Annotated in this window: 101 protein-coding genes, 2 tRNA genes and 1 pseudogene (2 of these 104 cut by a window edge); 52 read left to right on the top strand and 52 right to left on the bottom strand. The window is 73.2% G+C overall.

All coding sequences use genetic code 11. The features are described 5' to 3' along the window. The 3 genes from ABZW10_RS05230 to ABZW10_RS05240 form a co-directional block, all read left to right on the top strand. On the top strand, positions 1–326 hold the 3' portion of the coding sequence (locus ABZW10_RS05230; protein ID WP_355360196.1) for an ATP-binding protein. The gene continues 1,423 nt to the left of window position 1, outside the view; the window shows 326 of its 1,749 coding nt (coding positions 1,424–1,749); its start codon lies beyond the left edge, outside the window; it ends in the stop codon at positions 324–326. A gap of 86 nt (positions 327–412) precedes the next feature. Continuing rightward, positions 413–613 (top strand): helix-turn-helix domain-containing protein, encoded by a 201-nt coding sequence (locus ABZW10_RS05235; protein ID WP_355360199.1) that lies wholly within the window; start codon positions 413–415, stop codon positions 611–613. A gap of 101 nt (positions 614–714) precedes the next feature. Then, positions 715–2,073 (top strand): tyrosine-type recombinase/integrase, encoded by a 1,359-nt coding sequence (locus ABZW10_RS05240; RefSeq protein WP_355360906.1) that lies wholly within the window; start codon positions 715–717, stop codon positions 2,071–2,073. A 47-nt stretch (positions 2,074–2,120) separates the two neighbouring features. Here ABZW10_RS05240 and ABZW10_RS05245 read toward each other — a convergent pair. From ABZW10_RS05245 to bldG, 12 genes are all read right to left on the bottom strand, one after another. Next, positions 2,121–2,194: transfer RNA gene (locus tag ABZW10_RS05245), tRNA-Thr, on the bottom strand. Positions 2,195–2,273: 79 nt separating this feature from the next. Beyond that, positions 2,274–2,951, bottom strand: a complete 678-nt coding sequence (gene leuE, locus ABZW10_RS05250; RefSeq protein WP_355360202.1) for a leucine efflux protein LeuE — start codon at positions 2,949–2,951, stop codon at positions 2,274–2,276. Positions 2,952–3,018: 67 nt separating this feature from the next. Continuing rightward, positions 3,019–4,719, bottom strand: a complete 1,701-nt coding sequence (locus ABZW10_RS05255; protein WP_355360205.1) for an alpha/beta hydrolase — start codon at positions 4,717–4,719, stop codon at positions 3,019–3,021. Positions 4,720–4,801: 82 nt separating this feature from the next. Continuing rightward, the gene (locus tag ABZW10_RS05260; RefSeq protein ID WP_355360208.1) at positions 4,802–5,971 is read right to left on the bottom strand and encodes a hypothetical protein; all 1,170 of its coding nucleotides are present in this window, start codon (positions 5,969–5,971) and stop codon (positions 4,802–4,804) included. A 222-nt stretch (positions 5,972–6,193) separates the two neighbouring features. Further along, a complete protein-coding gene (locus tag ABZW10_RS05265) occupies positions 6,194–7,405 on the bottom strand; it encodes a DNA polymerase III subunit delta' (protein ID WP_355360211.1) in 1,212 nt (403 codons plus the stop codon). 103 nt (positions 7,406–7,508) lie between these two features. Next, positions 7,509–10,901 (bottom strand): dTMP kinase, encoded by a 3,393-nt coding sequence (gene tmk, locus ABZW10_RS05270; RefSeq protein ID WP_355360214.1) that lies wholly within the window; start codon positions 10,899–10,901, stop codon positions 7,509–7,511. A 191-nt stretch (positions 10,902–11,092) separates the two neighbouring features. Then, positions 11,093–13,963, bottom strand: a complete 2,871-nt coding sequence (gene topA / locus ABZW10_RS05275; protein ID WP_355360217.1) for a type I DNA topoisomerase — start codon at positions 13,961–13,963, stop codon at positions 11,093–11,095. Between the two features lie 339 nt (positions 13,964–14,302). Next, positions 14,303–14,785, bottom strand: a complete 483-nt coding sequence (locus tag ABZW10_RS05280) for a DUF3592 domain-containing protein (RefSeq protein WP_355360220.1) — start codon at positions 14,783–14,785, stop codon at positions 14,303–14,305. 213 nt (positions 14,786–14,998) lie between these two features. Then, positions 14,999–16,531, bottom strand: coding sequence for a methyltransferase (locus tag ABZW10_RS05285; RefSeq protein ID WP_355360223.1), 1,533 nt, complete (start codon positions 16,529–16,531; stop codon positions 14,999–15,001). A gap of 181 nt (positions 16,532–16,712) precedes the next feature. Beyond that, entirely contained in the window at positions 16,713–17,417 is a 705-nt protein-coding gene (locus tag ABZW10_RS05290) for a small secreted protein (protein WP_355360226.1), read from the bottom strand. 147 nt (positions 17,418–17,564) lie between these two features. Beyond that, positions 17,565–17,984 (bottom strand): ATP-binding protein, encoded by a 420-nt coding sequence (locus tag ABZW10_RS05295; protein WP_355360229.1) that lies wholly within the window; start codon positions 17,982–17,984, stop codon positions 17,565–17,567. A gap of 176 nt (positions 17,985–18,160) precedes the next feature. Next, positions 18,161–18,502, bottom strand: a complete 342-nt coding sequence (bldG, locus tag ABZW10_RS05300; RefSeq protein WP_355360232.1) for an anti-sigma factor antagonist BldG — start codon at positions 18,500–18,502, stop codon at positions 18,161–18,163. A 222-nt stretch (positions 18,503–18,724) separates the two neighbouring features. On the opposite strand from bldG, the gene ABZW10_RS05305 reads away from it, so the two are divergent. Next, positions 18,725–21,283 (top strand): DEAD/DEAH box helicase, encoded by a 2,559-nt coding sequence (locus ABZW10_RS05305; RefSeq protein WP_355360235.1) that lies wholly within the window; start codon positions 18,725–18,727, stop codon positions 21,281–21,283. Here the strand turns inward: ABZW10_RS05305 and ABZW10_RS05310 are convergent. The 6 genes from ABZW10_RS05310 to ABZW10_RS05335 all read right to left on the bottom strand — a co-directional run bounded on the left by ABZW10_RS05310 (position 21,278) and on the right by ABZW10_RS05335 (position 24,845). After that, positions 21,278–21,745 carry an Rv3654c family TadE-like protein gene (locus ABZW10_RS05310; RefSeq protein WP_355360238.1) on the bottom strand — a complete coding sequence of 156 codons (468 nt, stop codon included), beginning with the start codon at positions 21,743–21,745 and terminating at the stop codon, positions 21,278–21,280. The genes ABZW10_RS05305 and ABZW10_RS05310 overlap by 6 nt on opposite strands. Next, positions 21,733–22,170, bottom strand: a complete 438-nt coding sequence (locus ABZW10_RS05315; RefSeq protein ID WP_355360241.1) for a TadE family type IV pilus minor pilin — start codon at positions 22,168–22,170, stop codon at positions 21,733–21,735. Before ABZW10_RS05315 ends, ABZW10_RS05310 begins: the two co-directional genes overlap by 13 nt. After that, positions 22,160–22,348, bottom strand: coding sequence for a DUF4244 domain-containing protein (locus tag ABZW10_RS05320; RefSeq protein ID WP_355360909.1), 189 nt, complete (start codon positions 22,346–22,348; stop codon positions 22,160–22,162). Before ABZW10_RS05320 ends, ABZW10_RS05315 begins: the two co-directional genes overlap by 11 nt. A 112-nt stretch (positions 22,349–22,460) precedes the next feature. After that, complete coding sequence (locus tag ABZW10_RS05325; protein ID WP_355360244.1) at positions 22,461–23,261, bottom strand: type II secretion system F family protein; 801 nt, start codon at positions 23,259–23,261, stop codon at positions 22,461–22,463. After that, the gene (locus tag ABZW10_RS05330) at positions 23,258–24,310 is read right to left on the bottom strand and encodes a hypothetical protein (RefSeq protein WP_355360247.1); all 1,053 of its coding nucleotides are present in this window, start codon (positions 24,308–24,310) and stop codon (positions 23,258–23,260) included. Before ABZW10_RS05330 ends, ABZW10_RS05325 begins: the two co-directional genes overlap by 4 nt. A 241-nt stretch (positions 24,311–24,551) precedes the next feature. Further along, positions 24,552–24,845, bottom strand: a complete 294-nt coding sequence (locus ABZW10_RS05335; RefSeq protein ID WP_355360250.1) for a hypothetical protein — start codon at positions 24,843–24,845, stop codon at positions 24,552–24,554. Between the two features lie 462 nt (positions 24,846–25,307). Between ABZW10_RS05335 and ABZW10_RS05340 the strand changes: the two genes are divergently transcribed. Further along, the gene (locus ABZW10_RS05340; RefSeq protein WP_355360253.1) at positions 25,308–25,712 is read left to right on the top strand and encodes a hypothetical protein; all 405 of its coding nucleotides are present in this window, start codon (positions 25,308–25,310) and stop codon (positions 25,710–25,712) included. A gap of 68 nt (positions 25,713–25,780) precedes the next feature. Here the strand turns inward: ABZW10_RS05340 and ABZW10_RS05345 are convergent, their stop codons facing one another. The 4 genes from ABZW10_RS05345 to ABZW10_RS05360 are packed head-to-tail and all read right to left on the bottom strand — an operon-like array spanning position 25,781 to position 31,507. Beyond that, positions 25,781–26,902 carry a TniB family NTP-binding protein gene (locus ABZW10_RS05345; RefSeq protein ID WP_355360256.1) on the bottom strand — a complete coding sequence of 374 codons (1,122 nt, stop codon included), beginning with the start codon at positions 26,900–26,902 and terminating at the stop codon, positions 25,781–25,783. Continuing rightward, positions 26,902–29,013, bottom strand: a complete 2,112-nt coding sequence (locus tag ABZW10_RS05350) for a transposase (RefSeq protein WP_355360259.1) — start codon at positions 29,011–29,013, stop codon at positions 26,902–26,904. The genes ABZW10_RS05345 and ABZW10_RS05350 overlap by 1 nt, the downstream gene beginning before the upstream one ends. Then, positions 29,010–29,774 carry a TnsA-like heteromeric transposase endonuclease subunit gene (locus ABZW10_RS05355; protein WP_355360262.1) on the bottom strand — a complete coding sequence of 255 codons (765 nt, stop codon included), beginning with the start codon at positions 29,772–29,774 and terminating at the stop codon, positions 29,010–29,012. The genes ABZW10_RS05350 and ABZW10_RS05355 overlap by 4 nt, the downstream gene beginning before the upstream one ends. Continuing rightward, positions 29,771–31,507, bottom strand: coding sequence for a TniQ family protein (locus ABZW10_RS05360; protein WP_355360265.1), 1,737 nt, complete (start codon positions 31,505–31,507; stop codon positions 29,771–29,773). Before ABZW10_RS05360 ends, ABZW10_RS05355 begins: the two co-directional genes overlap by 4 nt. Before the next feature lie 158 nt (positions 31,508–31,665). On the opposite strand from ABZW10_RS05360, the gene ABZW10_RS05365 reads away from it, so the two are divergent. The 5 genes from ABZW10_RS05365 to ABZW10_RS05385 all read left to right on the top strand — a co-directional run bounded on the left by ABZW10_RS05365 (position 31,666) and on the right by ABZW10_RS05385 (position 35,148). Further along, on the top strand, positions 31,666–31,911 hold the full coding sequence (locus tag ABZW10_RS05365; protein WP_355360268.1) for a helix-turn-helix transcriptional regulator: 246 nt from the start codon (positions 31,666–31,668) through the stop codon (positions 31,909–31,911). Between the two features lie 71 nt (positions 31,912–31,982). Then, positions 31,983–32,564, top strand: coding sequence for a hypothetical protein (locus ABZW10_RS05370; protein ID WP_355360271.1), 582 nt, complete (start codon positions 31,983–31,985; stop codon positions 32,562–32,564). Between the two features lie 729 nt (positions 32,565–33,293). Beyond that, complete coding sequence (locus tag ABZW10_RS05375; RefSeq protein WP_355360274.1) at positions 33,294–33,518, top strand: hypothetical protein; 225 nt, start codon at positions 33,294–33,296, stop codon at positions 33,516–33,518. 278 nt (positions 33,519–33,796) lie between these two features. Continuing rightward, positions 33,797–34,129, top strand: a complete 333-nt coding sequence (locus ABZW10_RS05380; protein ID WP_355360277.1) for a hypothetical protein — start codon at positions 33,797–33,799, stop codon at positions 34,127–34,129. Between the two features lie 194 nt (positions 34,130–34,323). Further along, a complete protein-coding gene (locus ABZW10_RS05385; RefSeq protein WP_355360280.1) occupies positions 34,324–35,148 on the top strand; it encodes an SAM-dependent methyltransferase in 825 nt (274 codons plus the stop codon). A gap of 72 nt (positions 35,149–35,220) precedes the next feature. Here the strand turns inward: ABZW10_RS05385 and ABZW10_RS05390 are convergent, their stop codons facing one another. From ABZW10_RS05390 to ABZW10_RS05405, 4 genes are all read right to left on the bottom strand, one after another. Further along, on the bottom strand, positions 35,221–36,093 hold the full coding sequence (locus tag ABZW10_RS05390; RefSeq protein WP_355360283.1) for a Scr1 family TA system antitoxin-like transcriptional regulator: 873 nt from the start codon (positions 36,091–36,093) through the stop codon (positions 35,221–35,223). A gap of 206 nt (positions 36,094–36,299) precedes the next feature. After that, the gene (locus tag ABZW10_RS05395; protein ID WP_355360912.1) at positions 36,300–36,542 is read right to left on the bottom strand and encodes a DUF397 domain-containing protein; all 243 of its coding nucleotides are present in this window, start codon (positions 36,540–36,542) and stop codon (positions 36,300–36,302) included. 620 nt (positions 36,543–37,162) lie between these two features. Continuing rightward, positions 37,163–37,855, bottom strand: a complete 693-nt coding sequence (locus ABZW10_RS05400; RefSeq protein ID WP_355360286.1) for an HNH endonuclease family protein — start codon at positions 37,853–37,855, stop codon at positions 37,163–37,165. Positions 37,856–38,116: 261 nt separating this feature from the next. After that, complete coding sequence (locus ABZW10_RS05405) at positions 38,117–39,163, bottom strand: tetratricopeptide repeat protein (RefSeq protein WP_355360289.1); 1,047 nt, start codon at positions 39,161–39,163, stop codon at positions 38,117–38,119. A gap of 483 nt (positions 39,164–39,646) precedes the next feature. Between ABZW10_RS05405 and ABZW10_RS05410 the strand changes: the two genes are divergently transcribed. The 4 genes from ABZW10_RS05410 (at position 39,647) to ABZW10_RS05425 (ending at position 44,073) form a co-directional block, all read left to right on the top strand. Continuing rightward, a complete protein-coding gene (locus tag ABZW10_RS05410) occupies positions 39,647–40,300 on the top strand; it encodes a hypothetical protein (RefSeq protein WP_355360292.1) in 654 nt (217 codons plus the stop codon). Further along, positions 40,297–41,781, top strand: a complete 1,485-nt coding sequence (locus tag ABZW10_RS05415; RefSeq protein ID WP_355360295.1) for a hypothetical protein — start codon at positions 40,297–40,299, stop codon at positions 41,779–41,781. The genes ABZW10_RS05410 and ABZW10_RS05415 overlap by 4 nt, the downstream gene beginning before the upstream one ends. Further along, positions 41,778–43,430 (top strand): hypothetical protein, encoded by a 1,653-nt coding sequence (locus ABZW10_RS05420; RefSeq protein ID WP_355360298.1) that lies wholly within the window; start codon positions 41,778–41,780, stop codon positions 43,428–43,430. Before ABZW10_RS05415 ends, ABZW10_RS05420 begins: the two co-directional genes overlap by 4 nt. 97 nt (positions 43,431–43,527) lie before the next feature. After that, a complete protein-coding gene (locus tag ABZW10_RS05425; RefSeq protein ID WP_355360301.1) occupies positions 43,528–44,073 on the top strand; it encodes an NUDIX hydrolase in 546 nt (181 codons plus the stop codon). Between the two features lie 347 nt (positions 44,074–44,420). Here ABZW10_RS05425 and ABZW10_RS05430 read toward each other — a convergent pair whose 3' ends face one another. The 4 genes and pseudogenes from ABZW10_RS05430 to ssd form a co-directional block, all read right to left on the bottom strand. Then, positions 44,421–45,728: a TniQ family protein gene (locus ABZW10_RS05430; protein WP_355360304.1), complete on the bottom strand. Its 1,308-nt coding sequence runs from the start codon at positions 45,726–45,728 to the stop codon at positions 44,421–44,423. Between the two features lie 104 nt (positions 45,729–45,832). Further along, on the bottom strand, positions 45,833–47,653 hold the full coding sequence (locus ABZW10_RS05435) for a hypothetical protein (RefSeq protein ID WP_355360307.1): 1,821 nt from the start codon (positions 47,651–47,653) through the stop codon (positions 45,833–45,835). Between the two features lie 1,131 nt (positions 47,654–48,784). After that, positions 48,785–49,798 (bottom strand): annotated as a pseudogene (locus tag ABZW10_RS05440) (TadA family conjugal transfer-associated ATPase); the annotation flags it as partial. Next, positions 49,798–50,922 carry a septum site-determining protein Ssd gene (gene ssd, locus ABZW10_RS05445; RefSeq protein WP_355360310.1) on the bottom strand — a complete coding sequence of 375 codons (1,125 nt, stop codon included), beginning with the start codon at positions 50,920–50,922 and terminating at the stop codon, positions 49,798–49,800. The gene ssd and the pseudogene ABZW10_RS05440, both read right to left, overlap by 1 nt. A gap of 831 nt (positions 50,923–51,753) precedes the next feature. Here ssd and ABZW10_RS05450 point away from each other — a divergent pair. Next, positions 51,754–52,572 carry an HAD-IB family hydrolase gene (locus tag ABZW10_RS05450; RefSeq protein ID WP_355360915.1) on the top strand — a complete coding sequence of 273 codons (819 nt, stop codon included), beginning with the start codon at positions 51,754–51,756 and terminating at the stop codon, positions 52,570–52,572. A 359-nt stretch (positions 52,573–52,931) separates the two neighbouring features. Here ABZW10_RS05450 and ABZW10_RS05455 read toward each other — a convergent pair whose 3' ends face one another. After that, on the bottom strand, positions 52,932–53,852 hold the full coding sequence (locus ABZW10_RS05455) for an oxidoreductase (RefSeq protein ID WP_355360313.1): 921 nt from the start codon (positions 53,850–53,852) through the stop codon (positions 52,932–52,934). A gap of 234 nt (positions 53,853–54,086) precedes the next feature. On the opposite strand from ABZW10_RS05455, the gene ABZW10_RS05460 reads away from it, so the two are divergent. The 7 genes from ABZW10_RS05460 (at position 54,087) to ABZW10_RS05490 (ending at position 64,160) form a co-directional block, all read left to right on the top strand. After that, entirely contained in the window at positions 54,087–55,094 is a 1,008-nt protein-coding gene (locus ABZW10_RS05460; RefSeq protein WP_355360316.1) for an ATP-binding protein, read from the top strand. 440 nt (positions 55,095–55,534) lie between these two features. Then, positions 55,535–57,946, top strand: coding sequence for a SulP family inorganic anion transporter (locus ABZW10_RS05465; protein WP_355360319.1), 2,412 nt, complete (start codon positions 55,535–55,537; stop codon positions 57,944–57,946). Between the two features lie 210 nt (positions 57,947–58,156). Next, positions 58,157–60,133, top strand: coding sequence for an acetate--CoA ligase (acs, locus tag ABZW10_RS05470; protein WP_355360322.1), 1,977 nt, complete (start codon positions 58,157–58,159; stop codon positions 60,131–60,133). A gap of 322 nt (positions 60,134–60,455) precedes the next feature. Continuing rightward, positions 60,456–61,907: a Na+/H+ antiporter NhaA gene (gene nhaA, locus ABZW10_RS05475; RefSeq protein WP_355360325.1), complete on the top strand. Its 1,452-nt coding sequence runs from the start codon at positions 60,456–60,458 to the stop codon at positions 61,905–61,907. Between the two features lie 112 nt (positions 61,908–62,019). Then, on the top strand, positions 62,020–62,496 hold the full coding sequence (locus ABZW10_RS05480) for a phage holin family protein (protein ID WP_350558600.1): 477 nt from the start codon (positions 62,020–62,022) through the stop codon (positions 62,494–62,496). 234 nt (positions 62,497–62,730) lie between these two features. Further along, positions 62,731–63,720, top strand: a complete 990-nt coding sequence (locus tag ABZW10_RS05485; protein WP_355360329.1) for an alpha/beta hydrolase — start codon at positions 62,731–62,733, stop codon at positions 63,718–63,720. A 203-nt stretch (positions 63,721–63,923) separates the two neighbouring features. Next, complete coding sequence (locus ABZW10_RS05490; protein WP_355360332.1) at positions 63,924–64,160, top strand: hypothetical protein; 237 nt, start codon at positions 63,924–63,926, stop codon at positions 64,158–64,160. A 114-nt stretch (positions 64,161–64,274) separates the two neighbouring features. Here ABZW10_RS05490 and ABZW10_RS05495 read toward each other — a convergent pair whose 3' ends face one another. From ABZW10_RS05495 to ABZW10_RS05510, 4 genes are all read right to left on the bottom strand, one after another. Next, positions 64,275–65,459 (bottom strand): MarP family serine protease, encoded by a 1,185-nt coding sequence (locus ABZW10_RS05495; RefSeq protein ID WP_355360335.1) that lies wholly within the window; start codon positions 65,457–65,459, stop codon positions 64,275–64,277. Between the two features lie 97 nt (positions 65,460–65,556). Next, entirely contained in the window at positions 65,557–66,300 is a 744-nt protein-coding gene (locus ABZW10_RS05500) for a CoA pyrophosphatase (protein ID WP_355360338.1), read from the bottom strand. Then, on the bottom strand, positions 66,297–67,172 hold the full coding sequence (nth, locus tag ABZW10_RS05505; protein WP_355360341.1) for an endonuclease III: 876 nt from the start codon (positions 67,170–67,172) through the stop codon (positions 66,297–66,299). The genes ABZW10_RS05500 and nth overlap by 4 nt, the downstream gene beginning before the upstream one ends. A gap of 126 nt (positions 67,173–67,298) precedes the next feature. Next, positions 67,299–68,249: a beta-ketoacyl-ACP synthase III gene (locus ABZW10_RS05510; RefSeq protein ID WP_355360344.1), complete on the bottom strand. Its 951-nt coding sequence runs from the start codon at positions 68,247–68,249 to the stop codon at positions 67,299–67,301. 103 nt (positions 68,250–68,352) lie between these two features. Between ABZW10_RS05510 and ABZW10_RS05515 the strand changes: the two genes are divergently transcribed. Both ABZW10_RS05515 and ABZW10_RS05520 read left to right on the top strand, forming a co-directional pair. Next, a complete protein-coding gene (locus ABZW10_RS05515; protein ID WP_355360347.1) occupies positions 68,353–69,021 on the top strand; it encodes a TetR/AcrR family transcriptional regulator in 669 nt (222 codons plus the stop codon). A gap of 352 nt (positions 69,022–69,373) precedes the next feature. Then, positions 69,374–70,048, top strand: a complete 675-nt coding sequence (locus tag ABZW10_RS05520) for a Crp/Fnr family transcriptional regulator (RefSeq protein WP_030288117.1) — start codon at positions 69,374–69,376, stop codon at positions 70,046–70,048. A gap of 124 nt (positions 70,049–70,172) precedes the next feature. On the opposite strand, the gene ABZW10_RS05525 is transcribed toward ABZW10_RS05520, so the two are convergent. From ABZW10_RS05525 to ABZW10_RS05545, 5 genes are all read right to left on the bottom strand, one after another. Next, on the bottom strand, positions 70,173–71,000 hold the full coding sequence (locus ABZW10_RS05525; RefSeq protein WP_355360350.1) for an MBL fold metallo-hydrolase: 828 nt from the start codon (positions 70,998–71,000) through the stop codon (positions 70,173–70,175). Continuing rightward, positions 70,997–71,173, bottom strand: a complete 177-nt coding sequence (locus ABZW10_RS05530) for a hypothetical protein (RefSeq protein WP_355360353.1) — start codon at positions 71,171–71,173, stop codon at positions 70,997–70,999. Before ABZW10_RS05530 ends, ABZW10_RS05525 begins: the two co-directional genes overlap by 4 nt. Positions 71,174–71,289: 116 nt before the next feature. Further along, positions 71,290–72,168, bottom strand: coding sequence for an NUDIX hydrolase (locus ABZW10_RS05535; protein ID WP_355360356.1), 879 nt, complete (start codon positions 72,166–72,168; stop codon positions 71,290–71,292). Positions 72,169–72,279: 111 nt separating this feature from the next. Beyond that, complete coding sequence (locus ABZW10_RS05540) at positions 72,280–72,750, bottom strand: RidA family protein (protein WP_355360359.1); 471 nt, start codon at positions 72,748–72,750, stop codon at positions 72,280–72,282. Next, positions 72,747–72,905 carry a DUF4177 domain-containing protein gene (locus ABZW10_RS05545; protein ID WP_158845411.1) on the bottom strand — a complete coding sequence of 53 codons (159 nt, stop codon included), beginning with the start codon at positions 72,903–72,905 and terminating at the stop codon, positions 72,747–72,749. Before ABZW10_RS05545 ends, ABZW10_RS05540 begins: the two co-directional genes overlap by 4 nt. Positions 72,906–73,105: 200 nt before the next feature. Between ABZW10_RS05545 and ABZW10_RS05550 the strand changes: the two genes are divergently transcribed. Both ABZW10_RS05550 and ABZW10_RS05555 read left to right on the top strand, forming a co-directional pair. Continuing rightward, entirely contained in the window at positions 73,106–74,188 is a 1,083-nt protein-coding gene (locus ABZW10_RS05550) for an ArsA-related P-loop ATPase (RefSeq protein ID WP_355360363.1), read from the top strand. Positions 74,189–74,202: 14 nt separating this feature from the next. Continuing rightward, on the top strand, positions 74,203–75,390 hold the full coding sequence (locus tag ABZW10_RS05555; protein ID WP_355360918.1) for an ArsA family ATPase: 1,188 nt from the start codon (positions 74,203–74,205) through the stop codon (positions 75,388–75,390). Between the two features lie 67 nt (positions 75,391–75,457). On the opposite strand, the gene ABZW10_RS05560 is transcribed toward ABZW10_RS05555, so the two are convergent. Then, the gene (locus ABZW10_RS05560) at positions 75,458–75,781 is read right to left on the bottom strand and encodes a WhiB family transcriptional regulator (RefSeq protein WP_344338874.1); all 324 of its coding nucleotides are present in this window, start codon (positions 75,779–75,781) and stop codon (positions 75,458–75,460) included. Positions 75,782–76,204: 423 nt separating this feature from the next. Here ABZW10_RS05560 and ABZW10_RS05565 point away from each other — a divergent pair, with 423 nt between their 5' ends. After that, the gene (locus ABZW10_RS05565; RefSeq protein ID WP_355360367.1) at positions 76,205–78,547 is read left to right on the top strand and encodes a transglycosylase domain-containing protein; all 2,343 of its coding nucleotides are present in this window, start codon (positions 76,205–76,207) and stop codon (positions 78,545–78,547) included. A gap of 100 nt (positions 78,548–78,647) precedes the next feature. Here the strand turns inward: ABZW10_RS05565 and ABZW10_RS05570 are convergent, their stop codons facing one another. Beyond that, the gene (locus ABZW10_RS05570; protein WP_355360370.1) at positions 78,648–79,103 is read right to left on the bottom strand and encodes a GatB/YqeY domain-containing protein; all 456 of its coding nucleotides are present in this window, start codon (positions 79,101–79,103) and stop codon (positions 78,648–78,650) included. A gap of 97 nt (positions 79,104–79,200) precedes the next feature. On the opposite strand from ABZW10_RS05570, the gene ABZW10_RS05575 reads away from it, so the two are divergent. From ABZW10_RS05575 to ABZW10_RS05585, 3 genes are all read left to right on the top strand, one after another. Beyond that, positions 79,201–79,815 (top strand): CGNR zinc finger domain-containing protein, encoded by a 615-nt coding sequence (locus tag ABZW10_RS05575; RefSeq protein WP_355360373.1) that lies wholly within the window; start codon positions 79,201–79,203, stop codon positions 79,813–79,815. Positions 79,816–79,897: 82 nt separating this feature from the next. Then, positions 79,898–80,842, top strand: coding sequence for a metallophosphoesterase (locus ABZW10_RS05580; RefSeq protein WP_355360376.1), 945 nt, complete (start codon positions 79,898–79,900; stop codon positions 80,840–80,842). 111 nt (positions 80,843–80,953) lie between these two features. Then, a tRNA-Pro gene (locus ABZW10_RS05585) sits at positions 80,954–81,027 on the top strand. 113 nt (positions 81,028–81,140) lie between these two features. Here the strand turns inward: ABZW10_RS05585 and ABZW10_RS05590 are convergent. Continuing rightward, the gene (locus ABZW10_RS05590; protein ID WP_355360379.1) at positions 81,141–82,589 is read right to left on the bottom strand and encodes an amidase family protein; all 1,449 of its coding nucleotides are present in this window, start codon (positions 82,587–82,589) and stop codon (positions 81,141–81,143) included. A 97-nt stretch (positions 82,590–82,686) separates the two neighbouring features. On the opposite strand from ABZW10_RS05590, the gene ABZW10_RS05595 reads away from it, so the two are divergent. Further along, positions 82,687–83,268: a TetR/AcrR family transcriptional regulator gene (locus tag ABZW10_RS05595; RefSeq protein ID WP_355360382.1), complete on the top strand. Its 582-nt coding sequence runs from the start codon at positions 82,687–82,689 to the stop codon at positions 83,266–83,268. A gap of 7 nt (positions 83,269–83,275) precedes the next feature. On the opposite strand, the gene ABZW10_RS05600 is transcribed toward ABZW10_RS05595, so the two are convergent. Continuing rightward, complete coding sequence (locus ABZW10_RS05600) at positions 83,276–84,184, bottom strand: LysR family transcriptional regulator (RefSeq protein WP_355360385.1); 909 nt, start codon at positions 84,182–84,184, stop codon at positions 83,276–83,278. Between the two features lie 182 nt (positions 84,185–84,366). Beyond that, positions 84,367–85,455, bottom strand: a complete 1,089-nt coding sequence (locus ABZW10_RS05605; RefSeq protein ID WP_355360388.1) for a ScbA/BarX family gamma-butyrolactone biosynthesis protein — start codon at positions 85,453–85,455, stop codon at positions 84,367–84,369. 125 nt (positions 85,456–85,580) lie between these two features. On the opposite strand from ABZW10_RS05605, the gene ABZW10_RS05610 reads away from it, so the two are divergent. The 10 genes from ABZW10_RS05610 to ABZW10_RS05655 all read left to right on the top strand — a co-directional run bounded on the left by ABZW10_RS05610 (position 85,581) and on the right by ABZW10_RS05655 (position 96,450). Further along, positions 85,581–86,210 (top strand): ScbR family autoregulator-binding transcription factor, encoded by a 630-nt coding sequence (locus ABZW10_RS05610; protein ID WP_355360391.1) that lies wholly within the window; start codon positions 85,581–85,583, stop codon positions 86,208–86,210. Beyond that, positions 86,207–87,373 (top strand): NAD-dependent epimerase/dehydratase family protein, encoded by a 1,167-nt coding sequence (locus ABZW10_RS05615; RefSeq protein WP_355360394.1) that lies wholly within the window; start codon positions 86,207–86,209, stop codon positions 87,371–87,373. Before ABZW10_RS05610 ends, ABZW10_RS05615 begins: the two co-directional genes overlap by 4 nt. A gap of 206 nt (positions 87,374–87,579) precedes the next feature. Beyond that, positions 87,580–88,302, top strand: a complete 723-nt coding sequence (locus tag ABZW10_RS05620; RefSeq protein WP_355360397.1) for a TetR family transcriptional regulator — start codon at positions 87,580–87,582, stop codon at positions 88,300–88,302. 219 nt (positions 88,303–88,521) lie between these two features. Next, the gene (locus ABZW10_RS05625) at positions 88,522–89,694 is read left to right on the top strand and encodes a transposase (RefSeq protein WP_355360400.1); all 1,173 of its coding nucleotides are present in this window, start codon (positions 88,522–88,524) and stop codon (positions 89,692–89,694) included. Positions 89,695–89,917: 223 nt separating this feature from the next. After that, positions 89,918–91,036: a transposase gene (locus ABZW10_RS05630; protein WP_355360403.1), complete on the top strand. Its 1,119-nt coding sequence runs from the start codon at positions 89,918–89,920 to the stop codon at positions 91,034–91,036. Positions 91,037–91,102: 66 nt separating this feature from the next. Further along, positions 91,103–92,299 carry a sedoheptulose 7-phosphate cyclase gene (locus tag ABZW10_RS05635; protein ID WP_355360406.1) on the top strand — a complete coding sequence of 399 codons (1,197 nt, stop codon included), beginning with the start codon at positions 91,103–91,105 and terminating at the stop codon, positions 92,297–92,299. Further along, a complete protein-coding gene (locus ABZW10_RS05640; protein ID WP_355360408.1) occupies positions 92,292–93,122 on the top strand; it encodes a cupin domain-containing protein in 831 nt (276 codons plus the stop codon). Before ABZW10_RS05635 ends, ABZW10_RS05640 begins: the two co-directional genes overlap by 8 nt. Continuing rightward, positions 93,119–93,505 (top strand): hypothetical protein, encoded by a 387-nt coding sequence (locus tag ABZW10_RS05645; RefSeq protein WP_355360411.1) that lies wholly within the window; start codon positions 93,119–93,121, stop codon positions 93,503–93,505. The genes ABZW10_RS05640 and ABZW10_RS05645 overlap by 4 nt, the downstream gene beginning before the upstream one ends. Before the next feature lie 45 nt (positions 93,506–93,550). After that, positions 93,551–95,200 carry an FAD-binding oxidoreductase gene (locus tag ABZW10_RS05650; RefSeq protein WP_355360414.1) on the top strand — a complete coding sequence of 550 codons (1,650 nt, stop codon included), beginning with the start codon at positions 93,551–93,553 and terminating at the stop codon, positions 95,198–95,200. Then, positions 95,197–96,450, top strand: coding sequence for an acyltransferase (locus ABZW10_RS05655; RefSeq protein WP_355360417.1), 1,254 nt, complete (start codon positions 95,197–95,199; stop codon positions 96,448–96,450). The genes ABZW10_RS05650 and ABZW10_RS05655 overlap by 4 nt, the downstream gene beginning before the upstream one ends. Before the next feature lie 10 nt (positions 96,451–96,460). Here ABZW10_RS05655 and ABZW10_RS05660 read toward each other — a convergent pair whose 3' ends face one another. Further along, positions 96,461–96,841, bottom strand: a complete 381-nt coding sequence (locus tag ABZW10_RS05660; protein ID WP_355360420.1) for a MerR family transcriptional regulator — start codon at positions 96,839–96,841, stop codon at positions 96,461–96,463. Positions 96,842–96,900: 59 nt separating this feature from the next. On the opposite strand from ABZW10_RS05660, the gene ABZW10_RS05665 reads away from it, so the two are divergent. Next, entirely contained in the window at positions 96,901–97,842 is a 942-nt protein-coding gene (locus tag ABZW10_RS05665) for an aldo/keto reductase (RefSeq protein ID WP_355360423.1), read from the top strand. A gap of 181 nt (positions 97,843–98,023) precedes the next feature. Here ABZW10_RS05665 and ABZW10_RS05670 read toward each other — a convergent pair whose 3' ends face one another. Next, positions 98,024–99,235 carry a serine hydrolase domain-containing protein gene (locus ABZW10_RS05670; RefSeq protein WP_355360426.1) on the bottom strand — a complete coding sequence of 404 codons (1,212 nt, stop codon included), beginning with the start codon at positions 99,233–99,235 and terminating at the stop codon, positions 98,024–98,026. 216 nt (positions 99,236–99,451) lie between these two features. On the opposite strand from ABZW10_RS05670, the gene ABZW10_RS05675 reads away from it, so the two are divergent. From ABZW10_RS05675 to ABZW10_RS05700, 6 genes are all read left to right on the top strand, one after another. Continuing rightward, positions 99,452–99,991 carry a VOC family protein gene (locus ABZW10_RS05675; RefSeq protein WP_355360428.1) on the top strand — a complete coding sequence of 180 codons (540 nt, stop codon included), beginning with the start codon at positions 99,452–99,454 and terminating at the stop codon, positions 99,989–99,991. Positions 99,992–99,996: 5 nt separating this feature from the next. Next, positions 99,997–101,271 carry an MFS transporter gene (locus tag ABZW10_RS05680; protein ID WP_355360430.1) on the top strand — a complete coding sequence of 425 codons (1,275 nt, stop codon included), beginning with the start codon at positions 99,997–99,999 and terminating at the stop codon, positions 101,269–101,271. Then, on the top strand, positions 101,268–102,254 hold the full coding sequence (locus tag ABZW10_RS05685; protein WP_355360433.1) for a transaldolase family protein: 987 nt from the start codon (positions 101,268–101,270) through the stop codon (positions 102,252–102,254). Before ABZW10_RS05680 ends, ABZW10_RS05685 begins: the two co-directional genes overlap by 4 nt. A gap of 83 nt (positions 102,255–102,337) precedes the next feature. Further along, positions 102,338–103,651: an MFS transporter gene (locus tag ABZW10_RS05690; protein ID WP_355360436.1), complete on the top strand. Its 1,314-nt coding sequence runs from the start codon at positions 102,338–102,340 to the stop codon at positions 103,649–103,651. A gap of 164 nt (positions 103,652–103,815) precedes the next feature. Then, a complete protein-coding gene (locus ABZW10_RS05695) occupies positions 103,816–104,469 on the top strand; it encodes a DUF4937 domain-containing protein (protein WP_355360439.1) in 654 nt (217 codons plus the stop codon). Between the two features lie 63 nt (positions 104,470–104,532). Then, entirely contained in the window at positions 104,533–104,946 is a 414-nt protein-coding gene (locus ABZW10_RS05700; protein WP_355360442.1) for a hypothetical protein, read from the top strand. A 54-nt stretch (positions 104,947–105,000) separates the two neighbouring features. Here the strand turns inward: ABZW10_RS05700 and ABZW10_RS05705 are convergent, their stop codons facing one another. Together ABZW10_RS05705 and ABZW10_RS05710 are read right to left on the bottom strand one after the other, a co-directional pair. Beyond that, positions 105,001–105,210 carry a DUF397 domain-containing protein gene (locus tag ABZW10_RS05705; protein WP_355360445.1) on the bottom strand — a complete coding sequence of 70 codons (210 nt, stop codon included), beginning with the start codon at positions 105,208–105,210 and terminating at the stop codon, positions 105,001–105,003. Positions 105,211–105,287: 77 nt separating this feature from the next. Further along, positions 105,288–107,993 carry an AAA family ATPase gene (locus tag ABZW10_RS05710; protein ID WP_355360448.1) on the bottom strand — a complete coding sequence of 902 codons (2,706 nt, stop codon included), beginning with the start codon at positions 107,991–107,993 and terminating at the stop codon, positions 105,288–105,290. Positions 107,994–108,146: 153 nt separating this feature from the next. On the opposite strand from ABZW10_RS05710, the gene ABZW10_RS05715 reads away from it, so the two are divergent. The 4 genes from ABZW10_RS05715 (at position 108,147) to ABZW10_RS05730 (ending at position 112,549) form a co-directional block, all read left to right on the top strand. Next, positions 108,147–108,524: a nuclear transport factor 2 family protein gene (locus tag ABZW10_RS05715; protein WP_355360451.1), complete on the top strand. Its 378-nt coding sequence runs from the start codon at positions 108,147–108,149 to the stop codon at positions 108,522–108,524. An 87-nt stretch (positions 108,525–108,611) separates the two neighbouring features. After that, positions 108,612–110,030, top strand: coding sequence for an MFS transporter (locus tag ABZW10_RS05720; protein ID WP_355360453.1), 1,419 nt, complete (start codon positions 108,612–108,614; stop codon positions 110,028–110,030). A 112-nt stretch (positions 110,031–110,142) separates the two neighbouring features. Next, positions 110,143–112,032, top strand: coding sequence for a prolyl oligopeptidase family serine peptidase (locus tag ABZW10_RS05725; RefSeq protein ID WP_355360456.1), 1,890 nt, complete (start codon positions 110,143–110,145; stop codon positions 112,030–112,032). A 25-nt stretch (positions 112,033–112,057) separates the two neighbouring features. Beyond that, positions 112,058–112,549 carry a hypothetical protein gene (locus ABZW10_RS05730; RefSeq protein ID WP_355360459.1) on the top strand — a complete coding sequence of 164 codons (492 nt, stop codon included), beginning with the start codon at positions 112,058–112,060 and terminating at the stop codon, positions 112,547–112,549. Positions 112,550–112,595: 46 nt separating this feature from the next. On the opposite strand, the gene ABZW10_RS05735 is transcribed toward ABZW10_RS05730, so the two are convergent. The 3 genes from ABZW10_RS05735 to ABZW10_RS05745 form a co-directional block, all read right to left on the bottom strand. Then, a complete protein-coding gene (locus ABZW10_RS05735; protein WP_355360462.1) occupies positions 112,596–113,381 on the bottom strand; it encodes an SURF1 family protein in 786 nt (261 codons plus the stop codon). A 186-nt stretch (positions 113,382–113,567) separates the two neighbouring features. Continuing rightward, a complete protein-coding gene (locus ABZW10_RS05740; protein ID WP_355360465.1) occupies positions 113,568–115,187 on the bottom strand; it encodes a hypothetical protein in 1,620 nt (539 codons plus the stop codon). After that, positions 115,180–115,343, bottom strand: the 3' end of a protein-coding gene (locus ABZW10_RS05745; RefSeq protein WP_355360468.1) for a SigE family RNA polymerase sigma factor. The gene runs 391 nt beyond the window's last position; only the last 164 of its 555 coding nucleotides appear in the window; its start codon lies off the right edge, out of view; the stop codon is at positions 115,180–115,182. Before ABZW10_RS05745 ends, ABZW10_RS05740 begins: the two co-directional genes overlap by 8 nt.

The following is a 115,343-nucleotide window of genomic DNA, read 5'->3' on the forward strand; positions in this document are numbered from 1 at the left end:
AATCAGCGTCCGCAGCGTTCGGAGCGTCCGCAACAGCCCCTGACCTGCACAAACCTGCGGACGCTGAACCAGCGGCCAGCGTCCGCACACCCGCGAATCAGCGTCCGCCCGCGGACGCTGCGGACGCTGATTCACACCGTGCGGACGCTGACACGAAATCAGCGTCCGCACAAAACCCCAGCTCAAACACCCCTGCGGACGCTCAGGACGCTGCGGACGCTGATTTGCGGGCCATCTCTGGCTACCACCTCCGCTGCGCCGTCTGCGAGCAGCCCGTAGACCCCGCCCTCACCGCCGCCGGACACCTCACCCACCCCGAGCGCTGAACACCCTCGCCCTGCCCTCATGACGACTGGCGCCACAAACACCCACTTTTCGACTTGGGCAATCACGCCCCATGGGAGGAACCACCGTGACCGTGCCCGCCACCACGATTCGCCCGGTTCTCCTGACCGCTGAGGAGGTCGCCGAGATGCTCCGCATCGGCCGCTCGACGGTCTACCTGCTCCTGGCGAACAAGGAGTTGACCTCGATCAAGATCGGACGATCCCGCCGCATCCGGCCCGCCGACGTCGAGGCGTACATCGAGCGCCAGGCCGCCAACGCCGCCTGACCCACACCCATCACCCGTCGAGGGCATCCGGCAGGACGCCGGATGCCCTCGACCCTTTTCAGGAGCACCACTTGAGCGAGCGAAAGACCCGCCTACCCAACATGGAATCGACCATCTACCAGGGCGCGGACGGCCGTTGGCACGGCCGCGTGACCATGGGTGTGAAGGCGGACGGCAGTCCCGACCGACGCCACCGCAGCGCCAAGACCGAACCCGAAGTGCGGCGCAAGGTCAAGAAGTTGGAGGCCGACCGCGATGCGGGTCAGGTGGCGGCCGCCGGCCGGGCGCCGACGGTCGAGCAGTGGATGACCACCTACCTGACCACGATCGCGAACCAACGGTTGAAGCCGCGCAGCCTGGACGACTACTGGTCGAAGACCCGGAACCACATCATTCCCGGCATCGGGAAGCACCGGCTGGACCGGTTGCTGCCGGAGCACCTGGACGAGTTGTACGGGCAGCTCCGTGTCGAAGGCCGGGCCGGGTCGCACATCCTCAAGGTGCACCGAATCATCTCCCGCGCATTGAAGATCGCCCACCGCCGGGGGAAGGTCGCCCGCAACGTCGCCACCCTGGTGGACTCCCCCACGGTGGAGGAGACGGACGCGAACCCGTTCACCCAAGAGGAGGCCCGGCGCTTCCTGGTCGCCGCGATGAAGCGCCCGACCCGGGTCCGATGGGTGATCGGCGTCGGCCAGGGCCTGCGCCAGGGTGAGGCATTGGGCCTGCGCTGGAAGTACGTCGATGAGGACGCCGGGCAGATGGACACGTCCTGGCAGCTCCAGCGGCTGAAGTGGCGCCACGGGTGCGACGACCCGCACGCGTGCGGCGAACGGCTGCACCGGGACGAGTGCGAGCCCGGCTGCACCAAGCACCGCCGCTACACGCGCGGGTGCCCGAAGCCCTGCCCGCCGAAGTGCGACCGGCACGCCAGCACCTGCCCGAAGCGGCACGGCGGCGGCCTCGCCTTCACCCGCCCGAAGACCAAGGGCAGCCGCCGAACGACCCCCTTGCTCCCACCGCTGATCCCGCTGCTGCGCGAGCAGCGCCAGCAGCAGGAGGAGTGGAAGGCCGCGGCCGGCGAGGAGTGGCAGGACTACGGCCTCGTGACCTGCCGTCCCGACGGCCAGCCGATCGACCCCCACGCCGACTGGGAGGAGTTCAAGGAGCTGCTGGCCGAGGCCGGGATCGAGGACCGGCGCCAGCACGACGGCAGCCGGCACTCCGCCGGGACGATCCTCAACGAGCTGGGCGTGGACCCGTTCACCATCATGGAGATCCTCGGCCACTCGCAGATCAGCATGACCCGCCGCTACGTCAAGACGACGACCCCGACGACCCGCGAAGCGGCCCGGCGGATGGGCAACGCGCTCTGGCCCCAACCGGCCGAAAGTGAGACCACAACTGAGACCACGAACACGCGAGCGGCCCGCGCCCGCCGACGCCGACGCATGATGTAAACGACAAAAGGCCCGGTCAGAGCACTGACCGGGCCTTCCGTCTTCTGAGCCGCCTGCGGGATTCGAACCCGCGACCTACGCATTACGAGTGCGTTGCTCTGGCCAACTGAGCTAAGGCGGCGCCGTTGCAGGAAGTCCTGGCAACGCGGGCCAGTCTACACAGGTTGGCGGGTGATCCGTAACGCGATACCCCGGTGGGGTCAGGCGGAGGAGACGGCGAGCTTGGCGGCGAAGCCGGCGAAGAGGGCGGCGACGCCGCTGGTGAGGCCAGCGGAGAGGCGCTTGCGGCGGCGGAAGGCGGTGGCGAGGGAGGTTCCCGCGAAGATCAGCAGCGAGAGGTAGAGGAAGCTGAAGGTCTGCAGGATGCCGCCGAGGAGGGTGAAGGAGAGCACCGGGCGGCCGTAGGAGGGGTCGACGAACTGGGTGAAGAAGGAGAGCAGGAAGAGGATGGCCTTGGGGTTCAGCAGGCTGATCACCAGGGCGCGGCGGAACGGGCGTTCGGCGGACTCGGCGGTGGCGGCGGCGGACTCGGCGGTGGCGGTCTCGGGGACGGCGGTCTCGGGGACGGCGCGGTGCTCGCGCCAGAGCTGGCGGGCGGCGCGCAGCATGCCGATGCCTATCCAGAGCAGATAGGCCGCGCCGCCGAACTTCACCACCGCGAAGACGGCCGGGTTGGCCTTCAGGAGGGAGGCGGCGCCGAGTGCGGTCAGGCTGATGAGCGTGAAGTCGCCGACGAAGACGCCGGCGGCGGCGCGGTACCCGGTGCGGACGCCCTTGCGGGCGGCGACGGAGAGCACGTAGAGGGAGTTGGGGCCGGGGAGGAGGACGATGACGAGGGCGCCGAGGACGTACGTCGTCAGGTCGTTGACTCCGAACACGGTGGGCTCCGGTGGGGGTGGGAGAGCGATGAGGGGCGCTCATCCTAACGTCGCACCGGCCGTTTCCTCAGGGGCCGCAACGCTTCCCGTTCTCCGGGGCCTCGCCGGCCAGCAGGTAGCGGTTGACCGCTCCGTCGAGGCAGGCGTCGTGACGGCCGTACGCGGTGTGGCCGTCCCCGTCGTACGTCAGCAGCCGCCCGGACTCCAGTTGGCCGGCCAGCGCCTGGGCCCACGCGTACGGGGTGGCCGGGTCCCGGGTGGTGCCGACGACCACGATCGGCGTGGCGCCGGCGGCCCGGACGGTGTGCGGCGCGCCGGTGGCCCGGACGGGCCAGTAGGTGCAGGTCAGCGCCATCCAGGCCATGTCCCGGCCGAACCGCGGCGAGGCCCGCTCGAAGTCCGGCACCGCCCGCGCGGCGTCCTCCGGGCCCGCGAACGGCGCGGGCAGGTCGAGGCAGTTCACCGCCGTGTTGGCGAACATCAGATTGGGGTAGGAGCCGTCCACCTCCCGCCCGTAGTACGCGTCGGAGAGCTTGAGCAGGCCGGTGCCGTCACCGGCCCGGGCGTCGGCGAGCGCGGTGCGCAGCCGAGGCCAGAGGAAGTCCGCGTACATGGCCTGGATGACGCCGGTGGTCGCCTGCGCCTCGCTGAGCCGGCGGGCGCCGTCGGTGGTGGGCAGCGGGTGCGCGTCGACCGCCGCGAACAGGGCGGTGAGCTGCTCGCCGGCCTGCTGCTCGGTGCGGCCGAGCGGGCAGTCCTCGCGGGTGGCGCAGTCCCGGGCGAAGGCGGTCCAGGCCGTCTCGAAGCCGCCCGCCTGGGTGCGGTTGCCGGCCAGCGAGTCGAGGGAGGGGTCCATCGCACCGTCGAGCACCATCCGGCCGGTGCGGCTCGGGAACAGGCCCGCGTAGGTCGCGCCGAGGAAGGTGCCGTAGGACTTGCCGACGTAGTTGAGCCGTTCGTCGCCGAGCAGGGCGCGCAGTACGTCGAGGTCGCGCGCCGCCTCGACGGTGCTCAGATGGCCGAGCTGCGGGCCGGACCGTTGCCGGCAGCCCTCGGCGAACTCCTTGGCGGCGGCCACCAGGGCGTCGACCTCGGCCGGGTCGTCGGGGGTGATGTCGACGGCGGTGTACGCGTCCATCCGGTCGCCGCTCAGACAGGTGACCGGGGAACTGCGGCCGACCCCGCGCGGGTCCAGGCCGACCAGGTCGTAGCGGGCGCGGACGGCGGGGTCGTAGGTGCGGGCCGCGCCCTCGACGTACTCCACGGCCGAGCCGCCGGGGCCGCCGGGGTTGAGCAACAGCGAGCCGAGCCGGCCACCGGACCCACCCGCCCCGGCGGACGCGGAGGACCCGGAGGACCCGGAGGAGTCGGTGGGAACCGCCGGGGCGCGGACGGCGGCCAGGGTGAGCTCGCCGTCGGCGGGGTGGTCGTAGTCCAGCGGCACCCGGAAGGTGGTGCACTCGTAACCGTCGTCGCAGGGCTGCCAGGCGAGTCGCTGCCCGTAGTAGGGGACGAGCGCGGACGGCACGGCGGCGGGCAGCGCCTCCAGCGGGGTGACCGGCGGCGGGGCAGACGCGGAGGAAGCCGCGGCGGCGGCCGCGGACGGGGCGGCGGTGTCCGAGGGGACGGCCCCGGGCGTTCCCGCCCCGCCGGACGAACAGCCGCCCGCGAGCAGCCCGGCCGCCGCCAGCAGCGCGGTCGCCGCCACCCCTCCCCCGCGCCCGGCGCGCACCCGCGCCGGGCCGTCCTGCCGCCTGTCGGCCCGCATCTGGGATCCCCTCAGCCGTTCACTCCCGGTGGCCCCACTGCCACCCGGGGTACCGGAAGCGTAGTGCCGCGCACCGGCGGGCTCAGGACGCCTTGCCGAGCGCCTCGCCGAGGTACTGCGCCGCCTGCCGGACCAGCCGCAGCCGGATCCGCTCCGCCGAGTAGTCCGTCGCGTTGTCGGAGATCCGCACCTCGGCGCGGGCGGCCGCGCCGGTGCCGCCGCGCAGCGCCGACTGGAGCTTGCGGGCGGCGTCCAGCCCGGCGGTATCACCCTTCCCGGCGGCGAGCAGCAGCTTCGGGCTCCCGGTGACGGGCGCCTCGGCGCCGGCGCGGGCGAGCGCCGCCGCGTCGTACCGGCCGGAGACGGCCGCCGCCGCACCGTACAGGTCGGGGCGGGCGAGGCCGGCGGCCGCGGCGCAGGGTGCGCCGTCCTCCACCCCGAGCGCGCCCCAGGCCTCCGGGCCGGGCGGCAGGGTGCGGAAGGTGGCCGCGATGGTGGTGCGCAGCGCGGCGTCGTCGGCGACGGCCATCGGGGCGGCGGCGACCAGCTCGCAGGGGTGCCCGGTGCCGTTCGGCGCCTCGGGGGCGACCAGGATGAACGGCTTGGTCCTGGCGCTCTGCACGGCGGAGGCGAGTCCCTCGAAGACGTCCGGGACCTCGGCGTCGGCGGTCTTCCGGGGGGTGGCGGCGTGCATCACGACGACCGGGAAGCGGGCGTTCGGGTCCTTGGCGTACTGGGCGGGCAGCCAGACCCGGACGTTGCGCGGGTGGCCGTCCGGGCCGGGGACGGCGGACTGCAGCAGCTCGCCGCCGCCCGGGTGGCCGACGCTGTCGAAGCGGCTGACGACCGACACCGGGGACGGCGTCGGCAGGGCCGGAGCGGGGGCGGGCGCCAGGGCGGGGTCAGCGGCGCCCGCGGCCTCGATCGGCGGAGCGGCCTGCCGGCCCCCGCCCGGACCGGCGGCCCCGGCCTCCGGTCCGTCGAACCGGCCGGCGAACGGATCGGCCGCGCCGTTCCTGCCCCCGCCCAGCGCACCGAACGTGCCCAGCGCCGTCAGGATCGTCAACACGGTGACGCAGACTCCGCAGACCATCGCCCCGGCCGCCCGCAGCAGCATCGGCCGCTGCTCCCCGGCCAGTCCGTAGGTCTCGGCGGCCCGGAGGTCGCGCCAGCGCAGCAGGGCGCCGCGCGCCAGCCAGACCCCGCCCCCGGCGGCGGCCAGCAGCGGAAGGATCAGAAGCGAACGGACCATGGGACGCACCACCTCGGAGGAGGGCCGGCCGACCGGTCGGGCCCGGCACCGTTACGGGACGCGACAGCCCCGGCGGCGGGGCTCAGTCGGCCCCCAGGGTGCAAGACGATCCGGGGCTCGCACACGCGTATGCCCGGCGCGTAACGCACGTTCACTCGAAGGTGGGACGAAGCACGGGGCGGCAAGCCGAACCGGGGCGCCCCCGCACCGCCCCCGGGCGGCTCAGCCCGCGCGCAGCGCCACGGTCATCGCCTCGACCGCGAGCAGCGGGTCGACGTTGCGGTCCAGCGCCCGCCGACAGGCGAGCACCGCCTCGATCCGGCGCAGCGTGGACTCCGGCGGGCCGGTCTGGGCGACCCGGTCCAGCGCCTGCCGCTGGTCCTCGTTGGCCAGTGCGCCGGTCGAGCCGAGCTGGAGCGCCAGGACGTCCCGGTAGAAGCCGAGCAGGTCCAGCAGGGCGACGCCGAGGGTCTCCCGGCGGGTCCGGGTGGCCCGGCTCTTCTGCCGCTTCTCCAGTTCCTTGACCGCTCCCGCCATGCCGCGCGGCGCCTTGCTGCCCTCGGCCGCGCCGTACGCGGCCCTGAGGTCGTCGGTCTCCTTGGCGTCCTGGGTCTCGGCGAGCGCCTCCGCGTCGGCCTTGGCGGTGTCGACCAGGCGCTGGGCCGCGGCCAGGCAGCCACCGATGTCACCGACCTCCAGCGGGATCCGCAGCACGTCGGTGCGGCGGGTCCGGGCCTGCTCGTCGACGGCCAGCCGGCGCGCGCGATCGACATCGCCCTGCCCGGCCAGCGCGGCCAGCCGGGCGGTGTGCGGCTCGACGCCGTCGCGCCGCACCAGCATGTCGGCGACCGCCTCGGCGGCCGGGGTGCGCAGCACCAGCAGGCGGCAGCGGGAGCGGATGGTCGGCAGCACGTCCTGCACCGAGGGGGCGCAGAGCAGCCAGACGGTGCGCGGGGAGGGCTCCTCCACGCCCTTGAGCAGCGCGTTGGCGGCGGCCTCGGTGAGCCGGTGGGCGGCATCGACCAGGATGACCGACCAGCGGCCGCCGGTGGGGTAGCTGGAGGCGCGCAGCACGAGGGCGCGCATGTCGCCGACGCCGATGGACAGACCGTCGGTGCGGACGTACTTCACGTCGGCGTGGCTGCCCGCGAGGACGGTGTGGCAGCCGTCGCAGAAGCCGCAGCCGGGCGTGCCGCCGAGCGCGAGGTCGGGGCTGGTGCACTGGAGCGCGGCGGCGAAGGCCCGGGCCGCCGTGGTCTGACCGGCTCCGGGCGGGCCGGTGAACAGCCAGGCGTGCGTCATCAGCGAGGCGTTGCCGCCCGGCTCCGGCTCGGCGCCGCGACCGGCGCCGACGATCGCCCCGGCCGCCCGGGCGGCGGCGGTCAGCTGCTCGACCACCCGCTCCTGGCCCACCAGGTCGTCCCAGACGGCCACTACTGCTCCCAAGCTCGCTACGGACTACCGCTCCCGCCGTCGAGCATACGTGGCGGCTACGACGGGTCCGGGCGCTGCGGGAACCCGCCCGGCCGGGGCCCGGTCAGCCCCGGCGGCCCCAGCGGCGGCCCTTGCCCTTGCCGTCGTCCTGGCCACTCTGGCCGCCCTGGGCACCCTGACCGCCCTGGGCACCCTGGCCCTCGCGACCCGGCCGGTCGCCCTGACGTCCCTGGCCGCCGGCGCCGCCCGAACGGGGACGGTCGTCCTGGTCCCAGCGGGCCCACTCCTCGCGCGAGCCGAGCAGCGTGTCGGTCAGGCTGGGCAGGTCGTCCAGCGGGGTCTCCTCCGCCCAGTCCGGACGCGGCCGCGGGTCGGCGGCGGGCCGGCCCTGCTGCGGGTCGATCACCGGCAGCTCGCGGGTGCGCTCCACCGGGCGCTCCTCGGCGCCCGGGCGCCGCTCCCGCGACGGGGCCGGGGTGCCCGGCTCGATCTTCGGCAGCACCGCCGTCCGGTCGGCGTCCTCCGCCGGGATCCTGGGCAGCACGGCCGTCTCGTCGGCCGCCGGCCCGGACGGCACGACCGGCAGCTTCGCCGTGGCGGTGAGGTCCGCCGCGCCGGCGCCCCGGCCGCGCACCGAGATCTCCTGCGTCGCGTCCTCTCCGCGCCCGGGCTGCGGATCCGTCGCGCCGGTGTCCTTGACGGCCCGCAGCTCGGTGGTCGCCGCGTCGTCCGGCGCACCCTCGGCGCCGGCACCCCCAGCACCGGCACCGGCACCCGCAGCACCCGCGCGCTCCGCCGCCTCGGCGGCTGCCGCTGCGGCAGCCGCCAGCGCGGCGGCCTGCGCCAGCCGGGCCTCCTCGGCCCGCTGCAGCGCCTCCTCCGCCCGGCGCCGCTGCTCCTCGCGCGCCAGCTCGCGCTGCCGCTGGAGCTCCGCCCGGGCGGCCGCCTCCTCGGCGAGCCGCTTGCGCTCGGCCTCCTCGGCCGCCCGGCGCGCCTCTTCCTCGGCGCGCCGCTTCGCTTCCTCCTCGGCCCGGCGGCGGGCCTCCTCCTCGGCCTTCTTCCGGGCCTCCTCGGCCGCCTTGCGCGCGGCCTCGGCGGCGGCCCGCTCGGCCTCCTCCTTGGCCAGCCGCTCCTTCTCCGCCTGCTCGGCCCGCAGCTGCGCCAGCACCTCCTGGCGCTTGCGCTCGGCCGCTTCCTCCTCGGCGCGCTTGCGGGCCTCCTCCTCAGCCCGGCGCCGCGCCTCCTCGGCGGCCTTCCGCTCCTGCTCGACGCGGGCGGCCTTCTCCTGCTCGGAGAGCGGCAGCTCGCGGTCCAGCCGGTGGCGGACCGCGGTGGTGACGACGCCGGGGGCCTGGCTGCCGTCGACGACGAGGTAGCGCGCCGGGTCGGCGGCGGCGAGCGCGAGGAAGCCGGAACGGACCCGCTGGTGGAACTCGGTCGGCTCGGACTCCAGCCGGTCCAGCGCCTCGGTGAAGCGCTCCCGGGCCCGGGTCGGGTCGACGTCCAGGACGACGGTCAGGTCGGGCAGCAGCCCGCCGGTCGCCCAGCGCGAGATCCGGGCGACCTCGGTGGCGGCCAGGTCGCGGCCGGCGCCCTGGTAGGCGATGGACGAGTCCATGTACCGGTCGGTGATGACCACCGCGCCGCGGGCCAGCGCCGGGCGGATCACGTTCTCGACGTGCTCGGCGCGGTCGGCCGCGTAGATCAGGGCCTCGGCGCGGTGCGAGAGGCCGGTGTTGCCGACGTCCAGGACCAGGCCGCGCAGCCGCTGGCCGACCGGGCTGCCGCCGGGCTCGCGGGTCAGCACGACCTCGTGGCCCTTGCCGCGGATCCACTCGGCGAGCGCCTGGGCCTGGGTGGACTTGCCGGCGCCGTCGCCGCCTTCCAGGGCGATGAAGAAGCCGGTGCCCGCCCGGTGCGGGGCCGGTCCGGTGGCGCCGCGCACCGCGTCGACCAGGTCCCGGCCGAACGGCACGGTGCCGCGCCGGTCGTCGGTGCGCAGCAGCACCACCGCGGCCAGCACCAGGGTGAGCAGTCCGGCGGTTGCGACCGCGAGGGCCGCGCCGCCGTGGATGAAGGTGAACGAGCCGGGCTCGACGGTGCCGTACTCGACGTCCCCGTAGGCGGCGGCGATCAGCGGGACGCCGACCAGCGCGCCGCCGACCACGACCCGCAGCACCGCGTACAGGTGCTCGGTGACCTGCGGCAGCCGGACCTCCTCGACCTCCTGGGCGAGCAGCGCGCGACCGGTGGAGATCGCCACTCCGGCGGCCAGCGCGGCCAGCACGGTGAGCAGCAGGACCAGCACGAAGTCCACCACCAGGCCGGCCAGGATCAGCGCGACGCCCTCGGTGAGCAGGGCGAGCGCGAGCAGCCGGCGGCGGGAGAGCGAGGGCAGGACGGCCCGGGTGATCCGGACGCCGATCGCGGGGACACCGGCGGCGGCCAGCACCAGCAGGCCGTAGCCGATCGGCCCGGCGCGGTGCTCGACGGCGGTCAGCAGGGCCAGCGCGGCGACGCCGGCCATCGTGGCGTACCCGGCGCAGACCGCGAAGGTGAAGTACGGGGCGGAGTTGGTGCGGCCCTTCGCCAGGGCCGGGCCGGGGGTAGCGTCGACGGGCGCCCGCAGGCCCCGCAGCGGCGAGGCCGGCGGCACCCGGACGGGGCCGCCGGGCAGCTCCTGGAGGTGGACCCGGACGGCCGAGACGGCGAACAGGGCGGCCGCTCCGAGGGCGGCGAAGGTGGTCTGGTGGGCGCGCAGCCAGTCCGAGCCGAGCGCCGCGCCGATGTTGTTGAGCAGGGTGAGCGCGATCAGCGCGGCGGCGCCGAGCGGCACGGTGGCCCAGCCGGTGCGGTGGTCCAGGGTCCGGACGGTGGCCAGGTTGGCGGCGGACGGGCGCCGCTCGGCCGCCGGGGCGTAGGCGTCGGCGGGCGGCAGCAGCGCGGGGACGGCGGCGGCCTTGGCGATCGCCCAGACCCGCTCGGCGGCGCCGGTCAGGAAGACGGTGGCGAGCAGCACCCAGGTCGCGGCGCCGGAGGGCTTCGGGCCGGAGCCCAGCCAGACGATCCACCAGGGCGCGACGCCGATCAGCACGGCGCGCAGCACGTCGGCGCCGAACAGCGTCCAGCCCCGGTCGAGCTTCCCGCTGAGCAGCCCGTGCACGGGGCCGAGCAGCGCGGCGCCGACCAGTCCGGTGGCGGCCAGCCGGGTGGCGAGGACGGCGGCGACCGCGAAGGCGAGGGCGCGCGGCGGGTCGCCGAACGACCCGCCGAGCACGGCGGCGACCACGGTGAGCACGAGCAGCACCAGCAGGCCGAGCCGGTCGGCGGTGCCGCCGATCAGCTGGGTGGTCCACAGCCGCCGGTAGGGGCGCAGTCGCAGCAGCGCCCGGATCCGCTCGCCGGCGGTCCCGGCGGGCGCGGTCTCCGGCCGGTCGGGCGTGCCGGTGCCGGCCGCCGCCGCGGCGCTGGGGGTGGGCTGCTCCTCGCTCGTCATACGGTCAGCGTAGCGGTCGGGGCATGCCGCAAAAGAGGGGAGCGTGGCTCCGGACGACCGTCGCCACCGGGTTGTGACGATCCGCGCACGACCCTGTCACGCCCGGTCCCGGGCCCGCCGGAGCGGATCGGCGAACGGTTCGGGCCCGCGCCGCCGGGGCGGACGCGGGCCCGGGTGCGACCGAACGGGGGTCAGCCCTCGTCGGTGGCGGTGGTCTTGCTCGCGGCGGTCTTCTTGGCCGCCGTCGCCTTGGTGGCGGTCTTCTTCGCGGTGGTGGTCTTCTTCGCCGCGGTCTTGGCCGCCGCCGTGGTCTTCTTGGCAGCGGTCTTGGTCGCGGTCTTCTTGGCCGCCGCCTTCTTCGCCGGGGCCTTCTTCGCCGTCTTCTTCACCGGCCCGCGCGCCCGCTTCTCGGCGAGCAGCTCGTAGCCGCGCTCGGGGGTGATGGTCTCGACCGCGTCGTCCTTGCGGAGCGTGGCGTTGGTCTCGCCGTCGGTCACGTACGGACCGAACCGGCCGTCCTTGACCACCACCGGGCGCTCGCTGACCGGGTCGGTGCCCAGCTCCTTGAGCGGCGGCGCGGCGGCGGCCCGGCCGCGCTGCTTGGGCTGGGCGTAGATCGCCAGCGCCTCCTCCAGCGTGACCGTGAACAGCTGGTCCTCGTCGGCGAGCGAACGGGAGTCGGTGCCGCGCTTCAGGTACGGGCCGTAGCGGCCGTTCTGCGCGGTGATCTCCACGCCCTCCTGGTCGACGCCGACCACGCGCGGCAGCGAGAGCAGCTTGAGCGCGTCCTCCAGCGTGACGGTGTCCAGCGACATCGTCTTGAACAGCGAGGCGGTGCGCGGCTTGACGGCGTTCTTGCCGGTCTTGGGCGTGCCCTCGGGCAGGATCTCGGTGACGTACGGGCCGAACCGGCCCTTCTTGGCGACCAGCTGGTTGCCGCTGACCGGGTCCGGGCCGAGCTCGTAGTCGCCGCTGGGGCTGGCCAGCAGCTCCTCGGCCAGCTCGACGGTCAGCTCGTCCGGCGGCAGCTCGTCCGGGATGTCGGCGCGCTGGCCGGGCTCGCCCTCGACCTCGGAGGCGCGCTCCACGTACGGGCCGTAGCGGCCGACCCGCAGGGTGATGTCGTCGCTGACCCGGAACGAGCTGATCTCCCGGGCGTCGATCGCGCCGAGGTCGGTGACCAGTTCCTTCAGGCCGCCCAGGTGGTCGCCGTCGCCGTTGCCGGCCTCGGCGGCGCCGCCGGCGGCAGCGCCCTCGCCGCCCTCGCCGAAGTAGAAGCGCTTGAGCCACGGCACGGACTGCGCCTCACCGGCCGCGATCCGGTCGAGGTCGTCCTCCATCTTCGCGGTGAAGTCGTAGTCGACCAGCCGGCCGAAGTGCTTCTCCAGCAGGTTGACCACGGCGAAGGAGAGGAACGACGGCACCAGCGCCGTCCCCTTCTTGAAGACGTACCGGCGGCCGATGATGGTGTCGATGATCGAGGCGTAGGTGGAGGGGCGGCCGATCTCCCGGTCCTCCAGCTCCTTGACCAGCGAGGCCTCGGTGTAGCGGGCCGGCGGCTTGGTGGCGTGGCCCTCCGGGGTGAGCTGCTCGGCGGCCAGCGGGTCACCCTGGGCGACCTGCGGCAGCCGGCGCTCACGGTCGTCCAGCTCGGCGTTCGGGTCGTCGGCGCCCTCGACGTAGGCCTTGAGGAAGCCGTGGAAGGTGATGATCTTGCCGGAGGCGGAGAACTCGACGTCCCGGCCGTCGGCGGACCGGCCGGCGACCTTGACGGTGACCGACTGGCCGACCGCGTCCTTCATCTGGGAGGCGACGGTGCGCATCCAGATCAGCTCGTAGAGCCGGAAGTCGTCGCCGCTCAGACCGGTCTCGGCGGGGGTGCGGAAGCGGTCGCCGGACGGGCGGACCGCCTCGTGCGCCTCCTGCGCGTTCTTCACCTTGGAGGCGTAGGTGCGCGGCGCGTCCGGCAGGTAGTCGGCGCCGTACAGCTGGGTGACCTGGGCGCGGGCCGCCGAGACGGCGGTGTCCGACAGCGTGGTGGAGTCGGTGCGCATATAGGTGATGAAGCCGTTCTCGTACAGCTTCTGGGCCACCTGCATGGTCCGCTTGGCGCCGAAGCCCAGCTTGCGGCTGGCCTCCTGCTGCAGCGTGGTGGTGCGGAACGGCGCGTACGGCGAGCGGCGGTAGGGCTTGGACTCGACGCCGCGCACCGAGAACGCGGTCTGCTCCAGGGCGGCGGCCAGCGCGCGGGCGGCCTGCTCGTCCAGGTGCAGGGTGTTGGCGCTGCCCGCCTTGAGCCGGCCGTCCTGGCCGAAGTCGCGGCCGCTGGCGATCCGCTTGCCGTCGACGGCGATCAGCCGGGCGCCGAAGCTCTCCGGGTTGGCCGCGTCGGCCGCGGTGCGGCCGGTGCCGAAGGTGCCGACCAGGTCCCAGTACGAGGCCGAGCGGAACGCCATCCGCTCGCGCTCGCGCTCGACCACCAGCCGGGTCGCGACCGACTGCACGCGGCCGGCCGACAGCTTCGGCATGACCTTCTTCCAGAGCACCGGCGAGACCTCGAAGCCGTACAGGCGGTCGAGGATGCGGCGGGTCTCCTGGGCGTCGACCAGACGCTGGTTCAGCTGGCGCGGGTTGGCCACCGCCTCCTGGATGGCCGACTTGGTGATCTCGTGGAACACCATGCGGTGCACCGGCACCTTGGGCTTGAGCACCTGCTGGAGGTGCCACGCGATGGCCTCGCCCTCGCGGTCCTCATCGGTGGCGAGGAAGAGCTCGTCGGACTCCGCGAGCAGCGACTTCAACTTGCTGACCTGGGACTTCTTGTCCGCGTTGACCACGTAGATCGGAGCGAAGTCGTGGTCCACGTCCACACCGAGCCGGCGCACCTCGCCGGTGTACTTGTCCGGGACCTCGGCGGCCGTGCTCGGGAGGTCGCGAATGTGCCCGACGCTCGCCTCGACGATGTAGCCGGGGCCCAGGTAGCCCTTGATCGTCTTCGCCTTGGCCGGCGACTCGACAATGACGAGTCGCTGTCCGTGCGCGGTCTCGCTGCTCGGGGACACCTTCGCTCTTCTCTCCCGGTCGTTACGTGAGCTGGTCGGCGCTGGCAGCACGGGCTGCGCTCCGCCCGACCCCTCCACCGTCCCGGGGCTGCCGCTGTACGACGACCCCACCAGCGGAGTGTGACCGTACCCCGGCCACCCTTGTCAAACGGACGGATCCCGCAATTTCACCGGCAAGGCCGACCGACGCCACTCGAACGGTAACCCGAGGGCGACGCGTCGCGCCCTGCGGAGGGGGGCTTCGGCGGGTTTCGAAGGATGGAATGACGGATTTCGAAATCTGTCAACGGAATATCGGGGCGACCGCCGGGGGCCCACGGGACCCCCGGCGCGGGCGGGCTACCCGGCGCTGAGCAGCAGGAGCGCCCCCGCCGCCAGGCAGCCGAGGCCGAGCGCCGTCCACAGCAGGTCGGCGAGGACGGTCCGCGGGCCGGTCTCCGCCGGCGCGAGCACCGCGCGGGCGGGGCGGCGGGGATCGTAGGCGATCCGGACGGAGGCGCCCGGGACCAGCCGGGGTGGGCGGCGCAGCGGAGTGTGACCGCGCGGACGGGTCAGCACCAGCTCGCACGCCTCGACGGCCAGGACACCCGGTGTTCCTCCCCCGCGTGCTCCGACGGCCGCCGGCTCGGTGGCGAAGGAGAGCAGGGGTGCGCTGTCGAGCGCGCCGTGCGCGTCGGCCTCGGCGACCACGGTCGCGACGGTCGGCCGGCCCCGGCGGCGCACTCGGTGGCGCAAGTGCACTTCGGCGGCGCACCAGAACAGCAGCGCGCCACCGAAGAGGACGAACACCGTGCCCCCCACGGCCGCCGTCGTCGTTTCCACCTCAGCCGCCCCCAGCTCTGTCCACAGCCTGTGGACAGAGCCTCACAGTCCGGGGCCAACGAGGGGCAGAGGTTCGGTGAACGGCCGACGAACCAGGGGAATCCAGGAAGTGAACCGGCGACGCCCGGGCCGCCGGTGCTCGACCCGTCGGTGCTCGAACCTCCGGTGCTCGGACCGCCTGGTTCAGGCCACCGGCGCTCAGGCCACCGGCGCTCAGGCCACCGGCCGGATGAACCCCTGCTCGGTGAGCAGCCGCAGTGACTCCGGCACCCGGTCCCGCAGCACCACCCGGTCCTCGCCCAGCAGCTGGGCGATGGCGTCGACGATCTCGCCCGCCGACAGCGTCCCGTCGCAGACCCCGACGAAGCCGGCGCCCACCGTGTCCACCTTGGTGGCCCGGCGCATGCCGCGGTTGTGACGCAGGATCACGTGCTCCGGGTCCTCCGCCCCCGGCGCGCCCACCTGCTCCTGGACCACCTCGTCGGCCAGCACGTACCGCGCCGCCAGCAGGCCGGCGTCGTCGTGCGTGCGCAGGAAGTCCTGCCGGTCGAACCACTCCTCGATGTGCGGGCCGAGCGGCTGCTCCACCGGGTGCGGCCACTCCTCCACCCGGACGGTCGGCCGCTCGGCGCCGCTCGCCCGCAGGGTGATCCAGCCGAAGCCGATGCCCTCGACCCGGCCGGCCTCGAAGGCGTCCAGCCACTCCCCGTACCGGGCCCGGTAGTCGCCGCCCGGCCCGCGGTGGTCGCCGCCGTCGCGCAGCCAGAGCTCCGCGTACTGGGCCACGTCCTGCACCTCGCGCTGGACGATCCAGGCGTCCAGGCCGGTGCCGGCCACCCAGCCGGCCAGCCGGTCGTGCCAGTCCTCGCCCTTGACGTGCTGCCAGTTGGCCAGCAGCTGGCAGTAACCGCCCGGTTCCAGGTGCTCGGCGGCCGAGCGGACCAGGCTGCGGCAGAGGTCGTCGCCGGCCATCCCGCCGTCGCGGTAGGTGAACCGGCCGGCCGGGGAGATCACGAACGGCGGGTTGGAGACGATCAGGTCGAACCGCCGCTCCCCCACCGGCTCGAAGAGGCTGCCGGCGGCGGTCTCCGTGTTGTCGAAGCCGGACAGCGCCAGGGTCAGCTCGGTGAAGCGCAGCGCCCGCGCGTTGAGGTCGGTCGCGGTCACCCGCTGGGCGTGCCGGGCGGCGTGCAGCGCCTGCACGCCGGAGCCGGAACCGAGGTCCAGCGCCGAGCGGACCGGCCGGCGCACGGTGATGTTGCCCAGCGTGGTGGACGCGCCGCCCACCCCGAGCACCAGGTCCTGGCGGGCCACGCCGTGCGCGGTCTCACCGGAGCCGATCCCGCCCGCGCCGCCGACCGCGCAGCCGAGGTCGGAGACCACCCAGGCGTCCGAACCCGGCAGCCCGGCGACCTCGTTGGCGTACGGGCGGACGTCCACGGTGGCGCGCACGAGCTCGCCGTCCGGGCGCAGCCAGCCGTCGGCCAGGCAGTCCTCCACCGGGAGCGCGGCGGCGGCCGCCTTGTACGGCACGGGCTGCTGCAGCAGGAAGAGCCGCACCAGCGTCTCCAGCGGGCTGCCGCCGCGGGTCGCGCGCAGCGCGGGCACCGCCTCGCTGCGGGCCAGCGCCGCGTACCCGGTGGGCCCGAGCAGGTCCAGGCAGCCGTCGGCGGTGTACGAGGCGGCGAGCAGCGCCTCACGAAGCTTGGCGAGGCGGGTCGGGTCGAGAGCGGGGCTACTGATCACCCCGCCATTGTCCCCCGCGCGGCCCTCGCACCCGTCCTTCCCGCCGTCGCGGAGGCGCTCGCGGAGGCGCTGGCCGAGGTACTCGCGGGTGCGCTCACCGAGGCACCCCTCCAAGGGCTTTCCTCGCCAACGCCGACGGCCCCCTCGGCGGCCGGGGCCGAGGGGGTGCGGGTGTGTTCGGTCAGCTCGCCGAGGGGGCGGCGGCCGGGGTGGAGGGCACGGGTGCGGCGGGGTCGCCCGCCGGGCTCGCCCCGTCCGTGGCGCCCGCCGCGGGCGCGCCGGTGGCCGCGTCCGTCGGCGTGGCGGACGGGCTGCCCGTCGAGCCACCCGTCGAAGCGGCGGCCGCCGTACCCGGCTTGCACCCCTCCTGCTTGGCCATCGCCGCGCCGAGATCGCCGCGCTGCAGCTTGCCCTGCGCCTGCGTGGAGAGCGCGGACAGCTGCTGGATCTGGTCGGCCACGCTGCGCAGCCCGTCGGCGAACTTCGACTGGTCGTCGACGGAGAGCGCGTCCAGCTTCTTCTGGATCTCGACGTAGCCGTCGGCCGCCTTGTTGAGCTCGGCGACGGTGTCCGTCTGCAGGGTCGCGCCGTCGTCCACCTTGGGGGCACCGGCCTTGTCGATGGCCGCGGCGATGTCCTGGTTGGTCTTGGCCAGCTGGCCGAGGTCCGCCGAGAGGCGCTTCTGGAGGTCGGCCGGGACCTCGCCGGTCTTCACCTGCGCGGTGTCCGCCAGCGCGGTCTGCGCCTGGGCGATCGGGTCCTTGGCGGCGCCGCACACGTTCGCCGACCAGGACTCCAGCTGCTTGCTGTTGTCGTCGCCGCAGCCGACGGCGCCGAACGCCAGCAGCGCCCCGAGCGCGGGTACGGCCAGCAGTCGCTTGTTCACCGGGAGAAGCCCTTTCGGTTTCGGTCGTCGAACTGCGAACCTACACGGCCGCCGTTCGACTCCCGGTTCCCGCCCGGGCCACCCCCCGCTGTGCGTGCGCGTGGCCTCCCGCTCGCCGCGCGCCGCCCGCCGGTCCCCGCGCGCCGCTCAGAGCGCGAGGGTGTCCGCCGAGGCCGGCCAGCTCATCCGGATCAGTCCGCCGTCGGCACCGGCGGTGACCTCCAGGTCCTCGACCAGGCCGGTGAGCACCGCGAGACCGAGGGCGTCCTCGTCCGGCTCGGCGCCGTCCGCCGCACCGGCGGTCGGGACGGTGTCGAGACCGGCCTCGTCCTCGACCTCGATGAGGAAACGCTTCTTCTGGTCGATCAGTGCGACGCGCACCGCGCCCTTGACGTCCCCGCGCCGGTGCAGGCCGACCGCGCGGGAGCACGCCTCGCCCACGGCGAGCCGCACCTCGTCGAGCACCGACTCGTCGACCCCGGCTCGCCTGGCGACCGCCGCGGCGACCAGCCGGGCCGTCCGCACGTGTTCGGGAAGCGCGCTGAATCGAAGTTCGACGGTTGCCATCTCTTCCCCCTCGGGGTGCTCCGACCGGGGCCGGTCTCACGGCCCCTGCGGGCCGGTGTCGACCGGCCCTGGGGCGACCGGACGGGCCGGGGCGCGCGGCCCCGGCTCCCGGACGCATGGGAATCGGGCGGACCGGCCGCTGAGGGCCGGCCCGGCCGGTCAGTCGGTCCTGCGGATCAGTCGGTCGCCTGGACCGCGTCGTCCACCGAGCTGTGGATCGGGAAGACCTTGGTCAGACCGGTGATCCGGAAGATCTTCAGAATGCGCTCCTGGTTGCACACCAGGCGCAGCGAGCCCTCGTGGGCACGCACCCGCTTCAGACCGCCCACCAGCACGCCGAGGCCCGTGGAGTCCAGGAAGTCCACGCCCTCCATGTCGACGACGAGGTGGTAGCTGCCGTCGTTGACGAGCTCGACCAGCTGCTCGCGCAGCTTGGGGGCGGTGTACACATCGATCTCGCCGCCAACCTCGACGACCGTGCGGTCGCCGACTGTACGGGTCGACAGGGACAGGTCCACGGAACCTCCAGCACCTTGCCTTGCTACGTCATTGCGATCCTCGGCCGGACGGCCGTCACCGCATGGTCGCGAGCTCCGGGCACGCCCAGCCAGTGCGTGGCAAGCCTCAGCGCTGCGACCCCCGGCCGTACGGCCGTCACGGCCACATTCAACCACCTGCGACCATGCCCGCACGATGGCTTAGGACGATTCTCCGTCACGCCGGTGACACACTGGGTCCTCATGCCGCCGCGTCACAGCCTGCCCGAGGCACTGCTCACGACCCTGTCCACCACCCGAGGGCGGTCGGACCGGCTCACCCATACGGAGCACCTTCCCGCCCGGCGCGCCCGGTATGCGCCGTGGCCCGACTGGATCCGGCCCGAGATCAGCGCGTCCGCCCAGGCCATGGGTGTCCGGCAGCCCTGGGCGCACCAGGCGGAGGCGATGAATCTGGCCAAATCCGGTCAATCTGTGGTGATCGCCACAGGGACCGCCTCGGGCAAGTCGCTCGGCTACCTCGGCCCGGTGCTCTCCGACCTGCTGGACGGCACCGAGGCGCGCAACGGCCGGGGAGCCACCGCGCTCTACCTCGCCCCGACCAAGGCGCTCGCCGCCGACCAGCGCCGCCGGGCCGCGGAACTCGCCCCGCCCCGCGTCCGGGCCGCCCTCTACGACGGCGACACCCCGCCCGAGGAGCGCGAGTGGGTCCGCCAGTACGCCTCCTACGTCCTCACCAATCCGGACATGCTGCACCGCGGCATCCTGCCCGCGCACGCCCGCTGGTCCTCCTTCCTCAAGACCCTGCGCTACGTCGTCGTCGACGAGTGCCACGGATACCGCGGCGTCTTCGGCTCGCACGTGGCCCAGGTGCTGCGCCGGCTGCGGCGGATCTGCGCCCGCTACGGCTCCTCGCCCGTCTTCCTGCTCGCCTCGGCCACCACCGCCGACCCGGCCGTCACCGCCCGCCGCCTCACCGGTCTGCCCGCCGAGGCGGTCACCGAGGACGCCTCACCGCGCGGCCCGATGGTCTTCGGGCTCTGGGAGCCCCCGCTCACCGAGAACGTCGGCGAGAACGGCGCGCCGGTCCGCCGCACCGCCACTGCCGAGGCCGCCCACCTGCTGACCGACCTGGTCGAGCGGGAGACCCGCACCGTCGTCTTCGTCCGCTCCCGGCGGGCCGCCGAGCTCGTCGCCCTGCAGACCCAGGACCAGCTCGGCCGCCCGCTCGCCGACCGGGTCGCCGCCTACCGCGGCGGCTACCTCGCCGACGAGCGCCGGGCCCTGGAACGCGAGCTGCACTCCGGCCGGCTGCTCGGCCTCGCCTCCACCTCCGCCCTCGAACTCGGGGTCGACGTCTCCGGTCTGGACGCCGTCCTGATGGCCGGCTACCCGGGCACCCGGGCCTCGCTGTGGCAGCAGGCCGGCCGGGCCGGACGCGAGGCCCAGGGCGCACTCGCCGTCCTGATCGCCCGGGACGATCCGCTGGACACCTATCTGGTGCACCACCCGGAGGCGCTGTTCGCCACCCCGGTCGAGGCCACCGTGCTCGACCCGGACAACCCGCACGTCCTCGCCCCGCACCTGTGCGCGGCCGCCGCCGAGCTGCCGCTCACCGATCCGGACCTGGAGCTGTTCGGTCCCTCGGCCGCGCCGCTGCTGCCGGTGCTGGAGCGGCGAGGGCTGCTCCGCCGGCGCGGCGACGCCTGGTACTGGACCCGCCGCGAGCGGGCCGCCGACGCCGTCGACCTGCGGGGCAGCGGGGGCAGTCCGGTGCAGATCGTCGAGGCCCCGACCGGCCGACTGCTCGGCACCGTGGACGCCTCCGCCGCCCACACCACCGTGCACACCGGGGCCGTCCACCTCCACCAGGGCCGCAGCTACCTGGTCCGGGACTTCGACCTGGAGAACTCGGTCGCCCTGGTCGAGCCCGCCGACCCGCCCTACACGACCTCCGCGCGGGACATCACCTCCATCTCCGTGCTCTCCACCGACACCACCGTCGACTGGGGCGAGGGCCGGCTCAGTTTCGGTTCGGTGGAGGTGGTCAACCAGGTGGTCGGCTACCTCCGCAAGCGGATCTCCACCGGCGAGATCATGGGCGAGAGCAAGCTCGACCTGCCGCCCCGGACCCTGCGCACCCGGGCCGTGTGGTGGTCGGTCACCGAGGACCAACTGCTCGACGCGGACATCCCGCCCGACCAGCTGCCCGGTGCCGCCCACGCCGCCGAGCACGCCTCGATCGGCCTGCTCCCGCTCTTCGCCACCTGCGACCGCTGGGACATCGGCGGCGTCTCGGTGCCGCTGCACCCCGACACCGGGTTGCCCACCGTGTTCGTCTACGACGGCCACCCCGGCGGGGCGGGCTTCGCCGAGCGCGGCTTCCGGCGGGCCGCACAGTGGCTGACCGCCACCCGGGAGGCGATCGCCGCCTGCGAGTGCGAGCGCGGCTGCCCGTCCTGCGTGCAGTCGCCCAAGTGCGGCAACGGCAACGATCCGCTGGACAAGGCGGCCGCCGTCCGGCTGCTGGACGTGCTGCTCGCCGGCGCTCCCGAGGCCGCCGCCGAGCCCGGCCGGGGCGGAGAAGCCGGACGGGACCGAGGAGCCGACGGGGACAGGCCGTCCGGGCACCCCGGACGACCCTCGCCGACGCAGGCGGCCGACGGCGCCGGAGAGGCCGCCCGGGCCGCGGAGGCCGCCCGGGCCGCGGAGCGGGCTGGGACGCCGGAGGGGAAGCCCGGGGAGGAGCCGGGACCGGACGGGCCCACCGGCGAGGGCGACGGCCCTCCCGGAGCTTCATGAGCCACCGCCCCCGACCGACCCGGACTCGCCCAGCGCAGCCCGCGCGTCCTCGTCCGTCGGCGCCACCGGCGCCCTGATCGGTCCGGCCCGGGACCGTCCCCGGGCCGGACCGACCGGCAGGCGTGACGGCAGCCCGGCGACGGGCACCTGCGCCACCACCTCGACGGCGTCCGCCGCCCGGTCCACCGCGCAGGAGAGCACGACGGCCGCCTGCGCGGCCGCCACGGCGCCGGCCCGGCCGCAGCCTCCGTCCGCGTCCAGCAGCAGCCCGTCGGCCGCCGCGAGTGCCGCGAGGTCGGCGGCGGACTCCGCCCGGTGGCGGGCGCCGAGCACCGCGCCCACCGAGAGCCCGGCGCCGCACGCCAGACAGCCGAGCAGCGCGCAGGCCAGCAGCCAGACCGTCGCCGATCCCGCGTCGGACCGGCGCTCCCCGAGACGCGCCGGGACGCTCAGCCCGCCCACGGACCCACACCTCCCTCCGCTCCCCGCAGGGTGTCCTCCCGGGCCGCGACGGCGGTGGCGCTCAGCCGCACCGCGAGCACCTCCGCGAACCGCCCCGGCGCGCCGTACGGCGCGTCCACGGTGACCCGCACGGTGTCCGGCGCCAGATCGACCAGGACGGCCGCTCCCGCCGGCGCGGCCGCCCGCGCGGCCCCGGCGGCATCGGCCTCCCCGCGCGCGGCCGCCCTGGCACCCACCCGCGCCGCGTCGATGCAGCGGAGCTGGGCGGCCGCGGCGAGCACGGCCCAGACCAGCAGCACGCCCAGCAGCACCAGCGCTGGCAGCGCGACGGCGGTCTCGGCGGTGACGAATCCACCGTCGCCGCGCCGTCGGCGTCGCGGTCGCCGCTGCCGGCGCGGGCGCCGCGGCGGCCGGTCAGGCCGCATGGAGCGCCCGGTCCAGGACGCCGGCCAGCGCCTCCAGCACAGCCGTACTGGTCGCCACCTTGTACAGCCCGGCCGCCAGGGCGCACGCCCCGAGCGTGCCGACCGCGTACTCCGCGGTCGTCATCCCCGCGTCCGAGTCGCTCCGGGCCCGGATCCGGTGCCGGATCGCGCGCGCGATCCGGCGGGCCGGCCCGCCGGGAGCGGTGACGGGAGCGACGACGGCCACGGCCACGGTCTTGATCGCCACGTTCATGGTGTTCCTCCTTGCATCGAACGGATTCGGTGTTGCGTCACATCGCGTGCGAGAAACGGCCGGTGAGCCCCACGACCACCGGGGCCACCCCAACCAGGACGAAAGCCGGGAGAAAGCACAGCCCGAGCGGCGCCGTCGCCAGCACCCCGGCCCGGCGGACGCGGGCGTGCGCCGCCCGGACGGCCTCGGCCCGCCGGCTGCTCGCGAGCCCGCAGAGCGCCGCCGCCGCGGGGGCACCGCTCAGGCTCGTCCGGACCAGGCACCGGGCCAGCGGTGCCAGCGGCGGGTGCTCCTCCCCGAGCCGGCGCCAGCAGACCTCCGGCGGCGACCCCAGGGCGAGTTCCGCCGCCGTCGACAGCAGCCGCGGCCCCATGGGCGCGTCCACGCTCGCGCCGACCGCCGCCACCGCCGCCGCGGGCGAGGCCGCCGACCCGAGACAGGCCGCCAACAACTCGGCGGTGAGCGGCAGCTGTCGTACCAGCCGCGCCTCCTCCAGCACGGCCTGCCGCTGTGCCGGGGACCGTGCCCGAGGCATCCAGCGGTGCAGCGCGACCGCCAGCAGTCCGCCGGCCACCAGGCCTCCCGGTCCGCCGAGGAACACCGCCGCCCCGAGCCCGACCGCCAGTGCCGTCGCGGCCCGCCGCACCTTTTCCGGAACGACCGGGCTCCCCCGCGCCGCCGCCCATCGCCCGGGCCGCCTCGGCCGGAGCGGATCCGCGGTGCCGAGAAGGGCGTCGGCCCGTCGGCGTGCCCGTCTGCCGGGCCGGGCCGCACCGGCCGCACCGGCCGCACCGACCAGCAGCACTCCCGCGCCGGCCGGATCCGTCAGCCAGGTCATCCGCACCCCACCTCCCGGCGGAACGCCCCGCTCGGCCGACCCGGCCTGGCCCGGGTCCGGGTGATCCCGCACCGCCACTCCCCCGCCGTCGGCTCGGCCTCTTGCACCGGGGCGGAGCCAAGGGCGCCCTCTGCGGCCGCCCGAACGATGCGGGCGGTCCACGCCAGGCCCATTACCTCCAGGACCGTGCCCGCCGCCAGGGAGGCCAGCCCGGCGGGCGTGTGGAACAGCACCTCCAGCGGTCCGGCCCCGAGAGCCGCGCCCAGCAGCAAACCGGCGAGCGGCAGGGCCGCCAGTACCGCGATCGTGGTGCGCGGCGCCGCCAGCTCGGCGGTGATCTCCTCCGTGAGCGCCCGCTCGACCCGCAGGGCCTCGGCCACCCCGTCCAACCCGGCCGCCAGGCCCGATCCGCCGGCGGAGGCGACCTCCCAGCAGGCGGCGACCGCCGCCGCCCCGCTCCCGCCCGGCAGTTCCGCGAGCAGCCGGAAGGCGGCGGGCACGTCCGCGCCGTACCGGCCGGCCGCGAGCCTGGCGACCGGTTCGGCACCGAGCCTGCTCAGCGCCACGGGATCGGCGGCGATCCGCGTGGTCACCAGGTGCAGGGACTGCTCGGGCGTCGCCCCGCCGCGCAACTCGCCCGCCAGCCCGGCGCAGAGCTCCACCACGGCGGCTGCCCGGTGCCGTGCCTCGGCGGCCGTAGCCCGCCGCAGCCGCCACCGCCGCACCGGCAGGACGGCCGCGACGGCCACCAGGACCGGGACCGGCGATCCCGTCGCCCAGCCGGCCGCCAACCCTCCGGGCGGGAGCATCAGTTCGGGAGCGCTGCGAAGGGACCTCCCGAGCCCGCCCGACCACCGCACCACCGCAGCCGCCGCACCGCCGTCGCCGCCTCCGGCACCGCCTCCGCTGTCGACACCGGTGCCGGCGTCACCCGTCAGCACCGCCCCGGCTCGACGAACGCCCGCCGTCTGCCGCCGCAGCCCGTACCACGCCGCCACCGCGGCCCCGCACAGCACCAGCGCCCACCACAGCGCCGTCTCGTCCGCCACCACGACCACCGCCTCTCTCGCCCGTCGCCACCAACGCCACTCCGCCGTACCACGAACCCGAAGGCCACCAACCGCCCACCCCGGCGCCCGACATCGCCCGCTCAGGCGCCCGGGCCGTCCCGGCCGCCTCCACCGCGGTCCCCAAGCCCCCTCGGCCCGCCGCCCAGTCCGAGGAGCAGCAGGGCTCCCGCCGCAAAGCCGCCCATCAGCAGCGCGAACGCCGCCTCCGCCAACCCGGCCGTCACAATGCGCCCTCCTCGACGGCGGCTCCCCGGGCGGCGAGCAGACCGGTCAGACGCTCCCAGCCGGGACCCGGGACCGTGGCGCCGTCCGCCGTGAACGTCACCGCCGGGGTGGTGACGGCGAGCCCGCGCCGGTCGCCGTCCAGGGTGTGGATCTCGGCGACCCGCCGACGCCCGGTCGCCTGGTCCCGCACCAGGTGCACCACCAGGTCGAGGGCGGCCCGGAGTTGGCTGTGCAGGGCCGGACGGTCCAGCCCGGCCAGTGAGCCGAGCGCCTCCAGCCGGACCGGCACGTCCGCCGCCGTGTTGGCGTGGACCGTTCCGGTGCCGCTGTCGGACGGCAGTGAATAGTTCAGCCTGTAGTGCTCTGACCTTCAGAGTGAACTATTCACATGCTTGGATGGCCATCCGGGGGTGGCCATCCAGTAGTTCAGTACGTCAGCTGACGGAGCCTCTCCGGAGGGCTGGCCTCACGGTGCGCCTATCTGATTGGTACCCGTCTAGCTCAGTTGTTGGGCGTGGTGGGACCCGTGCAACCAATCGACTCGGGCACTATGCCGACCATGGCAACACTCACCAGTGAGGAGCGGGCGGCGCGTGCCCTGCAGCGGCAGGCCGCCAGGCTGAAGACCTGTACGCATTGCTGGGCAGCTCCGGGGGAGCCTTGTAAGCCCGGCCCAGGAGGCCGGTCGAATACACACCGAGAGCGAGTCGAGTTTTCATCGCGAGACCAAGCGCCTTTTCCGGAGACGGAGGTGATCACCCCCGACGGTGCATGGATCTATCAGCCCCTGAACGTGCTAGACCCAGATTCACCGATCCTGGGCATCAGGCAGGAAATCTTCGGGAAGCTCTTCCGGCACACAGACGAGATGGGTGCCCTAACTGTCGTTGCTCTCAGCCAATATGCCCCTGATCTCCCCGAGCTGAACAACCCGATGGTGAGGATGGCCGCCAGCATGTTCCTTGGATTGTCGGAAGACGAGCGCGAGACCACGATCACTCGTCTCCTTGCGCGCGGCTACCTGAACGTGATCAGGCCGCGAGCGGTGCGAACAAATCCCGATGCGGCCCGCGTTTTCGATGTCTCCGAGATGGATCCAACCCTCATGGCTGAGTGGGCTGCCGCGAAGAAGGCCGTTCCAGAACCCAGGATCTAAGCTCAAGGCTCCCATAGGGATCAAGTTGAATTCCTTCAGCGCGGCCAGTCCGGCCAAGTACAGTCAAATCAGCTCACCGAAGCAGCTGCCTGCGCCTTCGGCCGGGTCTTGCCCTGCTTGGGCTTGGCTTCCTGGTACGCCAGTTCCGCCATCTGGCTGAGCTGGATCGTCTCCATCAGTTCCTCCGTAATGGCTTCCTCGCCCGAGGTTACGGCCTCAATGGCGGACTCGCGGATGAGGTCGGAGAGGCCGCAGATACTGCCGCCGGTTCGCTCGTACAAGTACGGCGAGAGCGCCGCGAGTTGACCTTGCCTGTGCCGGTACAGGGCGAGGGTGCCTTCCAATGCCGCCACAACCTCGACCCAGGCGACCTTCTCAGCTTTCGTGGTCCCGAATTTCCGCATTTGGTGAAGGGTGTTGCGGCCTGATGTCTGGGTGGCGCGGGTGCTGCCCTTACCTTCGAGGAACAGCCCGCTGGTGTTGAGGTCGGCGCCGGTGTAGATGAAGGTGGCCGCAATGTGGTTGGCCAGGTACTTCAGGTGGTCGTTGACGACCTTGCCCTCCTTTGCGGAGAGGTCGAGGAAGTGGACATCGTCGATGATCACCAGCTCGGTGCCCGCCAGCTTCAGGTTCTTCAGCAGGCCGTTGGTGACCTCCGTCTTTGTCGCACCGGAGCGCATCGGCATGCCCAGGTATTCGGCCAGCAGGACGGAAAGGTCCTTTGGGGTGGCCTGGCTCGGGATGTTCAGGTACACCACGGGGGTGTAGTCGACGAGGTAGCCGTCGACTTCATAGGTGTCGGAGAACTTCTCAGGGTGGCGGGCCCGGAGCTGGAGTTCGAAGTCCTTGGCGAAGAGCTTGACCAGAGTGCTCTTGCCGATGGTCGGCGGGCCGTCCAGGACGATGCCGCGCCGAGCTCCGGGTGCCTGGCGCCTGTTGACCTTCATGCGGCGGGCGAAGGCGGCGTGCAGCCGGCGTATCTGCTGGGTGCGTACGAGTTCGAGCGCACTGTGGTAGATGTCCCGCTCGTCGTTGAGCTCTTCGCGGTCCAGGGCGGGAATGCGCAGGTAGTCCTCATACGAGGGCATGACGGGACACTGCGGGGCCTCCATGGCCAGGTAGGCTCGCCATTCCTCCTTGGTGCGGGGCTCGGCGAGGCCGGGGTGCGCGAAGCCGAAGGTGGTGAACATCAGCGGTCCTGTTGCGTGCTCGGGGCCCAGATCTCGGCCGGCTTGATGGTGGTCAGATCCAGGTCGCCCCAGAAAGCGCCTTCGTCGTCCGGCTCGGTGGCGGGCAGGACGTGCAACGAAGTCGGCGTCGTCGCGTTGGCAGGCGGCTCGGATCGTTGCATGTCGATGGCCTGGGCGGCGGCTCGGTGGCGGTCACGGATCTTGCGTTTGCGGTCGGCCGTCCACGTCTCGGGGGCGTCCATGCGGTTCTGCAGGGCGGTGAGGGCTTCGGCCACCGCTTCCTGGTCGTCTGCGGCCTGGCCGCGGTTGGCGACGTACCGTTTGGCGTCCCGCAGGGTGATGTCGGTGAACGGCTGATGCTCGCTTGTCGCGTGCGTCCAGGTGAGGACATGCCACTTGCCAGTGGCGGGGTCGAGAAAGTAGGCGTGCAGCAGGTTGCGAGGGTCGTAGCGGATGGGCCACAGTCCGTCCGGGTAGTCGGACTTGGCTCCCCGGTAGCCGTAGAGGATGTCGTTGTCGTCGTTGTAGACGAGGTAGTTGATCTCGATGCCGTAGGGGTGGATCACCCGAGGCGCGATCGGCAGCAGCTCAAAGTACAGGTTCGGGTCGCGCGGGCAAGCCACGTAGCCGGCAGAGCCGAGGGCTTGGCGATAGGCCTCGTTGGGTGAGACACGGATGTCCGGGAAGCCGGGCAGGTGAAGTCCGCGGTGGGTGCGCCGTTGGTAGACGGCGACGACGTATTCGGCGAAGAACTCGGCGAGTTCGTCGATGGTCCATCGCGCCTGGTCCTCGGCGGTGCGTCCGCGGTTGGCGACGTTGTTGCCCTTGTAGCCAGCGACATGCTCGGAGAACTGCTGGCGTATCGTCAGGAAGAGCCTCTCGACGTGGGGCTTGTCGGTGGGCTTGAGCTTGCGCGCGTCCTGGAGGTCGATCTTCCAGCGGCAGCAGGCGCGTTCGACGACCTTGCTCTTGTAGGGCTTCCCGTGGTCGTACAGCAGCGTCTCGGGGTAGACCACCGGGCGGGCGGCGGCTTCGGCCAGGCGCTCGTCGATGGTCAACACCCGGTCGTAGGGGATTCGCAGGACTTGGTAGCGAAGGGCTTCCGACCAGGCCGGGCGCATGGGCTCGGGGGTCATCACGTCGGCCAGCAGCAGACCGATGTCAATGGCCTTGGTGCCCTCCGGGGTGAGCCGCCAGGACAGGATCGAGCGGGTGGCGACGTCCAGGGCGACGGTGAGTTCGACCTTGTGGGTTTCGCCGGTCTCGGGGTCGAACGCGAGGACGTCCAGCGGGGTCGTGTCCAGCATGACGACCTCGCCCGGACGGTGGGCGACGACCTTACCGAAGGTGCGGTCGGGCTGGTTGGCCGCCGACGCGCGCCGGTAGGCCGGGTCGGTGACGCGGCTTCCGAGGAGGCTCTTCACGATCCGGCGGAAGGCGTCGCGGTCGGGCAGGGCGAAGGCGCCCAGGCCGTACGCGGTGTCCAGCCGCTGCTGGGTACGTCGCAGGAACCGGTTGCCGACGGTCGCGGTGCTGTCGAGGCGCTCGGCCTCAGCCTGGTCGCGGATGGCCTGGATGACCTCGGCCGGGATGTTCTTGAGGGGGTTGCTCAGCTTGGCCCGGCGCTTGTCCACCAGCCCCCACAGTCCGAGCTCCTGGCGCCGGGCCCACTGCTTCCAGATCCACCGCTCGCTGACACCGCACTCGCGCGCCTTGGCCACGACCCGTCCGGTCAGCGGAAGATCGGGATCGTATTCGGGACGGGGCTCGCCCGGCAGGGCGTTGAGCCGGTCGCCGGAGCGGTACCCGGTCATCGCTTCCAGCAGGTCCGCCTCCCGGTCGAGGGCGTCCTTGACCAATGCTGGATCGAGGGAGGCGAGGATGCCGTCGGGATCCACTGCCGCAAGATCGTCCGTATGGCCTGCGGCGTCTGGGGGTTGGACGGATGCTCGGAAGGTGGGGTCGGTTAGCACCTCAGACAGCAGGATGACTTGGAGCCGGCCGGTCTCGGACCGCAGCCGGACGGTGAGGCCGTCGTCGAGACCGGCGACCTTGTGCCGCTCGTCCTCGAAGGCGATCCAGTCGCCTACGGCCATGCGGTGGACGCTCATGGGCACGTCTCCGGGGCTGGGCGGGACCACACCAGGGTGTGGTCCCGCAGGGGCTTGGTGATGTCGAAGGCAAGGCGGTGGTGCCACATGAGGTGATAGACCACCGCGCGGGCGATGTCGGGTGCGGGTTGGAAGGCCAGCAGGTCCCCGATCGCGACCGGGTCGGCGGCGAGTTCGAGGAGCGGGGCAGCGAGCTCGTCGGCGGCGGTCGAGGGACGGCGGTAGCCGGCGAGCCACTTGACGCTCGCCCAGCGGAGCGGGTCGGGCTCGCCCACCATGGCGTATTGCCAGCCCATGGCCTCGGACACGGCGGCGGTCCGCTGCCGCTGCCGTGCGACATCAAGGCGGTCCGTGAACCGGTCCGGTTTGACGTCCAGCAGCTGCACCGACCCGTCTCGCAGGCGGGCGAAGAGATCAGGGGTGTGCCGCCAGACTCCACCCTGGTCGCGGCCCTCCAGCTCGAAGGGCTGGGCCGCAACGTTGGCCACCTCGGGGTCAAAGTCGAGCAGCTTCATCCACTTCGACTCCAGGTAGGACTCGTACTCCAGGAACCGGTCGCTGGTGGCAAACCAGAGCTTGCCGGGGGTGTGCTTCTGGTCGGCGTAGGAGGGGATGTCCCGCACCGGCCGGCCGTCCTCGAACCTCACCTTGGTGGCGTCGACGGCAGTCACCAGCCGCTCGGTGCCGCCCTGATCGCAGTAGCGGACTAGCACCTGGCCGAGCGCCAAGGCGATCGGCCTGACCGTACGGCGCCGCGTCATCGGCTCCTCTCCCGATGCTGCTCCAGCAGTTCCTCGCCCCAGGCGGTGAGGGCGGCGGCCGCCGTGTCCGAGAGGCTGGCGGCGAACTTCCGGCGGCCTTCGCGGACCGACTCCTCGCTAGCCCCTTCCCAGCCGTGCTGGTAGGCCGGCGCCTCCCGTCCGTCCCCGCCAGTCAGGTTCTCCCAGACCCAGGCGGCCGCGTGCCGCTGCCGCTGGCGGGTCACGTCCTGGCCGAACGGATGCAGGATGCCGAACAGGACGCTGTGCGACACCTTGGTCAGGTCTGCCAGCGCCTCGCGGCGCGCGCGATAGTCGACCGGCCCGCGCGCGGCCATCCGCTCGGTCAGGACGCCGACTGCTACCCAAAAGGCATTGACGTCAGGAATTCTCTGCACGACAACCCCGCTGGCCCGGGCCGCGCGGTGGCGGTCCATTGCGAGTTGCTCGGCGGCGTCGCGCCAGTTTCGCCCTCCACAGATGCGGGCGACGGCAAGGGCGGCGAACCGGCGGCCGGTAGACAGTGCCGTGCCGGGCAGGTGTTCGGCGATCAGCTCGGTGTAGTCCCGTTGGCCGACGAGGTGGGGTATCTGGTGCAGACCCAACGGCGCCGGACGGTTCCTGCGGTGGGTCACCACGCCGACGACCCGGTACGAGCGGGGCATCTCGGTGGCCAGCAGCTCGTCCAGCATGCGGGGGCGCGGGAAGTGCCTCAGCGGATCGGTGCCGTTGTTAGCCCTGCGCTGGTGGGCGAGGGCTGCCTGCCAGGGTTCGAACAGAAGCCGGGCTTCGTCGACCCCGCTGCACGCGAGGATCGGTTCGACAAGGGTCAGCAAGCCCGCAGCCTCCGCGGCTTCCGCTGGGCCCGATCGCAGCCGGTTGTGCATCCCACCCCAGGTCATCGAGCGCCGGTAGGCGAGATCGGCGGCCAGTGACTCGCGGGCGGCGTGCGGCATGGCCGCGCTGCCGTTCAGGTCGTCCTCGCCCGCGATAAGCCGCACGACGGCGACCAGCAGTCGCATGGCCACGAACCAGTCAGCGGCGGTGACCTCCTCGCCCAGCAACCGCGACGGCCTCAGATCGGCGGCGTCCAGAACGCTCCTCTGGGCAGTGACCAGCGTCGGGTCGACAGCAGATGCGGCGATGTCCGCCAGCACCTGCTGGCAGAGCCCGGCCCGGCCACGGCTACCGAGCACGCGGTTGCCACACAAGGCCGGGTCCAATGGCCCGGTCCGGGTCAGCAGCCCACGCGGACGGCTGGCGTTTCCCCGCCGCAGCCGGATCCCGCACGCCGGGCAGACATCGATCAGCAGGCACCCGTGGCGCGGACACACAGCCGCAGCCTCCAGCCACCACCACAACGGCCATGCCGGGCTTTCCGCAAGGCAGCGCGGGCACGCGCGGCTGCCGTGGATCTGGGCCCACTCACGACGCGCCCAGTACCTCACTGCGGACTCGGTAGCCTCCTTCAGGCCGGTGAAATCGAGAGCGCCACCCGCGTACCGCTCCAGGTGCATCGCCCGCAACCGCTCCGCCGACAGAGCCGTCGCCTCCCGGGCACCGCGCAGGCTCTCCGGCGTGAGCATCACCCCGAACAGCAAAGGACGCGTCGTCGCGCTGGAGGCCCGACACTCCATACCCAGGTGCTGGACCAGCTGCCCTGGACCGATGCCAAGGTCGAACGCCGCCCGGTCAATCCACGAGGCGAACGCCTCCCCTGCCACGGGGGCCAGCACCGCCGGCAGCCTCCTCGCCCTCGACACCACCCCCAGTCGGCCGACAGCCGGCATGGAAACCGACGCAACACGCGCCAGCGATGCACGCACCGGACCTCGCCCCCTCCCCACCCAGTGACGCAAATATGCTACAGGCGGGATCGCGGTAGCTTTCTGGTGTGGACAGGGCCCAGACGCAATCGGAAGACGAGCCGTACCGCGTCGTATTCGGCAAGCGGCTGCGGGCGCTTCGCGAGGCTGCTGGCCTGAGCCAGAGCGCCGCCGCCCGCGCCATGGGGCTGGACAGGTCCTACTACGCCCGGCTCGAAGCCGGCCGCCACAGCATCGCCGTCGACCGTCTCCCCGGTGTCGCCCGGGTGCTCGGCGTCGAGGTGGGCGATCTGTTTGCCGGTTCCGGCTCCTGACGGGCGCCTGAGCCGACGAGTTCGTATGCATTCGCCGGTGTTGATCACTGCTTGTGCGGCACGATCCCTCCATGAACGAACTCATAGTCGGGACCGTCGGAACGATCCTTGGTGCACTGGCCGGCGGCGGTTTCACCCTTGCCGGAGCCCGTGCCCAGGCCATCGCGACGCACGCCCAGGCCGGCGCGGCCCGGGACATCGCCGACAGGCAGGCCGACGCCGCGTACCTCCAGTGGCTGCGTTCCTCCCGCACCAACGCCTACACGGCCCTGATGCTCGACTCGATGACGGCGGCCAAGATGATGCAAGCCTTTCGTGCGGAACGGCCGTTACGCACCGGGCTGATCTCTGGCCGCTCGAAGCGGAATGTCTACGACGGCCGTCTCCGGGGTCTGCTCGCCGACGACTTCAGCTCCGCGGTGTCCCGGATGCGTCACGCGCGCGCCGTGATCGAGTTGTACGGACCGGCTGAGGTGGCCAAGGCCGCGGCCGACCTAGTGGACCACTGCGACTCGCTGCAGGAACGAGTTGGCTTCCGATGGCGCCTGGATCCCAGCCGCGATCACGGTTTACCCGCGGAGGCTCCGCAGATTCGGGCGCTTCGCGAGCGGTTCGCCAGCGTGGTGCAGCCCCATGTCTCTCTGACTCCCTAGAGGCCGCAGCATCGCGGCGACCCTGTGGTGGAGAACCTGTTCCTCGGTGGTTGACCGGCTGCCGGCCTCCCACCTGTGGCGGAAGGCCGGTCGGCTTCATGGCTGCAGGGCGATGCCCTCGGTCGGTGGCGAAGCTGTCGAGAGGGTCCAGCGGCAGGACGACGTCCGCGGTGTCGGCGGTGTGGCCGGAGAGGTTGTGGAAGGCCACCGTGCCGTCCTGGCGGCCGGTGGCGAGGGCGAGGTGCCCGCCTCTGCCGGGAGCCGGCCGGGCGGGACGGCGGATCTCCTTGTGGCCGGAGGCGATCACGAGATGGCCTTTGTCGAGCTCGGCGGTGAGCCGTCCCGGGCCCGGGTCGGCGGTGATCTCCGACCGGAGTCCGTACCGGGGACGTCAAGCAGTCGGTACCCGCCCGTCGAAGCCTCCGCCCCCGAAGTCTCTCCAGGACGTCGCCCGGTGACCGATCGACTACATGCAGAGCGAGGAAGCTCTATGCGTGCGCCAGTGCGGAGTTGACCGAATATCGACCGAATGCGACTGCGGGATTGCGCGACCCCTCGGCGGGCATATGCGGGCCCCGAGTCGCTGTACCGTTCACCTCAACGGCCCACTCCGCAACGGAGGTTGCCCCACCCGGTGGTCAGACCGGGTGAGGCGTTCGGGTCGATCACGAGAGATGAGTCGAACCAATGCATGACCGACCCTTCCGAGGGCAGGCAAACCTGCCCCAGGTGATCTCCCACGCTAGCAGTGGCTACGCCCGCTTCACGGGATTTCGCAGCCTGCGCGCCACCCGCGGCAGGGCCCAACTCGACGCCGTGCTCGCCCTGTTCGTACTCGCATGGGCGCTCCGAGCCGGCAGCTCGATCGAGTGGGAGCGCGTTGCGCTGATCATTGGCCTGCTGAGGGCATGTCGAGCCACCGGCGTCGAGTGGTTCTGGGCCCGCCTTCTCTGAGAGCCCCCGCGGCCCGGGCGCCCCCGCGTCCGGGCCAACCAATTGGCGGAGAGCTCGCGACGCGCGCTCCCGCCGCGGAATTGCAGCCTCAACGTGCGCCCCACATGCGCCCTTCATCGCTTGGCAGCCATCCGATCACCTGCAGTTCGACGCCAAGGGGAGCCACCGTGCCCAGTCCGAGCAGGCCCGCGATAGGTCCGGTCGGCTACGCGGCTTTCGTCCAACTCCACCGCCGCGGTTATGAGATGTACGCTCGCGCCCGCCTGTGTGACCGCTCCTTGGCCGCGATGGTCGTCGCGCACGTTCTGCGCCGGGCTGAGCTGAGCTGGAGCGCGGCAATCCGCGAGGACCCGACCGCCTTCACGTGGCGGCTACTCCGCGAAACCGTCACGATGGCCCGGGGCGAGGCGCGCGACTCCCGAGCGGACGGCTTGCATCGCGCCCTGCCCGACCGGCCCGCCGACGCCGCACTCCTGCATGAGCGCCTCGGCATGGAAGCCAAAGCAGCCGCAGCCCTGATGGGCTTGGGCGAAGCCGAGCTGCATGTACAACTACAGGTCGCCCGCAGGATACTGGCCGGCCTCAACCACGACCGGAACGGGGCCGCCTGACACTCCACCCGCGAACACCCGTCCCACCGTGGCGCAACCGAACGCCCCCATAGGCATTCGCGCGCCACGGCTTCGCCATGCCCGCCACCAGTTCACCCACCCGAGTTGTTTCAACTCGGAACGGGCCAACCTAAGATGACGTGACATCACAATGGCTTGCTGGCAGAGGGCTTTCGGCGAACGTAGGGGGCGACGTGAACGACGCAGAGGCCGAATCGCAAGACACTGTTGACACGAACACGCCAAGTGCTGCGCGGATGTACGACTACCTCCTGGGCGGACACTACAACTATCCGTGCGACCGGGACGCCTGTGACCAACTGCTGGTGACCGCACCCAGCACACGGGAACTCGCCGTCAACAACAGGGCTTTCCTTGAGCGAGTGGTACGCCACATCGCCCAGAACTATGAGATCAAGCAGTTCCTCGACCACGGATCCGGACTTCCCACCCAGAACAACGTGCACCAGGTCGCCCAAAGCGTCGACCCGGACTGCAAGGTGGTCTACATCGACAACGACCCGCTGGTCCTCGGCTACGGGCGCGCGTTCCTGGAGGAGAACCGGAACGTCCTCATCCTACCGTCGGATATGCGGGAAACCGCGAAGATCGCGGCCGGCGCGGCGAAGATCATCGACTTCAGGGAGCCCGTGGCCGCCTTGTTCGTGTCAGTGTTGCACTGCATCCCCGATGACGACCAGGGCAACCCGCGGAGAATGATCGAGGACACCGTGCGCCTGCTGGCTCCCGGGAGCGTCGTGGTGATCTGCCAGCTCGTGAGCGATGACGTGCGGATTCGCGACGGGGTCACGAACCTGATGCGCGAGCAGACCGGCGACCGTTGGGGCCGAGTGCGCACGAAGGCCGAGGTAGACGAGCTCTTCACCATCGCTCGCCTCCACGTCGAGGAGGAGATCGGTCTCCTCGACGTCACCGACTGGCGGCCGGACACCGAACTGGTCCGCCGCCAGGCCACCGAGGAATGGATCGAGTACGGGGGCTTGGGTACGGTCAGGTGAGAAGACGGGCGCCGGTGCTACCACACTCGCCTCAAGAAGCGAGTTGGTGCACCGGTGTTCGTGTCAGCGGGGTCAGAGACGGGCGCGGTGCCACTCCAGGGCCTCGACGATCAAGTCGCGGCTCGGTATCGGCCCAGGAGCCTGTTTGATGACGAGGTCGCTGAGGTCCTGGTAGTCCAGGTAGTCGCTGGCGGCCTCCTCGCCCGCAATTGGCCCCCGGTGGAACTCGGCCCGCCCGCCTGCTTCGGTGTAGATGACGTCCGGCGCGGCGAACGCGCCTTTCTCGAAGCTGAGCCGGATCAGCGAGGTGACCTGGAGCGCAAGCGGGTCCTCCACGGTCATCACCCTGATGGCAACCGGCGAGCCCATATCGTCCATGTGGTCCAGCAGCACCGGCAGTTGCTCGACCATCATCGCGGGCTGGCCGAAGTCGGCGTACAGGGCACTGCGCTGGATGAACAGGGTGGACCTCGGCAGCCTGGCCGCGAACCGGTCGGCCCGCAGGCCCCGGACCTCGATGATCCGGGGTGCCAGCGTCCGCTGACTGGCCAGCAGCGTCTTGCCTGTGACCACCTCGCGGTACCTCGGGGTCTGGAGAACCCCCGGGATCACATTGTTGTCGATGATGAGCTGCCGCGCGGCCCGCTCCTCCAGGCTGGTGAGGCGCAACATCGAGTCCGGTACTGCCTCGCGGTAGGCGGAACCGGCCCGAGTACGAACCGAACTGGCCCATCCCTCCACCGAGGCATCATTCGCGAGCTGGAGAAGCTCCTGCCGCCGCGGACCAGGCCGCACACCCAGGGCGTCCAGCAGAACCTCGACCACGGCCGGCTTGTCAATCCGCGTCTCGCCGTTCTCGATCCGGCTGTAGACCGACACGGACACCTTGATCTTGGTCTTCGCCAGGACCTCCCTCTGCGTCAGGCCGCCGCGCTCGATCCTCATCTCCGCACCCAACAACAGAGCGGGAACGCCCCAGGAGCCCGGCGGATCCGCAGCAGGCCGTCCGAACGGGACTACACGATCTTCAATGGCCACAGGGCCCCCCTTGGGCAAAACTCAAACTCACCCGAATGGTCGGACTCAGCTTCACACAAGGGGGGCACCGCCGTCACGCCAGGCCACTGAAACCTGGCGTTCAATCTACAGATTCAGACCGCCAGGTGATCGAATTCTCCGTTCTTGACCCCGTCCAGAAGCGCCGCGATCTCCAAGGCGGTGAGGACGAGGGCCGGACCGCTCGGGAAGCGGCTGTTGCGCACGGCCACCTGGCCGTCGTTCAGCCTCCGAAGCTCCAGGCAGGCACCGGCCCCCTGGCTGGCCTCGGCCTTCTGCCAACCGCCCACCGCCTCGATCACGTCAGCCGGCATGCCATTGAAGTAGTCGATCACGATCAGCCACCTCCACTGTCCGATTGGCGCCCACTTCTCCGATCTTCACATTCACAGAGAAGTTCCCTGGTCGGGCGCCTGCGAAATCCCGCACGGGATTTCGCAGGCCGGGCGAGTTGAATCATTCACCTCGATAATCGAACGGCGCCACTCCCCAATAGAGTGAACGCGGATCCAATTCTGCATATTTATGGTCAGATTCTGATAGCACCGTCGCATGTGGCAGACGTCTGCCCTGTTCGCGCGGTGGGGGCTGTTGCCTCGGCGGTCAACCAGCTGCTGGCTGGAAGCACCGACCTGCTAGCTCGTCTCCGCACGGGAGACGGCTCGTCGGCGGCGGAGTTGCGGGTCGGCCCAGCGTTCGGCTGGGCCGACCGGGAGCTGCTGTGCGTACGAGCCCGGTGGTGTGGGCTGCCGTCGATCGGCCGGTGGGGTGGGTCGCTACTGGCGGCAGTAGGTGCTCGGGCCGAATTCGAAGACCTGGGTCTGGCCGGGCGGCACGACGCCGATCAAGTCCCTGGTCCGGGTCGGCGCCTCGGTACCCGGTAGGCGGGACCGGCCCGGCCGCGGTGCCAGCCTTCCCCGACCGAAGCCTGCTCGGCGCCATCCGGGGGCGTCACCTGCTACGCGCAGGTGTTGAGCATCTCGGTCAGCGCGTTCTTCTCCGCCTCGGTGACGGACAGGCCGTAGACGTGCTTGGTGTCTGTCCAGGCCCGGGAGTAGGTGCACCAGTAGGAGGCCGCCGGCGGGCGCCAGGCGTCCGGGGTCTTGTCGCCCTTGCTGCGGTTGGAGGCGGCGGACACGGCGATCAGCTGGCTGTGAACCAGGTCGTTGGCGAAGGCGCGGCGCTTGGTCGTGGTCCAGGTGTCGGCCCCGGATCGCCAGGCCGCCGCGAGGGGCACCATGTGGTCGATGTCGAGCTGTTTTGCGTCAGTGAAGGACTTGCCGTCGTAGGCGCTGGTCCACAGGCCGGCCACGGCCCGGCACAGTTCGTCCTGGAGGACGTCCTCGCCGTCGCGGGCAAGCACCGTCTCGCGGGTGTCGCACTCCCCGGAGATCTTGATCCAGTGCGGGAACTTCTCGCGGCTGTAGCCGTCCATGGAGTGCGGGGCCTCGACGGCCAGGTCGTCGAGTTCGGCCCGGACGACGTCGGCCGGCGGCGGCTCGGGAAGTTCACGGTGCTGGGAAGAAACGGTGGTCTCGGCCGGGGCCGGCGGTGCGGCCGCGGCTGCGGCCGGGGGAGCTGCGGGAATCAGCGCAAGGGCGAGAACGGCGAAGGTGGTGGCACTACGGTGCCACCAGGCAGAAGTAGTCATGCGGTAGAGCTATCGGCTTCGGGGAGGCGATCGGTGGCATGTCACCTGGTGATCGGCGTGGCGTTCTGCGGGTTGACTCTGAGGCGGAGGAGGTCGCCTCGGCCGTAGGTAGCAGCGTCCTCCGGCGTCTGGTCGATGTGCGGGACCGCAGTCAGCCGATGACGAGACGGTGAGGCCGCCGCGTTCCAACGCTCCGGTGACCGGCAGAAGCTGATCAACGGCATTCACGCTGGTCGATCACACCGACTCGGTGCCATTTACTCATTCGAGAGCGGCTGCTCGTTCATCGAGCTCTTCGACACCGGGCACATCACGTAGCCGGTACAGGCGGGCCCGCATGTCGTGCACGGCGTCCTGGACCTTGATCGAGCGGATGCCGTCCGCGCAGTTCAGGAAGTCGTTCCAGGCGGAGAGCGCACCGTCCACGTCATCCTGGCGGAGCCGGACAGTCCCGAGGTCCGCGAGGACGATCGCGCGGGTGCGACGACGGTCGAGACCGTGGATCTCCAGCGCGTGGTGGAGGTGGTCCTGCGCGCTCGCGTAGTCGCCGAGCTGGGCCAGGATCATGCCAGCTTCGTGGGCCCAGCGGCCGATGCTGTAGTGCGAGGCCCAGGAGTCGCCGGGGGCACCGGTGGCTCGTTCGATGGACGTCTGCGAGGAGACGAGGGAGCGGGTGGCGGTCGGCCGGTCGCCGTCCAGCGCGGCGGCGTTCGCCAGGGTGGCCTGGTAGTAGGCGACCGCGCGGGGGTCGTCCAGGTTCTTCGCCTGGTTGACGCAGTCCTCTGCTATCCGGACGGCGGTCGCGCGGAAGCCCAGGTCGATGGCCTGCACGGCGAGTCCGCGCAGGGCGGTGGCAGCGAGTTCGGCGTCGCCGGCCTCGGAGGCCAGGCGGAAGGAGTGCGCGTAGTACTCCTGAGCGGCTCCCTGATTTCCCTCGTCCTGGGCCATCCAGCCTGCCAGGTGGACGAGTTGGGCGGTCGCGGCGAACAGCTCGCGGCCGACGGCCTCGGTCCAGGTGCCGTCCAGCCACGTGGACACGTCGTCGTGGAGGTAGCGGACGGCGAGGTGGCGGGCGTGTCCGCCGCCGAGTTCGGCCGCCGCGTCGCCGAGGGACTTGGTCATCTGGCGGACGGCCGCAACTTCGCCCCGGCCGACATGGACCTTCCCACCGGTCTTCTGGCGGACGCGCCGCAGCAGGCTGTCCGGGTCGGGCATCCCGAGCGCCGCGAGCGCGTACGCGCTGGAGGCGGCCATGAACTCCCGGCGATCCACCACGTCCCTCCGGCTCAACTCGATGACGGAGTCCACGGTATCGCCCGATCCGGGATCTTCCGGATCGGTTGGCGAACTGCCGCCTGCATCTGGTACCCGCAGTTCCAGGACCTCGATCAGGTACGGCAGCCAGTACGTCGGGACACGTCCACCGAGTTCCCACCGCGACACCTGATCACGCCCCGGGCCGACAGCTCCCTTTCCCTCGGCCTTGCCCAGTTCGCGGCCAAGCCGCGGCTGTGACCAGCCCTTCTTCTTCCTCGCGTCTCTGATCAGCGCCCCGATCGGTGCGGCATCCGCCGACACGGCACCCCTCCCCTGGCCGACAGTGGCCGACAAGTGGCCGACGACTGGCCTACACCCTGGCAGCTTCTGCTGCTGTGTGCACGGCCGTTGACTGAGAGTCAGCCGCTTCGGGGGGCGCGGAACTCCCGTTCCCGCCCTGGCCCACCCCGGCACACGGGGCACCACCCGGCGGCGACCCGAGCCCCACCCCCATCGAGGTTCAGGAGGCACGTTGTGCGCATCCTCGTCGACGGACTGGACATGTCGGGCAAGACCACCCTGGTCGCCGCTCTGATCAAGACTCTCGAAGCCCGGGGAGTCACCGCGGTGCGGCATCGCGGGATGCTCGCCGAGCACCACCCCGTCGAGCCGCTGCTCAAGCGGCTCCCGCTGGTGAGGCAGCCCCAGAGCAGCGCCATCACGGCAGCGTTCCTGGTCGGCGGATACGCGCTCGACGGACTTCTTGTTCGCCTCGACCCGCCCCGGCCAGCCGACGCCGCGATCATCCAGGACGGCTACGCGGACCGGACCATCGCCTTCGGCCTGGCCGGTGGTCCCTACCTCACGGCCGCGCTGGCGCTATGGGCCAGCCGGATGTTCGCGACGTTCGACGTCGCCGTCTACCTGCACGCGAGCCCCGAGGTGCGGCGCGCACGGATGGCCGAGCGGGCGGACGTGGATGCCACCGACCGCCGTGGTGTCGAGGACCTGGCGTTCGCGGCCCGCTTCAACACCAGCTTGCTGCACTTCGTCGGCCGCCGGCACCGCAACCTCCTGGTCTTCGACACCGCCAAGCACACGCCCGAGGAGATCGCCGAGCAGGTCCTCGCCGTCGCCGAGCTGCCCGCCCTGCCAGCCCCCAAGCCCAAATACAGGTGGACCGCATGACCTTCCCCATGCCCGCGCACGACACCGGCCTGTGGCAGGCCGCCGAGTACGAACTGGAGGCCGCCCTGGACGGGCGGCCGCTGGTGGCCGCCGAGCGGTTCGCCAGCAGTGGCCGCACCACCTACGCCGGGCCGGTGCCGATCGCCGCCGCCCGCCCGGCGCTGGCCATCGGCTGCTACGAGCCGTGGGTGCCCGCCTCGCCTGTCGAGGCGCTGACGCTGGAGGGCCGCGCGTCGCTTCGCGGCGCCGCCCAGCGCCGGTCCTGGATGGCCGACCTCGACCGCAGTTCCCAGACCGCCGTCCGGCGCCACGAGCGGCCGGTGATCGCGGCCTGGTACGCCACCGACCGGCTGCGGCGATGGGCCGGGCCACGCGGCACGGTGGCCGCCATCGACGCTGCCCTGCGGGCCGAGGTCGAGAACAAGGCGAGCTTTGGCGACATCCTCAACCACTCGGGGGTCCCGACCGGCCTGCACCTGACCGGCGCCCGGGTCGACGGCCCTCTGCCCGGCCTGCGTGAGCTCCGCCGCCTCGTGCGCTCGGAGAAGGTGGTGGTGCAGTGCGGCGCGGACTCCGGCGGCCGGGGCACGGTGTTCGTCGACACCGAGACGGACCTGGCGCGGGCCGCCGAGATGGCCGGCCCCTACCGGGTGACGGCGTTCGTGGCCGGCTGGTCCGCGAACACCACGGTGCTGTCCGTCCCGGACCGCGCCGGGCGCCCCCGGGTCTACGTCGACCGCCCGTCCCACAAGGCCGTCGGGGTGCCCGAGGCCGGCATCGTCGCGGGCAAGAGCGGCGGCAACACCTGGTGCCTGCCCTGGCCCGAGGACGCCGCCGCCCGCCTGGTCGACGCGGCCGTGCGGATCGCCACCTGGGCCTGGGACAAACACCGGCTGAAGGGCCTGTTCGGCCTGGACGCGCTGCTGACCGCCGACGGCGAGGTGTTCCTCAACGAGATCAACTGCCGAAACCAGGGCACGACCGAGGTCTCCGCGGTCAACCAGCAGCTTCGCGGCCTGCCGCCGTTCCTGATCGCCCACCTGACCACCATGCTCGACCACCCGGTCACCTGGCTGCCGGATAGCGACGACTTCAACGCGGTCACCGTCGACCTCACGGCCGGACCCGCCCCGGGGCCGTACTACCTCAAGCTCCGCCACCGCGGCGAGGAGCCGGTCCGCCTCGGCCCCCACCTCGGCGTCCCGGGCGTCTACCGCGTCCACGAAGGCCGCCTGCGGTGGGTGCGGGCCGGCGCCCACCCGGCCGACGCCGGCCCCGGCGAGGTCCTGCTCGCCAACCTCCCCGCCCCCGGCACCGTCTGCGAGCCGGACGCCGAACTCGGCACCGCCGAGGGGATCACCACGGCCGCCGACGCGCCGTTCGCCGGCCCGCACACCCTCTCCCAGGCCAGCCGCGAACTGCTGGCCGCCTTCGACCAGCACCTCATCCCCGCCGACCGCCAGGAAGGAACCGCCCCGTGACCACCGCAACGATGCCCAGCCTGCGCGACCAGCTCGCCGCCGTGCCCGACGTCGCGCTCACCCGCCTGCAGTACCTCGCCGGCGAGGTCGGGTGCGTCAACCGGTGCGCGATGTGCAGCCAGGCCGCTGGCAGCGACCTGTGGCGCTTCACCCCTCGCGGCCTCACCCAGCTGATGACCGCCCTCGCCGGTGAGGCCGCCACTCGGGGCGTGCGGATCGCCCAGGACCGCGTCCACCGCCCCGGCGTGCTCTTCCCCTACATGGACAACGACATCGGTTCGTACCCGTACCTCGACACGTACGCCGAACTCGCGCGCGACGTCCTCGGCGTCAAGATCCGCATGTCCTCCGTCGGGTTCTCCGCCAAGAACACCCGCCTGACCGGGATGCACCGCCGCATCGTCGCCGACCTCGGCGACGTCTTCGACGGCATCCGCTTCTCCCTCACTCCGTACGCCGCCGGCTACATCGGCAAGGCCCCCGGCACCTCCCGCGACCAGTACACCGCCGACCTCGCCCACACCCTGCGGATCTACCGCCCGCTGCTGGACCGCCTCGGCCACGGCGCCACCACGGCCGCCGCCGAACTGCGCTTCGCGCCCCTGGTCGGGCTCGCCCCGCTGACGGACACCCACATCGACGGCCACCACGTCCTGGCGGCCGGCCCGCACCTGCTGATCGCCGCCCAGCCCGACGCCGGCCCGCTGCCGGTCACCCGCATCGAGCGCCTGGACGAGTACGACCAGCCCGTCCTGTCGGACCCCGGCCGGCTCTACCTCCACGTCACCGCCGACGCCGCCCAGCTGAACAGCGCCACCGTGCACGACGCGCTGTCCGGCCTCCTGGCCGTGCAGCACCGGGCCACCCCCGTGACCCTGCACCGCTTCACCAACGGCGACGGCGACTACTACAGCGCCGACCCCGACTTCCACCCCGACGGCCGCTTCACCGCACTGAACATCTACCCGGCCACCGACAAGCGCAGGAAGTCCGGCTATACGGATACCACCCGCCACTTCCTCAACACCCTGCTCGACCACAAGGCCGCCCGCGGCCTCGCCCGGCGCGAGCCGTTCCCGGACGCCACCGCGAGCGACATCGACGCCGTACTGTCCGCCCTGCGCTTCAAGGCCCAGACCCTCGACCCCATCGACCGGGCCGGCGCCGCCCACCTGCGCGAACGCGTGATCCCGATGGTCGGTGTCCACGCCCGCGCGCTCCTGGCGGCCGGCTACCCGGCCGCCGCGTTCTTCTCCCGCGACTTCACCATCGACACCGGCCAGATCGTCAACCAGGGACGCGCCCTCCACCTCTTCCGGGGCCTGGCCGCCACCGACGGCGAGCCGATGACCCTGCGGGAGGAACGCGGCTTCGGGCAGGCCAGCCTCTCCACCGTCCGCGGCCCGATCTGGCGGATCACCCCGCTGCCCTGGACCGACAGCCGCCTGCCGCTCGCCGTCACCGGCCGCAAGAACCCGCCGACCGGGCAGCCCACCGTCCTGATCGAGGAGATGGACCCCTGCCACCTCGCTCCGGTCATGCGCTCCACCGGCCGCCGGCTCCGCCAGTTCACCCTCACCGGTGTCGAGATCGAACACATCGCCCAAGCCGACGCACGCACCGCCCACGGCTTCCCCGGGGCAAGCTAGAGAGCATCAACACACCGACTTCTCCCGGCCGTTGAGCCAGGAGGAGTCGGTGGATACCTCCAACACGCCACCATCCCCATCAAGGAGAACCAACCCGATGAGCACCACCGAAGCGACGACGCCCGAGCCGTTCAGCAGGATCAAGGTCCGCGTCACCGGCCTGGTCTTCTGCGGCAACGACGTCGCGCTGCTGCGACGGGACCGGGCCGACTCCGTGCACTACACCACCATCGGCGGCAACGTGCACGACGGCGAGGACTACCGCGAGGCCATGTACCGCGAGCTCAAGGAAGAACTCGACCTCGAACGCGACCAGGCGCCCACCGAGCCGGAGCTGATCTGGATGGCGGACGCCCGGATCAGCCGGCCCGGCCCGACCCCGCCACCCCGCAAGTTCCACCTGATCTACCGCCTCCACGTCACCCCCGAGGTCCGCGCCCAGCTCGCCACCCAGGAGTTCGACGAGCTCCCCGACGGCAGCCACGAGGTCGGCACCGTCGAGTGGCACGACTACCGCAAGGTGGACGGCCTGCCGCTCTTCCCGCCGATCGGCAAGCAGATCGCGGGACTCGAAAGCCCCGACGCCCCGGTGTGCAGGTTCGAGCTGGAGCCGATCACAGACCAGAACTACACCTGGATCTAACCCCTTTCGACCCTCGCGTTCCACCTCCGAACACCCCTCCCGGGAGTCCACCCGAACGAGTGAATCCCCGAGAGGGGCACGAACGACACATTGCCATAGGCCTCATGGGCGAATCGCCCGGCATGCGTTCATCTGATTACGATGCGTGCCCGTCTGAGTTGATCTCCGATGGGAAGCTCATAAGACCTCGATGGTGCCGTCACCACCGTCACCTACGAGTTCGGCCTCACCCGCCTCATCGCCCACGAGATCGACCACCTCGACGACCTGCCCTACACCGACCGGATGCGCTCCGGCGTCCAGCCGATCCCGATCGAGGAGTATCGGGGTTCCGGATCGACCTGGACCTACTGACTGCGGCGGCTTCGGCCGCCGCGAAGGACGCCTTGGACGGTCGTCGGGTCCGGCGTGGCGGACTCCTCCCCGGGCTGCCGCTGCGGTGCAAGCGCGGACCAGCCGCTCATGAAGCGTTTCGGGTGCATCATCGCGTGCTGGGTGCGCGGGACGGGGCTGCCGGATTGGTCAAGGACGCAGGCCGCCAGCGGGATGAAGCGGGGGCCGACCAGGCTCATCGCCGTGATCTGCAGCGGTGTGTGGAGCCAGTCCGAGATGGCACGGACGCCGCCGTCCTCGACCTCCACGGGCAGGACGCGGCGGGCTTCCCGGAGGGGGTCGGCGGCGGCGAGGATCGGTACGGCCATGCGAAGGCCGGCCGCGAGCACGGGCAGGGGCGCGGAGTATCCGCGCGAGCTCTCGCCCGCGCGCCACACGGTGGCCTCGTTCTTCCTGGTCCGTTCTTCGAAGACCTCTCTGACGCGGGCGTCGAGGCCCCTCACGTCGGCGAGGGTTCCGCGTTCGGTGCACAGCAGCAACACGGCGAACAGATCGTTGGGGGTGACGTTCTCCGCCGTCCCGCGTTCGCCCAAACGGTTGAGCAGTTGCAGCAGCCAGCTGTGCGCGTCGACCAGCGCGCTATCCGTGACCGGCAGGCCAGGCAGGTCGCGCAGTCGTCGCCCACACGACTGCCCCCGTCTGCGGTCGAAGCCGTGGCACCTCCAGTTGTCGCCGTCGATGCATCCGATCGAGCGGACACCGGTGCCGCACACGCATGCATCGACCATGTAGAGCCGGTGGCGGAGGCAGACGACGAACCATGGAAGCAGCCAGGCCAGCGGCCACCGGCCGTCGCTCTCCCCGATGCACGCGGGGCAGACCCTGAACCGGGTGGTGCCCAGGACATAGCCGCGCTGGATGACGGCCGCCCGGTTCTTTTCATGCTGATCGATCTTGGGGACGTCCGGAAGGCCGGCGGGCCATGGGTGGTCGGCGTGCACGCCGGAGAGGTATGACTCAAGCGTCAGCTCGGTGATCCGCTGGCGGGTCAGGCCGGTGGCTGCGGCTACGGTCTCCACTTGTCCCTCGGTCAGCCCCTGGACGGCCCGCCGCAGCCGGAAGATCGCACTGCTGCCTCCGCCGTCCAGGCCGAGGACCGAGGTCACCGGCGCGAAGCTGGTCTCCAGGACGCGCGCCAAGGCGGCTGCCCAGCTGTGGAGAGACTCTCCGGGCACCGGTACGGGAACGGCTGGCAGCCGCCTGGGCATCCAGTGCCCACGCTCGACCATCGCGCTCCTCCTGCCCCTCCACCGGTCCCCCATGCTGGCACAGGCGCACGCGTTGAACGGCCTGGCCCGCTCGATGAGGCAAAGGGGATGCTCGTCCCCGTGAGCGAGCAGCGGGTCCCGGTTTCGCCCAGCTGGCGCTATGGGGTTGGCGTGGGGGTTTCGTGGTGGCGCCAGCCGGGCCGCAGACCGAAGGGCCGACCGAATCCGGCGAGCCAGCCAGTGTCACGCAGGAGCTTAATGGCTTGGCCGTGGAGGTGGTCCATGTAGGTCGGGTCGTTGTGTTCGAAGTGCGCGTTGCGCAGGATCCGCCAACTCGGGCCGTGGCCGTGGCGGGCGAGGTAGTCGGCCACCCAGCGCGCCAGTTCGGCCTGGCGGCCCTCGACGAGGGCGGCTGCCTGCTCCTGGACGGCCGGGTCGGGGCTGTAGTGGTCGAAGGGCTCGTGGACGGGTGGGCAAGGGGAGGCGACGGCTCGTGCCTTCGCGCTGAGGCCAGCTGTGAGAACGCCGTCGGCGACGGCGGGTAGCTGGGCGAGCCAGCCGGTCTCGTGCAGCGCGGTCGCGGCAGCTTCGGCTACGGCGGGGCTGGCCGCGATGGCCGCGGCCATGGCGTGGAGGGGGACTTCGAGGCGGCGCTCGGGGTCGGCGTGCGCTGTCAGGTACATCGCAGCGAGTCGATGCTCGGAGCTCGCTTCGCTCAGCAGGGGATGGCGGATCAGCCGCCGTTGCCAGGTGGCCAGGAAGGTGGCTGAGTCCCGGCCGAGCCACAGGGCCGGGTCGTGTCCCACCAAGTCCGGGATGGCGGCGATGACGGGGTCGGCGTCGGCGGCCACAGCAACCGCGTCCAAGTCGACCCGCATCCAGCCACTGGCGGCGAGTTCCCTCAAGGAATCGCGGATGCCGGGGATCGGGATGCGCTTGACCTTGGGCGCGGACAGGTCCAGCTCGCCGCTCCAGAGCGCCCTGGTGGCCCACCACACGGCGGCCAGCCGCAGATCGGGGCCGCCTGCCGGGGCAGTCTGGGCGACCTTGGCCATCATCGCTTGAAGGACTGCTGCTTGCCGGCCGCTGAGCGCTTTGCGTCCGGCGTAGACGGTCAGCGACAGCGGCCGGGGCGCGTGGTGGGCGTCGGGAACGTGGTTGACCACGCCGTCCTGCGCGCACAGGAGACAGCCCAGGGCTCGTTCGATGTCTCCGGCCAGGCCCTTGCCGAGCTTCATCCGCCCGAGCCGGAGCCGCTCGTCCACTGCCCTCGGCTCCTCGTCCTTGGGAGGCCGAGAGCTGGACCGGGAAGCCGATGCCTCGGCGAATCCGCAGATGTCTTCGGCGAGTTGGTAGCGCAACCGTCCGCTGGCGACGGTGGCGGAGGTGAACCAGCAGGCTTCGCGCAACACCTCTGCGACGGCATCCGCTTCGTCATCGCTCAGCTGGCAGGCGGCGCACAGATGGGCGAGGTCGACCTCCCCCGCCCCGGTCGAGTCGGCGTGGGCGGCGGTGTACGCGGCGGTCAACCTGATCACCGCCGGCTGTTTGCGCAGCCGCTTGTGGCTCAGCAGGCGCAGGCACCAGCCCGACAGCCGGGAGCGGGCACTCTCGGACACGGTGAGCGGCGCCGACGAGGCGGCGGCCAGGTCCGGCACCGTGCACTGCACCGCGCTGGTCTGCGCGTCCAGGACCGCGTCGGCGTCCGCGTGCAGCCACCCGCAGGCGACGAGGTCCTCCACCACGGCCCTGGGATCGTCGAGCTTCAGGAGTCCGGTCAGGTCCTGGGCGGTCAGGTTCGCGGTGCCGGCCCGCTCCCCGGGGCGCGCGGCCCGGGGCGTGCAGATCAGGGCCAGCAGCCGGGCTTGCGGGCTACTGCCCGGGCGGCGTGTGGCCAAGTAGTCCCACAGGCGCCGAAGCGCTACCGCGTGCCCGGTGGTCAGCAGCGGCTTGCCCGATGGTGTGATCAGCGGCTTCACAGCAGCCGCCCCTGGGGTTGTACCCGCCTTGGCCTCGGCTGGCGCGGGAGACTGACCCGTCGGTGACAGGGCCGCGCGCGGCGATGCGGGTGGGGTGCCAGTGCGGGCCGGGGACTTGGGCACCGGCCGCTGCCGCGACGCGGTGCCCGTCGGCGGTGCCGTAAATTGCGGCACGGCGGTCGGGGTCCGCGCCGGGGGCGGAGCGAGCGGTGCGCTGGGGGCCCGCGGACGGTAGGCGGGCGCGGAATGGATGATCTTGATGTGCGGGGTGGCCGCCACGCACCGGGCGCACATCTCCGCCAGCCGCCAGATCCTTCCGAAGCGGTCCGGTGCGAGTGTCAGGCTTACGGGCCCGCCGCAGACACCGGGGGCCGGGTGCCATGTGCAGCCCTCCGCCCGGCAGCGGCAGAAGGCTTCTTCGTGCAGCGTTCCGACCTTCCGGGCGTGGGCGGCGAGGTGTTCGATCGCCGCCGCACGGGCTTGCGCGGGCACCCGGTGCCGCTCGGCGCCGAGCGCCCTACACACCGGGGCGGAGCACTCCAGCCCCACGATGCCCTCGGCGGGACGTCCGCGCGGGACGATTCGCACCGTCCACAGTCGGCCGGTGGGACGATGAGCTGTGGGCGCGGGCATCCAGGGAAGCCTTCCTGTTCGCGGACATGAGGGCAGGGCTGCACGATGAGGACGGGCTCATGGTGGCGGATGCGGCCACGCTGCGGCACGACGGCGCGCGGCTGCGTTCACCCGTCCGTGTAGACCCCGAGCAGGACGTCCGCGGCCGCAGTCGCGACGTCGCATCAGATGATCGGTGCCGCTATCAGCCACGGGGCCGCGGCGGCAGGCTCAGCCGAGAAGTGCGCCATGCCGATGCTCCCTGACGTGGTCACTCGTCGGTGAACGCCGACCATTCGCTCATCCACGCCTTTAGCTTGTACACCACGTACAACGTGCACGGAACCGGGGCTCCGTTCGGGTTCAGGACGGCTGCGGCCAGCGGGATGTACGGGTCTGCACCCAGGCGGAAGCCAACAGTGGCAGCCCTGGGCCAGCACAAGCGACTGAACGATTGAGTGCGCTACTGCATTGTCGCTGAACTATTCACCACGCTACTGAACGATTGATTGTCGCCCGACAGCCGCCTTCGTGGCCGGTGTTGAGGGCGGCGAGCAGGTCGGCCACCTCGGCACCGCGTACCTCCCCGACCACCAGCCGGTCGGGCCGCATCCGCAGTGCCTGGCGGACCAGATCCCGCAGGGTGAGCTCGCCCAGCCCCTCCTGGTTGGGCGGGCGCCCCTGGAGCCGCACCACGTGCGGGTGGTCGGGCCGCAGTTCGGCGGAGTCCTCGGCGACGACGATCCGCTCCTCCGGACCGACCAGACCGAGCAACGCCGCGAGCAGCGTGGTCTTCCCCGTGCCGGTGCCCCCGCTGATCAGCAGCGAGAGCCGGGCCCGCACCACGGCGGCCAGCAGCTCGCCACCGCGCGGCGGGAGCGCCCCGCCGGTCACCAGCTCGTCGAGATCGAACGGCCGGGGGCGGCACACCCGCAGCGAGATGTGGGTGCAGCCGGCCGCGATCGGCGGCAGGACGGCGTGCAGCCGGGTGCCGTCCGGCAGCCGGGCGTCCACCCAGGGCCGCGCGTCGTCGAGCCGCCGCCCGGCCGCCGTGGCGAGGCGGTGGGCGAGCCGGCGCACCGCCTCCGGGTCGGCGAAGCGCACGCCGGTGGCCCGGCGCAGCCCGCCGCCCCGGTCGAACCAGATCTCGTCCGGTCCGTTGACCAGGACGTCCGTGACGTCGGGCGCCGCCAGCAGCCGCTCCAGCGGGCCCGCACCCACCAGTTCGGCGCAGAGCAAGCGCACGGTGTCCAGGACGTCGTCGCCGCCGAGCGGCGGCCTGGCGGCGCGCAGGGCGGTCGCCACCGAGCCGGCGGTCGGCGGCGACCCGGACTCGGCCAGCCGCAGCCGGACGGCGTCGACCAGCGCGGCGGCGCGCTCCTCCCGCGCCGTCCGGCCGTAGGCGTTCGGTTCGGCCCTGGGTCCCGGGACGCTCCCGGGGCCGGGGACGCTCCGCAGCGCGCGCCGCTCACCCGGCCCGCCGCCACCGCGGTCGGCACCCGGACCTCCGTCGGTCCTGCGCAGACGCACCATCAGGCGACACCCCCCTCGACCGCCGGCACCGGCGGCAGCACCTCGTCCAGGAACGCCCCGCAGAAGCGGGCGAGCGGCCCGCTCTCCCGGATGCCGGGCGGTACGCCCTGTTCGAGGTCGACGGCCAGCCCGGGCTCCGGCTCCAGCACCCCGGCGAGCTGCATCCGCAGTCCCCGGGCGACCCGGTGCGCGGGGATCCCGAGGGGACCCGGCGGCCGCACCACCGCCCGCACGTCGCCCAGCCGCATGCGGACGGACGCGGCCACCCGGTCGGCGGCCGCGACCGCGCGCAGTTCGGCCGGCACCACCAGCAGCGCCGTGTCGGACTGCTCCAGCGCCTGCCCGGCCGCCGGATCCAGCCGCCGGGGCACGTCGACCACCACGAGTCCGCCCCGACGGCGGGCGGCGGCCAACACGCTGCGCATGGCCTCGGGCGGCACCGCGAGGGTGTCGCTGCGGTCCCAGGACAGGCAGGACAGGGTCCGGAGCCGCTTGAGCGCGGGCAGCGCCCGGGCCAGCTCGGCGCCGTTCACCCGGCCCCGGGAACCGGCGAGGTCCGGCCAGCGCAGGCCGGCGGCCGTCTCGCCGCCGAGCAGGATGTCGAGGCCACCGCCGAGCGGGTCTCCGTCGACCAGCACGGTGTGCAGGCCCCGGCGCGCGGCGGTGACGGCGAGCGCGCAGGCCAGGGTGGAGGCGCCCGCGCCGCCCCGCCCGCCGAGCACGGCGACGGTGCGCGCGGGGGCGCCGACCCCTTCGGCGGCGTCGGCGACGCGGTCGAGCAGCCAGACCTCGGCGTCGGGCAGGAACAGCACGTGCTCCGCGCCGAGTTGGACGGCCCTGACCCAAACGCCCGCGTCGTCGAGGTCCAGCCCGAGCAGCAGCACCCCGGGCCTGCGGGGCAGCCCGGCACACTGTCCGGACCGATCGTCGCCGACCAGGACCAGCGAGGCGCCCTCCCACAGCTCGCGCGGCGGCGGGGCGCCCCGGATCAGCCGCGGCTCGGTGCCGGCCGCCGCGCAGATCCGGAGCAGCTGCTCGGCCAGGCCGTCGTCCCCGGTGAGGACGAGCGGCCCGACGGGCTCCGGCCCGCCGGCGGTGGGGTGGTCGGTGATGGGCTTCGTCATGAGGGCTCCCCTGTCGTCCTGGTGTCCGGTCGGTCCGGCAGCCGGTCGCCGGGCCCGCGGCACGGACCCGGCGACCACCGCCGGACATCACGGTGGACGGTGATCCGGATTCCGTCCGCCTGGTTCCGAATCCCTGTGGACAACTCATGGGCTGTGGACGAAAACGTTCACCCGCACGGGGGGCTATTGGACAAAGAATTGACGAAACGGGCTCACGGAGATGAACCGCCATACCGACGAGACCGGATAGCACCGCGCGGACCGCGCGCTCCCCGGGGCAGGTCCGACCGCATTCCCGAAGCTGCCGGGGTCGGCGCCGACCACGAACGACGCCCTATGGGCCATCTACTGAGAGTGATGAAAACACGCGACCACCCCCGTTCCCCGACACCCCCTGTAGACACCACGGGGGCCGGCCGGCAGATCCGCACGATGGGCCGTTCAAGCCCTGAAAATGGCCCTGGACGTGCGACGACCCCCGCCGGGGGGGAGAGCGGGGGTCGTCTATCCACGGCCCGACTCGGGGGGGAGGAGCCGGACCGGGTTAGCACGGTCGCGAACGATCCGTGACTTCCATGGTGTACCCGAGCGGCCAGAAACACAAACCCGCACGCCCACGAGTACACCGAATGGCGGGCTGTTTTGCGGCGCCCTCTATCCTCGGTTCCCGTGGACACCACCGAGAACGCCGACGAGCACGCCGACGAGTCCCCGGACTCCACCGCCGCAGCTGCCGGAGCCGACGGGACACCCGGGCCCGACGGGACGGCCGTGACCGACGCACGCCCCGGAGCGCCCGGCTCCGGCCCGTCCGGGCCCCGTCCGCCGGCCGTGCGGCCCGGTCCGACCGGCCCGCGCACCGCCGCCTTCTTCGACCTCGACAAGACGATCATCGCCAAGTCGAGCGCCCTCGCGTTCAGCCGCCCCTTCTACCAGGGCGGCCTGATCAACCGTCGGGCCGTCCTGCGAAGTGCGTACGCCCAGTTCGTCTTCCTGGTGGGCGGCGCGGACCACGACCAGATGGAGAAGATGCGGGAGTACCTCTCCGCGCTGACCCGGGGCTGGAACGTGCAGCAGGTGCGCGAGATCGTCGCCGAGACCCTGCACAACCTGATCGACCCGATCATCTACGACGAGGCCGCCTCGCTCATCGAGCAGCACCACGCGGCCGGCCGCGACGTGGTCATCGTCAGCAGTTCCGGCTCCGAGGTGGTCGAGCCGATCGGTGCGCTGCTCGGCGCGGACCACGTGATCGCGACCAGGCTGAAGATCGAGGACGGCTGCTACACCGGCGAGATCGAGTACTACGCCTACGCCGAGAACAAGGCCGCCGCGATCCGGGAGTTGGCCGGGGTCGAGGGCTACGACCTGACCGAGTGCTACGCCTACAGCGACTCGTCGACCGACCTGCCGCTGCTGGAGGCGGTCGGCCACCCCTCGGCGGTCAACCCGGACCGGGCGCTGCGCAAGGAGGCGATGGCCCGCGAGTGGCCGGTGCTGGTCTTCGACAAGCCGGTGGAACTCCGGCGGAGGCTCCCGGAATTCTCGGCGCCGAGCCGCTCGGTGCTGACGGCGGTCGCGGTGGGCACCGCCGCGCTGACGGCCGGGGTCATCTGGTACGCGGCCAGGCGCCGCCGCCCGGCGGCCTGATCACGAGGGCGTTGGACAAAACGGTCAAAAGCCCAAGAGGCCGCTTTTCGGGTTCCCCTTTCGCCCGAAACGCGATACAAATGAAACACGGCCCGCGAGACCCGGTCAGGACCGAAGAGGTCAAACCGACAACGCAGTTCAGGCCCCACGGACCGCCGTACAGATGACCGAGCACCCACATGCAGCCGACCCGCTGTCGGGCCGCCGGACCAGACGAACGGGCAGGATCCCCGTCTGATCGGCACTTTCCGGTGCATGCATGGTCACCCGGCATCTGTGCCAGCGGCGGCACCTGGCAGGATCAGGTGCCGCCGCATCTTGCTGTCCGGGCGGGTGGATCCGCCCACCCGGGCCAGGCCCTAGACCATGCCGCGCTGCATCGCCTCGCAGACTGCCGTGCTCTCCCGCACGCCGAGCCGCAACGCCCGGCCGCAGTGGCCGATCCAGGCCGCCAGGCCCTCGGGCGTCCCCGCCAGGTAGCCGGCCAGCGCCCGCCGGTAGGCGTCCGTCCCCAGCTCCACCAAGCCGACCTCGGCCGGACAGATCGACTTCGGGTCGAGCCCCTCGGCGATCAGCACGATCCGCTGGGCGGCCCGGGCGATCAGGCCGTTGTACGCGCCGAACGGCCGCAACGCCAGCAGTTCGCCGTGCACCACCGAGGCGACCACCAGGGCCGGCGTCCCGACGCCCTGGCCCTCCGCGCGGGCGACCAGCAGCCGGGAGAGCTGGTCGAGCCGGGCGGCGACCTCCTCCGGGCCGGGCGCCGCGGGCAGCGCCGGCACCGGCCCGTCCGTCACCGCGCCGGCCGGCGCGGTCGCCGGGCCGTGGTCCGCCGCGACGCCCTCCGCCGGCTTCAGCTCCAGCGGGAACGGGTCGTCGGCGCCCTCACCGCCCTGCCGCGGGCGGCCCGCCGCGGGGTCGGCGTCCCCGACCGCCAGCAGGTGCAGCCGGGCCAGCACCTGGAGCGGCGAGTGCCGCCAGATGCTCAGCAGCTGGCCCGCCTCGGCCGCCACCCGCAGCGCGGCGCCCACCGTACGGGCCTCGGCGTCCGCGCCGAAGTCACTGCGCCGTCGGACCTCCTCCAACGGCCAGTCGGCCCCGGCCAGCGCCGCCGAGGCGCGGGCGCCGCGCAGGGCGGACTCGGAGGTGACCTCGGCCGCGCGGCGACGCATCACCCGGTGGCCGTAGAGGCGGTCGACGGCCTTGCGCACCTCGGCCACCGCGTCCGGCACTCCGGGGAGCTGGGCCAGCGGGGCGAGGGGATCTGTTCCAGTGCTCACCTACCCGAGAGTAATGACCCGGGCGCCCCGCCCGGAACAGCAACCTCGGATCACCCGTTAGAGGCAATCCTCACTTCCCTCCGGCCAGCGACCCCAAACCCCCGATAGCATGACCGCCGTCGTAGACGACAACGATTTCCAGCTCGGAAGATCGTCGACCTCGCCGCGGCGCGCAGCCGCGACCGCGGCGGGCCCAGCAGTGAGAGCCCCAGCAGCGAGAGCCGGAGTTCCAAGATGAAGATCGCCTTCGTCGGCAAGGGCGGCAGCGGCAAGACCACGCTGTCCGCGCTGTTCATCCGCCACCTGGCCGCCGCGGGCTGGCCGGTCCTCGCCGTCGACGCCGACATCAACCAGCACCTCGGCCCGGCGCTCGGACTGACGGACGACCAGGCCGCCGCACTGCCCGCGCTGGGGGCCAGGCTGCCCGAGATCAAGGAGTACCTGCGCGGCAGCAACCCGCTGATCCGTTCCGCCGAGGAGATGATCAAGACCACCCCGCCCGGCCGGGGCTCGCGGCTGCTGCGGATCGTCGAGGAGAACCCGGTCTACACGGCCTGCGCCCGACCGGTCGCGCTCGACGAGGGCTCGGTCCGGCTGCTGGCGACCGGCGCGTTCACCGAGGAGGACCTCGGCGTCGCCTGCTACCACTCCAAGGTAGGCGCGGTCGAGCTGCTGCTCAACCACCTGGTCGACGGCCGGGGGGAGTACGTGGTGACCGACATGACCGCGGGCTCCGACTCCTTCGCCTCGGGGCTGTTCACCCGTTTCGACCTCACCTTCCTGATCGCCGAGCCCACCCGCAAGGGCGTCTCGGTGTACCGCCAGTACCGGGACTACGCACGCGACTTCGGCGTGCGGCTGCGGGTCGTCGGCAACAAGGTGCAGGGCCCGGACGACCTGGACTTCCTCCGCCGGGAGGTCGGCGAGGACCTGCTGACCGCCTTCGGCCAGTCCGACTGGGTGCGCCGCCTGGAACAGGGCGCACAGCCGCCGCTGCGCGCCCTCGAACCCGCCAACCGCGCCGTGCTGGACGAGCTGCGCGCGGCCACCGACGCCGCGTACGAGCTGCGGGACCCGGCCCGGTACACCGAGCAGGCTGTTCTCTTCCACCTGCGCAACGCCGAGAGCTGGGCCAACGCGAAGGTCGGCACGGACCTCGCCGCCCAGGTCGACCGGGGCTTCGTGCTCGGCGGCGGGTCCGCTCCGGCCGGCGAGCCCAGCGCCGCCGGCGCGGCGGTCTGAGCCGGAGGCCACCGCAGCGTCCACGGGCCGCGGTCCCCCACACGGGGGCCGCGGCCCGCGCGCGTCCGCGACACGGCCTCCACCAGCAGATTCCCGTTCGTTCGGCCACCACCCAATGGAGTGAACCGGGCGGTTATTCACTGTCGCTCCGGATGACGCTGTGCAAAGCTCTCATTACCCTCGGTTTACCGAGTCTTGATGTTCCGCTTCCGCCCCGCTGCCCCTTGGCCGTGGCCTGGCTCCTCCCAGCGCCCCGTCGAGCGGCCGCCGGACGGCCCGATGGACCAAGGCCCGGCCGGTGACACCCGCACTCCCGGCCCGACCGCGCCATCCCGCCACACCGTCGCGACCCACGACAGCCGATCCGCTTCACCGAGCCCACGACCGGACTCACCGCCGGACCTGACTGCGTTCGTTCCCCCGGACAGACGGGAAGACCCATGACCCTCGACATCTCCAGCGCCCCCATCGCCTCCGACACCACCGACCACGCCCCACCGGGCCGACGTCCCCGCGCCGCCTGGGCGCAGGACCTCTCGGCCTCGCTGGTGGTGTTCCTGATCGCCGTGCCGTTCTCCCTCGGCATCGCCCTGGCCACCGGCGCCCCGCTCACCGCCGGCCTCGCCGCGGCGGCCGTCGGCGGCATCGTGGTCGGCCTGTCCGGCGGCACCCCGCTGCAGGTCAGCGGCCCCTCCGCCGCGCTCACCGTGATCACCGCCGGGCTCATCGCCCAGTACGGCTGGCAGGCCACCTGCACCATCACCCTCGCCGCCGGCCTGCTCCAACTCCTGCTCGGGGCAAGGCGGGTGGCCCGTACCGCGCTGGCCGTCTCGCCCGCCATCGTGCACGGCATGCTGGCCGGCGTCGGCCTGGCCATCGCCATCGCCCAGCTGCACGTCGTCCTCGGCGGCTCCCCGCAGAGCTCGGCACTGGCCAACCTGCTCGCCCTGCCCGCCCAGCTGTCGACCCCTCACCCCGCCGCCCTGGCCGTCGGCGCGGTCACCGTCACCGTACTGCTCGGCTGGCCCCGGCTGGGCCGGCTTCCCGGCCGGTACGGGGAGTTCGGCACCCGGCTGGCCAAGGTCCCCGGCCCGCTCGCGGCCGTCGCCGCCGCCACCGCGCTCGCCGTCGCACTGGACCTGCGGCTCGCCCGGGTCGAACTGCCCGCCTGGCAGCCGCACGGGCTCGCGCCCGACCTGCCGCACGGCCCGCCCCTCGCCATCCTGGCCGCCGTACTGACCGTCACCGCCGTGGCGAGCGTCGAGTCGCTGCTCTCCGGCGTCGCGGTCGACCGGATGTCGCGCCGCACCGGAGACCTGGACCGCGAACTGCGCGGCCAGGGACTCGCCAACATGGTCAGCGGACTCGTCGGCGGGCTGCCGGTCGCCGGCGGCGCGGTGCGCAGCACGGCCAACGTCCGGGCCGGCGCGCGCAGCCGGCGGTCCGCCGTCCTGCACGGGGTGTGGGTGCTGGCTGCCGCGCTGGCCCTCACCGGCGGCCTGCGCCGGATCCCGCTCGCCGCGCTCGCCGCCCTGGTGCTGGTCGTCGGTCTGCAGATGGTGAGCTTCGCGCACATCCGCAAGGTGCACCGCCACCGCGAGTTCCCCGTCTATCTGACCACCGTGGTCGCGGTGGTGCTGTTCGGCGTCCTGCCGGGGGTGGCGCTCGGCGCGGCGACGGCCGTAGTGCTCGCGCTCTACCGGCTGACCCGCGCCCATGTGGACGTCCTGGCCGGTCCCGACGGCTCGTTCACGGTGGAGACCCACGGCCCGCTCACCTTCACCGCGGTGCCCCGGCTCAGCCGGGCGCTGGCGGGTATCCCGGCCGGCGCCGAGGTCGCCGTGGTCCACGACGGCTCCTTCCTGGACCACGCCGCCTACGAGACGGTGCACAGCTGGCGCACCGGTCACCAGGCCGGCGGGGGGCGGGTGTCGATGGTGACGCGCCGCCAGGACGACGAGGTGCTCGATCCGGACGGCACGGTCCGCACCGGCAGCTCTCCCGGCCCGCACCGCTGCCGCGCCTGGACGCCCTGGGCCGGACACCACTGCATCGAGCAGCAGGAGGACCCGCACGGCCGACTGCTGGACGGGGTGCGGGTGTTCCAGCTGCACACCGCCCCGCTGGTGCGGCCCGAGCTGGCCCGGCTCGCCCGGGAGGGGCAGGCGCCCTCACAGCTCTTCCTGACCTGCGCGGACTCCCGCATGGTCACCAGCATGATCACCAACAGTGGCCCGGGGGACCTCTTCACCGTGCGCAACGTCGGCAACCTGGTGCCGGCGCCGCACGAGCCGGGCGCGGCCGACGACTCGGTGGCGGCGGCGGTGCAGTACGCGGTCGAGGTGCTGGAGGTCCGGTCGATCACGGTCTGCGGGCACTCGGGCTGCGGAGCGATGAAGGCCCTGCTCGACGGCGTTCACGAGCAGCCCGGCCGGCCCACCCCGCTGGCCCGCTGGCTGCGCAACGGCCGCGGCTCGCTGGACCGGCTGCGCAGGATCCCGGCCGAGTTCACCGACCGCCCGGCGGTCGACCTGACCGAGCAGCTCTGCATCACCAATGTGGTCCAGCAGCTGGACCAGCTGATGGCCAACCCGGCGGTGGAGCGGCGGGTGACCGAGGGCACCCTGCGGCTGGTCGGCATGTACTTCGACTTCGCCACCGCCCAGGCCTATGTGCTCGACCGGGAGAGCGGCCGCTTCGGTCCAGTCGAGGCAGCGACCCCGGCGGCGGCCTCCGTACGGCAGGAGCGCGACACGCCCGGACGTGTGGACGGATTCGAACAGGTTCCGGCCACCGGTACCACCGCTGCGGATCCGGCCCGGGGAGAGGGAGGTCCCGGCCTGGCCGCGTGAGACGGGCCCGCGTCCTGACGGGCGGGCCAAGGACGCGGGCCCACCTCCCAGCCCTGCCGCAGGGTGCCGCCGACCTCGGGCGGCCGTTCGACCTCCGGTCAAAGGTCTACACCAATTATCCGGAGCCTCTTGTCAACTGACCTCTTCGCCTGGTGAGCTGTGCGCTGGGACACACGGGACAATCCCCACGCACGGGAAACGACCCCGATCATGACTCATGAGGAGTGCGCGTTGAGCAACGAGAGCCTGGCCAACCTGCTCAAGGAGGAGCGGCGCTTCGCCCCGCCGGCAGAGCTCGCCGCAGCCGCCAACGTCACCGCGGCCGCGTACGCACAGGCCTCCGAGGACCGCCTCGGTTTCTGGGCCGAGCAGGCCCGCCGCCTCGACTGGGCCGTCGAGCCCACCCAGACCCTCGACTGGTCCAACCCGCCGTTCGCCAAGTGGTTCGCCGACGGCAAGCTCAACGTGGCCTACAACTGCGTCGACCGGCACGTCGAGGCCGGCAACGGCGACCGCGTCGCCATCCACTTCGAGGGCGAGCCCGGCGACGGCCGCTCGATCACCTACGCGCAGCTCAAGGACGAGGTCTCGCAGGCCGCCAACGCGCTGCTGGAGCTCGGTGTCGCCAAGGGCGACCGGGTCGCGATCTACCTGCCGATGATCGCCGAGGCCGTCGTCGCGATCCTCGCCTGCGCCCGGATCGGCGCCACCCACTCGGTGGTCTTCGGCGGCTTCTCCGCCGACGCCGTGGCCTCCCGCATCCAGGACGCCCAGGCCAAGCTGGTCATCACCGCCGACGGCGGCTACCGGCGTGGCAAGCCGTCCGCCCTCAAGCCGGCCATCGACGAGGCGCTGACCAAGGTCGACGGCGTCGAGCACGTCCTGGTCGTGCGCCGCACCGGCCAGGACATCGCCTGGACCGAGGGCCGCGACGTCTGGTGGCACGAGGCCACCGCGCGCCAGTCCACCGAGCACACCCCCGAGGCGCACGACGCCGAGCACCCGCTCTTCATCCTCTACACCTCGGGCACCACCGGGAAGCCCAAGGGCATCCTGCACACCTCGGGCGGCTACCTCACCCAGGCCAGCTACACCCACCACGCGGTCTTCGACCTCAAGCCGGAGTCCGACGTCTACTGGTGCACCGCCGACATCGGCTGGGTCACCGGCCACTCGTACATCGTCTACGGCCCGCTCTCCAACGGCGCCACCCAGGTCATCTACGAGGGCACCCCGGACACCCCGCACCAGGGCCGGTTCTGGGAGATCGTCCAGAAGTACGGCGTGACGATCCTCTACACCGCGCCGACGGCGATCCGCACCTTCATGAAGTGGGGCGACGACATCCCCGCGAAGTTCGACCTGTCCTCGCTGCGGGTGCTGGGCAGCGTCGGCGAGCCGATCAACCCCGAGGCCTGGATCTGGTACCGCGAGCACATCGGCGCCGGCAAGGCCCCGATCGTGGACACCTGGTGGCAGACCGAGACCGGCGCGATCATGATCAGCCCGCTGCCGGGCGTCACCGAGACCAAGCCGGGCTCGGCCCAGCGCGCGCTGCCGGGCATCGCGGCCACCGTGGTCGACGACAACGCCGTCGAGGTCCCGAACGGCTCCGGCGGCTACCTGGTGCTCACCGAGCCGTGGCCGTCCATGCTGCGCACCATCTGGGGCGACGACCAGCGCTACATCGACACCTACTGGTCGCGCTTCGAGGGCCGCTACTTCGCCGGTGACGGTGCCAAGAAGGACGAGGACGGCGACATCTGGCTGCTCGGCCGGGTCGACGACGTCATGCTGGTCTCCGGCCACAACATCTCGACCACCGAGGTCGAGTCGGCCCTGGTCGGGCACCCGGCGGTGGCCGAGTCCGCGGTGGTCGGCGCCACCGACGCCACCACCGGCCAGGCGATCGTCGCCTTCGTGATCCTGCGCGGCAACGCCACCGACAGCCCCGAGCTGGTCGAGGAACTGCGGGCGCACGTCGGCCGCACGCTCGGTCCGATCGCCAAGCCGAAGCAGATCAAGGTGGTCGGCGAGCTGCCGAAGACCCGCTCCGGCAAGATCATGCGCCGCCTGCTGCGCGACATCGCCGAGGGCCGCGAGGTCGGCGACACCACCACGCTGGCCGACTCCTCGGTGATGAACCTCATCCAGGCCCAGCTTCCGGCGGCGGACAGCGAGAGCTGAACCGTGCGGTGAGACGCGTGTGACGCATGCGTGCCGGTGCCCCGGGTGGTCGTGACCGCCCGGGGCACCGGCATGTCCGGACGGAAGGCCCTCCCCGGACCGCGCACGAACAGGTGCACAGCGAGGCAAAGAGGGATTAAGTCCTTAATTAGGACAATCCGGATTCCCCTTTGTCGTCACGCTAGACTGCTAAGGACGCGACAAGACCTGCACGATCCACATGATCCACAAGGTCCGCGTCACAGGGCGAGCCGGGAAGTCTGGTCGGCGATGCACCACCGGTGCATCCACACACCGTCCCCTCGCCCCCAGGAGGCCGCGCGTGGCCAGCCAGCCGCCCGTTCACGAGCCGACGACGACCCGACGACGCCAGTTCCTCGGCCGACTGTCCCTCCCCGAGCGCAACTACCTCGCCGACGCCCTGCGCACCGAGACCGTGGGCGGAATCCTGCTGCTCACCGCCGCGCTCGTGGCACTGATCTGGGCCAATGTCTGGCCGGACGCGTACCAGTCCGTGCTGAACCACACCGTCGGCCCCTCCGCCCCCCTGCACCTCGACCTCACCCTGGGCACCTGGGCCAAGGACGGGCTGCTGACGATCTTCTTCTTCGTCGCCGGCATCGAGCTCAAACGCGAGTTCGTGGCGGGCGAGCTGCGCACCCCCAGTGCGGCGCTGCTCCCCGTCGTAGCCGCCGTCTGCGGTGTCGCGCTGCCCGCCATCCTGTACGCGCTCATCAACGCGGGCCCCGGCGGTCACCCGAGCGGCTGGGCCGTCCCCACCGCCACCGACATCGCCTTCGCGCTCGGTGTGCTGGCCGTGGTCGGCAGCCACCTGCCCTCCGCACTGCGCGCCTTCCTGCTCACCCTCGCGGTGGTGGACGACCTGATCGCGATCCTGATCATCGCGGTCTTCTACAGTTCCGGCATCAAGTTCTGGGCGCTCGGGCTGGCCATCGTCGGCCTCGCGCTGTTCTGGTTCCTGCACCGGCGCGGGGTGCACGGCTGGTACCTGTTCGTCCCGCTCGCCTTCGTGGTCTGGGCGCTGATGCACGAGAGCGGGGTGCACGCCACGGTGGCGGGCGTCGCGATGGGCCTGATGCTCCGCTGCCACCGGGAGGGCGACGAGAAGCAGTCCCCCGGCGAGCACATCGAGCACCTGGTCCGCCCGCTCTCCGCCGGGCTGGCGGTGCCGGTCTTCGCCCTGTTCGCGGCCGGGGTGGCGATCTCCGGTCCGGCGCTGCGCGAGGTGTTCACCCAGGCCGCCCCGATCGGCATCATGGTCGGCCTGCTGGTCGGCAAGACCGTGGGCGTGTACGGCGGCACCCGGCTGGCCGCCCGCTTCACCCGGGCCGAGCTGAACCCGCAGCTCAAGTGGGCCGACCTGTTCGCCGTCTCGGTCCTGGCCGGCATCGGCTTCACCGTCTCGCTGCTGATCGGCGAACTGGCCTTCCCGGACGACCCGGCACTCGCCGACCGGGCCAAGGCGGCCGTCCTGGTGGGCTCGCTGATATGCGCGCTGATCGCCACCGTGCTGCTGAAGCTGCGCAACCGGCACTACCGCGAGCTGTGCGAGGAGGAGGACCGCGACCTCGACGGCGACGGCATCCCCGACGTCTACCAGCTGGACGACCCGGCCTGGCAGCGCCGCATGGCCGAACGGGCCCGGCAGCCGGACGCTGGGCAGCCGGACGCGGGCCCGGCCCGCCCGGTCGGCGGAAGGGCCGGCGAAGAGACCGGCGGAAGGGCCGATGAGGGCGCCGACGGAGCCCGCTGAGCGGCCCGCCGGCCGGACACGTCCCCCCGGCGGGGCCCCGGAGTGGTGTCCGCTCGTCCGGTAGGGGCATGATTCTGAGCTGTCGACAGTCCACCGAAGAGGAGTACCGCTGATGCCCGCAGGAGCCGCAGACCCGTCCAGCAACGGCCGGGCGCCCTACGAGGGCGAGCGTTCGGTGGGGCAGCTGTTCGCCGCGGCCACCGCCGACCTGTCCGCCCTGGTCCACGACGAGATCGCGCTCGCCAAGGCCGAGATCCGCGCCGACGTCAAGCGCGGCGTCTCCGGCGGCGTCTCGCTGGGCGTCGCCGGTGTGGTCGCGCTGGCCGCCGTCCCGATGCTGAGCGCCGCCGCCGCGTTCGGCATCCACGCGCTGGGCCTGTCACTCGGTTGGTCGTTCCTCATCGTGGCCGGCGCGTACCTGCTGCTGGCCGTGCTGCTGGGCCTGCTGGCGCTGCGTTCGTTCAAGAAGATCGAGAAGCCGGTCCGCACCATCGAGGGTGCGCAGAAGACCGCCGACGTCCTCAAGAACGCCCGGCCGCGTCCCGCCACCAAGGAGGAGATCGACCGCGCCCTGGGCCGCATCCCGTAAGCCCTCCCCGTACGCCCTCCCCGTAGGCCCACCCCGTGCGTCGCTTCCCAGCCCGCTGTCCCGCCCGATGCCGGGCCGGCCACCGCGTCGGGGCCCGGTCGGCACGCGCCAGGGAGGCGCCACCGGAGCGCCACGGGAGCGCCAGGGAAGCGCGTCCGGTACGCGCCGGGCCGGAAGGGTCCGAGTGCGAGTGCCGGGCGCGTGTACGGCGCGCGGATGTGACACGCTCTCGGTATGTCGCTCGACCAGAAGCCCGTGCCCGCGCAGCCGTCCGACAGCTCCGGCCTCACCGCCCCCGGCGACGCCCCGGGCACGCCCCCGGCCGCCTGGGACGTCCGGCAGGCCGGGCCGTGGATCCACCGCGACCTCGCCGCCAACGGCGCGCGGTTCCACATCGCCGAGCTCGGTGAGGGCCCGCTGGTCCTGCTGGTGCACGGCTGGCCCGAGTACTGGTGGGCCTGGCGCCACCAGCTGACCGCGCTGGCCGCGGCGGGCTACCGGGCCGTCGCCGTCGACCTGCGCGGCATCGGCGGCAGCGACCGCACCCCGCGCGGCTACGACCCCGGCAACCTCGCGCTGGACATCACCGGGGTGATCCGCTCCCTCGGCGAGGACCGGGCGCACCTGGTCGGCCACGCCTCCGGCGGCACGCTGGCCTGGGTGGCGGCCGTGATGCGGCCCTCGGTGATCCAGAGCCTCACCGCGGTCTCCGCCGCGCACCCCCGCGACCTCCGCCGGGCGCTGCTGACCGACCGCAAGCAGCTGGCCGCCTTCGAGCACGTGCTGGGCTTCCAGCGGCCGTGGATACCGGAGCGCCGACTGGTGGCGGACGACGCCGAGCTGGTCGGCCGCTACCTGGACGCCTGGACCGGCCGTACCCAGCTGGACCGCACGGCGGTCGCCGCCTACCGGCGGGCGATCCAGATCCCCAGCACCGCGCACTGCTCGATCGAGCCCTACCGCTGGCTGCTGCGCTCGATGGCCCGCCCGGACGGCATCCAGTTCGCCCGCCGGATGAAGAAGCCGATCACCGCCCCCACCCTGCACGTCCAGGGCGCGGCGGACCCGGTGCTGCTGTCGCACACCGCGCTGGGCGGCGGCGAGTACGTGGCCGCGCCGTACCGCTGGCGGCTGATGCCGGGGGTCGGGCACTTCCCGCACGAGGAGGCGCCGGAGCAGTTCACCGCCGAGCTGCTGGACTGGATCGGCCGGCACAGGGACTGAGGTCCGCGAGTGCCGGAAGGGGCTTGATGATCAACGGCCCCGAACCGGGAAAGGACACGGGGCGAGGGTCCCGGCCCCCGGATGGGCGAACAGGGCCGAAGGTCCCAACTCCCTTGATGTGACGTTCATATGACAAACGCATAGGCCACGTTGGTGCCCCGCCGGGCGGTTACCCCCGTCGGCCCAGGGGCATCCATTGCGGTATGACCTGGATGCCCGATCGCGGCAGCGCCCCGCGCGGCCGACAGCACAGCAACAGCCCGCAGCGTTCCGCCCACCGTCCCGAGTGGGCGGACGACCGCGGTTACGACGGCGGCTACGACACCGGCTTCGACGGCGCGGGCGGCCACCCGCGTACGGCGCAGCGCCAGCTCGGCATCCCGCACATCCTCGGCCGCCGCGCCCGCTGGGTGGGCGCCCGGCTCCGCCGGGACACCTGACCGGGATCAGCGCGCACCGGCACCGGCCGACCCGCACCGGCACCGGCACCGGCACCGGCACCGGCCGCCGCGGATCAGCACCGATCGCCGTGGATCAGCACCGATCGCCGTGGATCAGAGCGCGCAGCCCTGGGTGTCCACCCGCCCCGTCGCCGCAGTCCCCTGCTCGGCGTCCTGGCGAACCTCCGCGGCGGTCAGCACGTACCCGGTGTCCGCACTGTCCAGCGACTTCGCGAACACCATCCCGTACACCTGGCCGTCCGGCGTGAGCAGCGGCCCGCCGCTGTTGCCCTGGCGGACCAGCGAGCGCACCGAGTAGACGTCGCGGACGACCTGGCCGCGGTGGTAGATGTCCGGACCGTTCGCCTGGATCCGGCCACGGATGCGGGCCGGCTGGACGTTGAAGGCGCCGTTCTCGGGGAAGCCCGCGACGATGGCGCTGTCGTTGGTCTTCGCCTCGCCCGCGAAGGTGAGCGCCGGCGCGTTCAGCTTGGGCACGTCGAGGACGGCGATGTCGCGCTGCCAGTCGTAGCTGACCACCGTCGCGTCGTACAGCTGGCCGACGCCGCCGACCTGCACGGTCGGCTCGTCGACGCCGCCGACCACGTGGGCGTTGGTCATCACCCGGTGCGGGGCGTAGACGAAGCCGCTGCCCTCGAGCGTCTTGCCGCAGGCGGTGGCGGTGCCGACCACCTTGACCAGGCTCTGCCGTGCCTTGGCCACCGCCGGGCTGGCGGCCAGCGCCGGGTCGGGGATGTCGACCTGGGTGATCGGCTCGTGCTCGAAGGGGTTGAACACCTGCGGGAAGCCGTTGCGGGCGAGCACCTTGGAAAAGTCCGAGAACCAGTTGGGCGCGTCGGCCGGCAGCGTGTCCTGGACGCCGCCCAGCACGGCCGAGGTGCGGACCTGCTTGGAGACGGTCGGCAGGGACGTCCCGGCGAGCGCCGAGCCGATCAGCCAGGCCACCAGCAGCATCGAGATCACGTTGACCACGGCGCCGCCCGCGGCGTCCAGGGCCCGGGCCGGGCGGCGGTCGATGTGGCCGCGCAGCTTCCAGCCGAAGTGCGTGGTGATCGCCTGGCCGGTCGCCGCCAGCACGATCACCACCACCACGGCGATCACCGAGGCGGTCGTCCCGGGGCTGAGGTGGTCGAGCAGCAGCGGCAGCAGCTGGACGGCGAGCAGGCCGCCGCCCAGGAAGCCGAGGACCGACAGCACGCCGACCACGAAGCCCTGCCGGTAGCCCGAGACGGCGAATCCGAGGGCGGCGGCGATCAACAGCACATCCAGGACGTTCACCCGGACACCCTCCCACGACGGACCGTCCGCCCGAGTGGGCTAACGCCGAATCCGGCCGGGACCGTGCGGGGGCCGGCCCCGCCCGCCGCCCCGTGGTTCACGGTGTCCCGGGGTCGCGGCCGAGCGCCGCGCGGGACCGTTCCAGATCGCCCTGCACCAGTGCCAGCGCCTCGTCCGAGAGGTCGACGACCCGGCCGGCGTCCCACGGCCGCTCCAGCCCGCCGTGGTGCAGCACCCGGTCGATCACCCCGGCGGTGAAGCCCCAGACCAGCCGTCCGCCGACCGCGAAGGCCGGCCCCAGGTGGCCGGACGGGTGCCGCAGCCGGGCCCGGTTGGCCGGGTCGGTCAGCTCGGCGATCGGCACCCGGAAGACCGCGCCGGTCTCCCCCAGGTCCACCGGGCGGACCGGTGACTCCTCGCGCCACCAGCCGAGCACCGGCGTCACCACGAACCGGCTGACCGGGATGTAGAGCGCGGGCAGCGTCGCGAAGACCTGCACGCCGTCCGGGTCCAGGCCGGTCTCCTCCCAGGCCTCGCGCAGCGCCGCCGCCACCGGCCCGGCCCCCGTCGGGTCGCCGTCCTCCGGGTCGAGCGCGCCGCCCGGGAAGGACGGCTGACCGGCGTGCGAGCGCAGTGAGCGGGCCCGTTCGATGAGCAGCAGGTCCGGCCCGGCCACCCCCTCGCCGAAGAGCATCAGCACGGCGGCGGCCCGGCCGCCCTCGGACGGCGGCAGGAAGCGGCTCAGCTGCTCGGGCAGCACCCGCTCCGCGGCCTCCCGGACCGGCTCCAGCCAGGCCGGCAGCCCGTCCCGCTCGACCTGCGGCGCCCCGCGCCCGCTCACTCGGACACCGCCAGGTCGGCGACCTCACCGTGGTGCGCGGCGGCGTCCGCGCGGGCGCCGACCTCGCCCGGGAAGTCGGCGGGCGGCCGCAGCCGCTGGCCCGGGTGGCCGCCCAGCTCGTACTTCAGCAGCTTCTTCGCCTTCTCCGGATCGGTCTCGCCCTCCCCGTAGGCGGGGCAGAGCGGTGCGATCGGGCAGGCTCCGCAGGCCGGCTTCTGGGAGTGGCAGATGCGCCGGCCGTGGAAGACCACCCGGTGCGAGAGCATCGTCCACTCGGACTTCGGGAAGATCTCCGCGACCGCCGCCTCGACCTTGACCGGGTCCTCCTCGGTGGTCCACCCGAACCGACGGGCCAGCCGCCCGAAGTGGGTGTCCACCGTGATTCCAGGGACTCCGAAAGCGTTGCCGAGGACGACGTTGGCGGTCTTGCGGCCGACGCCGGGCAGGGTGACCAGGTCGGCCAGCCGGCCGGGGACCTCCCCGTCGAACTCGTCGCGCAGCGCGATCGACAGGCCGATCAGCGACTTCGCCTTGTTCCGGAAGAAGCCGGTGGGCCGGATGATCTCCTCGAGCTCGGCCGGGTTCGCCGCCGCCATGTCCTCCGGTGCCGGGTACTTCGCGAACAGCGCCGGCGTGGTCTGGTTCACCCGGAGGTCGGTGGTCTGCGCCGACAGCACGGTGGCCACCAGCAGCTGGAAGGGGTTGTCGAAGTCCAGCTCCGGGTGCGCGTACGGGTACAGCTCCGCCAGCTCCCGGTTGATCCTCCGGGCCCGCCGCACCATCGCCAGCCGTGATTCGGGCTTGCGCACCCTGACCGTCTTCCCGACCGGCTTCCCCGCAGACGCGGTCTTCCGGACCTTGCTCTCTGCCATGCGTGAAGGCTACGCCGGACGGCCGCGCTCCTGCGGCGGATCGGCCGGGCCCGCGCCCCCTCCGCCCGCCGCGCGCCGGGCCGGCACCCGTCGTCGGCAGGTGACGGCCCGGGGACAGGCGGCGGCTCAGGGGCAGCTGACGACCTGGCCGGCCCAGGAGAGGCCGCCGCCGAAGCCGAGCAGCAGGGCGGGGGCCCCGGTGGGCACCTCGCCGCGCTCGACGAGCTTGGCGAGGGCGAGCGGGACGGAGGCGGCCGAGGTGTTGCCGGACTCGACGACGTCGCGGGCCACCACCGCACCGGTGGCGCCGAGGCGGTCGACCAGCGCCTCGATGATCCGCAGGTTGGCCTGGTGGGTGACGACCGCGCCCAGGTCGGCGGGGGTCAGACCGGCCCGGCGGCAGGCCTCCTCGGCGATCGGGGCCAGCGTGGTGGTCGCCCAGCGGTAGACGGTCTGGCCCTCCTGGCGGAACCGCGGCTGCCAGCCGTCGTCCAGCCGGACGGCGTGACCCTTCGTCGGGTCGGAGCCCCAGACCACCGGCCCGACGCCGGGGCGGCCGGCGGTCGCGGTGTCCGGGCCGAGGATCGCGGCGCCCGCGCCGTCGCCGAGCAGGACGCAGGTGGAGCGGTCCGTCCAGTCGGTGACATCGCTCATCCGCTCCGCGCCGACGACCAGCGCGTACCGGGCGGCGCCGGCCCGGACGGCGTGGTCGGCGGTGGCCAGCGCGGTGCAGAAACCGGCGCAGCCGTTGTTGACGTCGAAGCCGACGGCCGCCGGGATGCCCAGCCGGCCTGCGACCTGGGTGCCGATGCTCGGGCAGCGGTCCATCGCGGTGCAGGTCGCGACCACCACCAGGTCGATCTCCCCGGGGGCCAGTCCGGCGGCGGCCAGCGCCTTGCCGGCGGCGGAGGCGGCGAGGTCGGTGACGGTCTCGTTCTCGGCGATGCGGCGGGTCACGATGCCGGTGCGCTGCCGGATCCACTCGTCACTGGTGTCGACCAGCCGGGCCAGGTCGTGGTTGGTCAGGACCTTCGCGGGCTGGTGGTGGCCCAGCGCGACGATGCGGGAACCCGGCATGGCTGCTCCTCGGGAAGCGGATCGGTGAGGGGGCGTCATCACGCCGGACTATAGCGTCCGAACGGTCGGACGCTAAAGGGCCGGCACTCGCTAGACTGGCGCGGTGAGCCCCAGACGATCCGCCGCCGACACCCGCCGGACCCGCGCCTCGATCCTGGCCCGCGGCCTGGACCTCGCCTCGGTCGAGGGACTGGAGGGCCTGACCATCGGCAGGCTCGCCACCGACCTGTCGATGAGCAAGTCCGGCGTCCTGGGCCACTTCGGCACCAAGGAGAGCCTGCAGCTGGCCGTCGTCGACGAGGCGGTCGCACTGTTCGCCCGCGAGGTGGTGCAACGCTCGGAGGCGGCCGGGGCCGCGCCGGGTCTGCCGCTGCTGCTCGCCCAGTGCGAGGCCTGGGTGTCCTACCTGGAGCGCGATCTGCTGCCCGGCGGCTGCTTCTTCACCACGGTGACCGCCGAGTTCGACGACCGGGAGCCCGGGCCGGTCCGCTCGGCGGTGGCGGCGCGCAACGCGATCTGGCAGCGGAGGGTGCGCCGCCAGGTCGAGCTGGCGGTCACCGCCGGGCAGCTGCCCGCCGACACGGAGCCCGAGCAGACCGTCTTCGAGCTGACCGGCCAGGTGCTCGCGCTCAACCACGCCCGCCGGCTGTACGGCGACCGCGGCGCCGCCGACCGCGCCCGGCGGGCGATGCGGCGACTGCTCGGGCTGCCGGCCCCCGGTGCGGGGCAACCGACGGCGCTCGCCGACCTGCCAACGCCGTCGCAGGTCTGACGCGCCCGCTCGCACACCCCGTCCACGCGCCCGTCCACGCGCCCCCAGGCCCGGACCGGCCGAGCCTGACCGGGCCCGACCCATCCTGACCTTGCCTGACCTGGCTTGATCGGTCTTGTTTCACAACTTGACCGATCGGGACTGAACCACGGCGCCCCACTGACCGGCTGACCTGCCGGTTCGGGCGGTCAGCGGGAAGGTTCCGGCGGTACGAATGGCCCCGCGCAGCACACCTCGGCGCACCCCCTCCTCATATGATCGGAGCGACATGCGCCATGCTTGGTGATGCAGAGCACTGTACGAACTTGTGCCGGAGGGCTTGACGGCCGGCCGGCCGAGAAGGAGGAAGCACGTGGACGACGTTCTGCGGCGCGCCGCACTCTTCGCGGCACTCGACGACGAACAGGCCGGCGAGCTGCGCGCTTCCATGACCGAGGTGACGCTCGCCCGCGGCGAGTCGCTGTTCCACGAGGGCGACCCGGGCGACCGGCTGTACGTCGTCGCCGAGGGCAAGGTCAAGCTGCACCGCGCCTCGCCGGACGGCCGCGAGAACATGCTCGCCGTCCTCGGCCCCAGCGAGATGATCGGCGAACTCTCGCTGTTCGACCCGGGCCCGCGCACCGCCACCGCGAGCGCGCTGACCGAGGTCAAGCTGCTCGGCCTCGGCCACGGCGACCTCCAGCCCTGGCTGCACGCCCGCCCCGAGGTCTCGATCGCCCTGCTGCGCGCCATCGCCCGCCGCCTGCGCCGGACCAACGACGTGATGTCCGACCTGGTCTTCTCCGACGTGCCCGGGCGCGTCGCCAAGGCCCTGCTGGACCTCTCCCGCCGCTTCGGCGTGCAGTCCGAGGAGGGCATCCACGTCGCGCACGACCTCACCCAGGAAGAGCTGGCCCAGCTGGTCGGCGCCTCCCGCGAGACGGTCAACAAGGCGCTCGCCGACTTCGCCGGCCGCGGCTGGCTGAAGCTGGAGGCCCGCGCGGTCGTCCTGCTGGACGTCGAGCGGCTCTCCCGCCGGTCCCGGTGACCGCGGGCCGACAGCCGCGCACCGCTTGCGGAAAGGGCCCGTACGCTCCGGCGTACGGGCCCTTCGCGCTGCCTGCGCGGCCTCATGCCCGCTCTCGCGCCGCCTCGGGCAGCCTGCCCGGCCGTCAGTCGGGGATCAGCCCGTGCTCCCGGAGGTACTGGAGCTGGGCGCGGACCGAGAGTTCGGCGGCCGGCCACAGCGCGCGGTCCACGTCCGCGTACACCCGGGCCACCACCTCGGCGGCCGTACGGCAGCCGGCCTCCACCGCCGTCTCCACCTGGGCGAGCCGGCCCGCCCGGTGCGCCAAGTAGTAGTCCACCGCGCCGAGCGCGTCCGCGAGCACCGGCCCGTGGCCGGGCAGCACCGTCCGCACGCCGTGCTCGGCGGCCATGGTGTGCAGGTGGCGCAGCGAGTCCAGGTAGTCGCCGAGCCGGCCGTCCGGGTGGGCGACCATCGTGGTGCCGCGGCCGAGCACGGTGTCGCCGGTCAGCACGGCGCCGTCGGCGGGCAGGTGGAAGGTCAGCGAGTCCGAGGTGTGGCCGGGCGTGCCGACCACCCGGAGGTCGAGCCCGCCGACGTCCAGGCGCTGGCCGTGCGTGAGGCCCTCGGAGCCGAGCCGGTGCGCCGGGTCCAGTGCGCGGACCTCGGTGCCGGTCAGCTCGGCGAACCGGGCCGCGCCCTCGGAGTGGTCGGCGTGCCCGTGGGTCAGCAGGGTGAGCGCCACCCGCTGGCCCCGCTGCTCGGCGGTCTCGATCACTCGGCGCAGGTGGCCCTCGTGCAGCGGGCCCGGGTCGATCACCACCGCGAGGTCCGAGCCCGGCTCGGAGAGCAGCCAGGTGTTGGTGCCGTCCAGCGTCATCGGGGACGGGTTCGGCGCCAGCACGCAGAGCGCACGGGGGGTGGCCTCGCCGCCGATCGCGGCGGCGGGGTCACCGGGCAGGAGTCCGCTCACCGGCCGCCCTCGCCGTCGCGATGCAGCAGGCGCAGCGGCAGTGTCCGGACGAGGGCGCGCTGGGCCGGCTCGGTGAAGCCGGCCTGGTCGGTGTCACAGGCCGGGGTGCGCGGGGTCAGGCTGCGGGCGGGCATCTCGGGTGCCGTCCGGCGAGCCACGTCGTTGTGGGTCATCGGGCGTCGGTCCTTTCCTCTTGCGGGGACTCGGGTGGAAGGGGACTCGGGTCGGAGCGAGCAGTGGTGGAAACGGGCGGTGCTGGAAGCGGACAGTACTGGACGGCGGCGCGCCGTCAGCCGACCCGCTCCTCGGGGAAGGTGCCGTCGATGGTCAGTTCGTCGTACCCCGGCCAACGGACGGTCAGCCGCTCCCCGCGCACCTCGGCGCGGCCGAGCACCGGCTCCAGCGAACGGCCTGCCGCCGCCGCCAGCGCCTCGGCGGCGCTGTGCACCGGCCGAAGTTCACGCAGCACGGTGACGGTCGGCGGCAGCATGCCGAACCGGCCCTCCTGGTAGCCGCGGACGGCCTCGTCCGGGGTGAGCCAGGCGACCCGGTCGGCCTCGCCGACCTCGCGGGCGGCGTCCTGCCCGGGCGGCAGGGCGGCGACGAAGAACCAGGTGTCGTAGCGGCGCTCCTCGAACGCCGGGGTGATCCAGCGCGCCCAGCCGGCCAGCAGGTCGCTGCGCAGCAGCAGGCCGTGGTCGCGCAGGAACTCGGCGAAGGAGAGCTCGTGGGCCTCCAGGGCGGCGCGCTCGGCGCTCCAGTCGCGCGGCTCGGCGACGCTCCCGGCGTCCGGGCCGGCCAGCAGGACGCCGGCCTCCTCGAAGGTCTCGCGGACCGCGGCGCAGACCACCGCCTGCGCGGTCGCGGCGTCCACCCCGAGCCGCTCGGCCCAGGCGCGCGGACCGGGGCCGGCCCAGCCGAGCTCCGCCTCGGCGTCCCGCCGGTCCACCCCGCCGCCCGGGTAGGCGTACATGCCGGCGGCGAACGCCATCGAGGTGCGGCGGCGCAGCAGGTAGGCCTCGGGGGCGGCGCCCGCAGCGGTGTCCCTGAGCAGCACCACGGTGGCGGACGGCTTCGGCACGGGCGGGGTCAGCTCACCCGCGTCGGCCGCCCGGATCCGGGCGGGCCAGCCGGGCGGCATCGGGAGCGTCGTTGCTCGCTGGTCCATGCCCGGATGCTAAGCGCCCGGGGGCGGGGTTGGACAGGGGTGATCCGTTGTCCGACCCCGCCCGGGAGGGTCCTCCGGTCCGGGTGCGTCCCGGGTGCGTCCCGGTGCGGCTCAGGCTCCGGTGCGGACCCGGACCTGCAGCTCGACCTCGACGGGGGCGTCCAGCGGCAGCACGGCGACGCCGACCGCGCTGCGGGCGTGCACACCGGCCTCGCCGAGGACCTGACCGAGCAGCTCGCTGGTGCCGTTGATCACACCGGGCTGGCCGGTGAAGTCGGGGGCGGAGGCGACGAAGCCGACCACCTTGACGACCTGCTCGACCAGGTCGAGGTCGCCGATCACCGACTTGACGGCGGCCAGCGCGTTCAGCGCGCAGATCTGCGCGAGCTCCTTGGCCTCCTCCGGGGTGACCTCGGCGCCGACCTTGCCGGTGTTCGGCAGCTTGCCGCCCACCATCGGCAGCTGGCCGGACGTGAAGACGAACTCACCGGTGCGCACGGCGGGGACGTAGGCGGCGACCGGGGCGGCCACCGGCGGCAGGGTCAGCCCCAGCTCGGCAAGCTTCTCCTCGACCTTGCTCATGCCCGCTTCTCCCGCTTGAAGTAGGCCACCAGCTGCTCCGGGTTCGGACCCGGTACGACCTGGACGAGCTCCCAGCCGTCCTCGCCGAAGTTGTCCAGGATCTGCTTCGTGGCGTGCACGAGCAGGGGTGCCGTCATGTATTCCCACTTGGTCATGGCCAGACTCTAGACGCTCCGTCCCGGCGGACCGGCACGGTTCGCGCCCGGGCGCGCTCCGGCGTGTGAAGTGGCCCACAAAGCGGGCATGATTCAGGCCCGGCCCCCGGGGTAGTCCCGGCATCCGGTGCGGTCCCTGGTTACCCTCGCGGAAGGGCACCCGTGTGGTGCCGGCCCTCGGAGACGGACGGAGACGGAGCGTGGCACGCACCCCCGGCCAGGCGGCCCGGCGCGATCCCGACTGGGAGGGCGTGCGGTTGCACGTGGTCAGCGGCAAGGGCGGTACCGGGAAGACCACGGTGGCCGCGGCCCTGGCGCTCGCGCTCGCCGCGCGGGGCCACCGGACGCTGCTGATCGAGGTGGAGGGCCGACAGGGCATCGCCGAGCTGTTCGGCATAGCGGCGCTGCCGTACGAGGAGCGCAGGATCGCCTCGGTCACCCCGGCCCAGCTGGGCCTGCCGCCGGCGCAGGACGGCACCGCGGCCGGCGGCGAGGTGCACGCCCTCGCCATCGACACCGAGCAGGCGCTGCTCGAGTACCTCGACATGTTCTACAAGCTCGGCCGGGCCGGGAAGGCGCTGCAGAAGGTCGGCTTCGTCGACTTCGCCACCACCATCGCCCCCGGCGTCCGGGACGTCCTGCTGACCGGCAAGGCCTGCGAGGCCGCCCGCCGCAAGGGCCCGGACGGCCGGCGGCGGTACGACGCGGTGGTGATGGACGCCCCGCCGACCGGGCGGATCACCCGCTTCCTGAACGTCAACTCCGAGGTGGCCGGGCTGGCCCGGATCGGGCCGATCCACAGCCAGGCGCAGGCCGTGATGCGGGTGCTGAAGTCGCCGGAGACCGCCGTGCACCTGGTCACCCTGCTGGAGGAGATGCCGGTCCAGGAGACCGTGGACGGCATCGCCGAGCTGCGCGAGTCCGGGCTGCCGGTGGGCGGGGTGCTGGTCAACATGGTCCGCCCGCCGGTGCTGGACGCGGCGGCGGTGGCCGCGGTGGACGGCGACCACCGCGAGGAGGTCGCGCTGGCCCTCGGCGAGGCGGGCCTCGGCGGCCGCTCGCGCAAGCCGGAGACCGTCCGGGCGGCGGTCGAGCCACTGCTCGACCCGCTGCTGGAGCAGGCCAGGGAGCACGCCGAGCGGGTGGAGCTGGAGCGGGCGCGCCGCGCCGACCTGCAGCAGCTGAAGCTCCCGACGTACGAACTTCCGCTGCTGGGCGAGGGTGTGGACCTCGGCGGGCTCTACCGGCTGGCGGGCGAACTGAAGCGTCAGGGGGCAGCGTGAGCGGGCGCAACGACGTGAGCGGGCGGAACAACGTGAGCGGCGGCGGTACGGGCAGCGGCAACCGGCTCGCGGTGGACGGGCTGATCGACGACCCGAAGACCCGGATCATCGTCTGCTGCGGCTCCGGCGGCGTCGGCAAGACCACCACCGCGGCGGCGATCGGCCTGCGGGCCGCCGAGCGCGGCCGCAAGGTCGTCGTGCTGACCATCGACCCGGCCCGCCGGCTGGCGCAGTCGATGGGGCTGACCGAGCTCGACAACACTCCGCGGATCGTCAAGGGCGTCGGCGGCGACGGCGAGCTGCAGGCCATGATGCTCGACATGAAGCGGACCTTCGACGAGGTCGTGCTGGCCCACGCCGAGCCCGAGCGGGCCCGCGCGATCATGGAGAACCCCTTCTACCAGTCCCTGTCGGCCGGCTTCGCGGGCACCCAGGAGTACATGGCGATGGAGAAGCTCGGCCAGCTGCGGGCGGCCGAGGAGTGGGACCTCATCGTCGTCGACACCCCGCCGTCGCGCTCCGCGCTGGACTTCCTGGACGCGCCCAACCGGCTCGGCTCGTTCCTGGACGGCAAGGTGATCCGGATCCTGACCGCACCGGCCAAGGTCGGCGGCCGGTCCGCGATGAAGTTCCTGAACGCCGGGATGGGCCTGCTCACCGGCACCCTCGGCAAGATCTTCGGCGCCCAGCTGCTGACCGACGTGCAGACCTTCGTCAGCGCGATGGACTCGATGTTCGGCGGCTTCCGCGAGCGCGCCGACCGCACGTACCAGCTGCTCCAGGCGCCGGGCACGGCGTTCCTGGTGGTGGCCGCGCCGGAGCGGGACGCGCTGCGCGAGGCGGCGTACTTCGTGGACCGGCTAGCCGCCGACCGGATGCCGCTGGCCGGGCTGGTGCTCAACCGGGTGCACGGAACGGGCGCGCCGCAGCTCACCGCCGAACGGGCGCTGGCCGCGGCGGAGGCGCTGGAGGAGAACGGTTCGGAGCACGCCTCGCCGGAGGCCGAAGTGCTCGCGGCCGGACTGCTGCGACTGCACGCCGAGCGGATGCAGGTGATGGTGCGCGAGCGCCGGACCCGCGACCGCTTCGTCTCGGTCTACCCGGACGTGCCGATCGTCGAGGTCGCGGCGCTGCCCGGGGACGTCCACGACCTGGACGGACTACGGGCGATCGGCGAACGGCTCAGCGGCTCCGCCGACTGACCACCGTCCGCGCCGCGGTCCGGCCCGGGCCCCCCAGCCCGGGCTGACCGACCGTTCCTCCGGGGGCTCAGCCCGCCTGGGCGTAGTCCGTCAGTATCACGCCGGTGGCCAGCGAGGCCTCGTACTCGGTGCGCGCCGTCTCCAGCAGCCGCCGCCACGAGATCACGGTCGGCCGACGGCGCAGCAGCGCCCGGCGCTCGCGCTCGGTCATCCCGCCCCAGACCCCGAACTCCACCCGGTTGTCCAGCGCGTCCGCCAGGCACTCCGTGCGCACGGGGCACCCGCTGCACACCGCCTTGGCGCGGTTCTGCGCCGCCCCCTGGACGAACAGTTCGTCCGGATCACTCGTGCGGCAGGCGGCCTGCGCACTCCAGTCGTCTACCCAGCCCATGCTGGCGCCGTCCTCTCCCGAATCGAGGCTCCCCCACGGCGGCAACGGCATATTCACCGTTGCCAGTTGAGGACGTTACGGAAGAACGACAGCTTGCAACAGCCCCTTCGGGCTCAATCTCGAATGACCCGATTGGACTATGGGTGGCGATCAGCTCACTCGTTGGAGTGACCGCAGGTCGCAAGCCTTGCCAGGACCACGGGCGCCACTCTCGCCACGCGGGTCGTCACGCAGTGCTACCGGACACAGGGGTGCAGCGGGCGACAGCTGCCCCAAAAGCACACCAGGATCGGGCAATTCGGGCAATTCTCATCACTCACAAGAGTGATCGATGCTGACGCAGCGAAGCTGTCGCAAGCTTGTGACAAGCCTAGGCGAACACCTGCCCCGGTGGGTGGCATTCGGCAACGTAGGGTTCTCCCCATGGCACCGAAGCGCCCCCAGGCATCCCCGCCCCCCGGCAACCCCGGAGCTCCGCGCGGCAAGCGCCGCGGGTCACCGCTGGACTACGCGGGACACGGAGTGAAGTTCCTGGGGGTCAGTGTGCTCTCCGGCGTCCTGCTCGCCGGCATGGCCCTGCCCGCCGTCGGCGCGCTCGGACTGACCGCCAAGAACACGGCCGAGGGCTTCTCCAACATCTCGGACGACTTCAAGACCCCGCCGCTCACCCAGGCGACGCAGATCTTCGACGCCAAGGGCGGGCTGATCGCCAAGGTCTACGAGCGCGACCGCACCGTCCTCACCGCCGACCAGATGTCGCCGTACATGCGGCAGGCCCAGGTCGACATCGAGGACGCCCGCTTCTACGAGCACGGCGCCGTCGACCTCAAGGGCGTGCTGCGCGCGATCAGCAAGAACGCGGAGAGCGGCACCGCTTCCCAGGGCGCCTCGACGCTGACCCAGCAGTACGTGAAGAACGTCAACGTCGAGAAGGCCGGCGACGACCAGGCCGCCGTCCTGGAGGCCCAGCGCAAGACCCTGGGCCGCAAGATCCAGGAACTGAAGGTCGCGATCAAGCTGGAGGAGGACCTGACCAAGGACCAGATCCTCACCAACTACCTCAACATCACCTTCTACGGTCACCAGGCGTACGGCATCGAGGCCGCGTCCCAGCGCTACTTCAGCAAGTCCAACAAGGACCTCAGCATCGCCGAGGCCGCCACCCTGGCCGGCCTGGTGCAGAACCCGTCCCAGTACGACCCGGTGCGCTTCCCCGACAACGCCGTGAAGCGGCGCAACGTCGTGATCGACAAGATGGTCGAGAACAAGCACATCACCGCGGACCAGGCCAAGGAGGCCAAGGCCGCCCCGCTCGGCCTGAAGTACAAGGACCCGCAGAACGGCTGCATCACCGCCCAGGCGGGCATGGGCTTCTTCTGCGACTACGTCCGGCACGTGGTCAAGCAGGATCCGGTGTTCGGCAAGAACGCCGCCGAGCGCAAGAAGTTCTGGGACCAGGGCGGTCTGAACATCTACACCACCCTCGACCCGGACAAGCAGGCCGCCGCCCAGAACGCGGTCACCAGCAAGGTCAAGGTCACCGACCCGGTCTCGGCCGCCACGACCATGATGGAGCCGGGGACCGGCAAGATCCTGGCGATGGCCCAGACCCGCCCGTACGGCCTGGAGCCGGCCAAGAACCAGACCGTCGTCAACCTGAACGTCGACGCGGCGATGGGCGGCGGCAACGGCTTCCAGCCCGGTTCGACGTTCAAGCCGATCATCGCCGCGGCCGCGCTCGAGAACGGGATGTCGCCCACCAAGGCGTACCCGTCCGAGAACCGCATCGAGTGGCCGACGATGAAGACCTGCGAAGGCACCTGGAAGAACACCTACAAGGGCAACGAGCGGTACGTCCCGAACGAGAGCAAGAGCGAGGTCGGCCCCTACGAGCTCAAGCAGGCGATGGCCCTCTCGGTCAACACCTACTTCGTTCAGATGGAGCAGGAGATGGGCCTCTGCCCCGTCAAGCAGATGCTCGACAAGCTCAGCATCACCACCACCGCCTCCGGCGCCAAGCTGGAGATCGTGCCCTCGATCACCCTGGGCACCAAGGAGATGTCGCCGCTGACCATGGCGAACGTCTACGCGACCTTCGCCGCCCGCGGCAAGCACTGCACGCCGATCGCGATCAACAAGATCACCACGGTCGACGGCAAGGACGTCAACGTCCCGCAGACCAGCTGCACCCAGGCCTTCTCCGAGCAGACCGCCGACGCGATGAACAGCGTCCTGCTCAACGTGACCGAGAAGGGCACCGGTGCCTCGCTCGGTCTGGAGGACGGCCGGCAGATCGCCGGCAAGACCGGCACCACCGACAAGAAGAAGGCCGCCTGGTTCAGCGGCTACACCCCGCAGCTGGCCACCGCGGTCTGGATCGGCGGCCCGACCGGCGGCGTCGAGATGAAGAACATGAAGATCGGCGACACCTACTACGGCGCCGACGGCGTCTTCGGTGCCACCGGTCCCGGCCCGATCTGGAAGATGGCCATGGACGGCGCGCTGAAGGGCTCCCCCAAGGAGTCGCTGCCGACCATCGACATCCCGGACCCGGCCCCCAAGCCGGACCCGAACGCCACCCCCGGCGCCACCGCCCCGGCCAACCCCGCCAACCCGGCCGACCCGAACGCGGGCGGCAACCCGCCGCCGGCCCCGAACCCGGGCGACCCCGGCACCAACGCGGGCGGCATGATCGGCGGCGGCTTCACCTTCCCGCCGGGCGTCATCGGCGGGAACGGGAACGGCAACGGCAACGGCCACCGCTGAGCGGGCACCCGGTGGACGACGAGGGGCGCCCCCGAGCGATCGGCTCGGGGGGCGCCCCTTTCTCTTTCTCTTCTCTTCGTCGTCCTGCGGCGTGCCGTGCTCAGCCGGCGAGGGCCGCCTTCACCGCGGCGGCCACCCGGCCGCCCTCGGCCAGGCCCTCGACCTTCGGCCGCACCAGCTTCATCACGGCGCCCATGCCCTGCGGCCCGCTCGCCCCGCTCTCCGCGACGGCGGCGGCCACGATCGCCGAGAGCTCCTCGTCGGACAGCTGCTTGGGCAGGTAGCCGGCCAGCACCTCGCCCTCGGCCCGCTCCCGGGCGGCCTGCTCGGTCCGGCCGGCGTTGTCGAAGGCCGTGGCGGCCTCCCGGCGCTTCTTCGCCTCCCGGCCGAGGACCTTCAGCACCTCGTCGTCGGAGAGCTCGCGCTTCTCCTCCCCCGCCACCTCCTCGCTGGTGACGGCGGCCAGCGTGAGCCGGATGGTGGACGAGCGCAGCTCGTCCCGGTTCCTGATGGCAGCCGTGAGGTCCTCCTGCAGCTGCGCCTTGAGCGTCGTCATGGCCCCGAGTCTCCCACCTGCGGCGTTCCACCGCCCACCATTAACCCGCTGATCCCGCCGTCCCCGGCCACCCCTCGCCACTCTTTAAAGTGGTTACATGACCGACGAGCGATCCCCCGGCATGGTCCTGCACTCCCCCGGCGGAACGCGGTTCCACTTCGACCCCGGCACGCTCTGCCTGGAACTGCTGCCCACCGGCGGCCCCGGCCCCTACGCCCGGTACGAGATCCTGCACCGGCCCGCCGACCTGGCCGACTGGGCCGGACGCTCCCGGCTGGCCGTACCGCCCGGCGCCGTCCGGATCACCGACGACCAGCTCACCGCCGTCCGCGCCCTGCGGGACGCCCTCTGGCAGCTCACCGCGGCCCGCGCCACCCACGGCCCGGACGCCGGGGACCCCACCGACTACGCCCTGCTCAACCGGGCCGCCGCCCGGCCCCCGCTCGCCCCGCAGATCGCCCCGGACGGCACCGCGGCGCCGCCGCTGCCCGGCGACGGCGACCAGCTCGCCTCCACCGTCGCCCGCGACGCCATCGCCCTGTTCACCGGCCCGTACGCGGAGCGGATCCGCGAGTGCGGCGCCGACAACTGCCAGCTGCTCTTCGTCGACACCTCGCGGCCCGGGCGGCGGCGCTGGTGCTCGATGGAGCGCTGCGGCAACCGCCACAAGGTGCGGGCCCTGCGCGCCCGGCGCGACCGGGACGGGGAGTGACCCGCCGGCCGCCGCCCGATCCGTTCCCCCCTGTGCGCACCGGCAGTTCACCTGCTGATCCGCCGTCTGAGAGCATGGAACGATGCGACCGCTGTACTCCGTTCCCCTCGGAATCGCCGCCACCGGCGCCGCCTGCCTCGCCTACTCCGTTGGGTACGAGGTCCGTTCCTTCCGCCTCCGCCGGGTCGAGGTCCCGGTCCTCCCCCGAGGCGCCCGACCCATCCGGGTACTGCAGGTCTCCGACATCCACATGGTGAGCAACCAGGGCAGGAAGCAGCGCTGGCTGCAGAGCCTCGCCGGCCTGCGCCCCGACCTGGTGGTCAACACCGGCGACAACCTCTCCGACCCGCTCGGCGTCCCGGCCGTCCTGGACGCGCTCGGGCCGCTGATGGAGTTCCCCGGCGTCTACGTCTTCGGGTCCAACGACTACTACGGTCCCGCCCGCAAGAACCCGGCCCGCTACCTCCAGGCCATGCGCAGCGGCGTCCACGGCATGAACAACCCCGACGGCACCGCCGCACGCGGTATCAGCGGCGCCGTGCACAACCCGTGGGAGAAGCTGCGCGACGCCTTCGACGCGGCCGGCTGGCTCGATCTCACCAACACCCGGGGCCGCCTCACCGTCGGCGGCCTGGACCTGGAGTTCACCGGCCTGGACGACCCGCACATCCGGCGCGACCGCTACAGCGAGGTCAGCGGCGGCCCCTCCGCCGACGCCGACCTCTCCCTCGCCGTCGTGCACGCCCCCTACCTGCGCGTCCTCGACGCCTTCACCGCCGACCGCTACCCGCTGATCCTCGCCGGCCACACCCACGGCGGCCAGCTCTGCGTCCCCTTCTACGGCGCCCTGGTCACCAACTGCGACCTCGACGCCAAGCGGGTCAAGGGCCTCTCCACCCACCAGGCCGGCGGCAGCCGCTCCTACCTCCACGTCTCGGCCGGATGCGGCACCAACCGCTACACCCCCGTCCGCTTCGCCTGCCCGCCCGAGGCCACCCTCCTCACCCTCACCCCGACCCCCCACTGACCCCCGCCTCCCCCTCCACCCCGCTCGCCGAGATACCGGATTTCGTCTCTCGGCGAGCGTCCGGTAGAGTTCTACTCGTCGCGAAGGAGACGGAGCGACAAACAGAAAGACCGGGGTGTGGCGCAGCTTGGTAGCGCGCTTCGTTCGGGACGAAGAGGCCGTGGGTTCAAATCCCGCCACCCCGACCCAATGCAGAGGCTCTGCCGGAGAAATCCGGCAGAGCCTCTGTCGTTTTGCGTGTGCGGCCGGGTGACCGGGCCTCAAGGGCTCGGCCGCCGGCGGGGCGTGGTGGCTCGGGTCACACGGGGAGGGTTCGTTCGGGGCGGGGGGTGATGGGGGTGAGTGGGGGGAGGTGGGATTCGAGGGTGTGGGCGGCGTAGAGGGCGAGGTCCTCGCGGTAGGGGCGGGTGATGAGCTGGACGGCGGTGGGGTGGCCGAGGGTGAGGCCGGTGGGGACGGTGACGGCGGGGACACCGGCGAGGCTGGTGGCGGTGCAGAGGCCCATGGCGGTGGCGACGCGGTCGCGGGAGGCGGGGTCGCGGGATTCGAGGCCGGGGGCGGGGATGGGGTCGGTGTAGACGGGGGCGAGGAGGAGGGGGAAGTCGGCGAGGAATTCGGCCCAGGCGCGGCGGATGGTGAGCCAGGTGCCCATCAGGGTCATGAACTCGGCGGAGGTGGCCGGCGGGGTGCGGTCCATGACGGGTGCGAGGTAGCGGTCGCCGCCGGGGCCGAGGAGGGGGCGGACGGACGGCCAGGTGGGGGCGAACTCGGTGATGGTGAGCAGGTCGTAGGCGGCGAGGGTCTCGTCGAGGCGGGGGACGTCGGGGACCTCCTGGACGTCGTAGCCGGCGTCGGCGAGGACGGCGGCGGCGGTGGCGACGGCGGCGCGGGCGGTGGGGTGGACGCCGTGGCCGCCGGGGTCGGCGACCACCGCGACCTTGACGGGGCCGGGCAGTGGTTCGCCGTCCAGGGGGGCGGGGACGGCCCGCGGGTCGCGCGGGTCGGTGCCGGCGAGGAGTTCGAAGGCGAGCCGGAGGTCGGCGACGCTGCGGGCGAACGGGCCGTCGACGACCAGGAACTGGGAGGCCGGGCCGGGGTCGGCGGGGCCGAGGATGCGGTGGTCGGCGGGGAACCGGCCGTAGCTCGGCTTGAGGCCGGCCACGCCGCAGAAGGCGGCCGGGACGCGGATGGAGCCGCCCGAGTCGTTGCCGAGGCCGAGGGCGGCCATGCCGGTGGCGACGGCGACCGCGTCGCCGCCGCTGGTGCCGCCCGGGGTGACGGTCGGGTCCCAGGGGTTGACGGTGTCGCCGAAGAGTTCGCTGCGGCTGTGCATCCCGGACAGGACCAGGGTGGGGAGGTTGCTGTGGCCGATCGGGATCGCGCCGGCGGCGCGGAGGCGGGCGACCGGGGGCGCGTCGGCGTCGGCGACCAGGTCGCGGAAGCGCGGAACGCCGAAGGTGGTCGGGACGCCCTCGATCGCGGTGGTCTCCTTCACCGTGAACGGCACGCCGGCCAGCGGGCCGAGCGGTTCGCCGGCGGCGCGGCGGCGGTCGGTGTCGGCCGCCTGGGCGCGGGCGCGGTCGGCGAGCAGCTGGGTGATCGCGTTGACCTGGGGGTTCACCTCGGCGATCCGGTCGAGGTGGGCGTCGATGAGCTCGCCGGCGGAGATCTCGCCGGTGCGGACGGCGTGGGCCTGGGCTGAGGCGGTGAGGGACCAGGGGAGTGCGGAGGGATCGGTGTCGGACATGGCTGCGCTCCTGGGGAGGGGACGTAGTGATGCAGGTGCATCGGAAGCGTAGTGTGTGAACCGATACGAACGCATCGGATTAAGTGGGGAGCAGGGCGTGCCCAGGCAGGTGGATCTGGCGGAGCGGCGGCGGGTGATCGCCGAGGCGGTCTGCCGACTCGCCGACGAGAGCGGTCTGGAGGGCGTCACGCTGCGGGACGTCGCCGAGCGGGCGGGGCTCTCGATGGGGGCCGTCCAGCGGTGCTTCCGCACCAAGGAGGAGATGCTGGTCCACGCGCTCCGGCACATCGGCGGGCGGATCGAGCGCCGGGTGCGGGAGCGGCTGGGCGCCGGCCCGGCGCAGTCCTCGGCCAGTGCGGTCGGCTACGCGGCGGAGGAGCTGGCGCTGCTGCGGGCGGAGCACCGCAGCGAGGCGCGGGTCTGGCTGGCGTTCCTGGCGCAGGCGGCGGTGAGCGAGGCGCTGGCCGGGCCGCTGCGGGCGGGGTACGCGGCGTCGGAGGAGCTGTTCCTCGGACTGCTGGCCGAGGCGGGTGTCGCGCCGGAGGTGCGGGAGGTCGAGGTCCGGACCCTGCTGGCGCTGGTGGACGGGCTGACCGCGCACGTGCTGGTCGGACAGCTGACGGAGAGCCGGGCGGCCGAGGTGTTGCACGCGCACCTGGAGCGGCTCTGGCGGGGCTGAACGGCGGTCAGCGCGCGGTGGCGGCAGCGGCGTGGAGGACGTCGCGGACGGCCGGCACGGCCTCGCGGTCGGCGCGCCAGACCAGGCGGAGGCGGAGCGCGGGGACGAGAACGGCGGCGGGGACGGCGGCGGGGACGGCGGGGGCGACGGCGGGGGCGACGGCGGGGGCGAGCCGGCGCAGGGTGCCGGCGGCCAGTTGCTCGTGGACGGCGGACTCGGGGAGCAGGGCCATGCCGAGGCCGCGCTCGGCGCAGGCCCGGGTGGCGGCGACGTCGCCGGTGTGCAGGCGTTCCACCTCGGGGCCGAAGAGCCGGTCACCGGCGAGGCGGAAGGAGCAGGCCGTCGTGTTCACCAGCAGGCGCTGACCCGGGTCGGGGGACCCGGGCGCGGCGACCAGGGCGAGGGGGACGTCCTCCAGGTCGAGGTGGGCCAGCGGGACCGGAGGCGGGACGAAGCCGAGTTCGCCGAGCGGGCCGGCGGTGTCCAGCAGCAGCGCGGCGTCCAGGCCGCCCGCCGCGACACCGTGCAGCAGGCCGTCCCGGTCCGCGTCGGTGTGCAGGGCGACGTCCAGCTCCGGATGGTGCCCGGTGAGCCGGGCGAGCACCCGGGGCGCGTGGGTGGCGGCGACCGTCTCCAGGGTGCCGAGCCGCAGGACCGTGCGGGCGGCGGTGACCTCGCGGCGGGCCTGGTCGGCCTGGTCCAGCAACCGGCGGGCCCAGGGCAGCAGCCGGCGCCCGGCCGGGGTCGGCGTCATCGCCCGCGGCGAGCGTTCGAACAGGGCGGTGCCGAGCGAGCGTTCCAGGGTGCGGAGTTGCTCGGCGACGGAGGACGGCGCGAGGCCGAGGGCCGCGGCGGCGTCGGTGACGGTGCGGTGGACGACGACCGCCTCGAAGGTGCGGAGCTGTCTGAGTTCCATGCGCGGTCCGGCCCCCCTGGTGTCCTGCGCGGGGGTCCAGGGTACGGCGGCCCCGTGTGCGCGGCGGCCGGGAGGCCTGCCGGGTGGACCGACGGGAAGGCCGGGGAGAGGGTCGGGAGGCGGGGAGGGCCGGGGCCCGCCGGCAGGGGGTACCGGCAGGCCCGGGCCTCGCTGATCGCCGGTCAGCCCGTGGTGAGCGGCGCCACCGTGACGATGATCGAGCAGGACGGGTCGCCCGCGCCCTGCTGCAGGACCACCCCGACGCGGTCCCGGCGGGCGGGGTCGCGCGGCAGCTGGGTCACCTCGACCAGGCAGGGCTCGTCCAGCTCGACGTAGCGGCTGAAGTCGCACTCCATGGCGACGGCCATCACCGGCGCCTGGTGGTGCAGCGCCTGCGCGGCCTGCCGGGCGGCGTCCAGCAGCAGCGAGCCGGGCACGTGGTCGACCGGGTGGTCGAAGTGCACCGGGTGGTGGGTGTCGACCCGCAGCTGCCAGCGCCGGGCCCGGTCGGTGGCGGAGAGCGCCACCTCCTGCGGCACGGCGCGGCCGGCCCGGGCGACCGGGATCGGCGCGGGCAGCGGGACGGCGCGGGCCATCATCTCGGCGGGGTCGCCCTTGTCGGCGCGCAGCCGCCGGTAGATCGCCGGGGTCTGGACGGTGAAGCGGGTCTGCGCGGTGGCGATCGGCTCGCCGTCGCGGCTGACCACGTAGGCGAGCGTCAGCGCGGCCACCCGGTTGCCGCGGCGGACCACGTCCTGGCAGACGGCGTCGATCTGCACCTCGTCGTGGGCGTCGCCGGCGCGCCGGACGCGGGCGGCGCCGCTGTCGGCGGCGCCGCGCTGGCGCGGGACCGTGTCGTGCGCGCCGGCCCACAGGCCGCCCGGGATGAGCGCGTAGCCGAAGTGGTCCCAGATCAGCTGGTGGCCGACCGGGACGCCGAAGGCCGCGTGCGAGAGCAGCGGGAAGGTCTGACGGACCGTCTCCACCAGGAGCATCGGGTCGTGGTAGCCGTTGCGGACGCCGTAGGCGCGGTGGTCGCGCGGCCACCGCGCGGTGATCCGGTAGGAGTCCTCGGCCAGCTGCTCCCAGCCGGTCAGCAGGACCTCCTCGGCGGCCCGCTTGTGCACGTACTCCTGGGGCACGGCGGTCGGCGCGACGGCCGGGCCGTCGGTGCCGTCGGTGCGGCCGTCGGCCGGTGCGGCGGCCGACGCGCCGGTCATGGCTTCGTCAAGCGAGGTGGAGACGGTGGTGCTGTGGTCTGTGCGAAACATGGATGCACTCCCCCAGAGTGGCCACAGGCAAGGTGAAAGATCGGCGCTCCGGTGTGTACGCCGGGCCCCATGGCGAATAACATAGAGGTCGTTCTTTTTGTTTGTCGAGACGTTTGGAGTTACTCGTGGCAAGAGCCAAGCAGGAACGAGCCGTACGCACCCGCGAGACCATCCTGAGGGCCGCCGCGCAGATCTTCGACGAGTACGGCTTCAGCGGTTCCAGCGTCAGCAAGATCATCAACCAGGCGGGGACCACCCAGGGGGCGATGTACTTCCACTTCAAGTCCAAGGAGGACCTCGCCAAGGCGGTCATCGACGAGCAGGCCTCCGACCTGGAACTGCCGGGGCAGCCGACAGGACTGCGCCAGCTGATCCGGATCACCCTCTACCTGGCCGACGAGCTGCAGGAGAACGTGCTGCTGCGCGCCGGTGTGACCCTCGCCGTCGAGCAGGGGCAGCTCGGACTGCGCGACTTCAGCCCGTACGAGATGTGGGCCGAGCAGTTCCGCGCCGAGCTGGACGCCGCCCGGCGGGCCGGCGAACTGCTCGACGACCTCGCACTGGAGGAGCTCGCCCAGGTACTGGTCGCGGCGTACACCGGCTCGCAGATCATGTCCCACCTGCGCACCGGGCGGGCCGACCTGCCGGAGCGGATCGTCCAGCTGTGGTGGTTCCTGCTGCCCGGCATCGCACCCGCGCCGGTGGTCGCCGAACTGCGCGCGTACGTCCTGGAGTACGGGAAGCAGCCGGCATGAACGAGGTACGGGGGACACGGGGGAAGAACGACGGACGGGCGGGCACCGACGGGCCCACCGTCCTGCTGACCGGGGCGGGCGGCTTCATCGGCTCCGCCGTCCTGGCCGCGCTGCGTGCGCTGCCGGGGGTCGGCGAGGTCCGGGCGCTCACCCGCTCGGCGGCGCCGGCCGGGACCGTCCCGGTCGCGGCGGACCTCGCCGACCCGGCGACGCTGCGCGGCGCGGCGGACGGCGCGGACGTGCTGATCCACCTCGCCGCGCTGGTCGCCGGCCCGGAGCCGGAGTGCGCCGCGGTCAATGTGCACGGCACCCGGGCGCTGCTGGCCGAGGCCGGGCGGGCCGGGGTCGGCCGGATCGTCCACCTCTCCACCTCCGCGGTCTACGGTGCCGGTCCGCACCGGGGCCTCGGGGTGGACGAGGTGGCGCCCGCGCCGGTCTCGGCGGCCAGCCGCACGCGGCTGACCGGCGAACGGGCGGCACTGGAGGCCGGGGCGGTGGTGCTGCGCGCCCCGCTGGTGCTCGGTGCGGGCGACCGCTGGGTGGTGCCCTGCCTGGCGGACCTGCTCCGCCGGGTACCGGCGCGCTGGGACGGCGGCGGGGCACTGCTCTCGCTGGTCGACGTGACCGACCTGGCCCGGCTGATCGCGGACCTCGCGCTCGCCCCGGAGCCGTCGGCGGCCACGCCCGGGGTGCACCACGCCGGGCATCCCGAACCCGTCACCGTCGCACGGCTGTTGGCGGCACTCGCGGAGCACGGCGTACTTCCGCCGGCACCCGGGACCGACTGGCCGTGGGACCGCTGCGCCGCCGAGCTCGACAGGGTCCCCGGGGTGTACGGTGAGCGGCAGCTCGATCTGATGGCCCGTCACCACTGGTACCGCAGCGAGGAGATCTGGCGACTGACCGGCACCGACCCCGGCCCCGGGCCGCTGCGCCGGCTCGCCGGGGCCGCGCCCTGGTACCGCGCCCACCTCGCCGGGGAACCCGCCGCGGCGCCCGCCGCGACTCCCCGGGCGACGCCCGCCGCGACGCCCGAGGCGACTCCCGAGGCGACTCCCGCGGATGCCCCGACCTCCGCCCGCTTGCGGGCATTTGCGAAGGAAATGCCAAAGCCGCCCGAGGATCCCAGGGATGCCGTGCGTATGCATCGCGCCGAGGCGTAACGTCGGAGCGTCACCGTACCGGTACTCACCGGCACGCCCCGACCGTGCGAAGGAGCCACGCCGACCATGTGGTTCGTCCCCCCTCACTCCCCGGCCGACCCGCTCGCAGCCTGTCCCGACGTCCCCCGCCCCCGCCGATCGGGAGCGGACACGGGCGTCGGCACCTGTACGCACCGAGGCCCCACCGGCCGGGCGGGCGGTGCGCGATGAAGCAGGAACGCGCCCAGCAGACCCACCGGGCGCTCCTGCACGCGGCCGCCACCGAGTTCGACCGGCACGGCTACGCGGGCACCTCACTGGCCCGGGTCAGCCAGACCGCCGGGGTCACCATGGGGGCGCTCACCTTCCACTTCCCGTCCAAGGCCGCACTGGCCGACGCGGTGCGCACCGAGGCCGCCGCGCTCACCCGGGCAGCGGTCGCCCGAGCCTCCGGGCCGGACGGGCGACGCGACACGGGTGTCGTGGAGTTGCTCGACACGCTCACCCGCCTGCTGGACGAGGAGCCGAGCGTACGGGCAGCCGCCCGGCTCACCTGGGAGCAGCCGGAGTCGGCCGGCAACTGGCACGCGGGCTGGAGCCCGGACCTGCGTGACCGGCTGGCCCGTGAACGGTCCACCGCCCCCGCGGCCGATCCCCGCGAGGACGTCTACCCGTTCACCCCGGGCCCCGGCCGCGGCCCCGGCGACGCGACCGGCAACAACACGAACACCGCCGGCGGCGCCGCCAGGGCCCGCGACCTCGCCGGCCTCGACAGCACGGACCTGGAGACGCTGGCCCACTGCCTGGTGGTCGGCTCGGAGGCCCTGCGGCGCGGAATCGTCACCCTGGACGGCGACGACCCGGCCGCCCGGGCGGAGGTCCGGCAGCGCCTCGGACGCCTCTGGCGCCGCGCGGTGACCGGTCCGCCCGCCCCGGGCGTACGCTGCTGACCTGCCAGGACACGCCCTCACCCGAGGTCAACCCACCGCCCGCACCGGCCGTTTGACGCCGGTGCGGGCGGTGCCGCGTTCTCCGGCCACCGGGCACCAGGACTTGCCAAAACCGGTCCAGGGCCCGCACGGGACTCAAAAACAAAGAGATCGTTCGCTATTCTTTTGGGGACGGCATCTCAAGGCATCTCACGGCACCACCGATCCCGGGGAGCTCACATGGACGCTCAACCCCTGTCACCGGCCGGCGAAGCCGCGGTCTCCCGGTTCGCCGAGCAGGTCTTCGCCCACCTGACCCGGATAGACCAGCGCCGCTGGGCCCGCTCCTACCTGCACGGACTGCTCGCGGCTCCCGGCCGCAAGTCCCTGTCGAACATGGCGGCGAGCCTGGCGACCGGGCCGACGGCGACCACCGCCTCGCTCTCGCTCCAGCAGTTCATCAACGGCAGTCCCTGGGACTGGCGCCCGGCCCGCCGGGTGCTGGCCCGGCTGGCCGCCGGCGACCGCCCGGTCCGCGCCTGGACGGCCACCCTGGCGGTCATCCCCAAGCGCGGCGACCAGGCGGTGGGCGTCCACCGCCGGTTCGTCCCGGACGCCGGGCGCACCGTCAAGTGCCAGGCCGCGCCCGGACTGTTCGTCGCCACCGACCGGGACGCCGTCCCGGTGGACTGGTCGCTGCTGCTCGACCCGAGCTGGACGGACGACCCGAAGCGCCGCACCCGCGCCCGGATCCCCGACGGCCTCGCCCCGTTCTCGGCCGGCGAGCTGCTGCTCGGGATGGTCGACCGGCTCACCGGCCTCCTCCCGATCGCGCCGCTGGTCGCCGACCTCGGCGTGGCGGACGAGCCGCTGCGGCTGGCCGGCGCGCTGGCCCGGCGGGGCGTCCCGTACCTGCTGGAGGTCCGCGGCGGCCAGGCCGTCCGGCCGGTGCTGCAGGCCGCCACGGGCCGGCCCGGACGGCTCCAGCAGGGCACCGTGACGGCCGAGGCGCTGTTCCCGCGCCGCCGGCCGCGGACGCCGGGGGCCCCGCAGCCGGTGCTGCGCGGCACTCCCGTCCTGCTGCCCGGCCCGCTCGGCGCATCCGGTCCGCAGGGCTCGTCCGTGCACCGGCTCTGGGCGCACGGCGGCGGCCCCGGACAGCCGCGGCGGTACTGGCTCACCAACCTGGCCGAGGACGCGCCCGGCGTGCTCGCGCTGCTGGACGCCGGCGCGGCCACCCGGACCACCGTGGACCGGCTCGGTTCGGACTTCGGCCTGCTGGACTTCTCCGGCCGCTCGTTCACCGGCTGGCACCACCACATGACGCTGGTCTCGGCCGCGTACTCGCTCGGCCGAAACCTGCCCGGACGCACCCCGGAAATCATCCGGGAAAGCCTCCGCAATTCCGCCTGACAATGGCTCGGGCGACTTGCCGAAGACGTCCGAATCGCATTGACCGAAATACCCGCCGCGGCGGATGATTCCAGTGTCGGAAAATTCACCGGAGAACCCACCGCAACACCCGCCGGTGAATTCACCGAAAGCACCACCAGAAGCACCACCGAAAGCACCACCGGAAGCACCACCGCGCGAACCACCGGAAAGCCCGGCGCAACCCGGAGAGGAGGTGAGCACCATGAGCACGGCAGCCGCCGCGGACCCCCTGGTCGACACGTTCCCGGAAATTCTCGGCGAGCAGCTCTTCGCCTCGTTCGACCGGGCCGACTACCGGATCAAGGCCGAGGAATACCTGCGCGGCCTGCTCGGCACGGCCGGCCGGAAGTCCATCAGCAACATCGCCCGGACGCTCGGCGACCCGGGGGCGGTCCAGCGGCTGCACCACTTCATCCGCAACTCCCCCTGGGCCTGGGCGCCGGTCCGGGAGGCCCTGGCCGCCCGGCTGGTCGAGGCGTGCACCCCCCGCGCCTGGCTGGTCCGGCCGATGTTCATCCCGAAGTCCGGCACCCGCTCGGTCGGCGTCGGACGCCGGTTCGTCCCCGAGCTGGGCCAGCTGGCCGGGGCCCAGCGGGCCGTCGGCCTCTGGTACCTGGCCCCGCGGCTCAACGCCCCGGTCGACTGGCAGCTCCAGCTGACGGACCCGCCCCACCGGGCCGTCCCGCCGGAGCCGCACACGCCGCCCGGGGCGGGCGCGAGCTGTGCCACCGGGGACTCCCTGGACCGGCAGGCCGCGCTGCTCGGACCGCTCGCGGACCGGCTGCCGGCCACCGCCGCGGCCACCCTGATCTGGGACGGCTGCCCGGCCGAACCGGGCGGGCTGTTCGCGGCCGGCCGGGAGCTCGGCCTGCGGGTGGCCGTCCGGGTCGACCCGACGACCCGGCTCACGCCGGTCACGGCCCCCACCCGTGACCGCGGCCGGGCCCTGCCCGCCTACCAGCTGTTCGCCTCCGCCGGCGCCCGCCGGCTGGCCGGCACCTCCGGCCCGCCCGGGGTCGAGGCACACGTGGTCCGGGTCGCCCTGCCGGGCACCCCGGCCGAACTGCTCCTCTACGCGGAGTCCGGGACGCGCCCCACCGCGTTCTCCGGATTCTGGCTGACCGATTCCGGACCGGACCGGGCCGCCGAATTCCCCCGGCTCTTCCGGCTGGCCGGCGGCGTCGAGGAGGACCGCACCGTCATCGGTGAACGGGTCGGCCTGCGCGATTTCGAAGGGCGTTCCTTCGAGGGCTGGCACCGGCACATGACGCTCGCCTCCGCGGCCTATGCCGCGGTGGCGCTCGGACGCCACCCCGTCTGATCACCACCCCCTGCACCGCCACCACCGCACCGTGAATTCACCCATGCCTCCACAAGGGAAAAGGACATGCTTGTCTTCGAGAATTACCCGAGCGGTCTCACCTACAGCCGGTCCTCGGACTCCTGGCGGGTGCGCGCGGTCAAGCCCGTCGAGTACGAGGTGCGCGTCTGCAACGGCGTCTTCGACCCGGCCAGTACCGCCCTGATCGAGCAGACGGCCGGAGCCGAGGGCGGCAACCGCCGCTTCGTGGTCATCGACGCCGAGGTCGACCGCCTGCACGGCGAGCGGATCCGCCGCTACTTCGAGCACCACGGCGTCGACTACTTCCTCCAGGTGGTCCGCGCCGACGAGACGCTCAAGGAGTTCGAGACCGCCTCCGACATCGTGGTCGCGCTGGACTCCTTCGGCCTCGACCGCCGGCGCGAGCCGATCATCGTGATCGGCGGCGGCGTCCTCATGGACATCGTCTGCCTGGTGGCCAACCTCTACCGCCGCGGCACCCCGGTGGTGCGCGTGCCCACCACGCTGATCGGCCTGGTCGACGCGGGCGTCGGGGTGAAGACCGGCGTCAACTTCAACGGCCACAAGAACCGCCTGGGCACCTACTTCGCCCCGGTGCTCACCCTGCTCGACCGTTCCTTCCTCGCCACCGTCGACCGCCGGCACATCGCCAACGGCATGGGCGAGATCCTCAAGATGGCCCTGATCAAGGACGCCCGGCTGTTCGAGCTGCTGGAGCAGCACGGCCCGGCGCTGATCGAGCGGAAGTTCCAGGACGACGCGCTCGGCGGCGACCCGGCCGGCGAGGTCCTGCGCCGCGCCATCCACGGCATGCTGGAGGAGCTCCAGCCGAACCTGTGGGAGGCGGAGCTGGAGCGGATCGTCGACTACGGCCACACCTTCTCCCCCACCCTGGAGATGCGCGCGCTGCCCGCCCTGCTGCACGGCGAGGCGGTCACCGTCGACATGGCGCTCACCACCCTGATCGGCTGGCGCCGCGGCCTGGTCGACCTGGAGCAGCGCGACCGGATCCTCGCCGTGATGCGCGCGCTCGAACTGCCCAGCTGGAACGAGCTGCTGGACGCCGATCTGCTCGACGCGGCGCTCCAGGACACCGTCCGCCACCGCGACGGCCAGCAGCGCCTGCCGCTGCCGGCCGGCATCGGCGACGCGGTCTTCGTCAACGACGTGACCCGCGACGAGCTCGCCGTCGCCGTCGAGGACCTCCGGGTGCTCAACGCCCGGGAGCTCAGCCGTGTCTGACGCCGCACCGACCGGCGGCCTGCTGGTCGCGGACACCCGGGACGCCTCCGAGATCCACGGTGTGCACGGCGCCCCCGGCCTCACCTACTGGAAGGCGCTCGCCAGCCGGCAGCACCTGGAGGCCGAGGTCGAGGCGATCGAGGTCGCCCGGATCCCGCCCGGCGGCCTGAGCGGCGAGCACCGCCACACCCGCACCGAGGAGATCTACTTCATCCTCCGCGGCCACGGCGAGTTCCTGGTGAACGGCGAGGTGCGGCCGGCCCGTCCCGGCTCCCTCCTGCTGACCGGGATCGGCACCGTGCACGGCCTGCGCAACACCGGCGCCCCCGCGGGCGTCACCGACCCCGGCTTCGGCAGCGCCCCCGAGGGGCACCTGGAGTGGCTGGTCATCGAGATGCCGGCCCCGGCCACCTCCGAGGTGCTGCACGGACTGGCCCCCGACGCCCCGACCGCCGAGTTGATCGAGAGGAAGAACGAGACGATGCGGCTGCACGATCTGCGGGAGGAGAAGGCGGTCGACCCGGCCGGCGTCTTCACCGGTCCGCTGCGCCTGGTGGAGATCCGGGAGCTGGCCGGCGGCGCCGGGGCCGCGTTCGGCGCGCACACCGCCGAGCACACCGTCTTCGTGCTCACCGGCTCCGGCACGGCCGTGGCCGGCGACACCGAGGTGGAGCTCACGGCCGGCACCGCGATCACCCTGCCGTTCGGCGCGGACGCGGTGATCACGGCCGGTGCGGACGGTCTGGAGTTCTTCCACGCCGAACTCGCGGTGCCGGCGCGGGGCACGTCCGGGCAGAACGCGGCCGGGCGGGCCGCCCGATGATCGTCAGCCGCGCGCTCCGGCCGGTGGACTGCGACCCGGCGGCGGCCGGCCCCGAGCGGCGGACCTGGTCCTGCCTGGCCCGCCGGGGCATGCTGCACAGCGAGACGGAGACCTTCGACCTCTGGCGGCTGCCGCCCGGCGAGCGCCTGGTCCACGAGGTCCGGGACGGGGTCGAGGAGGCCCTGTTCATCCTCTCCGGCACCGGCACCGCCACCCGCGGCCCCGACGAACTGCCGCTCTCCGAGGGCTCGTTGCTACTCGCCCGGCACGACTCCGAGGTCACCGTGACGGCCGGCCCCGAGGGCCTGCGCCTGCTCAGCACCCGCGTCCTGCCGCGCGCGCTGAGCACCGCCCTCCCGGCCCGCGTCCCCCAGCTCGACTGACCACCCGGCATCCGAATCCCAGAACCAGGAAGTGGGAAGAGTTCCATGCGCAATCTCAGTCGCCGCACGTTCGTGGCCGGTGCCGGGGCGACCATCGGCACCGCCACGGCCGGCGGGCTCCTCGTGCCCGCCGCCCGGGCGGCCGCGGAGGACACCAACGGCTCGGCCTCCAGAACGATCCGCAACGGTGACCTGATCACCGTCACGCCCGACCAGCCGCGCTACGTCGACCTGATATCCGGCTTCAACCCGCGCTGGGAGGCCCGGCCGAAGGGCGTCCGGCTGCCGCGCACCACCGCCCAGGTGGTGCAGGCCGTCCAGGACGCAGCCGACAAGAAGCAGCGGCTCACCATCCGCGGCGGCGGCCACTGCTACGAGGACTTCGTCTACAACGCCGAGGTCGAGGTCGTCGTCGACATGAACCTCATGGACGCGGTCGGCTACGACCCGGGCCGGCGGGCCTTCGAGGTCGAGGCGGGCGCCACCCTGCTCAAGGTCTACCAGACCCTCTACGAGGGCTGGGGCGTCACGATCCCCGGCGGCGTCTGCTACGCGGTCGGCGTCGGCGGGCACGTCACCGGCGGCGGCTACGGCAACCTGTCCCGCAAGCACGGCCTGGTGGTCGACCACCTGTACGCGATCGAGGTGGTCACCCTCGGCGCCGACGGCCGGGCCCGGGCGATCGTCGCCACCCGTGAGGCCAACGACCCGCACCGCGACCTCTGGTGGGCCCACACCGGCGGTGGCGGCGGCAACTTCGGCGTGGTCACCCGGTACTGGTTCCGCTCGCCGGACGCCACCGGCAGCAACCCGTCCGACCAGCTGCCCAAGCCGCCGGCCGAGGTGCTGATCGCCATCCCGAGCTGGTCCTGGGAGAACATCACCCGCACCGGCTTCGCCAACATGGTCCGCGCCTACGGCACCTGGTTCGAGCAGAACAGCGGCCCGGACTCGGACTACACCGGCCTCACCAGCTGGCTGTTCCTGAACCACAAGGTCTCCGGCAGCCTGGTGCTGCTGCTCCAGGTCAACGGCGACGTGCCGCAGGCCGAGCAGCGCGCCAAGGACTTCGTCCAGGGGCTGAGCGACGCGCTCGGCGTGCCGCACACCGGCGACGTGGTCCGGCTGCCGTGGCTCAAGGCGGTCAAGTACATCGGCACCATGGACGGCTCGCAGACCAACCCCCAGCTGCGGGCCGGCCACAAGTCGGCGTACATGAAGAAGGGCTTCCCGGAGAGCCAGATCGCGGCGATCTGGAAGCACCTGACCCGCAGCGACTACACCAACCCGAAGGGCGGCCTGGCCGTGGTCTCCTTCGGCGGGAGGATCAACAGCGTCGCCTCCGACGCCACCGCGCTCCCCCAGCGCGACGCGATCTTCAAGCTGCTGTACCAGACCTACTGGACCGCGCCCGCCGACGACGCCCCCAACACGGCCTGGCTGCAGGAGTTCTACCGCGAGGTGTACGCCGACACCGGCGGCGTCCCGGTCTCCAACCGGGTCACCGACGGGTGCTACGTGAACTACGCGGACCGCGACCTCAGCGACCCGCAGCAGAACACCTCGAACGTCCCGTGGACCACGCTGTACTACAAGGACAACTACCCGAAGCTCCAGCGGGTCAAGCAGACCTACGACCCGAAGGACTTCTTCCGGCACCGCCAGTCGATCCGGCTGCCCGGGAGCGTCCGGTGAGCGCCGCGGCCGGCGGCGCCCCGGCCGGCTCCGGGCGGAACCTCTCCCGGCTGCCGTCGCTGACCGGCATGCGGTGGATCGCCGCGCTGCTGGTCTTCCTGACCCACGTGTCGGTGGCCAAGCCCTTCGACACCCCCGCGCTGAACGACTTCATGTCGGACTACCTCAGCCGGGCCGGCTTCCTGGGCGTCGGATTCTTCTTCGTGCTCAGCGGCTTCGTGCTCACCTGGTCCGCCAAGGAGGGCGACCGGCCCTCGGCCTTCTACCGCCGGCGGCTGTTCAAGCTGTACCCCAACCACGCCGTCACCTGGCTGGTCGGACTGCTGCTGATGGCCCGGGCCGGCGCCGAGCTGACCGCCGCCGGGACGGTGCCCTCGCTGCTGCTGCTGCAGAGCTGGATCCCCTCGCTGGAGGTCATCGGCGGTACCAACGGCCCGAGTTGGTCGCTGGCCTGCGAGGTGCTGTTCTACCTGAGCTTCCCGGTGATCCTGCCGCTGGTGCGGCGGATCCGGCCGGAGCGGCTCTGGCTCTGGGTGGGCGTCATGACGGCGGTGCTGTTCGCGCTGCCGCTGATCGCCCAGCTGCTGCCGGGCAGCCCCAACTCGCCCTGGCAGCCGCTCTCCTTCTGGCGGTACTGGTTCGTCTACTTCCTCCCGGCCGCCCGGCTGCCGGAGTTCGTGCTCGGCATCCTGCTGGCACGGATCGTCCGGACCGGACGCTGGGTGGCCATCGGCTGGCCGGTGGCGGCGCTGCTCACCGTCGCCGGGTACGCGCTGATGATCACACTGCCGGACGCCTGGGGCATGGCCGCGCCGACCGCGCTGCCGGTCGGGCTGCTGATCGCCGCGGTGGCCGCCAGGGACGCCGCGGGGGTGGGGACGCCGTTCGCCGGCCGGACCATGGTCTGGCTCGGCGAGGTCTCCTTCGCCTTCTACATGGTCCACTTCCTGGTGATCCAGTACGGACCGCTCGGCCTCGCGGCGACCGGATCGGCCGGCGCGAACACCTGGAGCACCCCCGGTGCCCTGGGAGTCATGGGGATCACCCTGGCGCTGAGCATCGGCTTCGGCTGGGCGCTGTACCGCCTGGTCGAGGTGCCGGTGATGCGTCGATGGGGTCGGTCCTCCAAGGCCGCGGCCAAGTCCGGTCCGGCCGGCACCGGTTCGGCCTCGACCGCCCCGGCAACGGGATCGGGACCGGGATCGACCCCGGCCACGGCCCCGGTCGCGGGCACCGGAGCGGCGCGCTAGGCCGGCCGCCTCAGGCCGACACCAGCGCGTTCAGCTCGACCACCTCGGCCTCCCGCCGGGCCGCCGCGACGATCCCCGCCAACGCGGCCCGGCTCGCCCCGAGCGACAGCAGCTGCTGGTCGAGCAGGTCGAGCCGCTGCTCCAGCACCTCCAGCATGCAGGGGGCCACCGTGCCGTCGCCGCCCACACAGGGCAGCACGTCCCGGATGGCGCTGGTGGAGAGCCCCGCCCCCAGCAGGGCCCGGATGTGCCGCACCACCGCCGGCGCGTCCTCGTCGTACCGGCGGTGCCCGCCCTCGGGCCGACGGGCCTCCAGCAGGCCCTGCTCCTCGTAGTACCGCAACAGGCGGACGCTGACCCCGGTCCGCGCCGCCAGCTCACCGATCCGCATGTGACACCCCTCACATCCACTTGAATCTCACACGAATGGGAGATTGTACCGTGACCGGCATGACCAACACCGAGATCAACGCCCAGATCGACCGTCAGACCTTCGCCCTCGGAGGCGACTTGACGGTCCGCCGGATCGGCTACGGCACCATGCGCCTCGCCGACACCCCGGACATCAAGCCCACCGAGGCCGTCGTCTGGCACGCGCCCACCCCCCGCGCCGCCGCGCTGGACGTGCTGCGCACCGCCGTCGAGAACGGCGTCCAGCTCATCGACACCGCCGACTCCTACGCCCTCGGCGGCAGCGAGGAGCTGATCGCGGAGGCGCTGCACCCCTACGCCCAGGACGTCGTGGTCGCCACCAAGGTCGGCATGACCCGCCCGAGCCCGTCCGAGTGGGTCCCGGTCGGCCACCCGGCCTACATCCGCCAGCAGGCCGAGCTGAGCCTGCGCCGGCTGCGGGTCGAGCGGATCGACCTGCTGCAGCTGCACCGGATCGACCCCGAGGTGCCGCTGGCCGACCAGATCGGCGCGCTCAAGCAGCTGCAGGACGAGGGCAAGGTCCGGCACATCGGCCTCTCCGAGGTCACCGTCGACGAGCTGAAGCAGGCGCTGGAGATCGCCCCGATCGCCACCGTGCAGAACTGGTACAACCTGGCCACCCGCCAGCACGACGAGGTGGTCGACTTCACCGCCGAGCGCGGCATCGCGTTCATGCCGTTCTTCCCGATCGCCATCGGCGGCCACGCGGGCGAGGACAGCCCGGTCACCGAGGTCGCCCGCGAGGTCGGCGCCACCCCGGCGCAGACCGCGCTCGCCTGGCTGCTGCACCGCTCGCCCAACATCCTGCCGATCCCGGGCACCACGTCCGGGAAGCACCTGGTGGAGAACCTGGGCGCGCTGGCCATCGAGCTGACCGGTGAGCAGTACGCCCGCCTCGACGGCATCGCCGCCGCCGAGGCCGCCAAGGCCGCCGAGGCCGAGGCCGCGGCGGGCGAATGACCGGATCCCCGCCCGGCGGCGTGCTCCGCCGGGCGGGTCGGCCACCGGCTCGGGCTCAGGCTCAGGTCTCGGCTTCGGTCCCGGTCTCGGCTCAGGTACCGGAAAGGGCCCCCTACCCCCGTGGGGGCCCTTTCCCCTGCCGGGCCACCGACGCCACCGGGGCTCCCGGGCCTCCCCGGCCTCACCGCTCCATCAGGCCCAGGTCCGTGACATCGGCGGCCAGCGCCTTGAGCAGCGAGCCGGCCCGCTTGTCGTCCGGACCGAGTGCGATCAGCCGGTTCATGACGTACGAGACGCCGAGGCCGACCCGGGGCCAGGCCTGGTTCGCCGAGCCGCCCCCGCCGTCGTGGCCGAAGGTCTCGCCGTCCGGACCGGGCCGCTCGGCGGTCCGCAGCCGGTAGCCGCCCCCGCCGTACGCCATCACCACGTCGATCAGCTGGTCGGTCTTGCGGGCGTACACCCCTCGGGCCTCGTCCAGCAGGCGGCGGGAGAGCATCAGCGGCCGGTCGTCCAGCGGCCGGCGGGCGTCCTCGGCGAGGATCCCGTAGAAGGTCGAGAAGGCCCGGGCGGTGCCGCTGACGTTGATCGCCGGGATCAGCGCGGAACGGCGCTCCGGCCGGCCCCAGACGCCCTCGTCGTCCGGGAACGGCTGGGGGTTCTGCCAGATCCGCTGGGTCAGCGGGTCGTCGCTCTGGAAGAACCCGGTGAACTGGGGCAGGAAGTTCCTGCCGTAGGTGGTCCGGGCGAGCCGGGACCAGTCGGCCGGGCCGGTGCCGTAGTGGATGTCGAGGTCCAGCGGGACGGCGATCTCCTCGCGGAAGAACCGGTCCAGCGGGCGGCCGTCCACCCGGCGGATCAGCTCCCCGACGATCCAGCCGGCCGACAGCGGCCCGTACAGGATCCCGTCGGCGCGCGGGTCGCTCTCCAGCGGCTGGGCGGCGATCAGGCCGGCCATCAGCAGCGGGTCGTTGGCGTCGTCCTGGGTGACCTGGGTCCAGGTGCCGGGCAGCCGGCCGGTGAAGGTGACCACCTCGCGGACGGTCACCGCGCCCTTGCCCTCGGCCGCGAACTCCGGCCAGTAGTGGGAGACCGGGCGGTCCAGCTCGATCCCGCCGCGGTCGACCAGCTTGAGCAGGGCGGTCACGGTGACGCCCTTGCTCCCCGAGAAGATCGTCTGGAGGGTGTCGCGCTCCCAGCGGGCGCCGGTCAGGTGGTCGGCCGTCCCGCCCCAGAGGTCCACCAGGACCTCCCGGCCGCGGTGCACGGAGAACGCCGCGCCCAGGTCGTCCCGCTCCAGGAGGTTGCGCCCGAACTCCTCGCGGACCCGCTCGAACCCCGGGGCGGTGTACCCCGCGACGTGCACCTCGGACGCGACCGGCGACGCGATCGTCATGTGAACCAACTCCGCTCGAATTGTTGACCTGAAGGGAAATCCGCGATCGGACCGAAAGCAGAACACAACCAGCCGGGGACCGGGAATCCACAGCCCCCCGGTTTGGCACCTTGACAAAGTCCTCCGCCGACCGTTGCCCCCCACCGGGCCGGCGGCCCATTCTCGGAACAGCCGGCGGAACCGCGCCGGACCGGGAACGGACGAAAGAGGATTCCCATGGCCAAGATTCCGGGTGCCCGGGCGGTGCACCACATCGCCTACACCGTGCCGGACCTCCAGCAGGCGGTCGACTTCTTCGTCGACGTCATCGGCGCCGAGCTCGCCTACCGGCTCGGCCCGGTCGAGGACCCGGAGACCGACTGGATGGCGCGCAAGCTCAACGTGGACCCGCGGGCCTCGGCGAACATCGCGATGCTCCGCCTCGGCCCCAACGCCAACCTGGAGCTCTTCGAGTACACCGCCCCCGTCCAGGACCGCGAGCAGCCGCGCAACAGCGACGTCGGCGGGCACCACTTCGCGATCTACGTGGACGACGTCGACAAGGCCGCCGACTACCTGAGCAGGGTCCCCGGCGTCACCATCCTCGGTGACCCCGAGACCATCGAGGACGGACCGATCAAGGGCGACCGCTGGGTCTACTTCACCACCCCCTGGGGCATGAGCATGGAACTCATCAACATGCCCGAGGGAATGCCGTACGAGGACACCACCGAAACCCGCCTCTACCTTCCCACCGAGCACTGGCCGGAGAGCTGACGACAATGCCGCCGAACCGCCCGGAGAAAAGCCCGAAGAGTCAATTCGCCAACGAATCCTCGCACCGTCTCGCATTCCTCTCGCTCGCCCTCGTCGCCTTTGTCGTCGGCACCTCGGAATTCGTCGTGGTCGGCATTCTCGGCCCGATCGCGGACGGTCTGGGAGCGGGGCTGGGCACGGCCGGACTGCTCGTCACCGGCTACGCCCTGGGCATCTCCGTCGGCGGACCGGCCCTCACCGCGCTCACCCTCCGGCTGCCGCGCCGCACCCTGCTGCTCGGCGCGCTCGCCGCCTACGTGGCGGCGAGCGCCGGAGCGGCGGCGGCCGGCGGCATCGGCGTCCTGCTGGCCGCCCGCTGCGTGGCCGGGCTCGCCCACGGGGTGATCGTCGGCGCCGCCACCAGCGTGGCCGTCTCCCTGGCCGGCCCCGGCCGGCAGGGACGGGCGATCTCGCTGGTCTTCGGCGGCATCTCGGTCGCCACCGTGCTCGGCGTCCCGCTCGGCACGCTGGTCGGGCAGTGGCTCGGCTGGCGGGCCGCGCTCACCGCCGTCGCCGTCCTCGGCGCGCTCGCCCTGCTCGCCGTCCGGCGCACCGTGCCGCCGACCGCCGCGATGGGCGCGCCCAGCCTGGCCGGGCAACTGCGCGGCGCGCTCTCCCGGCCGGTGCTCGCCGTACTCGGCACCGCCGTGGTGCTGTTCACCGGCCAGTTCACCGCGTACACCTACCTGGCCGGCTTCCTGGAGGACGTCACCGGCGTCGGCGGCCGGTTCGTCGGCGGCTACCTGCTCGCCTTCGGCACCGCCGCCGCCGTCGGCACCTTCGTCGGCGGCCGGCTGGCCGACCGCCGGGCCGCCGCCACGCTCACCGCCGGCTGCGCCGGGCTGACCGCCGCCCTGCTGGCGCTGCACCTGGGCGGGCACTCCGGTGCGGCGGCCGCCGTGCTGGTCGCCTGCTGGGGACTGGCCGGCTTCGGGCTGGTCCCGGCGCTGCAGTCCCGGATCGTCGAACTCGCAGGACCGGGCGGCGACTTCGCCGCCACCCTGGGCGTCTCGGCGGCCAACGCCGGAATCGCCGCCGGCGCCGCGCTCGGCGGCTGGACGGTCACCGCGCACGGCGTCGGCACGGTCGTGCCGCTCGGCGCCGCGATCTGCCTGGCCGCGCTGCTCGCGGTGGCGGCCGGTGCCCGACTGCGGCCGGCCCCACTCACCACGCCCACCACTGCTCCGCACTCCCTTCCCCTCGATCGCGCACTCGACCGTGAAAGGACCGTCCGAGCATGATCGGCACCCTCGACCGCCCGTCGGTACGCACCTCGCGCCCGGCCGCCGGCCTCGCCGTCTGGTACCAGCACACCCCGTCCGGCCCGGCCGGCCGCGACCGGATCTGGGAGCTCGTCGAGAGCGGGCGGATCACCTCCGTCGCTCTCACCGGGCCCGCCCCGGACGACGAACTCCGCTGGCTCTGCGACCTGTTGTCCCCGCTCCACGAGCGCGGTGACGGCCGCGACGGCCTGGTCTCCGTCCCGGTCGCCGCCCGCAGCCGCAAGGCCTGCGACCAGGTGCACGCCGCCCGCCGGCTCTCCGCCACCGTCCACCGCCCCAACCTGCTGCCCGCCCTGCCCGCCTCCGACCCGGGCCTCGCCGCCCTCACCACCCTGCTCGGCGAGGGCATCGGCGTGCGGCTCGGCCCGCTGCACTCCGTCGCCCGCTACCGGCAGGCCGTCCGCGCCCACCTCGACGGGCTCGAACTCGCCCGCTGGCGCGGCCTCGACCTGGCCGGCATCACCTCGGTCGCGGCCTTCGGCGTCGGCGGCATCGACGTCGAGATCGACGCGCTGCTCGACCGGGCCGGCAGCCACGAGGCCAAAGCCCTGCGCGGCATGGCCGGCACCGCCACCACCCGGCTCGCCCGCGACGTCCACGCCGACGCGCACTGCACCGACGCCTCCACCCGCTGGCGTGCCCTCGCCGCGGCCGGCGCCCGCCCGCAGCACCTCGTCTGGACCCAGCTCTACCACGGCGTACCCGGCCACCAGACCGCCCGCTACCTGGACGCGCTCGCCACCCCCGGCTCGTGCGTCGAACTGTGCGCCCCCACCCTGGAGACCCTCGACGGCACCTCGGAGATCCGCAGCCGGCGCAGTACGCGCGAGGAGCAGGACGCGCACGCGTTCACCGACCGGCTGGTCTCCTACCTGCGCTGGTTCGACATCAACCACGAGACCGTCCTGCGCTCCCTCGACGCCGCCCACGCCCACCACTGAGCACCGCTGAGCACCGTTGAGCACCGTTGAGCACCGCTGACCGCCGCTGACTCTGCTGACCACACCCCTCCGGGAGCCCGCTCATGGCACCGCAGCTCCACCTGGACCTCACCGCCTCCCCGTCGGACGCCCTCCCCTCGCCCCCGGTGCGGCGGATGGCCCTCGCCACCGGTGTGGTGGCGCTCGGCGGGCTGCTGTTCGGTTTCGACACCGGCGTCATCTCCGGTGCCCTGCTCTTCCTCAAGGAGCAGCTGGCGCTGAACTCCTTCCAGGAGGGCGCGGTGATCTCGGCCCTGCTGCTCGGCGCCGCCGTCGGCGCCCTGGCCGGCGCCCGCCCGGCCGACCGCTTCGGCCGCCGCAAGGCGCTGATCGGCATCTCGGCCACCTTCACCGTCGGCCTGGCGCTGGCCGCCGTGGCCCCGGACTTCTGGACGCTGCTGGCCGCCCGGGCCGTGCTCGGCCTGGCGGTCGGCAGCGCGTCGACGATCGTCCCGCTCTACCTCGCGGAGATCGCCCCACCGCGGCTGCGGGGCCGGATGATCACGGTGAACCAGATCCTGCTGACGGTGGGCATCCTGGTCTCCTACCTGGTCAACCTGGCCTTCGCGGGCGGCGGCGACTGGCGCGCCATGTTCGCCGTCGGGCTGATCCCCTCGGTGGCGATGCTGATCGGCACCCTCTTCATCCCGGAGACCCCGGCCTGGCTCGACGGGCGGCCCTCCCCCGCCCGCCCGCGCGCCGACCGGCCGCGCGCCCTGCTGTCCACCCCCGGCGCCCGCGCCGCCCTGCTCATCGGCGTCACGCTGGCGGCCGTCCAGCAGTTCGGCGGCATCAACTCGATCATCTACTACGCCCCCAGCATCATGGCCCGCGCCGGACTGCCCGCCACCAGCTCGATCGGCTACTCCGTCGCGATCGGCACGGTGAACGTCCTGCTCACCGTCGCCGCCATCCCCCTGATCGACCGCGTCGGCCGCCGCCCCCTGCTGCTCTGCTCCCTCGCCGGCATGGCCGTCTCCCTCGCCGCCCTCGGCATCGTCCTCGGCCCCGCCCACCCCGGCCCGCTCGGCAACGCCGTCGCCCTGGTGGCGATGACCGCCTACGTCGGCTCCTTCGCCATCGGCCTCGGCCCGGTCTTCTGGATCCTCGCCGCCGAGATCTTCCCGCCCGAGTCCCGCGCCCGCGGCACCGGCCTGTGCGCCCTGGTCAACTGGGCCGCCAACTTCGTGGTCGGCCAGGCCTTCCTCCCCACCGCCGACGCGGTCGGCGAGCGCTGGGTCTTCTGGTTCTTCGCCGCGGTCTCGCTCGCCGCCGTCCTGTTCGTCGCCCGCCGCGTCCCCGAGACCAAGAACCGCTCCCTCCCGGAGATCCAGCACGCCCTGGCCACCGCCCGATGACGGCCCGGTCCGCACCCCCGTCCCCGTCCCCGCTGCCGCCGCCACCGCTGTCGCCGCTCGCACGCGGGGCCACCGCACTGGCCCGTTGGCGCGCCGGAGCCCCATGAGGCAGGTTCTTCGTTACGGAGTAGGAAGTCGGCCGGTCCGACTTCCTACTCCGTCGTATGCGGGAAGGGCTGACGCGCATGTGGGGCAAGTGGATCGGTTGCGAGGTGCCGGAGGACGGGCGGGAGCGGTTCTCCGATGCTCAGCGGGCCTGGGCGGCGATCGGGGACCAGCCGGGGCTGATCGGGCAGGTGGGCGGCTGGGAGGGCGGGTATGCCCGGGTCCTTGGTCTGTGGGCCGACGAGGAAGCGTACGGGCGGTTCATGCGGGAGCGGCACGACGCGGTGGTCGCGGCGAGCGGCCAGGGCGGGACGTACACCGCGATCGAGGCGGGTACGGGTGCGGTCCTCCTGGAGATGGCCGGTAATGCGGCCGATCTGCGCGGCGCACTTGGGACGGCCGCCCTGCTGCGGGTCGCCGACTGCCGGTTGCGGCCCGGCCGGGCGGCGCACTTCATGGACGTGCAGCGCGAGGTGTGGGCGCCTGGCATGGCGGCGGCCGGGGGCATGCTCGGCGGTGTCGTCACCCGGCTGGACCCGCAGCGCTACCTGGTCACCACCCTGTGGTCCGACGCCGCCGCCCACGAGCAGTACGCCGCCGAGCACTTGCCCGCCCTGCACGAGCGCGCGGCGGTCACGGACGACGTGCACGCGCTGACCGGTCATCGGCTGGCCCTGGAGCCGGCCTGGACGGTGCCGCCTGTCGACGAATGACGGCGAGGGCTCGGGGATGAACGAGATTGAACGCGGCTGAAGGTCAACAAGCTGTCGGAGCCGGTGCCCGGAGCGCCCCTGCGGCCCGCGGACCCCGGCAAGCCGGTGTTCCTGCGGCCCACGATCCTCGGACTGTTGATCCCGGCGATCCTGGTCTCGCTGATCGTGCTGCTGGAGAAGGACGACCCCGAGTACGCCAAGACGGGCGACTGCATCCACAACAACAACCCGATCGTCCTGCCCGGCGTCGGGGACAACAATCCGGACGTCGTGGTGGTCCCGTGCTCCGACCCGAAGGCCGAGCACCGCGTGGTCGGGCGCAAGGACGACACGGATGACGGTGAGAACGTGTGCCGGGCGTTCCCCGAGGCCGACGGCTACTTCACCTACAAGCGGGGCGACCACAAGTACACCCTCTGCCTGCAGGACCTGAAGCCGCAGCCGAAGCTGACGCTGCCGCCGACGCTCGGGCTGTAGCAATGATGGCCCTGACCGATGCGTCGGTCAGGACCATCGGCGTCCGGGCGGCGGTCAGAGCGTTCCGAACTCCCCGGCCCGGACTGCGTCGACGAACGCGGTGAAGGCGGCGGCGGGGAAGACGAGCGCGGGACCGGACGGGTCCTTGGAGTCACGGACGGGGACAGCACCGGGGAAGTCCGGAGCAACCTCTACACACTCACCGCCCTGGCCGCTGTACGTGCTCTTGCGCCACCGAGCGCTGGCAAGGTCGATGTGCTGCATGGGCTCCCAACTCCTTCCAACGGTCGTCTTGACACAGGGCTTTGACCCACAGCCGAGCGTAATCCGTCCCCGTCCCCTCAGAACAGCGCCACCAGCTCCGTCCGCGAGGCGATCCCCAGCTTCGGGTACGCCTTGTACAGGTGGTGCCCCACCGTCCTCGGGCTGAGGAAGAGCTGCGCCGCGATGTCCCGGTTGGTGAGCCCCTGCGCCGCCAGCCGGGCGATCTGCAACTCCTGCGGGGTGAGCACCGTGAGCGCCCCCGCCGGAGCGGCCGGGGCCGCCGCCGTGCCGGTGGCGGTCAGCTCGGCACGGGCGCGCTCCGCCCACGGCGCCGCGCCCAGCCGTTCGAAGGTCTCCAGCGCCGCGCTCAGGTGCGGCCTGGCGTCCGTCCGCCGCCGCTCGCGCCGTAGCCACTCGCCGTACAGCAGCGCCGTCCGTGCCTGCTCGAACGGGCGCTGCGTGCCTTCGTGCAGGTCCAGCGCCGAGCGGTACGCGGACTCGGCCAACTCGTCCGGCCCCAGCAGTGCCTGGCAGCGCAGCCGTACCGCCTCCGCCCACGGCGCCCTCGCCGCGGCCGCCCAGCGGGCGAAGCGCTCGTAGGGCTCCGCCGCCCGCTCCGGCGAGCCCAGCCGGACCGCCGCCTCGACGAGGTCGGCCACCGCCCGGGTCGCGCCGATGTGGTGCCGGTAGGGCCCGGTGGTGAGCGTGTGCAGCCGGTCTGCGGCAGCCGCCGCGCGGCCGCGCCCGAGGTCCAGCAGGGCGAGCGCCCACTGCGCCCAGGGCTCACCGGCGGCGGACGCGGACGAGCCGGAGACAAGGGCGTCGGCGGCCAGCTCCGCGCACCGCTCGTCGGCGCCGCCCAGTGCCGCCAAACACGCCAGCATTCCGGCGAGTTGGCTGGTCCACTGGTGCTGACCGGTGTCCCGGGCGAGCGCGTACCCCTCCGCTGCCGTGACCTCCGCATCGCGGTGCCGCCCGTGGAACAACTCGGCCTCGGCCAGGAAGAACTGGAGCGTGGGCAGCACCCCCACCCTCCCCTTGGCCCGGGCTTCGGCGATCAGATCGGCGGCCAGCTCCAGCGTCTCGTGGTCGCGTCCGAGGACGAGCGCCGCACCGCACAGCTGCACCAGGTCGACCGGGCTCTCCGCCCCCGCCTTCCGCGCCGCCTCGGCGGTCGTCCGCACGTCGGGCACGGGTCCGGCGGCGGGGCGTCCCAGGGCCGGCAGTACGGCGGCCGGCAGGTCCAGGGCCAGCGGGGCGAGCGGTTCGTCAGGGCCGAGCGGGAGGGCGGCCAGCCGGTCGAGCACGGTGGCCACCGGCTCCTCGCCGACGTACCAGGCGGCGTGGAAGGCCTGGAGCAGCATCCGTGCCGCGTACGCGGGCTCGATGTCGGTGGCGGCGGCGTCCAGCAGCAGCCGGTACGCCGCCGGGTAGGCGCCACGCCAGAAGTGCGCGACCGCCCGGACCTGATCCAGCAGGGCGTGCGCGAAGACGCTGTCGGTGCGCGCCCCGGCCCGGTCGGCCAGCGCCTCCGCCTGCGCCAACTTCCCCTCCTCGGTGGCTGCTTCGGCGGCTAGCACCAGCCGGCGAGTGGCGCCGTCGCGGTCCGGGGTGAGCCCGGCGGCGCGCTCGTAGGCGGCCGCCGCGCCGCCGTGCGCACCGCGCGCCTCGGCGCGTCGGGCGGTGAGCTCCAGGGCATCGGCGAGGTCGGCGTCGGGCGCGGTGGCGGCCAGCGCGAGGTGCCAGGTGCGCCGGTCGCCGTCCTCCAGGACCTCGCCGATCGCCCGGTGAACGGCCAACCGTTTTTGCAGGGGCGTCCGTTGGAGGACCGCGGCACGCAGCAGCGGATGCCGGAAGACGAGCCTGCGCTCGGCGCTGACGGTGATCAGCCGGACCCGTTCGGCGGGAGCGAGCGCCCCGGCGTCCACCCCGAGCTCGGCGGCGGCGGCCAGCACGACGTCCAGTTCGCCGTTCTCCTCGGCCGCGGCGACCAGGAGCAGCGTCTGGGTGGCCGCCGGCAGTCCGGTCACCTGGCCGTGGAAGGCCATCAGCAGCCGGCTGGTGAGCGCCAGCCCTCCGGACGCGCAGTCCGCCTCCGCCCAAGGGAGTTCGACGAGCGCCAGGGGGTTGCCCGCCGCCTCGGCGAGCAGGCGCCGGCGGGCCGGTTCGGGCAGCGCCCCACCCGCGCGGTCGGCGAGCAGCCGGACGGCGTCCGTCTCGGCGAGCCCGGTCAGCCGCAGCTCCGGGAGCCCGGCGAGCGGCAGCACCTCGGCCCCGGCCCCCGCGTCCCGGGCGGCGAGCAGCAGCGCGACGCCCTCCGCCTGGAGCCGGCGGGCCGCGATCAGCAGTGCGTCCAGCGAGGGCGGGTCCAGCCACTGCACATCGTCGACGACGCACAACAGCGGCTGGTCGAGGGCGAGTTCCGCCAGCAGCCCGAGCGTGGCCAGCCCGGCGAGCAGCCGGTCCGCGCCGCCGGTCGTCTCCCCGAGACCGAACGCGCCCTCCAGCGACCGGCGTTGCGGCCCGGGCAGGGCCTCCAGCCGGTCGAGCCCCGGTGCCAGCAGCTGGCTGAGACCGGCGAAGGCGAGTTCGGCCTCGTACTCGACGCCGGCCGCCCTGATCACCCGGACGCCGTCCCCCGCCGTCGCCACCGCGTGTTCCAGCAGCGCCGTCTTGCCGATCCCCGGCTCACCGCGCAGTACCAGCACCCCGCTGCGGCCGCCCCGCGCCCCGTCGAGCAGCGCGTCGACGGCGGCCCGCTCCCGTTCCCGTCCGTACAGCACCCCGGTCTCCCTCCCGATACGCCCGACCCTACTGGCGGCGGCGTACGTACACCGCTACCTATCCGTGACGGATTCGCCCGCTGCCCGCCGTCCGTACCGTCTTGACCAGCGGGAACGACCCGCCAACAGCCCTACCGGACAGGGGAGAAGACCATGACCGCCACCCAGCCGACCGACCTCCGCCAGCTCGCCGCCCGCTACCTCGCCGCCTGGAACGAGACCGACCCGGCCGCCCGCCGGAAGCTGGTCGACGAGGCCTGGGCCGAGGACGGCAGCTACACCGACCCGCTGGCCGCCGTTTCCGGCCGCGAGGGCGTCGACGCGCTGATCGGCGCCGCCCAGGCGCAGTTCCCCGGCCTGGTGTTCACCCTGGGCCCGGTCGACGCCCACCACGACATCGCACGTTTCACGTGGAACCTCGGCCCGGCCGGCGAGGAGCCGCTGGTCATCGGCTTCGACGTGCTGGTCGCCGACGCGGCGGGCCGGATCGCCTCGGTGTACGGCTTCCTCGACCGCGTCCCGGGCGCCTGAGGTCGACACCGCCCCTTCGACCGGCGGGGGCGGGCGCCCCGGTGCCCACCCCCGCCGTTCCCCCAACACGCCACAGGAGACGAAGAGTTGTCCAGGACGCTCACCGCCCGTCCGACCGCCCACGCGACCTCGGCCGTCGCCGCCCCGCGCGGTCTGCTGCCGGTCCTCCTGACCGCGACCTTCATGACCGCCCTCGACGTCTTCGTCGTCAACGTCGCCATCCCCTCCCTGCAGACCGATCTGCGGGCCGGACCGGCCGCCGTCCAGTGGGTGGTCGCCGGCTTCGGCCTCGCCCTCGCCGTCGGACTGATCACCGCCGGCCGGCTCGGCGACCGCTACGGCCGGCGCCGGCTGTTCGAGCTCGGCCTGGCCCTGTTCACCCTGGCCTCGGCGGCCTGCGGCCTGGCGCCGACCGCGGGCGCGCTGGTCGCCGCCCGGGTGGCCCAGGGGCTGGCCGCGGCGCTGATGAGTCCGCAGGTGCTGGCGATCCTGCGGACGGCGTACAGCGGTGCGGCACAGGCCCGGGCGTTCTCGATGTACGGGCTGACCATGGGGATCGGCGCCGTCTTCGGCCAGCTGATCGGCGGCGTGCTGATCCGCGCCGACCTGTTCGGCCTGGACTGGCGCAGCTGCTTCCTGCTCAACCTGCCGGTCGGCCTGGCCGCCCTCGCGCTGGTGCGGCGCTGCCTGCCCGAGTCGCGCGCCCCGCACCGGCCGGGCCTGGACCCGGTGGGCGTCGCGCTGGTCACCGTCGCGCTGACCGGCCTGGTGCTGCCGCTGATCCAGGGCCCCGGGGCCGGCTGGCCGCTGTGGACCTGGCTCTGCCTGGGCGCCTCGATCGCCCTGCTCGCGCTCTTCGCCGTCCACCAGCACCGCGGCGGCCTGGCGGGCCGCTCACCGCTGCTCGACACCCGGCTGTTCGCCGGCCGCGCGTTCACCACCGGTCTGCTCGCGCAGCTGGCCTTCTCGCTCGGCCAGGGGTCGTTCTTCCTGGTGCTCGCCCTCTACCTCCAGCCGGGCCACGGCCTGGACGCGCTCGGCGCGGGCCTGGTCTTCACTGCGATCGGCCTCGGCTACCTGGTGACCTCCACCGCCGTGCACCGCGTCACCGCCCGGCTGGGCCGGCAGACGATCGCGCTCGGCGGGCTGCTGATGGCCGCCGGGCTGGGCCTGCTCGGCCTCGCGGTGCACGCCACGGGCACCACCGGCAGCGTCTGGTGGCTGGCGCCCGGCCTGTTCGTGGACGGGCTCGGGATGGGCCTGGTGATCGCCCCGGTGACGTCCGCGGTGCTGGCGGTCGTCGAACCGCGGCTGGCCGGCTCGGCGGCGGGCCTGGTGGCCACCGTCCAGCAGGTGGCGGGGGCGCTCGGGGTCGCGCTGATCGGCATCCTGTACTACGCCGCCGCCGACCCGGCCACCGCGTTCGGGCGCAGCCTCGCGGCGCTGGCGGTGCTGGAGGTGCTGCTCGCGGGCCTGGTCCAGCTGCTGCCGCGCCGCACGGGGTGAGCCACTGGGCACCGGGGGGAGGGGGGCGCCTCGCGGAGCGTCCCCTCTCCCTGCCGCTTTCCCTGCCGCCCTCCCGTTCCGTTTCCTCCCCCCGATCGGGTTGGATGGGTGGATGAGCGAGGAGAAGAGCGCCGTACCGGCGTGGGAGCAGCGGTTCAGGGCGGCACGGGTCTCCCTGCCGGACTGGGCGGAGGACGCCCCGGAGCGGGCACTGTACGTGTCCAACGCCAGCGGCACCTACGAGGTCTACGCCTGGGACCGCGCCACCGACACCCACCGGCGGGTCACCGACCGCCCCAACGGCACCACCGACGCCGAGCTGTCCCCCGACGGCGAGTGGATCTGGTGGTTCGACGACAGCGACGGCGACGAGTTCGGCATCTGGCGCCGCCAGCCCTTCGCCGGCCGCCCCGAGGGCGCCGACGGTCCCGACGAGGAGGCCGTCCCCGGCCTCGCCCCGTCCTACGAGGCGGGCCTGGCCCTGGGCCGGGACGGCACCGTGGTGGTCGGCCGCTCCACCGACGACGGCGGCACCACCCTGCACCTGCGCCGCCCCGGCGCGGCGCAGGCCGTCGAGATCTACCGGCACGCCGAGTACGGCGGCGTCGGCGACCTCAGCCACGACGGCACCCTGCTGGCCATCGACCACACCGAGCACGGCGACGCCATGCACGGCGCGATCCGGGTCGTCCGGCTGCCCGCCGAGGGCGCCGACGTCACGACCGTGGCCGAACTGGACGAGGTCACCGGCCACGACGAGCCGCACGGGGTGGCCTGCCTGGGCTTCGCGCCGCTCGACGGCGACACCCGGCTGCTGGTCGCCCACCAGCGCACCGGCCGCTGGGAGCCGATCATCTGGGACGTCGCGACCGGCACCGAGACGGCGCTGCGGCTGCGCGACGAGCAGGGCCGCGAGCTGCCCGGCGACCTCTCCGCCCAGTGGCGGCCCGACGCCCGCACGCTGCTGATCGAGCACGAGTACGAGGCGCGCAGCGAGCTGTTCTCGTACGCGCTGGACGAGGGCGTGCTCACCCGGCTGGACACCCCGCGCGGCACCGTCGGCGGCGCCACCCCGCGCCCGGACGGCACCGTGGAGTTCCTCTGGTCCTCCGCCGCCGAGCCGTCGGCCGTGCGGTCCACCGCCGGCACCGTGGTGCTGCGCGCCCCCGGCGCCGTCCCGCCCGGCTCGGTGCCGGTCGAGGACGTCTGGGTGGACGGGCCCGGCGGGCGGGTGCACGCGCTGGTCCAGCGACCGGCCGGCGCCGGGGCGGGCGAGGGACCGTTCCCGACCGTGTTCGAGGTCCACGGCGGCCCGACCCACCACGACAGCGACTCCTTCGCCGCCGGACCGGCCGCCTGGCTGGACCACGGCTTCGCGGTGGTCCGGGTCAACTACCGCGGTTCCACCGGCTACGGCCAGGCCTGGACGGACGCGCTGCGCGAGCGGGTCGGGCTGATCGAGCTGGAGGACATCGCCGCCGTGCGCGAGTGGGCGGTGGCGAGCGGGCTGGCCGATCCGGAGCGGCTGGTGCTGTCCGGCGGCTCCTGGGGCGGCTACCTCACGCTGCTCGGCCTCGGGACGCAGCCGGAGCTGTGGAGCCTCGGCGTCGCCGCCGTGCCGGTCGCGGACTACCTGACGGCGTACGACGACGAGATGGAGGCGCTGAAGGCGATCGACCGCACGCTGTTCGGCGGCACGCCGGAGGAGGTGCCCGAGCGCTGGACGGCGTCCTCGCCGCTGACGTACGTCGAGCGGGTGCGGGTGCCGGTGTACATCAGCGCCGGGGTGAACGACCCGCGCTGCCCGATCCAGCAGATCGACAACTACGTCGAGAGGCTGGAGCAGCTCGGCAAGCCGCACGAGGTGTACCGGTACGAGGCCGGGCACGGGTCGCTGGTCGTGGACGAGCGGATCAAGCAGCTGCGGCTGGAGATCGACTTCGTCCGCCGGCACCTCGGTGGTGCGGCGGTGGGCGAGAATCGGGCGGACGCGCAGCCGTAAGGGACGCGGGAACGGGGGGTACGGGGTGAGGCGCCTGCTGACGATCATGGGGGCGGGGGTGGCCGGGGTGCTGGTGCTCACCGGCTGCTCGGGCCGGGACGGCGGTGGTGGCGGCGGGAGCGCGGCCTGTCCGCCGCCCGCCTCGCCGTCGCCGTCGTGGTCCCCGTCGCCGACGGCCACCTCGACCGTGGTGAGTGCGGCGTTCCGCACCACCACGGTCGAGGGGGCCCGGGCCGGGGCCTGGGCCGGGGAGGACGGCGGCGTGGTGGTGCTCGCCAAGTCGGGCTCGAAGGGGTCCAAGGGGTCCAAGGGCTCGAAGAGCGGCCGCAAGACGCGCCACCACACCGACACCTACGACTCGGACGACAACAACGGCAACAACAGCGCCCGCCGGTGCGACAACCCGCCGCCGACCGTCTCACCGTCGCCCACGGCGCCGACGCTGACGCCGACGGTACCGGCTGTCCCGACCAAGCCGGCCGTTCCGGCCGTTCCGCCGGCGAAGCCGACCCGCTGACCGGAGGGCCGGACGACCGGACGACCGGACGACCGACCGTCCGGTGTCAGTCCAGGACCGGGTCCAGCCCGAGGGCCCGGTCCTGCTCCGCCTCCGCCTCGCGGCGCACCAGGCGGAACCACATGAACACCACGAAGCCGCCGAAGACGAACCACTCCAGCGTGTAGCCGAGGTTCTGGAACGCGCGCAGGGAGAGCCCGTCACCGCCCTGAGGCTGCACGGTCGGCACGGGGGTGAACCCTTCCGGCGCGGTGTCGGTGGACACCCAGCCGTCGTACCAGCCGTCCAGGGCGAGCTTGTTGACGAGCGCTGCCCGGTTGATCGTGCCGAGCTGCCCGTCCGGGAGGCCGCCGGCGACGGCGCCGCCGCTGCCGCTGGTCTCACCCGCCTGGAGGCGGCCGGTCACGGTCACCTCACCGGCCGGCGCGGGCACGGTCGCCCCGGCCGGGGGTTCACCGGCCGCCCAGCCGCGGACGACCGCGGCGGTCCGGCCGTCGGCGGTACGCAGCGGGGTGAGCACGTAGTAGCCCTGCTTGCCGTCCAGCACGCGGTTGGGGACGAGCAGTTGGTGCTCCTGCTCGAAGGTTCCGGTGACCGTCACGGCGCGGCCGACGGTGTCGGTGGTGACCTGCGGACGGTCGGCGGCGAGCACGTCGTCGAGCGGCCGGGGGGCGCCGCCGTCGGCCACCGCCCGGCTGATCTCCTGGTGCGAGGAGACCCGGTCCTCGAACCGGCCGAGCTGCCAGGAGCCGAGCCAGACGCACACCGCGACGGCCGCGACGGCCAGCGCGGTGCCGCTCAGCCAGCGCGGGGTGAGGAGGAACCGGTACACACCCCCCACGGTAACCACTCCTCACACCCCGCCCGCCCCCAGGGCCCCCGGACCCCCGAAAAACATGCGGACCGGTCCACCTGCGCCACCCGCTCCGAACGCGCCGAACACACCGAACACCACCGCCGGAGCGGGAAGTCGGCGGGTCCGACTTCCTGCTCACCCTGCCCACCGGCAGGCGGCGGGTCACCCCGCCGACGGGGAGGTACGGGGCGCGCCGGCCGGGGCGTCGGCCGGCACCGGCTGCGGCAGCGTCCGGTACACCGTCCCCGCGCAGGCGCCGGGCAGGACGGCGGTCGCGGCGGCCGGGTTGCCCGGCGCCGGGGTGTACGCCAGGGTCACGCTCGTCGAGGGCCTGCTCGGGCCGGCCGTCGGGGTGGCCGACGGGCTCGGCGCCCCGGTGGGCGTGCCCGCCGTCGTCGCGCTCGACCGCGGTGCCGTGGTCGGCTCCGCGGTGGGATCGGACGCCGGGACCACCCCGGGCACCCCGCTGGTGCCGCCTGCCGAGGTATTCGGTCCGCTCGTCTGGACCCCGCCGGCCCCGGCGCCTCCGGTGCCCGCCGAGCCGCCGCCGGAGGCCGTGCCCCCGGCCGAACCACCCGAGCCGCCCGGGCCACCCGAGCCGTCCGTGTCACCGCCGGTCCCGCCGGAACCGCCGCCGCCGTTCGCACCCGGCACCGCGCCCGGGCCCGCCCCCGGCCCGGTGCTCGCGGTACCGCCGGGAACGGGCCCGCCGCCCCCCGTCGTACCGCCGCCCGGGGTACCGCCCCCGGACGTGCCACCGCCCGAGGTCCCACCGCCCGAGGTCCCGCCGCCCGAGGTACCGCCACCGGAGGTACCGCCACCGGACGTACCGCCGCCCGACGTGCCCGGCTGCCCGGACCCGGTGGAGGCGCTCGGCGAGGACGTCCCGCCCGGCGTCGAACAGCCCGCCGGGTCCGGGATCCAGGCGAAGTCCACCCGGTACCCGGCCCGGGGTACGAGGACGAGGCCGTCGCTCCCCGCGTCCTTCCCGGACGCGGGGCCGGACGAGGGCCCGGGCGCGGGCAGGTCGGTGGCCGGGTCGCCGGCGGTGTGGAAGGCGATCCGGACACGGCCGCTGTCCGGCGTCGCGACGCCGGTGACGGTGACCGAGCCGGGCCCGCCCAGCTGGCAGCTGCGCCCGGAGACGTTGGTCACGGTGAAGGAGCCGTAGATCCGCCCTTCGGCGTCCGCTGCGCCCAGCTGCGTGGCGCCCTGCCCGAGGTCGGAGCGCGTGCACAGCGCCGGCGCCGGGGCGTCGCTCCCGCCGGTGGTGGCGGAGGTGGCCGGGGAGACCGTACCGGGCGCGGGACGGGTGGTGCTCGGGCCGGCGCTCGGTGAGCCGCCGACGGTGCCGGACGGGACGCCCGGTACGACCGGCAGCCCGAGGTCGGCGGCCGGCGGCGGTCCGGGCGTGCCGGTGGCGCCGCCGGGGACGGTGCCCGTGACGGTGGCGGAGGCGCTCCCGCTCGCGGCGCCGGGCGAGCCGGGACCGCCGGACAGGCCGAGGTGGTCCGCGGTGTGCAGGGCCGGCATCAGGAAGGAGGCGGCGGCCACCACCGCGGCGGCGCCCGTCCAGGCCCCGCGCCGGACGGCCCGCCGACGCGGCACCGCCCGCCGGATGTGCTGCAGGCCGCCGGGTGCGGGCTCCACCTCGGCCACGGCCCGCTGCATCAGCTCCCGGACCAGCCGCTCCTCGCGCTCGCGGGGCTCCTCCCCGCCGAAGGCGGCGCCACCGCCGAACGCGGCACCCCCGCCCGTGCCCGTACCGTCGTTCTCAGCCATGCCCGGCCTCCATCTGGACCCGCAGCGCGGCCAGCCCTCGTGAGCCGTACGCCTTCACCGAACCGAGCGAGATGCCCAGGGTCTCCGCCACCTGCGCCTCCGTCATGTCCACGAAGTAGCGCAGCACCAGAACCTCCCGCTGACGGCGTTGCAGAC

This window comes from Kitasatospora sp. NPDC004723, from assembly GCF_040609255.1.
In the GTDB taxonomy this organism is placed as follows: Bacteria; Actinomycetota; Actinomycetes; order Streptomycetales; family Streptomycetaceae; genus Kitasatospora.

Bases quoted from the DNA above. Each gene is read 5' to 3' on its own strand.
- ABZW10_RS05575 (WP_355360373.1), top strand. From the start codon at position 79,201: ATGACCGACGAGCGATCCCCCGGCATGGTCCTGCACTCCCCCGGCGGA.
- ABZW10_RS05315 (WP_355360241.1), bottom strand. From the start codon at position 22,170: ATGCGGCCTGACCGGCCGCCGCGGCGCCCGCGCCGGCAGCGGCGACCG.
- ABZW10_RS05415 (WP_355360295.1), top strand. From the start codon at position 40,297: ATGACCTTCCCCATGCCCGCGCACGACACCGGCCTGTGGCAGGCCGCC.
- ABZW10_RS05620 (WP_355360397.1), top strand. From the start codon at position 87,580: ATGAAGCAGGAACGCGCCCAGCAGACCCACCGGGCGCTCCTGCACGCG.
- ABZW10_RS05670 (WP_355360426.1), bottom strand. From the start codon at position 99,235: ATGACGATCGCGTCGCCGGTCGCGTCCGAGGTGCACGTCGCGGGGTAC.
- ABZW10_RS05305 (WP_355360235.1), top strand. From the start codon at position 18,725: ATGCCGCCGCGTCACAGCCTGCCCGAGGCACTGCTCACGACCCTGTCC.
- ABZW10_RS05625 (WP_355360400.1), top strand. From the start codon at position 88,522: ATGGACGCTCAACCCCTGTCACCGGCCGGCGAAGCCGCGGTCTCCCGG.
- ABZW10_RS05615 (WP_355360394.1), top strand. From the start codon at position 86,207: ATGAACGAGGTACGGGGGACACGGGGGAAGAACGACGGACGGGCGGGC.
- ABZW10_RS05565 (WP_355360367.1), top strand. From the start codon at position 76,205: ATGGCACCGAAGCGCCCCCAGGCATCCCCGCCCCCCGGCAACCCCGGA.
- ABZW10_RS05535 (WP_355360356.1), bottom strand. From the start codon at position 72,168: ATGGACCAGCGAGCAACGACGCTCCCGATGCCGCCCGGCTGGCCCGCC.
- ABZW10_RS05680 (WP_355360430.1), top strand. From the start codon at position 99,997: ATGCCGCCGAACCGCCCGGAGAAAAGCCCGAAGAGTCAATTCGCCAAC.
- ABZW10_RS05660 (WP_355360420.1), bottom strand. From the start codon at position 96,841: ATGCGGATCGGTGAGCTGGCGGCGCGGACCGGGGTCAGCGTCCGCCTG.
- ABZW10_RS05425 (WP_355360301.1), top strand. From the start codon at position 43,528: ATGAGCACCACCGAAGCGACGACGCCCGAGCCGTTCAGCAGGATCAAG.
- ssd (WP_355360310.1), bottom strand. From the start codon at position 50,922: ATGACGAAGCCCATCACCGACCACCCCACCGCCGGCGGGCCGGAGCCC.
- ABZW10_RS05510 (WP_355360344.1), bottom strand. From the start codon at position 68,249: ATGCCGGGTTCCCGCATCGTCGCGCTGGGCCACCACCAGCCCGCGAAG.
- ABZW10_RS05715 (WP_355360451.1), top strand. From the start codon at position 108,147: ATGACCGCCACCCAGCCGACCGACCTCCGCCAGCTCGCCGCCCGCTAC.
- ABZW10_RS05600 (WP_355360385.1), bottom strand. From the start codon at position 84,184: ATGGAACTCAGACAGCTCCGCACCTTCGAGGCGGTCGTCGTCCACCGC.
- ABZW10_RS05325 (WP_355360244.1), bottom strand. From the start codon at position 23,261: ATGACCTGGCTGACGGATCCGGCCGGCGCGGGAGTGCTGCTGGTCGGT.
- ABZW10_RS05545 (WP_158845411.1), bottom strand. From the start codon at position 72,905: ATGACCAAGTGGGAATACATGACGGCACCCCTGCTCGTGCACGCCACG.
- ABZW10_RS05685 (WP_355360433.1), top strand. From the start codon at position 101,268: ATGATCGGCACCCTCGACCGCCCGTCGGTACGCACCTCGCGCCCGGCC.
- ABZW10_RS05530 (WP_355360353.1), bottom strand. From the start codon at position 71,173: ATGACCCACAACGACGTGGCTCGCCGGACGGCACCCGAGATGCCCGCC.
- acs (WP_355360322.1), top strand. From the start codon at position 58,157: ATGACTCATGAGGAGTGCGCGTTGAGCAACGAGAGCCTGGCCAACCTG.
- ABZW10_RS05650 (WP_355360414.1), top strand. From the start codon at position 93,551: ATGCGCAATCTCAGTCGCCGCACGTTCGTGGCCGGTGCCGGGGCGACC.
- ABZW10_RS05295 (WP_355360229.1), bottom strand. From the start codon at position 17,984: ATGGCAACCGTCGAACTTCGATTCAGCGCGCTTCCCGAACACGTGCGG.
- ABZW10_RS05400 (WP_355360286.1), bottom strand. From the start codon at position 37,855: ATGACTACTTCTGCCTGGTGGCACCGTAGTGCCACCACCTTCGCCGTT.
- ABZW10_RS05645 (WP_355360411.1), top strand. From the start codon at position 93,119: ATGATCGTCAGCCGCGCGCTCCGGCCGGTGGACTGCGACCCGGCGGCG.
- ABZW10_RS05485 (WP_355360329.1), top strand. From the start codon at position 62,731: ATGTCGCTCGACCAGAAGCCCGTGCCCGCGCAGCCGTCCGACAGCTCC.
- ABZW10_RS05675 (WP_355360428.1), top strand. From the start codon at position 99,452: ATGGCCAAGATTCCGGGTGCCCGGGCGGTGCACCACATCGCCTACACC.
- ABZW10_RS05465 (WP_355360319.1), top strand. From the start codon at position 55,535: ATGACCCTCGACATCTCCAGCGCCCCCATCGCCTCCGACACCACCGAC.
- ABZW10_RS05480 (WP_350558600.1), top strand. From the start codon at position 62,020: ATGCCCGCAGGAGCCGCAGACCCGTCCAGCAACGGCCGGGCGCCCTAC.
- ABZW10_RS05255 (WP_355360205.1), bottom strand. From the start codon at position 4,719: ATGCGGGCCGACAGGCGGCAGGACGGCCCGGCGCGGGTGCGCGCCGGG.
- ABZW10_RS05580 (WP_355360376.1), top strand. From the start codon at position 79,898: ATGCGACCGCTGTACTCCGTTCCCCTCGGAATCGCCGCCACCGGCGCC.
- ABZW10_RS05740 (WP_355360465.1), bottom strand. From the start codon at position 115,187: ATGGCTGAGAACGACGGTACGGGCACGGGCGGGGGTGCCGCGTTCGGC.
- ABZW10_RS05690 (WP_355360436.1), top strand. From the start codon at position 102,338: ATGGCACCGCAGCTCCACCTGGACCTCACCGCCTCCCCGTCGGACGCC.
- ABZW10_RS05260 (WP_355360208.1), bottom strand. From the start codon at position 5,971: ATGGTCCGTTCGCTTCTGATCCTTCCGCTGCTGGCCGCCGCCGGGGGC.
- ABZW10_RS05460 (WP_355360316.1), top strand. From the start codon at position 54,087: ATGAAGATCGCCTTCGTCGGCAAGGGCGGCAGCGGCAAGACCACGCTG.
- ABZW10_RS05540 (WP_355360359.1), bottom strand. From the start codon at position 72,750: ATGAGCAAGGTCGAGGAGAAGCTTGCCGAGCTGGGGCTGACCCTGCCG.
- ABZW10_RS05355 (WP_355360262.1), bottom strand. From the start codon at position 29,774: ATGACGCGGCGCCGTACGGTCAGGCCGATCGCCTTGGCGCTCGGCCAG.
- ABZW10_RS05430 (WP_355360304.1), bottom strand. From the start codon at position 45,728: ATGGGGGACCGGTGGAGGGGCAGGAGGAGCGCGATGGTCGAGCGTGGG.
- ABZW10_RS05630 (WP_355360403.1), top strand. From the start codon at position 89,918: ATGAGCACGGCAGCCGCCGCGGACCCCCTGGTCGACACGTTCCCGGAA.
- ABZW10_RS05560 (WP_344338874.1), bottom strand. From the start codon at position 75,781: ATGGGCTGGGTAGACGACTGGAGTGCGCAGGCCGCCTGCCGCACGAGT.
- ABZW10_RS05390 (WP_355360283.1), bottom strand. From the start codon at position 36,093: ATGAGGATCGAGCGCGGCGGCCTGACGCAGAGGGAGGTCCTGGCGAAG.
- ABZW10_RS05590 (WP_355360379.1), bottom strand. From the start codon at position 82,589: ATGTCCGACACCGATCCCTCCGCACTCCCCTGGTCCCTCACCGCCTCA.
- ABZW10_RS05725 (WP_355360456.1), top strand. From the start codon at position 110,143: ATGAGCGAGGAGAAGAGCGCCGTACCGGCGTGGGAGCAGCGGTTCAGG.
- ABZW10_RS05665 (WP_355360423.1), top strand. From the start codon at position 96,901: ATGACCAACACCGAGATCAACGCCCAGATCGACCGTCAGACCTTCGCC.
- ABZW10_RS05635 (WP_355360406.1), top strand. From the start codon at position 91,103: ATGCTTGTCTTCGAGAATTACCCGAGCGGTCTCACCTACAGCCGGTCC.
- ABZW10_RS05605 (WP_355360388.1), bottom strand. From the start codon at position 85,455: ATGTTTCGCACAGACCACAGCACCACCGTCTCCACCTCGCTTGACGAA.
- ABZW10_RS05240 (WP_355360906.1), top strand. From the start codon at position 715: ATGGAATCGACCATCTACCAGGGCGCGGACGGCCGTTGGCACGGCCGC.
- ABZW10_RS05350 (WP_355360259.1), bottom strand. From the start codon at position 29,013: ATGAGCGTCCACCGCATGGCCGTAGGCGACTGGATCGCCTTCGAGGAC.
- ABZW10_RS05490 (WP_355360332.1), top strand. From the start codon at position 63,924: ATGACCTGGATGCCCGATCGCGGCAGCGCCCCGCGCGGCCGACAGCAC.
- ABZW10_RS05695 (WP_355360439.1), top strand. From the start codon at position 103,816: ATGCGGGAAGGGCTGACGCGCATGTGGGGCAAGTGGATCGGTTGCGAG.
- ABZW10_RS05370 (WP_355360271.1), top strand. From the start codon at position 31,983: ATGAACGAACTCATAGTCGGGACCGTCGGAACGATCCTTGGTGCACTG.
- nth (WP_355360341.1), bottom strand. From the start codon at position 67,172: ATGGCAGAGAGCAAGGTCCGGAAGACCGCGTCTGCGGGGAAGCCGGTC.
- tmk (WP_355360214.1), bottom strand. From the start codon at position 10,901: ATGACGAGCGAGGAGCAGCCCACCCCCAGCGCCGCGGCGGCGGCCGGC.
- ABZW10_RS05345 (WP_355360256.1), bottom strand. From the start codon at position 26,902: ATGTTCACCACCTTCGGCTTCGCGCACCCCGGCCTCGCCGAGCCCCGC.
- ABZW10_RS05705 (WP_355360445.1), bottom strand. From the start codon at position 105,210: ATGCAGCACATCGACCTTGCCAGCGCTCGGTGGCGCAAGAGCACGTAC.
- ABZW10_RS05570 (WP_355360370.1), bottom strand. From the start codon at position 79,103: ATGACGACGCTCAAGGCGCAGCTGCAGGAGGACCTCACGGCTGCCATC.